Raw genomic sequence first — 115343 nt, 5'->3', positions numbered from 1 at the left:
TAAAATAGCTAAAGAAGCAGCTAAAGATAAGGATACAACTACTTTAACTAATGACCCAGGAATATTTAAGTTCTATGTGGCTAAAGATGGATCTACAAAAGAAGATCAATTAGTTGATGCATTAGCAGTAGGAGCTGTTGCTGGATACAAGCTTGCTCCAGTTGTATTAGCTACTGATTCTTTATCTTCTGATCAATCTGTCGCTATAAGTAAGGTTGTAGGAGAAGATAGTTCTAAAGATTTAACACAAGTTGGTCAAGGAATAGCTACTTCAGTTATAAATAAAATAAAAGATTTATTAGATATGTAATAAATTTTATTGATACAATAAAGGACTCCTTCTACAGGAGTTCTTTTATTGTATTAAATATTTAGCAAAATAAAAAGGAGACTAATATTAGACTCCTTTTTTTGTGAGAAATACTCAAATATAAAAGATATAATTATTTATTTAAGTAAGCCTATTATACTATACTTTAAAAAAAATGTCTACTTATCCATAATTTTAATGTATAATAGTATTTGAAAAACAAATAAGGAGGAAAACTATAAATGACAGTTTTAGATAGAATTGTAGATAAGTCAGATGAACTAGAAATTAAAGTACTTAATTATATAGTTGATGATATAGATACTTTAGAACCCAAAATGGAATCTTTAAGTGATGAAGAACTAAAAAATATGACAAATGTATTTAAAGATAGATTAAAACAAGGAGAAACTTTAGATGATATATTACAAGAAGCTTTTGCAGTAGTTCGAGAAGTTTCTAAAAGAGTACTTGGAATGCGTCAATACAGAGTTCAATTAATTGGGGGGATAGTACTACACCAAGGCAAAATAGCGGAAATGAGAACTGGTGAAGGGAAGACACTAGTTGGTGTTGCTCCTATATATCTAAATGCTCTTTTAGGAAAAGGAGTTCATGTAGTAACTGTAAACGAATACCTAGCTCAGAGAGACAAAGAAACTATGCAACCAGTTTATGAATTTTTAGGCTTAAGTGTAGGAGTTATTACAGCTGATTTATTGCCAGAAGATAGAAAAAAACAATATAATTGTGATATAACTTATGGTACAAATAATGAGTTTGGATTTGATTATTTAAGAGATAATATGATAACTAATAAATCTGAAAAAGTTCAAAGAGAGTTATATTATTCTATAGTAGATGAAGTAGATTCAATTTTGATAGATGAAGCAAGAACTCCACTTATAATTGCTGGTAGTGGAAAAGAAGACACTAAGCTGTATGAACTTGCAAATGCTTTCATTAAAACTTTAAAAAATGAAGATTATGAGATAGATAAGAAAGAAAACACTGTATGTCTTACACAAACAGGTTTAAGTAAAGCAGAGTCTTTTTTTGGTATAGAAAATATAACGCATATAGATAATATAGAGATTTACCATCATACAAATCAAGCATTAAGAGCACATAAATTAATGGAGAGAGATGTCGAGTATGTTGTTAAAGATGAAGAAATACAAATAGTGGATGAATTTACTGGCAGGATATTAGATGGAAGAAGATATACAGATGGTCTTCACCAAGCTATAGAGGCAAAAGAAGGGGTAAAGATTAAAGATGAGTCTAAAACATTAGCAACAGTTACTTTTCAAAATTTCTTTAGATTGTATGAAAAACTTTCAGGGATGACTGGTACTGCAAAAACCGAAGAAAGCGAATTTGAATCAATTTATAAGTTAAATGTTGTTCAGATACCAACAAATAAGCCTGTTATAAGAGCTGACTTACATGATAAAGTATTTAAAACAGAAAATGCAAAATATAATGCAGTTGTAGAAGAAATAATAAAGATAAATAAAACTAAACAACCAGTATTAGTGGGTACTGTTTCGATAGAAAAATCAGAAATGCTTTCAAGTATGTTAAAAAAGCGAGGAATAAAGCATGAAGTTCTAAATGCAAAACAACATGATAAAGAAGCTGAAATTATATCAAGGGCTGGAAAATTAGGTTCTGTTACTATTGCAACTAATATGGCAGGTAGAGGAACAGATATAGCCTTAGGTGCAGGAGATAAAATTGAAGAAGAAAAAGTAAAAAATATTGGTGGATTATATGTTATAGGAACTGAAAGACATGAATCAAGAAGAATAGATAATCAACTTAGAGGTCGTTCTGGACGTCAAGGAGACCCAGGAACATCTAGATTCTTTGTTAGTTTAGAAGATGAAATGATAAAATTATATGGTGGAAAAGGAATTGAAAAGATTTTAAAAAGAATGAATGCCAAAGATGAAGATGCAATTGAGAGTAAATCATTATCTAAAGCCATAGAAAGAGCTCAAAGAGGAATAGAAGGAAAGAATTTTGAGCAAAGAAAAAATGTACTTAAATATGATGATACTATTAATGAACAAAGAAAAGTTATATATGAGGAAAGAAATAGAGTTTTAAATGATTTAAATATATCTGAAGATATACAAAAAATGGTTAGAGAAATAATAGAAGATACAGCTAAGAGATATTTATCTAATCAAAGAGATTATTATAGTTACTTTAAATCTTTGTATAATGATTTTATGCCTCCAAACACATTGTTGATTCCAGGGGTAGATAAAAAAAGTGTAGATGAAGTTGTGCAACACACATATGAAATATCCAAAAGAGTTTACGATATTAAAAAAATGGAAGTTGGCATAGAAAAAATAGAAGAATTAGAGAAGAGAGTTTTATTGCAAGTAGTTGATACTTATTGGATAGACCATATAGATGCTATGGATCAACTAAGACAATATATAGGACTTAAGTCATATGCGCAAAAAGATCCATTTAAGGAATATGCTTTAGAAGGATATGATATGTTTGAAGAACTAAATAGAAAAATAAGAACAACAACAGTTCAATATTTGTATAAGTTTGATTAATTAAAAATACAATTCAAAATAGTTTTTAGAATTATTTTGAATTGTATCAAGTAATAATACATGATCCAATTATTTAACTTAGAAAAAAGAAGCTATATTTAAAATAATAATTATTTTAAAATATAGCTTCTTTTTGTGTGAGAAATACGGAAAAAAGAGATGTTTGAAATTTCTTTCTTCCTTTTAATATTATACTATAAAGAGTATTAAAAGTCTATTAGTTATAAGTGGTAAAATTAAATAAAATTACAAAATTGTTACTTTTATGTATACATAAATCTATGACAATATTTTACATGGAAAAAAATGATTAATTTTTGTATAATAAAATAAAGATTCTAATAAAGCCAGAGTTATCATATACATTGAAATAATATTATATTTATATTATAATTTATAGATAATAAGTAATTTTAAAAATATAAATAGAAATATACATAATTCATAATCTAAATAAAGTTTGTCCATACAGTATCAAAGATTTTAATGTTATGTATGATGATTCTGGAATATTGAAATTTTTTAATTACAATTTATATTAACACTTAAGTTTTTTAATAAGTAAGAGCATTAAATGAAATATATTAGAAATTGAGGGGAGTACAACTTATGAATATACCAAAAAAAATTATATCGTTATTGACAATAACAATAATGTTAAGTGGATTATCTTTAAATACAGTGAATGCTTCAACAAAGGAATCTTTAGTTGGTAGTGGGAGATGGGAGACTGCTATAGAAATAAGTAAAAATGGTTGGGAAAGTTCAAAAGAAGCAGTATTAGTCAATGATAGCTCAATAGCAGATGCATTATCAGCAACACCTTTCGCAAAAGCTAAAAATGCTCCAATTTTATTAACACAAAGTAATAGTCTGGATACAAGAACTAAAGCTGAATTAAAAAGATTAAATGTATCAAAGGTTTATTTAATAGGAGGAAATGTTACACTAAGTTCTAATTTAGAAGATGAGTTGAAAAGTATAAACATCAACTCAGAAAGAATATCTGGAGATAGTAGATATTCTACTTCGTTAGAATTGGCTAAAAAAATAGATAGTATAAATACTATTTCTAAAATTGTTGTTGTAAATGGTCAAAAAGGTCTAGCTGATGCTGTAAGTGTTGGAGCTGCGGCAGCTCAAGGGAATATGCCTATAATACTTTCAGATACTACTAATGGAACTAGCACTTCAAAAGATTTTATAAGTAAACATAATATAACAACGTCTTATGTAATTGGTGGTACTAATTCTGTATCTGAGGACATTAAAAATTCGCTTCCTAATGCTAAAAGAATTTCTGGAGAAAATAGAAACCAAACTAATGCAAAAGTTATAGAAGAATTTTATAAAGGTACAAACTTAAAGAATTTATATATAACTAAAGATGGTATGAAAAAACAAGGTGATTTAATTGATTCTTTAGCTGTTGGTGTGTTAGCGGCTAAAAATAGTTCTCCTGTTCTTTTGGCAGGGAGTAAATTGGACTCGGTTCAAAAGGATATACTAGATACCAAAATTTTTGATAAGATTACACAAGTTGGTGGAAGTGGAAATGAAGATGTATTTAAGTCAATACAAGATATTCAAGAAGAAACTAAGTACACAGTTGAAACGATTGCTGAACTTGATACAGCTATAAAGAAATCAGATGCTAATGATATTATAAGATTTAAAAATGATGATAAAATAACTGGCTCAATTGATATAAGTACAAAAAAAGCTATAACAATTGAATTCAATGGGTTATATAGTGGAAAAGTAAATATCAATATGCCAAATGGGGATATACATAATTATGGAGATATGACAGGTCAGATGGATATTAAAGATATAAAAGTTGATACTTTGGTAAATGAAGGGTCAATTAATGAGATAACTATATATGACCCAAATGGTTGTAAAATAGAAAATGAAAAAGATGCTGATATTTGGAAAATAACATTACTGGATACATCTAAGAATACTTATATAAATAATAGTGGAACTATAACTAAAATAGTTAGTGATGCATCAAATACAACTATAAAAAATTCAGGAAAGATTGATTTAATAAGTGGAACTAAGTCTCCAGCAGTAAGTGGTAATCAAGCTACTGATGAAAATATAAAAGATAATGATGACAAAGAAGCAGGTGGAATCTCTGTATATGTAGATCCATGTTCTCCCCCAAAAGAAGGTAAAATAATGTTAAGGATACCAAAAGAACCTAGAAGTTCTAGTTATAATATATACTATAGAATAGTGAAATCTAGACCATCTGCAATGGATGTAGGGGACACTATATCAAAAAGTAGTTGGACTAAAGTAATCACTAGGGATTCATTTATGATTAGTGCACCAGATGGATATTATGTGGAAGCTGTAGAAATCTATGATTCAGATAGAAAGGTAAGTAAATGGGGAAGATCAGGAAGTATAGATGATGGATATAATAATACAACTTCATCAGCAACGTTAAGAAGTTATAAATAAGATACACATTACATGGTGTAGAAAGATATTATGCTTTATGTATAGTTATTAAAATATAAAAGTTTGTATGATATAAATCAAAATAAATAATATAAAAAATAAGTTATATAAACTTGTTACAATAAATTATTTTAATTATTGTGAGGTCACTATATAGCTTATTTTTGTGAAGAAATCTAATGTTAAGTTCGAAATAAATACACTATTTTTAATATTAAATTTTTAAAATTATTGCTCAATAAAGTTTTAATAATTTGAAAAGTAGTGTATACTCATTTTATGGAGAATCTTAGTGAAATAAGAATGAATAAGGAGGAAATGGTACATTGAATATAACTAATAAATGTGTTTTGGGAATATCTGTTTTAGCAATTTTGAGTTTTGGATTTTCTGCATTTCAAGGTAATGCTCAAATTGCTGAGAGAAAAAAGGATTATAATATATATCTTGATGCGAATTCTGAAAAAGATGATGTAAAATCTTCTTTGGATGATATTTCTAAATTAGAGAAAAAATATGGAGAAAGTGATGCATTAAGTATATCTAAGATTAATTTGTATGAAAAGATGGAAGATTACAAAAACTTACAATATGAAATTGAAAAAGTTTATAATAGATATCCTCAAACAAGGAATACTGTTTCATTGGTACTTTTATATTCTGAAGCTGCTTTAAAAAATGGTAATAAAGAATTGTCAAAAAAAATGATTGATGAAGCGATTAGACTAGGAGCACAAGATAATTATAAAGAAAGAGTAGATAAAGTATTATCACAATTAAATTAAAAGGAGAAGTATATGTTAGATAAGTATTATAACAGAGGAAAAATCGAACAAGTAGATAAGATTATTTTATTTATATTATTATTTATGATGTGTATTATACCTATAATAACTCATGGATACACTTCTACAAACTATAGTCCAATTTTTACATTAACATTGTATTCTTCAGGAGAAAGAGTGGAGATTTTTAATTTTTACAAAACAACAATATTGTATTTAGGAACAGTAGTAGTTTTTGGACTTTTCATGTATAAAATATTAATTCTTAAAGAAGAGTTAATACAAAGAAAAATAAGTATAATATTATTTATATTAGCAATAGGAGTAATATTATCAGTTATTTTTTCTGACTATAAAGATATAGCATTATTTGGAAATCCTGATAGATTTGAGGGTGCTCTAGCTTGGTTTTGCTATATAGTTATATTTTTTGTTCTATATAACATTAAAATTAATATAAGGGATTTTAAATTATTCTATTTAGGATTATTTCCATTTTTAATCGTAAATTTGTTTTTAGGATTAGCTCAATTTTTTGGAGTTAATGTTTTAGAATCTAAAATTTTAACCTTTATTATTGGTGGAGGAAATTTATCTGGAACTTTTTGGACAACTTTATATCATTTTAACCTTATGAGTGGAATAGCATCTGTTATTTTTAGTGCTAGTTTGGTATATATGTTATTTGAAAAAGATATTAAGAAAAAAATAATACCATTAATTGGGTCGATTATATCATTTATAATAGTTCTTGTATCAAATTCTATAAGTGGATTTTTGGCCTCTATATTATTATTTCCAATTATATTAGTTTTAGCATGGAGATTTGTGGATAAAAAAGAGTTATGCATATGGACAATTATTATGGTTGTAATTAATTTTATTATATATACTATATTAGACAAATATAACCCTAATGTATATCAAGAGACATTCTCTATATTTGGGAAGTTAAATCAAGTATCGGTATTAATATTACCTATGTTGATAATATCATTTATATTATTAATTGTTATAATGAAGTTTGTAAATAAAAAGAAATTTTTTAACTTTGTAATGATATTTTCAGTTCTTATAGTTTCAATTGGATTATTATTTTTCTCAGATAGATTAAATAAAGAAAACAGTATTTTAGAGAATAACCCAAGTTCAAATATTGTTAAGATTGAAGATTCTAAAGTATTTCAAGCTGTAAATGGAATGAGTACAGACCGTTTAAATATTTGGACTAAGGTAATGCATTTTATAAATGAAAATCCTATATTTGGGAACGGATTTGATACTTTCCCATATAAGTTTATTAGTACTGACAAGAATGGTGCTTTAAGTACATATGGAGAAGTCATAGATAAACCACATAGTTGGTATATGAGTGTTGCATATGGAAGTGGCGTGATTGGTTTACTTGGGTTAATAGGGGTTATATTATACTTAATAAAACAATCTTTCTATAGATGTGTAGATAAGAATAATGATAAATTTTTATACATATTTTTTATTGGTTTTCTAGCGTATGTTATTCAAGGATTTTTTAATGATAGTTTGGCTGGTACTTCTATAATATGTTGGGTATTTGCAGGTTTAACTGTTAATAGAATATTTGAAAGAAAATCAGAGTAGATTTTAAGATAATATAATAGTTATATAAAATTTATATTTTTCTATTTTTGAAAATAAGTATGTTAGGATTTAATGTCTTAAAATAGAACAATATCCATAATTTAAGGTTTTGTAATAAATATGATGAAAGATATAGATTGATATAATGAAAGGAGTTAACAGCTTGAAGATAAGTGTAATAATACCAACTAAAAATGCAGAAATATATATTAATGCTCTAATAAAGAAACTGTTAAATCAAACTATAAAACCATGTGAAATAATAGTAATAGATACTGAATCTAAAGATAAGACTAAAGAAATTTGTATGAAGTATGATGTAGTAAGATTTATCCAAATAAAACAAAATGAATTTAATCATGGGAAAACTAGGAACGAAGCAGCCAAATTAGCGAATGGTAATGTTTTGGTTTTTATGACACAAGATGCTTATCCTAAAAATAATAACTTTATAGAAGAACTAATAAAGCCTTTAGGAAAAGGTGGAGTTGTATGTACATATGGAAAACAATTGGCAAGGAATGATTCAAATGTTTTAGAATCATTTTATAGAAGTTTTAATTATGGAAATTATGATATAATAAAGTCTAAAGAAGATATCTATAAGTTTGGTGTAAAGACTTTTTTCTTTAGTAATGTTTGTTCTTCTTTTATTAAAAATGATTTTTTTGAAGTCAATGGATTTCCTAACGATACAATAATGAATGAGGATATGATAATAGCTTGTAAATTTATATATGGTGGTAAAAAAACTTGTTATACATCTAATGCTAAGGTCATACATTCTCATAAATATACATATTTACAACAGTTTAAGAGAAATTTTGACATTGGAGTTGCGTTCATAGATAACTATGATTATTTGGGCGAAGTAAAATCAGAATCAGAAGGAATTAGGTTTGTTAAAGAGGCAATTAGGTTTTTAGTAAAAAACAATAAATACTACTTAATACCAACTTTGCTTATAGATAGTGGATTTAGATTTATTGGATATAATTTTGGAAGAAATTATAAGAAAATGCCAATAAAGATTGTTAAGATGATGAGTATGAATCCATTTTATTTTTCTAAGAAAAAATTTAAGGTATAAATTTATGTTTTAGAAAAATAAAAAATACTTTTATAAAGAAAATGTAATGTTATAAATAAAGAGCTATATAGATGTTTAATTGTAAAGAATGAAACATAGAATCTTTGTAAGAGATTGATTTTATCAGAATAAAAAATTAAATACATTATGTATGAAACATAAAAAATTAATGAATAGATGATTAAATAACTCTTAGAATCTAATAAAATACATATAGTTGTTTTAACTAATAGATTTAAAATAAATAATATCTTGGATAAATAAATTAAGGAGAAATAATGAATCAATATATAAACAATTTTTTAAAGTATAGAAATTTATTAAGAGAACTGGTAGTAAGAGATATAAAAGTAAAGTATAAAAAATCTATATTAGGATTATTATGGACTCTGCTCAATCCATTATTAACTATGCTTGTTTTAACTATAGTTTTCTCGAATATATTTAGATTTGATATAGATAATTTTCCAGTATATTTGATTACAGGTCAAGTAATGTTTAATTTTTTCTCAGAGTCAACAAATATGGCAATGGAATCTATTATTGGAAATGCTCAACTTATAAAAAAAGTCTATATACCTAAATATGTTTTTCCAATATCAAAGATTTTATCATCTTTTGTGAATCTTTTATTTGCATTAATTGCAGTCATAATATTGATGTTTTTTATGAATATACATATAACGAAAGCTATAATATTTGCTCCTGTATCTCTCCTTTATATGCTAATGTTGTCATTAGGCATAGGGCTTCTTTTATCTGCTATAAATGTGTTCTTTAGAGATACTCAACACCTATATAGTGTAATGTTGACTGCTTGGATGTATATTACTCCTATATTTTATCCATTAAATATAATTCCAACAAAATTTAAATGGATAATAAATTTGAATCCATTGCGATATATAATAGAGCACTTTAGACAGTGTGTATTGTATGGCAATATTCCAAGTTTAAAATTAAATCTAATTTGTTTAGGTTTTGCTCTTGTTACATTAATAATAGGTTTGTTTATGTTCTATAAAAGTCAAGATAAATTTATATTACATCTGTAGAATGAGGGTGAACTTATGAGTGATACAATTATAAAAATAGAAGATGTAGACATGAAATTTAATATGGCAACTGATAAAATATCAGGTTTAAAAGAATATGCAATAAAATTTATAAAAAGAGAATTGTTTTATAAAGAGTTTTTGGCATTACAAAATATAAATCTAGAAATACGTAGAGGAGAAATTATAGGGATTATTGGATTAAATGGTGCTGGAAAAAGTACAATGTTAAAAGTTATTTCTGGGATATTAAAACCCTCTAATGGAAATGTTACAATAAATGGTAACATAGCACCACTTATAGAGTTAGGTGCTGGCTTTGATCCTGAATTATCTGGTATGGAAAATATATATCTTAATGGGGCAGTACTTGGAATGTCAAGAAAATATATGGATAAAAAGTTAGATGAAATAATAGCTTTTTCTGAACTAGAAGAGTTTATAAATAATCCTGTGAAAAATTATTCATCAGGAATGTATGCAAGATTGGGTTTTTCAATTGCTACTTGCATAGAACCAGATATATTAATAGTAGATGAGATATTATCTGTTGGAGATTATAAGTTTCAACAAAAAAGTAGACACAGAATAGAAGAAATGATAAATGATGGTACTACTATTATATTAGTTTCTCATTCAATAGAAGAAATAAAAGAATTATGTAATAGAGTAGTTTGGTTGGAAAAAGGTAAAATAAAACAATGTGGAGGAAAAGAAGTTATAAGCCAATATGAAAAATAGGGAATATTAACAATTAAGAGAGGAGATTTAAAATGAAATATGATTATCTAATAGTAGGATCAGGATTATATGCTTCAGTATTTGCACATGAAGCATACAAAAGAGGGAAAAAGTGTTTAGTAATAGAAAAAAGAAATCACATAGGTGGTAATATATATTGTGAGAAGATAGATGATATAAATGTACATAAATACGGAGCTCATATTTTTCATACAAGTAATAAAAAAATATGGGAATATATAAATCAATTTGCTGAATTTAATAATTTTGTGAATTCTCCTATTGCAATATACAAAAATCAATTGTACAATTTGCCATTCAATATGAATACATTTAATAAATTGTGGGGGATTGTTAAGCCAGAAGAAGCAAAACAAAAGATAGAATCGCAGATAGAAAAGTTAGATATATGTGAAATTAATAATTTAGAGGAACAAGCTTTGTCTCTAGTAGGTACTGATGTATATGAAAAGTTAATTAAAGGCTACACAGAAAAACAATGGGGAAGAGATGCAACAGAATTACCATCATTTATAATAAAAAGAATACCTTTAAGATTTACATATAATAATAATTATTTCAATGATAAGTATCAAGGGATACCTATAGGCGGATATACAAATATAATCAAAAAATTATTGGAAGGAATAGAAGTAAAGTTAGAAACTGATTTTTTTAAAGAGTATAGAGATTTCGAAAAAATTGCTAAAAAATTATTGTTTACAGGAATGATAGATGAGTACTTCAACTATGAGTTTGGAGCATTAGAATATAGATCTTTGAGATTTGAACATGAGAATCTTTCTTGTAAAGATTATCAGGGTAATGCAGTTGTAAATTATACTGAAAAAGAGATTCCATATACTAGAATTATAGAGCATAAACATTTTGAATTTGGAAACCAGTTAAGTACTATTATAACCAGGGAATATCCTAAAGATTGGAAAAAGGGTGATGAACCTTATTATCCAATAAATAATGACATCAATGAAAGCATATTTCAAAAATATAATAAACTGTCAAGAAAATATAATAATGTGATTTTTGGTGGGAGACTAGGATGTTATAAATATTATGATATGGATAAAGTGATAGAAGCTGCACTAGAAGCTATAGCTGTTGAATTTGGAGAATAATTATGTCAAATAAATTAGCAATATTTATGGCAACGCATGATAAAAAGTGTGAAAATATACCAAAATGGTGTGTACCAATACAAGTTGGTGCTGAAATTTCTTGTAAAAGTTACGAAAAAATTTTGGATAATACAGGAGATAATATATCAGATAAAAATAAGGTTTTCTGTGAACTTACAGCATTATATTGGATGTGGAAAAATACTAACTATGATTATATAGGATTAGGCCATTATAGAAGAAGGTTTGAAATTGATGATGTTAAAGCTATGGATATTTTAAAAAAGTATGATATCATATTGCCAAAAGAAAGAAAGTTTAAGATATCTTTAGAAAATCAATACTTAAAGGAGCATAAAACAAATGATTGGTATATCATGATTGGATTATTAAAAGAGATGTATCCAAAATATTTTCAAACAAGTAGAAAAGTTTTCTCTGGAAATAGTCTATATTGCTATAATATGTTTATTTCATCAAGGTCTATATTTGATAGTTATTGTAAATGGTTATTTCCATTATTATTTGAAATAGAAAAAAAAGTTGAGATTTCAGATAGGAGTAATTATCAAAAAAGATACATAGGGTTTCTAGCAGAAAGGTTATTGACATTATATGTTATTCACAATAATTTTATAATATTTAATGATAAAGTTATGTTAGATTATAAGAAGAAAGAGATTGGATATTTTAAAAATTTTATTAATGATATTTTATTTAAGCTGGGGTAAAATTAGAAAGGACTGTTTTATGATACTGCAAAATTTGTTATTTCCTAAAATTGGAGTTTGTACAATTGAAAGATTGTATTATAGGGTAAATAAACCAATGAAAAAAGATAAAATATATTTTGATGATATGAATGGAAATATATTATTTAATGAAAAAAACTTAGCTTTAGTTTTTGATACATACTTTAATTCTTTTTCAATTGAGAAATGGAATAAATACACTAAATTGGACTATTTGAGTCTAAGATTAAAATTAAAAGGAAAATTTAGGGTGATATTAATAAATAAAGAAAAAATACATGAAGAAGTTTTTGAGAGTATATTAGATGAAGTGGTGTTTGACTCTAAAGATATTGAAGAAATAAATATAGAATTTAAGTCTTTTAATAAAAAAGGAGTTTATGCTTTTATATTGGAAGCCTTGGAAGATAATTCTATATTCTATGGTGGAGGATACTATACTGATATAAAAGAAGCTTCTCTAGAAAATATTACAATAGCAATAGATATATGTACTTTCGGAAGAGAAAAGTTTATTGAGCGTAATTTGAGAATTTTAAAAGAAAGTATATTAGAGAATAAAGATTCGATTTTATATGATAAATTGAAAGTTTATATAGCAGACAATGGTAAGACATTAAATATAAATAATTTGTCTGACAATAACATAAATATATATCCAAATAAAAATACAGGTGGAGCAGGTGGTTTTACAAGAGGTCTTATTGAAATATTAAAGGAAAAAGAAAAAAATAAAATAACTCATGTATTATTAATGGATGATGATATTATAATTGAACCAGCCTCATTAGAAAAAACATATAATTTTTTAAGGTTGATAAAAAAAGAATATAAAGACGTATTTATTGGTGGAAGTATGCTTAGATTAGATAAACAATATATACAAGTAGAATCTGGGGCATCATGGTATGGTGGAGCTATTGATTCATTGAAAAATAATTTAGACCTTAGGAAAGTAAAGGCAGTTATTCATAATGAGGTAGAGGAGTACAGTGAATACAATGCTTGGTGGTATTGTTGTATGCCAATAGATATTATAAAAGAAGATAATTTACCTCTTCCTATATTTATAAGAGGAGATGATGTTGAGTATGGGCTTAGAAATATGAAAAATCTAGTTACTTTAAATGGAATCTGTGTTTGGCATGAGCCATTTGAAAATAAATATACATCTTTTTTACATTATTATATTGTTAGAAATTTACTTATAGATAATTCATTGCATTTTGATAGATATAATAAGTTTAAGTTTTTAAAGTTTTTATTTAAAAGAATAACTAGAGAAATGTCTTATTATAGGTATAAAAATGTAGATCTTATATATAAAGCTGTAGAAGATTTTTTAAAAGGAGTTAATTGGATAAAATCTTATGATGGAGAATTACTTCATAGTGAAGTAATGAGTATGGGATATAAAGCAGTAAAAGTAGAAGAGTTGAATATACCATTTTCATATTTAAAATATAAAGAGAGTCTAGATCAATATGAGAGAAAGATACATAAGTTAAAAAGATTTGTTACATTAAATGGATATATATTGCCAGCTAGAGGAACCAATATAGTGTCTATGGCTCTAGCTAGACCAAGTAATTTTTATAGAGTTAAAAGAGTATTGAATTATGATGTTACTTCAAATAAAGGATTCATAACAGAAATAAATAGAATACAAGTGATAAAAAATTATTTTAAATTTATTGTTTTAGCTTTTAAAACAATTTTTAAATTTAATAAAGTAAAATCTGAGTTTAAAGATAGAGTACATGAATTAACTAATGTAGAGTTTTGGAGTAAATACTTAGATATTTAGTTCAATATAGTGAACAATGAAAGGAAAGTTATGATAAAAATAAAATCAAAAAATTTGGTTATAATTGCATATTTATATTTAATAATTCCTATTTTAATTTTCTTTATGACATGGTTAAAGCTCTATATAGGAATTACAATGTCAACCTTATTAGTAATTGCTTTTTATAAGTTAATAAAAAAAGATTATAGTAATGATGACAGATTTATAGAAATAAATAAAAAAACTTTTTTTTATATAACTATAGTATTATTAATATTTGTGTATTTAACAGGGCAAGGAGGATTTTTTTTCCAATACAGTGATAATAGCACAAGGAATGCGATGTTAAGAGATTTGATATATTTTAAGTGGCCTATAATTTATCCAGAAACAGGAAATGGTTTAGTGTATTATTTTATGCATTGGATAATACCAGCATTTATAGCTAAGCTATTCATAAATACAAGTTATGCTTTTTTAATAGGTAGAATAGCTTTATTCATATGGACTTTTATTGGAGTTTTCATAGTAATTCTATTAATAAATCAATACTTAAAAGTTTCAAGAACAAAATTAATTTGGATAGTTGTTATAGTTTTTATTGGTTGGGGTGGAATAAATATAATTGGAGGTATTGTATCAAATACTTTTAGCTTGATAGATTTTGATCTAAATACATATGGATGGTGGACAAACTTTACAATCAATAATCAGCCCTTTGGATATATGTATCGATCTAATATGGATCAGCTTTGTTCAACATATAATCAAACTATTGCTCCATGGATAGCAATAGTAATATTGTTACTGAACAAACAAAAAATAAGAAATTTTGCTTTTTTAGGTTTATGCATATTACCATATGCTCCATTACCATTTTTAGGGTTATTTATAATAATGTTCTCATTAGGTATGAGGTATGTTTATATTGAAGGAATATGTAGAAAGAATTATACTAAGGTATTAAAAGAAGTGTTTAGTTGCCAAAATATACTTGCAGTGTTTACTATATTTGTAGTGTTTTTACTATTTTTTAGTTGTAATGTTGCATATTCAGGTGGAGTTGAGGGTGCTAGTACTGGTCTATATGTTCCTCTTAAAGAATATGGAGCAATTAGATTAATTGTGTTATTCTCATTTTATGTATTAAGTTTTGGTTTATATATGTATTTTATATTAGAAGACAATAAAAATAATTTTATGTATATAATTATAGGTATTTCTCTAGTTATAATTCCTTTTTTTAGAATTGGGAAGTTAGCAGACTTTTGTTGGAATGTATCTGTTCCTGCTTACTTTTGTTTAATGATTTTAGTTACTGAATTTTTATTGGATAAAATAAGATACAATAGAGAAATAAATCTTAAATTTGTTGGCTTGATAATTTGTTTATCATTATCATTTTTAAATCCAATTTCGCAAGCTTGTTTTGGAATTAAAATAGCTATAATAGAAAAAAATGTGTTTTTGATGGTAGACAATACAGTGACTTTTAGTGATAAAAACATAGGTGATGAAGGAACAGAAGCTATGGATTTACATAACTATTTAGTTCCACAGCCTTATAATAAGCCATTTTATAAATATTTAGCAAAATAAATTTGTATAAAAGGAGATGTTTTAATGAAAGTTGTTATATTAGCAGGAGGTTTTGGTACTCGTATTAGTGAAGAAAGTCACTTAAAGCCAAAACCAATGATTGAAATAGGAGATATGCCAATCTTATGGCATATTATGAAATCATATTCAGCATATGGATACAATGATTTTGTAATATGTTGTGGATACAAAGCTTATGCAATAAAACAGTATTTTGCAGATTATTATTTACATAGTAGTGATGTGACTTTTGACTTCACTAATGAGAATAAAATGGAAATACATGACAATTTTGCCGAACCATGGAAAGTAACATTGGTAGATACAGGATTAAATACTATGACTGGTGGTCGTGTAAAGAGAATTCAGAAGTATATAGGAGATGAAACTTTTATGCTAACCTATGGTGATGGAGTAAGTGATTTAAATATTGATAAGCTTGTAACATTCCATAGACAACATGGTAAAATAGCCACAATGACTGCAGTTCAACCAGAAGGTAGGTTTGGTGTTTTAGATATAGAAAATAATAGAATACATGCATTTAGGGAAAAAAGTAAGGATGATAGTGGGTTTATAAATGCAGGTTTTATGGTGTTAGAGCCTGATATATTTGATTATATTGATGGAGATAATAGTATATTTGAGAGAGAGCCATTAGAGAAGATAGCAGAACAAGGTAAATTAATGGCTTACAAGCATTTTGGTTTTTGGCAATGTATGGATACGCAAAGGGATAAAATGTTTTTAGAAAAATTATGGCAAGATGGGAAAGCGCCTTGGAGGAAATGGTAATGTTAGATTTTTACAAAGGGAAAAGAGTATTTATAACAGGTCATACTGGATTCAAAGGGTCTTGGTTAACAAAAATATTATTAGATGCAGGTGCAGAAGTAACTGGATATTCATTGAAACCAAATATGAAACAAAACTTATTTTCTATAATTTCAATAGAAGATAAAATAAATTCCTTTATAGGGGATATAAGAGATTTGAAATATCTGAAAGAAGTTTTTTTAAAAGTACAACCTGAGATTGTGATTCATTTAGCAGCACAACCTATTGTACGTGAAAGTTATAATGATCCTGTATACACTTATGAAACTAATGTTTTAGGAACAGTCAATATTTTAGAATGTATTAGATTATCTAATACTGTAAGGTCTTTTTTGAATGTTACAACAGACAAAGTTTATGAAAATAAAGAATGGGAATGGGGATATAGAGAAAATGAGATATTAAATGGATATGATCCATATTCAAACAGTAAATCTTGCTCAGAATTAGTAACTTATAGTTATAAAAATGCTTTTTTTAAAAATAGAGATATTTCTATCTCAACAGCTAGAGCAGGAAATGTAATTGGAGGAGGAGATTTTTCAAAGGATAGAATTATTCCAGATTGTATAAAAGCTGCATATAATAACGAAAATATAGTTGTGAGAAATCCAAACTCAATAAGACCATATCAGCATGTATTAGAAGCACTATATGTTTATCTTATGATAGTTAAAGAACAATATAGTAATAGAGATATTGCTGGTTTCTATAATGTAGGGCCTGATGATAGTGATTGTATTACAACTGGAGAATTGGTGGAAATTTTTTGTGAAAAATGGGGGAAAAATCAAAATTGGATAACTAAATCTTTTGAAGGTCCACATGAAGCTAATTTTCTCAAATTAGATTGTTCGAAATTAAAATCAACTTTTGGATGGAAACCAAAATGGAATATAGATACTGCTATTGAGAAAACTATAGGATGGTTTAAAGAATATCATGAAAATAAAGATGTTTCATTAATTATGGAAAAACAAATTAATGATTTCTTTGGTTGGGAGTATAGATATGAAAAAAGTTATCATAACAGGAGCGAATGGGTTTATAGGAAGGAATCTAGTAAGATTATTTTCTAAAAAAGATTTCATTGTGTATGCTTTAGTTAGAAAAGGTTCAAACTGCAAACATATTCTTGAACTTGATAATGTAAATATAATAAATTTTGAATTTGAAAAATTAGATTTACTAGAAAATATTTTACCTAATAATATAGATTTATTATATCATCTTGCTTGGGTTGGTGTAGATACAAATCTAAAAAATTATGAAGAAATGCAACTTAAAAACATAGATTATAGCTTGAAAATGTTGAAACTAGCTGATAAACTTAAAGTGAAAAAGATAATATACCCAGGATCTGTTTCAGAATATGCTTACAATGATAAGCTTTTAAGTGGATTTGATGTACCAAGTCCAACAGATTTTTATAGTGCTTCAAAAGTAGCAGTACATTATATTTGTGATTTATATGCAAGACAACATAATTTAAATTTTGTATGGGCGCTTATATCAAGTGTATATGGTCCAGGGCGAGAAGATAATAATTTAATTACATACACAATAAAAAGTTTGTTAAATTCAGAAGTCCCTAGTTTTACTAAATTAGAGCAAAGATGGGATTATATTTACATAGAAGATTTAATTGATGCATTGTATAAAATAGGCGAAAGTTATAACTGTAGCAATATATATCCTATAGGCAGTGGAGAAGATAGAACCTTATTTGAATATGTAGAGATAATAAGAAATATCATAAATAGAAATTTAAAATTAGGAATAGGTAAATTACCATATAAATCTAATAGGATTGATAATTCTATAGTTGATATAGAAAGATTAGAAAAAGATACTGGATTTAGGGCCTTATATCCATTTGAAATAGGGATTGAAATAACAATAGAATATTTTAAACAAAAAATGGGAGATATAGATTGATGTATGATTGTGTGATAGTAGGAGCTGGATTTTGTGGAGCAGTAATTGCAAGAAAAATAGCAGAGGAGTTGGATAAAAATGTTTTAGTTATAGAAAGAAGAAATCATATTGCTGGCAATGCCTATGATGAATTGAATGATATAGGGATTTTAGTTCAAAAATATGGACCTCATATATTTCATACAGATAGTGAGGAAGTATATAATTTTATACTAAAATATAGTAAGTGGAATGATTACAAACTTAAATGTGAGGTTGTTATGGATGGTAAGAATACTCCATCACCATTTAATTTTGACACTATAGAAATGTTTTTCGATGAAGATGAGGCAAAATTAATTAAGGAAAATATAAAATTAGAATATCCAGATAAGAACAAGGCAACTATAGTAGAAATGTTAGAATCTAATAACTATGTTGTAAGGAACTATGCTGAATTTCTTTTTAAGAAAGACTACAGTCTATATACATCTAAACAATGGGGAATATTGCCAAAAGATATAGATATAAATGTTTTAAAACGTGTTCCAGTAAGATTTGATTATGTTGACATGTATTTTGATAATAAGTATGAATGTTTACCAAAAGATGGGTATACAGTTTTTTTTGATAATTTATTAAATCATAAAAATATTGAACTAGTTAAAGGTGTAAATGCGCTAGAGCATATTAGTATTAATAATAATAGGTTATTAATTAATGGTATCGATAGTTTAATTCCAGTAGTTTTTACTGGAGCTATTGATGAGCTATTAGAGTACAAGTATGGTAAATTACCATATCGTTCTCTTTATTTCAAATATGAGATAAAGGAAGTTGATAGTTTTCAAAATGCTCCTGTTGTGGCATATCCACAAGTAAAAGATTATACTAGAATTACAGAGTATACTAAGTTGCCATATCAAGATGCTAAAGGTAAAACAACCATCGCTTATGAATTTCCTATTCAATTTGACAATGAAAAAAATGGGATAGAACCATATTATCCTATTATTAATGATGAAAATCAAGAGAAATATAATAAATATCTTGAGCATGTTAAGAAAATAGAAAATCTATTTTTATGTGGTAGATTAGCAGATTATAAGTACTACAACATGGATAATGCTATTGAGAGAGCTTTTTATGTGTATAGTGAATTAAAAAGATACATGTTAAAGTAAAGGATTTAATAATTGTGTAGTAATTGTAGAAAGGATATAAGATGAAAAAAACAATAACAATAGTAATTCCAACATATAAAGAACAGGATAATATTATACCTGCATATGATGAAGTAACAAAGGTTATGAATGAAGAACTTAGTAACTATAATTATGAGATTATGTTTATTGATAATGATTCACCAGATAATACTAGAGTTTTAATAGAGCAGCTTTGTAAAAAAGATAAGCATGTAAGAGCAATTTTTAATGCTAGAAATTTTGGACAAATGCGTTCACATTTTTATGGATTAAGAGAAGCACAAGGTGATTGTGCAATTTTGCTTCATGCTGACTTACAAAATCCACCAAAGGTCATGGTACAATTTGTAAAGGAGTGGGAAAAAGGTTCAAAAGTTGTAATAGGAATAAAAGATGATAGTAAGGAGAGTAAATTTATGTTTTTCGCTAGAACTTGCTATTATAAAATGATGTCAAAGATTTCGGAAGTTGAGCAAATAAGGCATTTTTCAGATTTTGAGTTGTTAGATAGAGATTTTCTAGATGTATTAAGAAGTCTGAATGATCCGCTTCCATATTTAAGAGGAATAGTATCTGAACTTGGCTTTAAGATGTCTAGGGTACATTACTCTCAAAATAAAAGAGAAAGAGGAAAAACAACAGCAAATATTAAAGTATTATATGACTTTGGTATGCTAGGTATTACTTCTTATTCAAAATCAATTATGAGATTGGCAACTATATTCGGTTTTGCTCTTTCTGGAATAAGTGTAGTAATTGCGATTATAACATTGATAATGAAATTAATTAATTGGAATGCATTTCCTACAGGAGTTGCTGCAATAAGTGTTGGTGTGTTTTTTCTAGGTTCAGTTCAATTATTTTTTATTGGATTTTTAGGTGAATACATATTAAATATAAATACTCGTATTATGAATAGACCTTTGGTAATAGAAGAAAAAAGAATTAACTTTGATAATTGTTACACTAAAAAAGAAAATGATAACTTGATTTAGTTAAAAAATGTGTTCTTAATTTGTGTCATAAAGAACACATTTTTAGATAAATTTGTTATTATGATTTAATATATTTGGAAAGTAGAGAGAATTATGGTTGATATTGTGATTCCAAACTATAATGGAGAAAGTTACTTGAAAAATTGTATAGAATCAGTTTTAAAACAAACTTATACTGATTTTAGAATTATAGTTATAGATAATAATTCAACTGATAGTTTATATTCTTGGATTTATGATTACAAAAATATAATCTTTAAACGTCTAGATAAAAATTATGGTTTTAGTAAGGCTGTAAATGAAGGAATAAAATTATCAAAATCAAAATTTGTGGTAATGCTGAATAATGACACAGAAGTTGATAAAGAATGGCTTAAAAATTTAGTTGAATTAATAACTTCTAACAAGAAAATTTTTTCTGTTAGTTCAAAAATGATAAGATATGATAACAAAAATATTATAGATGATGCTGGAGATGAATATACATTATTAGGTTGGACATTAAAAATGGGAGATGGTAAAAGTATAAATAAATTTAACAAACAGAGGCTTATATTTAGTTCTTGTGCAGGAGCAGCTATTTATAGAATATCTATGTTAGAAAAGATAGGATATTTTGATGAAAATTTTTTTGCATATATGGAAGATGTTGATATATCTTATAGAGCTTTAATAAATGGGTATAAAAATGTATATTGTCCAGATGCTAAAGTATATCATATTGGAAGTGCTACATCAGGAAGTAAATATAATTCATTTAAGGTAAATTTATCTGCTAGAAACAATATATATGTTATATATAAAAACATGCCAATAGTACAGATGATTTTTAATAGTCCATTTTTATTGGTTGGATTTCTAATAAAGTATTTATTTTTTATTAAATGTGGATTTGGAAAGGAGTATAGAAGTGGAATTTTATCTGCATTTAGACAGTTTAGTGAAATAGAAAAGATAAAGTTCAAATACAGAAATATATTTAGATATATTTATATTGAATGGCTATTGATAATAAATACTTTTAAATTATTTAAAAAATGAAGTAAATAATTTAATGTTTATAATGAAATAAATTTATTAATATTTTAAAGAAGGTGCTATTATGATTAAAGAAAATCAAAAAATTCTAAATAAAGTACAAATAGGTATAGATATAATTGTAATATTAATTTCTTTTATATTAGCATATTTCACGAAATTTGATGTATTAAAAGGAACAAATTCGATAGGAAATCATAGTTATATAATAACAACTTTTTGTTCTGTGTTAATATATTTTATATTGTACAATGTATTAGATTTATATAGCACAAAGAGAACATGTAATATATATAAAGAAATAACAACAATCATAAATGCAAATATTATAGGAGCATTAATATTAATATTAATTCTATTCATAATAAAATTAATAAATTATTCAAGAATGGTACTTGTGTTCTTTATAATATACAATATAATATTTATGAGTTTGAGTAGAATAATACTAAGGTATATTTTACATAAATATAGAAGTAAGGGGTTTAATCAAAAACACTGCTTGATAGTTGGAGCAACTGATATAGGAAAAAAATTAACAACAAAGATTAGAAAAAATCATCAATGGGGATATAATATAGTGGGATACTTAGATGATAAAATTAATACATCAGATATATTTGAAAATTTATTAGTTCTAGGAACTTTAGATGAAATAGAAATAATATTGAAAAAAATATATATAGATATAGTATTCATTACAGTTGATTTGGATGAATTTCACAAAGTTGGAGAAGTAATAAACCAGTGTGAAAAGGCAGGAGTAAGAACAAATATAATTCCATATTATTATGAATATGTATCATCAAAACCATATATGGATTACTTAGATGATATACCAATTATAGATACAAGACGTATCCCTTTGGATAATTACATAAATAACACATTCAAAAGAATATTTGATATACTATTTTCTTTGTTTGCTATATTTATAACGTTACCTATAATGTTATTTTCAGTGATAATGATATGGTTCACATCTCCAGGCGAAGTAATATACAAACAAATCAGAGTAGGTTTAAATAGAAAAAATTTTAATATGTATAAATTTAGATCTATGAAAGTTCAAAAAGAAGAAGATGAAAAATTAGAATGGACTACAAAAGGTGATTTGAGGAAGACAAAATGGGGAGCTATAATGAGAAAGGTTAGTATAGATGAACTACCACAATTTTTTAATGTTTTAAAAGGAGATATGTCAATCGTAGGACCAAGACCAGAAAGACCATTTTTTGTAGATAAATTTAAAGATGAAGTTCCAAGATATATGGTAAAACATCAAGTAAGACCAGGCATAACAGGTTGGGCTCAGATAAATGGATACAGAGGTGATACTTCAATAGAAAAAAGAATAGAACATGATTTGTATTATATAGAAAATTGGACATTTTTATTTGATATAAAAATAATATTTTTAACATTATTTAAAGGAATTATAAATAAAAATGCATATTAGAGTAATAAGTAGTATTTTTTATAAATATGAATACAAGGAGAGATATATTGGAATATGTAAATTTAATATTTTTTTCTATGATACCAGTCATAGAACTTAGAGGGGCTATACCTATGGGTTTGGCATTAGATTTGAATCCACTATTGGTATATTTAGCATGTTTAATTGGTTCTACCATAATAGGGATACCAATATTACTAACATTCAGATATATATTAAATTATTTAAAAGTGAAGGGATATTTTAAGTATTTAATTAATTTGCTTGAAAATAAATTACGTAAGAGAGCAAAACAATTAAAGTCCATAAGTGTAATTGGAATAATTTTGTTTGTTGGAATTCCGCTACCAACTACAGGAACTTGGAGTGCAGCTGGAATTGCATCATTACTTGAAATGAGATTGAAAGATGCAATTTTAGGAATATTTTTAGGTAATGTTTTATCTGGAGGTATTGTATTTGCAATAGCATATCATGTATTTTAAGAAAAAATTATAATATTAACGGATTTTTTATTAAAAGGGAGGACATAAGATTGGTAGAAGCAACTTTATTTTTTTCACCACATCAAGATGATGAAACTTTAAGCATGGGAAATGCAATAATTGAACATGTTGAAAAAAGTGATACACATGTAATACTATGTACAGATGGTAGTAAATCAATAATAAGAAAGGTATTAGATGATGGAGGAACATGCTCATATCATATAAAAGACATACATAAATATTCTTTGCCAGAAGAAGAATTTTCAAAAGACAGAGATGAAGAATTTAAAGATAGTTGTAAGGAAATGGGAGTTAAAGAAAGTAATATACACATAGAAGAAAATAGAGCTCATGATGGAGAATTGAGTAAAGAAAAAGCAAAAGAGATAATATTGAAATATTTGGATAAATATCCAAATGCAAGAGTAAAAACAGTTACTCCATATAAAGCTAGTGGAATACATGAAGACCATAGAGCTTTAGGTGAAGCTGCATTAGAGTTATATGAAGAAGGAAAAATAAAGGATTTAAGATTTTATGTAGAGCCATATGATTATAATGATTTCACTAAAGTTAATCCAAATGTAGAAGTATGGAAAGTTTTAAATAGCCAAGAAAATAAACTACTGAATGCTATGAATGCTTATAAAAAATGGAATCCAGAGAATGGACAGTATGCAATAGGATATCATTCTGTAAAATCACACTTTGATGAATTAAAGGAAAATAAGATTCAATATGTACATACACCTTAATATCTAATATATTTATATTACTTAAATATATAGCTAAGCCTACTGAAATAGTAGGCTATTTTTTTATTTAAGATTATTAAAAATTATCATCTTACTAAATAAATAATTTAAAATTATAACAATTATATTAGTAATAATTTTAACTATAATATCATTTACAAATAGAAAATCAATCATTATATACATAATTAACATTTCAATAAAACCAGAAAATAATCTAAAACTAATAAATGATAAAAATTCTTTAAATAAGAATATCATCTCAGTTTTCATACTTTCGAACACAAAAAATTTATTTGTAACATAGGCAAATAAAACAGCAAGTATCCAAGCTAAAGTATTTGCAATAATAAAATTAAATGAAATAACTCTAGTAAAAAATAAATATGAAACTATATTTACAAAGGTAGTAAGTGCTCCAAAGAATAAATATAATATTGTCTCTTTATGTTTTTTTAAAATCAAATATAACCCTCCCAAACTAATTAAATATAACTATCTTTAAATAAAAACTAACACATTTTAGTATAACATATCCATTAATAAATCAATAGATTTTAAAATACTATAAAGAATAAAACTATAAGATTATATAATTAATATGTACTTATAATCCATATTTTATAAAAATAAAATATGACCTAGATTTAGAAATCTGATATAATAAAAATTAAATACATATAAGGGGGTAAATATGAGAAAGTACAAATCAAAAAAATTGTTAAAGCTACTGGCGTTGTTGACAGTCTGCTTTTTAATAGTGTCAACAATACCTGTATCAGCAGAAAACAATAAAACTCTAACTGGAGTAGAAACTGCAGAGTATTCTGAAAGCTATCTTCAATACCTAGAAGATGTAAAAAATGGAGACACAGCAAAATATAATGGAGTAATACCAATTCCACATGAAATGGAAGGTACAATACTTCAAAATAAGAGTAGAAGTACTCTTCCATCATCATATAAAGCAAGTGTAGCATACAATCCAATGAACTTAGGTCTAACTACACCAGCGAAAAATCAAGGAGAGCTTAATACATGTTGGGCATTTTCTAGTATGTCAACTTTAGAAGCATATTTAAAGTTAAAAGGATATGGAACCTATGACCTTTCAGAAGAGCACTTTAGATGGTGGTCAACTGGAGGAACATATGGATGGAATTTAGACGATATGTCAGGTAGCTCAAATGTAACAGCTATAGGATATTTGACTGCATGGGCAGGGCCTAAATTAGAAAAGGACATACCATATAATCTTAAATCTGAAGAACAAGGTGCAACTAGACCTTCAAATATGGATACTGCACCAACACAATTTAATGTAACAGATGTTATTCGTCTTGGTAAAGATAAAGAAACTGTAAAAAATGCTATAATGCAATATGGTTCTGTTACATCAGGATATGCACATTATACTAATTATTTTAATGATGATGAAACAGCATATAACTGTACAAATAAGAGAGCACCTTTAAATCATGCTGTAGCTATAGTAGGATGGGATGACAATTATTCAAAGGACAACTTTGCTTCTGATGTTAAGCCAGAATCAAATGGAGCCTGGTTAGTAAAAAGTAGTTGGGGAGAATTCAACTCTATGAAAGGATTTTTCTGGATTTCTTATGAAGACAAAACTATTTTAACAGATACAGATAATTATGCAATGAAATCAGTATCAAAACCAGATAGTGATAAAAAAATGTACCAACTTGAATATGCTGGTCTTAGCAAGATAATGTCAAATAAAATAACAGCAGCAAATGTATTTGATTTCAGTAGAGAATCTGAAAAACTTGACTCAGTTATGTTTGAAACAGACTCTGTAGGAGCAAAATATGAAGTATATTATGCACCAGTAGTAAATGGAGTTCCTCAAAATAACTCAATGACAAAACTTGCAAATGGAACAGTGTCATACTCTGGATACATAAATGTACCTACTAACTCTTATAACCTACCAAAAGGAAAAGGAGCAATAGTAGTAGTTATAGATAACTCAGCAAATCCTAATAGAGAAAAATCTACTTTAGCATATGAAACTAACATAGATGGATATTACTTATATGAAGCTAAAGCAAACTTAGGTGAAAGTTACATACTTCAAAACAATAAATTTGAGGATATAAATACATATAGCGAGTTCTCTCCTTGTAACTTTGTTATAAAAGCTATAACAAAAACATCTTCTGGACAAGCTACTTCAGGAGAATCTTTAACTGGAGCAGATAGATATGAAACAGCAGTTAAAGTTAGTCAGAAAGGATGGACTTCTTCACAAAATGCAGTACTAGTAAATGGAAATGCAATAGTGGATGCTTTAACCGCTACACCATTTACAACAGCAATTGATTCTCCAATCCTTTTAACAGGAAAAGATAACTTAGATTCAAAAACTAAGGCAGAGTTACAAAGATTAGGAACTAAAAAAGTTTATCTAATAGGTGGAGAAAATTCTCTAAGTAAGAATATACAAACTCAACTTAGCAATATGGGTATATCAATAGAGAGAATTAGTGGTAGTGATAGATACAAGACTAGTATATCTCTAGCTCAAAAACTAAATAGTATAAAATCTGTTTCACAAGTTGCAGTAGCAAATGGTGTCAATGGACTTGCAGATGCAATAAGTGTTGGTGCAGCAGCTGCTGACAACAATATGCCAATAATACTTACTAATGAAAAGAGTGAGTTACAAGGGGCTGACGAGTTTTTAAATTCATCAAAAATAACTAAGTCTTATATAATTGGTGGTACAGCTACTTTATCATCAAGCTTAGAAAGTAAGCTTTCAAATCCAACAAGACTTGCAGGAAGTAATAGAAATGAAACTAATGCTAAGATAATAGATAAGTTCTATACTAATTCAGATTTAAAATATGCTTTTGTTGTTAAAGATGGTTCAAAAAGTCAAGGTGACTTAATAGATGGACTAGCAGTAGGAGCATTAGGTGCTAAAACTGATTCACCAGTAGTTCTAGTTGGAAATAAATTAGATGAAAGTCAAAAAACTGTACTTAAATCTAAGAAAATAGAAACTCCAATTAGAGTTGGTGGAAATGGAAATGAAAGTGCTTTTAATGAATTAAATAATCTTTTAGGAAAATAATAATGTTAAATGTTTTATAGTTTAAAAAATATTTAATATTGCTTTAAAAATATATAAAGGAAATAAGCCCTAACCGTTAATATGGTTGGGGCTTATTTCTTGAGAAATTTTTATAGATAAAAATGTAATAATTTTAAACTGTAAAATAGTGTAAAGATATTCTATAATATAATATAGTAAGATTTTAAACGAAATAAGGGGGTAATAAAATGAAAGCACCAAAAACTATTTTAACAATATTGACAATAGCGCTTACTTTAAGTGGGATTTCTATAACTTCATCATATGCACTTACAGAGGAAAAATTAATAGGTGAAGGGAGATATGAAACTGCTGTAAAGATAAGCCAAAAAGCATATAGTTCTAGTAATAATGCTGTATTAGTCAATGATAGCTCTTTGGCTGATGCTCTTTCAGCTACACCATTTGCAAAATCTAAAGGAGCTCCAATACTTTTGACAGAAAGCAATAAACTGGATGATAGAACCAAAACAGAGCTAAAGCGTTTGGGAGCTAAGGATATTTATTTAATTGGTGGGACTGCTGTGTTAAACAAGGATATAGAGAATCAATTAAAAAGTGATGGATTAAATGTAGAAAGAATTAGTGGTAATGATAGATATGAAACTTCATTACTTTTAGCAAATAAACTAAAAGATATTAAAGATGTTAAGGAAGTAGCTGTTGTAAATGGCGAAAAAGGGCTAAGTGATGCTGTAAGTGTTGGGGCACCATCTGCTCAAAATAATATGCCTGTAGTTTTATCTAGTCCAAAGAATGGAGTAGAAGCATTTGAGAAATTTATAAAAGATGAGAAAGTTATAAAGGCATATGTAATAGGAGGTACAAATTCTGTTTCAAGAGCTATAGAAAAAAGCCTCCCTAATGCAGAAAGATTGAGTGGAAAGGATAGAAATGAAACTAATGCCAAGGTTATAGAAAAATTTTATTCTGATGTAGATTTAAACAATCTATACGTAACTAAAGATGGAAGTAAAAATGAAAATCAACTTATTGATTCATTGGCAGTTGGAGTATTGGCGGCAAAGAATGAATCACCTGTTGTTTTGGTCGGTGATAAACTAAATACAAAGCAAAGGGATATACTTAGTACTAAAAAATTAAGTACTATAACACAAGTTGGTGGAAATGGAAATGAAGAAGCTTTTAATGAAATTAAGACTTTACAAGATAAAACTATCTTTGAAGCTAAAACCGTTGAGGAATTAACTAATATGATAAATATTGCAAGTCCTAATGACATTATTAACTTTAATCCAAAAGAGGATACTGTAAATGAAGCTTTTAGAATGGTAACAAATAAGCCAATAACTGTGAATATAAAAGGTGATTGTTCAAAGACTATCACTATTGATATGCCTAATGGTGAGGTAAATAACTATGCTACTTTAGTAAATGTTATAGTGAGAAATATTGGAGAAGGTGGATTTAACAATCATGATACAATAACTATATTGTCAGTTCGTGACAAAAATGGTAGAGTTATAGAAAATACTAGAAATTCAGATATAGAAACAATGATGATATTGGCATCTGCTAATGATACAAAATTGATTAATGATGGTTATATAGGAAAGCTTATAGATAACTCATCTAATAGTGACATCACTAATCATGGAACTATAGATAAAAAAGTAAATCAGGTTGAAGATTTAGAAGCTAAGGTTGATTCAATTGAAAAAGCTATAGATTCTATAAGCCAGAAAATTAATAAGATACAAGATATATTAGATAAACTTGGATTTCTAAAGAAATTTCTTAACTAAAAAGATGTATATTTAAGAAAGCTATATTTTATACTTATATTTGAAAATATATAGTTAGATGGATTCATAGCTAAAGATAAATATACAGTTAAATCTTGGGGAGGTAATATGGAGAGTGGATTTGAAGGTAAATTAGATACAAAAATTATGAAAAATAGAGTTAAATCAATTGATATAATAAGAGGGCTATCAATAGCCCTCATGATAGTTTGCAATAATCCTGGGACTTGGATGAGAATGTATCCACAACTTAGACATGCTATATGGCATGGTGTAACACTTGCAGATTTTGCATTTCCTTTCTTTGTTATATCCTTAGGTGTTACAATTCCAATATCAATAAACAGTAAACTAAAGAATAGTAAATCTACAATACGAATAATAATAAGTATATTTAAGAGAAGTATTTTACTAATGTTGTTTGGATTTTTCTTAAATTACCTAGGAAATCATGACTTAAGTACTGTAAGAATACTTGGGGTGCTTCAACGTATGGGATTAGTATACCTTGTAACTAGTCTAGTGTATTTACTACTAAAAAAACTGAATGTAGGAAGCACTGCAACTATAATTACTTTCTTATGTATATCTGCATTTATCATAGTGGGATACTATATAGTGGCAAAACCATATGGATTTGAGCTAGAAGGTTCTCTTGCACAATTGGTGGATTTCCATTTTTTCAAAGGACATTTGTACAAGCCAGAGTTTGAACCAGATGGATTTTTAACAAGTATAGTAGCAATTTCTTCAGGTATGTTGGGTTGTACTATGGGGTGTGTACTTCTAAAAGAAAATATAGGACAGTATAAAAAATTCTTCAAAATATTAATTATGAGTATCATTTTACTTATATGTGCTTTTGTTTTTAATCAATATTTTCCATTTAATAAGAGATTATGGTCAAGTTCATTCATACTTTTAATGGCCGGCAGTTATGGTATTTTATTGGCAATATTTTACTTTATATGTGACATCGAAAATAAAAGCAAAATATTTACTCCAATAATAGCACTTGGAAGTAGCCCTATTTTTACATATATGTGTCTTGAAATATTGAGCCATGTGTTTTGGAATTTACCAAAACTTACTGATAAAGTAGATTATCCTACTACTTTGGTGGAATGGACTACATATGAATTTATAACACCTTGGGCAGGTACAACATGGGATTCTCTTGTATTTTCTCTCTTGTATGTATTGTTTTGGGTTATAATAATGTCGTTTATGTATAAAAAGAAAATATTTATTAAAATTTAATGTAGTGTTTTGTTTAAAAAAATATTTATTCAATTTGTTTAAATATGCAGAAATTCTCAGTAATAATCCAGTTTTTCCCTAGCGAAAATTAAAAAAACATGCCATAAAAGATTACAAAAAGATTACAATTTGTAATCTTTTGTGCTATAATGAAAAAAGATTTACATAATATTGAATTTATGTAATATAAAACAAGTTCAAGAAGAATTAAATAGGATTTAAATATCTAAAAATCTAGGGGGGATACGATGAGAAAGAGAACAAAATTATTAGCAACAGGAATGTTGTCTATAGCAATGGTGGCACCAAACGTGGCTTTAGCAGCGGAAAATACTACTGCAAATACAGAATCTAATTCAGATATTAATATAAATTTACAAAGAAAAAGTGTTGTGTTAGGAAGTAAATCGAATGCAAGTGTAAAGTTTAAAGAAAAATTAAATGCTGATTCAATAACATTAAACTTTATGTGTTATGATATGCCACTTGAAGCTACTTTAAATTACAATGAAAAAACAGATACATATGAAGGTGTAATAAACTATAACAAAGACCCAGAATACTTAAATGTATGGGAACTTCAAAGCATAAAAGTAAATGGTAAAGATAAACAGAAGGTTTTAAATAAAGAAGATTTAGAATCTATGGGGTTAAATCTTAAAGATTATGATGTTACACAAGAGTTTATAATAAGTGATGCTAACTCAACAAAAGCAGTGAATGAATATATGAGAAAAACTTCTGCACCAGTAAAAAAACTTGCAGGAGCTACTAGATTTGAGACAGCAGTTGAGATAAGTAAACAAGGATGGAAAGATGGAGCTAGTAAGGTTGTAATAGTTAATGGAGAACTAGCAGCAGATGGAATCACAGCTACTCCACTTGCTTCTACATATGATGCACCAATATTACTTGCAAATAAAGATGATATACCAGAAAGTACAAAGGCTGAATTAAAACGTCTAAACCCAAGTGATGTAATAATCATAGGTGATGATGGTTCAGTTTCACAAAAGGCAGTATCTCAAATAAAATCTGCTGTAGATGTAAATGTAACTCGTATTGGTGGAGTTGATAGACATGAAACATCTTTACTTATAGCAAAAGAAATTGATAAGTATCATGATGTTAATAAGATATATATAGCAAATGGATATGCTGGTGAGTACGATGCTCTTAATATTTCATCAAAAGCAGGTGAAGACCAACAACCTATAATATTAGCTAATAAAGATTCTGTACCAGAAAGTACATATAATTGGCTATCTTCACAAGGTTTGGAAGAAGCTTACTACATAGGTGGAGACCAAAGTCTATCATCAAAACTTATAGACCAAATATCTAAGATAGCAAAAAATGCAACTTCAAAAAACAGAGTATCTGGAGCTGATAGACATGAAACTAATGCGAAGGTAATTAAGACTTTCTATCCAGATAAAGAATTGAGCGCAATGTTAGTTGCAAAATCTGATATAATAGTTGACTCAATAACAGCAGGACCTTTAGCAGCTAAGTTGAAATCTCCAATACTTATAACTCCAAAAACTTACGTTTCTGCATACCATAGTACAAACTTATCAGAAAAAACAGCAGGAACAGTATATCAAATTGGTGATGGAATGAAGGATAGTGTTATAAGTTCTATAGCATCTAGTTTATCAAAACACAATGCACCAACAGAACCAGAAAATCCAGGTTCAGCAGCAGGAAAAACTGTAGTGATAGACCCAGGTCATGGGGGTTCTGACTCAGGAGCAACAAGTGGATTAAATGGTGGAGCTCAAGAAAAGAAATATACTCTTAATACAGCACTAGCAACTACTGAATATTTACGTTCAAAAGGTATAAATGTTGTTATGACTAGAGATACAGATAAAACAATGGCTTTGGGAGAAAGAACGACATTATCAAACACTATAAAGCCAGATTTATTTACAAGTATACATTACAATGCATCTAATGGAGCTGGTAATGGTGTGGAAATTTTTTACAAAGTAAAAGATAAAAATGGTGGAACAACTAAGACTGCTGCATCAAATATATTAAAAAGAATATTAGAGAAATTTAATATGCAAAATAGAGGAATCAAGACAAGAACACTTGCTAATGGAAATGATTACCTATATGTATTAAGAAACAATAAATATCCTGCAATACTTGTAGAATGCGCATTTATAGACAATAAGAGCGACATGGACAAGTTAAATACAGCAGAAAAAGTAAAGACAATGGGAACTCAAATTGGAATAGGAATAGAAGATACAGTAAAATAAAATAAAAAATATTAAAGCAAAATATATCATCTCCTGTTATAATGTAAAATATAGCAAGAGATGATATATTTTTGCAAAGAATCAAATTGTTTACAATGACGTTTATTGTATTGATAAACTTCTCATTATTGAGTATAATATAGAAATAAGTCAAAAATAAGATAGAAATACGTTGAAATTAAGAATTTAAAAAATTTTTATTCCAATATGGAGGTAACTATGTCTGGATATACTAATGATGAATGTGAAATACCTAAAGTTACAAGCTATCCAGGGGCAGATAAAGAAATTGCAAGTGAGATTGACTATAGCATAGTAAAAGGCACAGTGTTGTTTGACTTGTACCAAAGAGTTGTGGATTTAGTTTTATCTATATTAGGACTTGTAGTAGGTTTACCTTTAATAGCAATATTTGGAATTCTTATTAAAATAGAGGACAAAGGACCAATAACTTATAAGCAAGAAAGACTAGGAAAATGCGGGAGAAGATTCTATATATATAAATTGAGATCTATGAGAACAGACGCAGAAAAATTTGGCGCACAATGGGCTGAAAAAGATGATCCTAGAATAACTAAGGTTGGAAAGTTTATTAGGAAAACTAGAATTGATGAGATTCCACAGCTGTTTAATATATTAAAGGGGGACATGGGCTTAATAGGCCCTAGACCAGAGAGACCAAACTTTACTGTTCAATTTAATGAGGAAATACCTGGATTTATCAATAGGCTTGCTATAAAACCTGGACTTACAGGTTGGGCACAAGTAAATGGTGGATACGAAATCACTCCTGAAGAAAAACTTAAAGAAGATATTTACTATATAAAAAATAGGAGTATATTACTTGACTTTAAGATACTCTTTAAAACTGTTAAAGTAGTATTGACAGGAGACGGAGCTAGATAATTTTAAAATATTAGATTATTAATCAATGAAAAAGCTCTTTAAAAAAGAGCTTTTTTATTGTCAAAAAATACAAAAAGAAAAGGAATGAGAACTTATGATTAAAAAAATTTCTACTATATTATCGTTAGTTTTGCTAATCTCTATTTCTAGTACAGTGGGGGTATTTGCAGATGTAAGTCCTAAAAAAGAGTTGATAGAAGGTAGTATACCAGAGATTTCAACAGAATTAAATAAAAGAGTATTCAAGAATTCTAAAGAAGTAATTCTTGTAAATGAAGAGTCAATTGTAGATAGTATAAGTGCAACACCTTTGGCATATGTAAAAAATGCTCCGATAGTTGTAACTAAGAGTAAAAATGTTGGTAGAGTAACAAGAAATTATCTAAAAGAGTTAGGTCCAGAGAAGGTTACGATAATAGGTGGTTTAAAGGCAGTATCTAAAGATGCTGAACGTAATATAGAGAAAATGGGAATTAAAGTGGAAAGAATAAGAGGAAAAGACAGATATGATACATCTTTAAAGATAGCTAGAGAAATGTACAGAACAGTAGGATTCGATAAAGCATTTTTACTTAGCTCAACTACAGGATTAGAGAATGCCATATCTGTATATTCTTATGCAGCTAAAAATGGAATGCCAATAATATGGGCTCAAGATGAAGGTTTTGAAGAACAAATTGACTTCTTAAAAAGTAAAAACCTTGAAAAAATATATGCATTAGGTGATTCAAAAGAGTTTGTTGCAGACATTGATTCTAGCTTAAAGAATATAGAAGGTATAAAGCAAATAAATAAGTCAAGCACAAATGTTGATTTAATAAAGAAGTTTTATGATGAAAAAGATATAAAGAAAATCTATACTGCTAAATTAGATTTTGGAAGTAGATCTGATGTAAACGAATATATTTCTTTGGGAGTAGTATCGGCCAAAGAAAATATGCCAATACTGATTTGTAGTGATAATTTAAGTCATGCACAAGATAAATTCTTGAAAGATAACAACATAAGTGATGTAATTGAAGTTGGATATACAGTAGGTAATTATAGTCTGTTAAAGAGTATACTTAATTTAACATCCTTATCTTGTATAATATTAATACTATTATTACTATTGATTGTATTTAGAGCGCTTAGATATGAGTCAAGATAGTCTTTAATTTATTAAGGAAGCTTTTCATAGGTTAAATTTACTTAATCAGAATAATGTTTATAAGCAGTTTTAAAAGTTCTACTTTTAGAGTTTAAATTAGAGAAGGAGAAAGAAAATGTCAAAAACAGCTAAAGCAGCATTGTGGATTATGGCGGCCACTATGTTTTCAAAAGTATTAGGTTTCCTTAGAGAACTTGTACTTGCAAATTTCTATGGAACAGGTATGTATGCAGACGTATTTGTATTAACATTAAATATACCTGGTTTAATCATAGCAGTCATAGGTTCTGCAATTGCTACAACTTATATACCTATGTACTTTGAGACAAAGAAAAGACTCGGAGATGAAGGTGCCTTAAAATTTACTAACAATGTTTTAAATATATGCTATATAATGGCTATAATAATAGCTATTTTTGGGCTTTTATTTACAGAGCAATTTGTTACAGTATTTGCAGCAGGATTTAGAAGTGACCCTGCTAAGTTTCAAGCAGCAATACTATTTACTAAAATAATGATTTCAGGAGTTTTGTTCTTGAGTGGAAGTAAAATATTTAGTTCATTTTTACAGGTGAATGACAGCTTTGTAATTCCAGGTCTTATAGGAATTCCATATAATATCATAATAATAGCAGCAATAGCACTAAGTGCAGGTAAAAATGTATGGATACTACCAGCAGGAGCATTGATTGCCATGGCAAGTCAGTTATTGTTTCAACTCCCATTTGCATTTAAGAAGTCCTACAAGTATAAACCATATATAAATTTAAAGGATGAGTCCATAAAAGAATTAGTGAATCTAGTCTTGCCTATGTTAATAGGTGTAGCTGTTGGACAGTTAAATATATTTGTTGACAGGTTATTGGCAACTACTTTAGGGGATGGGAAGTTGTCCGCTCTTAACTATGCAAATAGACTAAATGAGTTTGTTATGGCATTATTTGTTACATCTATAATAACCGTTATATATCCTAAGCTGGCAAAAATGTCAGGTAAAGATAATAAAGAAGGATTTATAAGTACTATTGTAAAGTCATCAAATTGTATTATATTGGTAGTGCTTCCAATATCCATAGGAGCTATTATACTAGCAGAACCTCTAGTTAGAATACTATTCCAAAGGGGTAAGTTTGATGCATTATCAACAGACCTTACATCTATAGCTCTTAGATTATATTCGTTAGGTTTATTGGCTTGTGGGGTAAGAGATGTTTTATATAGAGCATTCTATTCTCTTTCAGATACAAAGACACCAATGATAAATGGAAGTATAGCTTTAATAATAAATATAGTTCTTAATTTAATATTGATAAGACCACTTGGTCATGCAGGTATTGCTATATCAACTAGTACGTCTAATATAATTACAGTTATATTATTGTTTATATCTCTTAAAAAGAAAACTGGATATTTTGGAGGAGATAAAATCATAAAGACTGGTCTTAAAAGTTTGGTAGCATCAGGTGTGATGGCAGTAGTCACTTTATTGATATATAACAATCTATATGCATTTATAGGTGCAGGAACAATTAAAGAAATTATAGCAGTTGGAACTGGAGTATTAGGTGGGGCTTCTGTATATACGATATTGATAGTTTTATTTAAGGTAGAAGAGATGGACTTAGCTTTTGAATTTTTAAAAAAAGGAAAGCAAAAACTACTTAAAAGATAGACATTTACCTTAAAAAATTAAAATAGAGTCAGAAAGGATGAAAATATGGATTATAAAAATAATTATGAGATGTGGTTAAATTCTCCTTATTTTGATGAACAAACCAAAGAAGAGCTATTAAGTATAAAGGATGATGACAAAGAAATACAAGATAGATTCTATAAAAATTTAGAATTTGGGACAGGTGGTCTAAGGGGTATAATAGGAGCGGGAACTAATAGAATCAATATTTATACTGTTAGACGTGCAACACTTGGAATTTCAAATTATATTATGAAGACGCAAGGTGAAGAAGGAAAGCAAAAAGGAATTGTTATAGCACATGATAGTAGATACATGTCAAGAGAGTTTTGTATAGAAGTAGCTAAAACTTTAAGTGCATATGGTGTAAAGGCTTATATTTTTGAAGAGTTAAAGCCTACACCAGAACTTTCTTTTGCTGTTAGACATTTAAAGTGTGCTATGGGAATAGTAATAACAGCAAGTCATAATCCTAAAGAGTACAATGGATATAAGGTATATGACTCAGATGGAGGTCAAATCTGTATAGATATGGCCAATGATATAATTACAGAAGTTAATAAGATTGATGATTACAGTATCATTAAAAGTGTAGATTTTGAAGAAGCTTTATCTAAAAATTTAATAACTATATTAGATAATGAAATAGATGATGAGTTTATAAAGGCTGTTAAGAAGCAAGTTTTAAGACAAAGCACGATAGATGAATATGGAAAAAAATTAAAAATAATATATACACCTATTCATGGAACCGGAAATAAACCAGTAAGAAGAGTCTTAAATGAATGTGGCTTTGAAAATGTAATGGTGGTTAAGGAGCAAGAATTGCCAGATTCTAATTTTTCAACAGTTAAGTATCCTAATCCTGAAGAAAAGTCAGTATTTAATATAGCTATTGAAATGGCAAAGAGTAATGGTACTGATTTGATAATAGGGACAGACCCTGATTGTGACAGAGTAGGTGTTGTTGTAAAAGATTCTAGTGGTGAGTATGTAGTCTTAAATGGAAACCAAGTTGGCTCACTTTTAGTTAGATATATAGTAGAGAGTTTAGTTGAAGAAAATAAACTTCCTAAAAACAATCCTACAATAATAAAAACTATAGTTACATCAGAACTAGGTGCAAAAATAGCAAAGGCTTATAATGTAGATTGTTTAAATACTTTAACAGGGTTCAAATTTATAGGAGAAAAAATAAAAGCGTTTGAAGAAAGTAATGATAGAAGCTTTATAATGGGATATGAGGAAAGCTATGGTTACTTAATTGGAACTCATGCTAGAGATAAAGATGGTGTTGTATCTTCGCTTATGATATGTGAAATGGCAGCATACTATTTTTCAAAAGGTATGAACTTGTATGAAGCCTTGATAGATACATATAATAAATTTGGGTACTACAAAGAGGAATTAAAGTCAGTGACTTTAAAAGGCATAGAAGGAATAAAAAAAATAAAAGAGATGATGCTTTACTTTAGAAGTGTTAAAATAGATAATGTGGCTGATGTAAAAGTAGATAAGATTTTAGACTATAAAGATGGAGTAGATGATTTACCTAAATCAGATGTACTTAAATTTTTACTTGAAGATGGTTCTTGGATAGCTATAAGACCTTCAGGTACAGAACCTAAAATTAAATTTTACTTTGGAGCAAATTCAGATAACCAAGAAGATGTAGAATCTAAGTTGAATAATTTAATATCTTATATATTAAATGTGGTGGATTCTATATAAAGAGCTAAGGGGAGATAAACAATGAAAGTATATAATGTCATAATGGCTGGAGGAGGCGGAACTCGTTTCTGGCCACTTAGTAGACAAGAAGTACCTAAGCAGCTTATAAATTTAAGTGGAGAAGATGCTTTAATAAATGAAACTATAAACAGAATAGATTCTCTAGCAAACAAAGAGGATTTATTTATAGTAACTAATGAGAAGCAAATGGACGCTTTAAAAGATACAGTAAAAGATAAATGTTTATACAGCAATATCTTACCAGAACCATGTGCCAGAAATACGGCAGCAGCTATAGGTTTTGCAGCCTTTAACATAATGAAAAAATATGGTGATGGTGTTATGTGTGTATATCCAGCTGACCATTATATAAAAGATGAAAAAGAATTTAAAGCTATTTTAGAAAAAGCTATTTATATAGCAGAAAATAATGATAAACTAGTAACTATTGGGATAAATCCTACATTCCCATCAACAGGATATGGATACATAAACTTTAGTAGAGAAAATACAATAGAAAATGTTGCATATGAAGTAGTGGAGTTTGTAGAAAAGCCAAACTATGAAATTGCTAAAGAGTATGTAAATTCTAAGAAATATGTGTGGAATAGTGGTATGTTTGTATGGAAGGTATCCAAGATATTGGAAGATTTTAAGAGATACTTACCAAAAGTATATGAAAAATTAGAGGAAATCAGTAATTACTTAGGAACAGAAGAAGAAATAGAAAAAATAAGAGAAATCTATCCAACAATACAATCAATCTCTATAGATTATGGTATTATGGAAAGAAGTAATGACGTTATAGTAGTTCCTGGTGATTTTGGTTGGAATGATGTTGGTTCTTGGGACTCCCTAGGTGCGATATATCCAACTGATGATGAAGGTAACATCAAAAGAGGTGAAAATATTACTATAGATACTAAAAACTCAATTATATATTCAGATGACAAATTAATATCGACAATAGGTATTAGTGATTTGATAGTAGTATCTACGAATGATGCAGTTATGGTTTGTAGAAAAGATAAAGCTCAAGATGTCAAAAAGATAGTAGAGCAATTAAAAGAAGAAGATAGACAAGAATATATGTAGGAGGTGTTCATTTGATTCCTAAAAAAATACATTATGTATGGTTTGGTGGTCCAAAAGGAAATATAGAAAATATATGTATAAATTCATGGAAAGAAAAACTTCCAGAATATGAGATAGTAGAGTGGAATGAAAAAAACTTTGATATAGAGAAAGAAATAAAAGGAAATAAGTTTTTGGAAGAATGTTATAAAAGAAAGCTTTGGGCATTCATATCAGATTATACAAGAGTAAGGGTACTCTATGAACAAGGTGGAGTTTATCTGGATACAGATATGCAGATATTAAAGGATATAACTCCTCTTTTAGAAAATAATAGGCTTATATGTGGATATGAAGATGATGGAGAATACATGAATGCAGCCATAGTAGGTGTAGAAAAAGGACATCCTTTCTTTAAAGATTTATTAGAGTACTACGAAAAAGAGGTGCTTACTTCTTCATTGTTTACAATACCAAAGGTTATGACTTATCTTATGGAAAAAAATTATAAAAAGATTGACCAAAATAACTATGAAGAAGGCATTCGTGTCTACGATAAAGAATATTTTTATCCTTTTGGATTTAAAGAAGACTTTACACCAGAATGTATTACAGAAAATACTTATGGAATACATTGGTGGGGAAAAAGTTGGGCTAAGAAAAGAAATTATTTCTTAGAAAGCAAGCACTTAACAGGTGTAAATAAGATATGGAAGTGTTGTAAAATATTTGCAAGTAATACTTTAAGAAGCTAAAAGGGAGAAAGTGAAATGAAGACTTTAAACGATGATAGAAATATTATGATTAAAAAATATCTTTATATATTTGTTTTGTTTATCATAGTACTTAGAAAGTATATGATATCATTTATTGACCCAGATATGAGTATAGGGATAATTAAATCAGCGTTATTTTATTCTTCAATAGGAATACTAATGCTACTTTTCTTATTTGATAAGAGAAAAAGTATAACAGAAATGGTGCTAGTTGGAGCTTGTGTATTACTTTATATATTAAATAGAGAAGGAGCTATATTATTAATTGTTTTGTTAGCTGTATCAGCTAAACAAATAGATGATAAATGTATAGTTAAAAGTTATTTAATAATATCTGTATGTTTTTTAATAGGAGCTATATTATTATTTAATTTATTTCCTTCATTAGTATTTAATCAGGAAGTCCACTATAGATATATAGGAAAATTAGATACGCTTGTTACAAGAATGGATTTTGGACTTGGTAATCCAAATGGAGTATTTTATTATATGGTTACTATATATGCAGCATATATATTCTTAAGATATAAAAACTATAATAAATGGGATAGAATAATTTTATTTGGATCTGCATTCTTTGTTTATCAAACTACATATAGTAGAACTGGCTTTTTTACTATATTAGCAGGATTAATATTTGTAGAGATAATAAGAGTGATAGACCTAAAAAAAATAAAAGTACTACCAATGCTTATAAAGACATCACCGATAATACTTACTTTATTTAGTGTAATTATTGGTATGATGTTTTCTAAAAGTAGTGTACTAAATAGATTATTAGCAAGTAGACCTAAGTTCTGGAATGTATACTTAGCTCAAGAGGGAAATTTTATGAAACCTTTTGGAAATTCATATAGTGCTGCTATAAAAGCAACTAATCCATTAGACAGTTCTTATATATATATAATTAGTGTACTAGGAGTAATTGCTTGCATCTTATTTATGTTTTTGATGTATAAAGGTATACAAAGCTTTATAGAAAAAGATAAAAAAGAGTATTTAGTAGCTTTGTTCATATTTTTACTATATTCTTTTGCAGAAAATTTATTATTAGAAGCTTCATTTAGTTTCACAATAGTATTACTAATAAAAGAAGTAATATTAAACGATAAAAGAGAGGTAGATTTGTGGAAAATGAAAAGTAGGAGGTAGTAATGTTAATATCATTAATAATGCCAACATTAAATAGATATGATGATATATACTTACTTATGGATAGCTTAGAAAATCAAACTTACAAGAACTTTGAACTTATAGTAATAGATCAAAATGATAATAACAAAGTTAAGGAGATAGTTGATAAATACGTTGATAAGTTAGATATAAAGTATATAAAAAGCGATAAGCTAGGATTAAGTTATAACAGAAATGTAGGCATAGATAATGCTAAAGGGCAAATTATAGGTTTTCCTGATGATGACTGTGTCTACGAAAATGATACATTAGAAAAAGTTACAAACTTCTTTAATAAAAATAAAGATTATAAAATATACAGTTGTAAAACTATGGATGCAAATAAAATTGATGCATTTAAGAAAATGTATGATGGAACTTGTGATATCACAAGTTCCAACGTTTTAAATACTATAACATCCATAACTTTTTTTGTTGATTTTGGAGAAAAAGAATATACACGATTTGACGAAAAATTAGGTGTTGGTGGAGATTTTGGTGCTGGTGAAGAGATAGATTATGTTTTAAACCTGTTGAGTTTAGGATTTAAAGGAAAATACTTTGGGAATGATATAATTTACCATCCTGCAAAAAAACATTCTAAATCTAAAGAAAAGTATCAAAAAGATTATAACTATGGAAGAGGTTTTGGAGCCATTTGCAAAAAAGAAATAGTCTATAGAAAGAATTATAAGTTTGTAAAGGTTATGGCATCAAAGCTTGTAAGAAATATAGGCGGTCTTATATTGAGTTCCAACAAAGATTATCATAGTGCCACTATAAAAGGAAGAATTAATGGATTTAGACAGTATAAGTTATAATGAGGATGGTGTTTATGGACAAGGTTAAATTTTTAATAAATATGCTTTTGGCTTTTTTTATGTATCCATTTAGTAAGCATAAGTTTAATGGTAGAAATATTTGGCTTATAGGTGGACATTCAGGAGATATATACAATGATAATGCCAAGTTCTTTTATGAGTATATGTTGAAAGAACATAATGATGTAGAAACTTATTGGGTAGTAAATAAAGACAGTAAAGTATTCAATAAAATTCCAGGCAAGAAATTAATAAGAGGAAGTGTAGAAAACTATCTATATTATTACAATTCAAAAGCTATAGTATTTTCACATGCGCCATCAGCAGATATAGCACCTTATAACTTTGCTGTACCTGTTCTTAATTATTTCCATAAAAAGACGATAAAAGTATTCTTAAATCATGGAACGATAAGTTTTAAAAAGAGAAAGCCAATGAATAAAAAGTTTAAAAATATTATAGATAACCTATATAAAAGTTATAATATAGTTACAGCAAGTTCTGAGTTTGAAAGAGATGTTATGGTAAATGATTGGGGAATGTTAGATGACTCAGTTTATATAATTGGAAATGCAAGATATGACAATTTACCAACAAATGAAGTTGCACAAACACGAGATATATTATATACTCCTACATGGAGAGACTGGATAAAATTTAGTTCAGGAAAATTTACAGATACAGATTATTTTAAAAATATAATGAATTTCTTGAATGATGATAAATTAAATAAAATATTAGATGAGAAAGATATAAATGTAAAAATTTATATGCATCATCTTATGCATGAGTTTATAGATGACATAAAAGAAAACATAACTGGTAAACGAATTGTATTTTTAGATAAAGGGGTAACTCTAGCAAATGAAATAAGAAAATCAGCTGCAAACATAACTGATTATTCAAGTGTTGCCATAGATTTTCTCTATATGAACAGACCTATTTTATTTTATCAATTTGATTTAGATGAATATATGGAAAAAGTTGACTCGTATATAGATTTAAAAAGCGAAATGTTTGGGTCTTTGGCTTATAATAATGATGAAGCTGTGAATAAACTTATTGATATTATTGAAAATAATTTTGAGGTTATGGGTAACCAAAAAAATGAAAGAAATAAGTTTTTCAGATATAATGACAATAAGAACTGCAAGAGGATATATGATTGTGTATTAAGTAAAATTAAATAAATATTTTATAAATGATGAGGAAGGTAATATGAAGAAGAATTTAGTATCTATAATTACTCCCATGTATAATTCTGAAAAATTTATTGAAGCAACCATAAAATCAGTATTAAACCAAACTTATCAAGAATGGGAAATGTTAATTATTGATGATTGCTCAACAGATAATAGTCCTAGTATAGTCAAATCTTATATGCAACAAGATAGTAGAATAAAATGCATAAAGACTGAGACTAATAAGGGTGTCTCTAATGCTAGAAATCTAGCATTAAGTAATGCGACAGGACAATTTATAGCTTTTTTAGATAGTGATGACCAGTGGAATAGTAGTAAGTTAGAAAAACAAGTAAACTTTATGTTAGAAAATGACTATGTAATCTCATTTACTTCATATGAACTGATGGACGAAAATGATAAAAAGTTAAATAAAGTAATAAAAGTGCCACCTAATGTAGATTATAGAAGGTTATTAAAGGGAAATATTTTGGGATGTCTTACTGTTGTAATTGATAAGTCTAAATTGGATTTTGAAATTAAAATGAGTGGTGTAAGACATGAAGATTATGTCTTGTGGTTATCTATATTGAAAAGAGGACATATCGCTCATGGAATAAATGAAGTTTTAGCATTATATAGAAAATCTAGTAACTCCCTTAGTGGTAATAAGATAAAGGCTGCTATGTGGACTTGGAATATATATAGAAATATAGAAAAAATACCTCTATACAAAGCTATATACTACTTTATTAATTATGGAATAAATGGAATTAAAAAAAGTTAGATAGAGAGGAAGATTTAATTAATGTATAAATATAAATTTACTGTATTTACTCCAACATATAATAGAGCACATTTACTTGAAAATTTGTATAATGATTTAAAAGCTCAAACATATGATTTCAACGACTTTGAATGGTTGATTGTTGATGATGGAAGTAGTGATGGTACTAAAGAATTAGTTGAAAAATTTATATCAGAAGATAAATTAAATATAAGATATATATACAAAGAAAATGGAGGAAAGCATACTGCAATAAATCTAGGTGTAAAAAATGCAGATGGAGAACTATTTTTCATTGTAGATAGTGATGATGGTTTAATTAAAGATTCTCTTGAAATTGCTAATGATGAATGGAATTCTGTAGAAAATAAAGAAGGATTTAGTGGGGTTGTTGGACTTTGTGTATACCCAAGTGGAGATTTAATAGGCACAGAAATGCCTGAGGATAAAAAAATATGTCACTTTGCAGACCTATATTTTAAATATGGTGTTAAGGGAGATAAAAGCATAGTATTTGTAACTGATGAGCTTATAAAATTTCCTTTTCCAGAAAGAAAAGAAGTGAGATTTTTACCAGAAAGTGTAGTATGGAATGAAATGTCTAAATACTATAAAGTTAAATGTGTAAACAAACCTATGATAATAAGAGATTATTTGGATGATGGTTTGACTAAGAATATATTAAATAAAAATGCATTAAAAGGTAGAGCATTAGAGTTTTTATATTTAATAAATCAAAATACATATCCTTTAGGTAGATATCCATATATGTGGATAAAGAATTACATAAATTTAGCTAGATACTCATTGTTATCTGAGAGTCATTATTTTGGCGAAATCAAAAAAATATCTGATAAATTATTGTATTTAGTGTTGTTCCCATTAGGATATTACAAATATATTGGACAAAAAAAGTTAGTATCTAAGTAAACTTGTTGGTATAGTACTGCTAGTTGCTATATAAGGAGAGTAAAAATATGAATGAGCCTTTAGTATCGATAATTACTCCTGTATATAATTCAGAAGAGTTTTTATCAGAGACAATAAAGTCAATCCAAAATCAAACTTATAAAAATTGGCAGCTTTTATTAGTGGATGATTGTTCTAAGGACAATTCAAGTGAAATTATAAAAAGTTTTCAAAAAGAAGATGCTAGAATAAAATATATAAAGCTTGAAAAAAATTCTGGAGCTGCAGTATCTAGGAATGTTGGTATTGAAAATGCGGAAGGTAGATTTATTGCATTTGTAGATAGTGATGATTTATGGGAGAGTAAAAAGTTAGAAATTCAGATAGGATATATGTTAAAAGAAAATATCGGGTTTTCTTTTACATCTTATAGATATATGAGACAAGATGGAACAAAAACGAGTAAAGTTGCAAGAGCACCTAAAAAGATTGACTATGAAGGATTACTTAGAAATACTATAATAGGGTGTTCTACTGTAGTCATCGATAAGGATGTCATAGGTGAATTTAGTATGCCTTTAGTAAGAAGAGGACAAGATACTGCAACTTGGTTACAATTACTTAAAAAGGAAAAATATGCATATGGAATTCAAGAAGCTTTAGTGAATTATAGGCTAGTTGGGAATTCTATATCAAGCAATAAGATAAAAGCATTAAAACGAACTTGGAATACTTATAGAAATGTTGAAAATTTAAGTTTACCAAAAAGTCTATATGTATTTTGTTTCTATGTTTTTAATGCCATTAAAAAAAGAGTATAAGTTTTATATACTTGGAGGTAAAAAAATGAAAATAGCTATAGCTGGGACTGGATATGTAGGGCTAGTAACAGGTGTTTGTCTAGCAGAGGTAGGCAATGAAAATGTAATTTGTGTTGATATAGATGAACACAAAGTTAAATCGATGCAACTTGGGATAGCACCTATATATGAAGAAGGCCTAGAAGAACTTATGGTTAGAAATTATAAAAAAGGAAGAATAAATTATACTACAGATTATAAAAAAGCTTATGAAGATGTAGATATAATACTAATAGCTGTGGGAACTCCTGAAAGAAGTGATGGTTCAGCTAATTTAGATTATATAAAGGCAGTTGCAAAGCAAATAGCTGAAACTGTAACAAAAGATACTTTAGTAGTAATAAAATCTACAGTACCAATTGGAACAAATGAAGAAATAGAAGATTATATAAATAGAAACTTAAAAAATGATGTGAAAGTTGAACTTGCATCTAATCCAGAGTTTTTATCACAAGGTAGCGCAGTAAGAGATACTTTACATGCTTCAAGAATCGTTATAGGAGTGGAAAGTGAGTGGGCAAGAGAAATACTGGAAGAAATCTATAAACCTTTTAATCAACCTATAATAGTAACCAATAGAAATAGTGCTGAAATGATAAAATATGCATCAAATAATTTTTTAGCACTTAAGATATCTTTTATGAATGATATTGCAAATCTTTGTGAGATAGCAGGAGCTAATGTGGAAGATGTTGCCTTAGGAATGAGTTATGATGATAGAATAGGAAGTAAATTCTTAAAAGCAGGTATAGGTTATGGAGGTTCTTGTTTCCCTAAAGATACAAAAGCTCTTCACTGGTTGTCTGAACATAATGGATATGAGTTAAAAACAGTAAAAGCTGCTATAGAAGTGAATGAAAGCCAAAAACTTAAATTAGTTAGAAAGGCATCTAAACTAGTAGAGAGTTTTCAAGATATGAAAGTTGCTGTTTTAGGACTAACATTTAAGCCAGATACTGATGATATAAGAGAAGCTCCATCTATCCCAAATATAAAATATTTGCTTGAAAGAGGAGCAAAAGTTACTGCATTTGACCCAATAGGAGTTGAAAATACTAAGAAAATATTTGGAGATTCTATACTTTATGCTAAATCTATAGATGATACAATAGAAGATGCAGAGATATGTTTTATAATGACAGAGTGGAAAGATGTCTTAAATTATGATATACATAAGTATAAGGAAAAGATGAAAAATCCTTTAGTTCTAGATGGAAGAAATTGCTACAAGCTTGAAGATATGAAAGAACTAGGTATTGAGTATTATTCGATAGGAAGGTAAATATTATGAAGACTGTTTGTTATTTGGCTGATGGGTCAAATCCTCATACTTTGAAATGGTGTAGTTTTTTTAAAAATAAAGGATATGACATTCATGTAATCTCTTTAAATGGAGGTCACATGGAAGGAATTAAAATATATGATTTTGGTTCTAACGTAGAAGAACTGAAAAATGAAAATATTTCTAAAAAAACAGGATACTTAGGTTCAATAAAACAAATAAAGAAACTAGTAAATGAAATAAAGCCAGATATACTTCATGCACAATATGCAAGTAGCTATGGATTTATAGGGAGTTTACTTGGGTATCATCCATATATTATTTCTGTTTGGGGTACTGATATTTACGATTTCCCAAACAATGGTTTTATACAAAAACAAATTATAAAACATAACTTTAGAAAAGCAGATTATATATTTTCAAATAGTAGAGACATGGCTAAAGAAGCTAATAAATATACAACTAAGCATGTAGATGTAACCTTTTTCGGAGTAGATATGGATAGATTTAAACCTATGGAAGTAGAAAAAGAAGATGCTTTTGTAATAGGAATTATAAAGAGTTTGGAAAAAAAATATGGAATTGAATATTTAGTACAAGCATTTAAGATGTTGAAAGATGAATATAAAGAAAAGAAAATAATTTTAAAAATAGGTGGTTCTGGAAGTCAAATGGATAACTTAGTGAATTTGACTAAGGAATTAGGACTAGAAGAAGATGTTCAATTTTTAGGTAGAATATCTCCAGAGGATGTAAGTAAGACTTTTAATTCTTTTGATGTAACTGTATTTCCTTCTTTGAGAGAGGGTTTTGGTGTAGCTGCAATAGAATCAGAGTCTTGTGAAGTTCCTGTCATTGTTACAAATGTAGGTGGACATCCAGAATCTGTATTGAAAAATGAAACTGGGCTAATTGTAGAGCCAAAGCAACCAGAAGAAATAAAAAATGCTATAATAAAGCTAATGGAAAATGATGAACTTAGACTTAATATGGGTAAAAAAGGGCGTCAGTTTGTTAGAGAAAATTATGAAGTTAATTTAAACTTTAATGATATAGCAAAAATATACGACTCTATATTAGATAAATATAAAAAATAAGAATTGAAAAATACAGCAAAAGATAGATGTTGTTGGCTATGCTTAGGTGCGTAGCTTTTGCTGTTTAATGGAGGGCTTCTAGTTATGCGAGAAAGTATAGATTTAGAGAAAGAAAGCTTTTTTAATAAGCTTTTTAAAAAATATAAATTTAGACAACTAACATTATTAATTCTAGATATTTGTAGCGTGCTAGTAGCATTTCGAATGTCTTTGAGTTTGACAGGAAATTTAGATGTATTCAATGTTAATAATGTAATAATTTCAGTTTGTATATATATTGTACTCCATATAGTATCATTTAGATTGTTTAAGTGTTACAACACATTGTGGAGATATGCAGGAGAAGAAGAAATTATTTCGATTTTTATTGCAACTTTAGCTTATCTAATTCCAGCTTATGTGATAAATAGAATATTGGGACTCGATTATCCTATAATGCTTTATGTATTAAATACGATATTCATTATAATGTTTACAAGTGGAGTGAGAATAGGGTACAGAGCTATAAGAATAGTCATGAATAAAACCTATTCTAGAGGGAAGGTTTCTAACATTCTTATAATTGGAGCAGGAGATGCTGGAGAGATGGTTATACAAGAATTAAAGCGAAATCCAGAACTTAAAAAAGTCGCAGTAGCTATAATCGATGATGATAAAAATAAAATCGGAAGAATAATTCATAATGTAAAGATTGTAGGAACAACTTCAAAGATAAATGATATAGTTGAAGAATATAAAGTAGATGAAATAATTTTTTCTATTGCCAACATAGAAAAACGCAGAAAAAAAGAAATTATTGATATGTGTAAAAATACTAATTGTAAAATAAAGACAATACCAGGGATTTATGAAATTATAGATGGAAAAGTTGACATAAAACAGATTAGAGAGGTAGAAATAGAAGACTTATTGGGTAGAGAGCCTATAAGAACAAATTTAAAAGAGATAAGTAACTACATTGAAGGAAAAGTAATCCTTGTAACTGGAGGAGGAGGCTCAATTGGTTCAGAGCTTTGCAGACAGATTGCAGGATTTAATCCTAAAGAGCTTATTATAGTTGATAATTATGAGAATAATGCTTATGCAATACAACAAGAATTGCTTAGAAAATATAAAAACAAGCTGGATTTAAAAGCAATAATAGCTTCAATAAGAGAAGAAAAAAGAATGGATGAAATATTTAATAAATATAAGCCAGAAGTAGTGTTCCATGCAGCAGCTCATAAACATGTTCCTCTTATGGAGTCAAGCCCTGGTGAAGCTATAAAGAATAATATATTTGGAACTTTAAATATAGCAGGTTTATCTTCAAAATATAAAGCTAAGAAGTTTGTCCTTATATCTACAGATAAAGCTGTAAATCCTACAAATATAATGGGAGCTACTAAAAGAGCTGCTGAGATGATTATACAGACAATGAATGATGAAAGTCAGACTGAGTTTGTTGCAGTTAGATTTGGAAATGTACTTGGAAGTAATGGAAGTGTAATTCCCCTTTTTAAGAAGCAAATTGAAGATGGAGGACCAGTAACTGTTACACATCCAGATATCATTAGATATTTTATGACGATACCAGAGGCTGTAGGACTTGTTATACAGGCTGGAGCTATGGCTAAAGGTGGAGAAGTATTTGTGCTTGATATGGGAGAGCCTGTAAAAATATTGGATTTAGCAAAAAATTTAATAAAATTTAGTGGGTTTGAACCAGATGTTGATATAAAAATTGAATTTTCTGGTCTTAGACCAGGAGAAAAATTGTATGAAGAACTTCTTATGTCAGAAGAAGGTCTGTTAGATACAGAGCATAAAAAGATTTTTATTGGTAGGCCAATAGATGTTGATAGAGAAGAAATAACAAAATACTTAAAACTTTTAAAAGAAATTACAAACAATGAAGAAACTGAAAAAATAGATAGTGTAATGAGAAAATTAGTACCAACTTACATTAAACCAGAAGATGCTAATATCAAGGAAATTGCAATAACTCGAGATAAGTAGAATATATTTCTAATTTGTAACCAGGGGGAGCAAAAAGAAACAAATAGAGACTAAAAAGAAACAAAAGATTACAAAAAGATTACAAAAAGATTACAAAAAAGGTTGCAATTTATTTTGATGTAAGTTAGAATGTTAATTAGGAATTGGAAACGAAGGAACAAAATGTTAAATTTTCGAAAGGATTAGGTATTTGAGATTATGATGAATATTAAAAATAAAAAACATATATTGAAAAAATTTATAGCGATGGTGTTAATAGCAGGAGTTGTTACAGTGGAGGCGGGAGCAATAACAGCTAGTGCAGCAGAGTTATCTAATTCACCTATGACTGCGACAGTAGATCAATGTGACTTCTTAAACATGAGAAGTGGAGCTAGTGCAAATGATGCAATAGTAGGAAAGATAAACACAGGTGACAAAGTTGAAGTTTTAGAATTACATTCAAATGGATGGATAAAAATAAAAACAGTTGACAATGTTACAGGATGGGTAAATGGAGATTATTTAACTATTGAAGGTGGAAATGTAGACGCAAAGGTACAAAATGTTTTAAACTTAGCATTTAAGCAACAAGGTAAACCATATAGATGGGGAGCAACTGGACCAAACTCTTTTGATTGTTCTGGGTTCACTTCTTATGTTTACAAAAATGGAGCAGGAGTTAATTTGCCAAGAGTATCAAGATCACAAGCAACAGTAGGAAAGAAAGTATCTAGAGCAGAATTAAAAGCAGGAGATTTAGTTTTCTTTGGTTCAGGTGGTTCAATAAATCATGTTGGGTTGTATATAGGAGATTCTAAATTTATACATTCACCACAAACAGGAGATGTAGTAAAAGTTACTAGTATGGCTCCAGGAACTAATTATGCTAGAAGACTTATAACTGCTACACGTGTTTTACAATAATAATAGATTTAATTTACATAGGATTGAATATTAACATTAAATACAGTTATGTTTAATGTTTTACATAGAGAGTGAAGTATTAATTAATATTAAAATAGTGATGAACGTTATAAAAACAGCAAAGAAGATAAATTTCTTTGCTGTTTTTTTTATAATAAATTATTTCATATTATAATCAAATATTAAATATAAGTATTAACTATATTATTCAATATTTGACAGATAATATGAATTTTAGATATACTTAGTAAGGAGTATATTGTAGAAAAAAATAAATTTAAGAAATTAAGGGGGATGAAATGAAAAAAATAAGTATATTACTATTATCGTTGGTAATGACACTTACAATGTGTAGTGTAAGTTCATTTGCTGATTCGTCAAATGATAAGGAAATGAGAGCAGCTTGGATATCTACAGTTTATAACTTAGATTGGCCTAAGACTAAAAATAATGAAGCCAAGCAAAAAAAGGAATACACGGACCTATTAGACAAATTAAAAAGTTCAGGGATAAACACAGCAGTGGTTCAAGTAAGACCAAAATCAGATGCTTTATATAAATCAAATATAAATCCATGGTCTGAATATCTTACAGGTACTCAAGGTAAAGACCCTGGATATGACCCATTACCATTTTTAATAGAAGAAGCACACAAAAGAGGAATGGAATTTCACGCATGGTTTAATCCATACAGAATAACTATGGCAGATGAGAGCATAGATAAGTTGCCAGCAAACCATCCAGCAAAGAAAAACCCAAGCTGGGTAGTTAAACATGGAAATAAGTATTACTATGACCCAGGTCTACCAGAAGTTAGAAAGTACATAGTTGATAGTATAGCAGAGGTAGTTCAAAATTATGATATAGATGGTGTTCATTTCGATGATTATTTCTATCCAGGAGTAAGCTTCAATGATACTGCTACATATCAAAAATATGGACAAGGACAAAACAAAGACAATTGGAGAAGAGAAAATGTAAATACTCTACTTAGAGATGTAAAGGCATCTATAAAGAGTATAAAGCCTGAAGTTGTGTTTGGTGTGAGTCCAGCTGGAATATGGAGAAATAAGAGTAGTGACCCAACAGGTTCAGATACATCAGGTAATGAAAGTTATGTAGGTACATATGCAGATACAAGAGCATGGATAAAACAAGGATTAGTTGATTACGTAGTTCCACAACTTTACTGGCCAATTGGTCTTAAAGCTGCAGATTACTCTAAATTAGTAGCATGGTGGGCAAATGAAGTAAAAGGAACAAATGTAGATTTATACATAGGACAAGGCATATATAAGCAAGGGCAATCAAGTTATAATGGGCAAAACATAGCAAAAGAAATAGTTAAGCAAGTAACATTAAATAGAAAATATAGTGAAATAAAGGGTAGTATGTATTTTTCAGCTAAAGATATAGCAAATAGTACATCTATACAAAATGATTTAAAGAGCTTGTACTCTGACAGCAATGAACAGCCAGTGACTCCACCATCTAATGTCAAGGTGGAAAAATTAAGAGGTGCTGAAAGATATGATACAGCAGTTGCAATAAGTAAAAAAGGATGGGCTACAAATTCAGATACAGTAGTATTAGTAAATGGATATTCTATAGTAGATGGTATAACATCAACTCCACTTGCTACTGCAAATGATGCACCTATATTATTAGTAAATAAGGGTGACATACCAACATCTACCAAAAATGAAATAAAAAGACTTAATCCAAGTAAAGTTATCTTAATAGGAGGAAATAATTCTATTGGAGATAAAATTGAAAGTGAGATAAAAGATACATTATCAAATGTATCAATAAACAGAGTAGGTGGCTCAGATAGATATAGCACATCTCTTTTAATAGCAAAAGAATTAGCTAAGACTAATCCAGTAGACAAACTATATATAACAAGTGGTACAGGTGAAGCAGATTCTCTTTCTATAGCTTCAAAAGCAGGAGAAGAAAAACAGCCAATCGTATTAGTATCAAAAGATAATGTAAGTGATGAAATCTATAACTGGGTATCAGACTTAAATGTAAAAGATGCATACTTTATAGGTGGTAATTTAAGTATATCTGATTCAGTAATAAGTAAATTAGATAAAGTTATTACTAATGATGTATCTAAAAATAGAATAGCTGGAGAAAATAGAGAAGAAACAAATGGAAAAGTAATACAGAAATTCTATCCAAATGTTGAATATTCATCAATATTTGTAAGTAAGAGTAATCAGTTAGTAGATGCATTAACATCAGGACCTTTAGCAGCAAAATTAAAATCACCAGTAGTTATGCTTGGAAATAGTATAACATCTGCTCAGAAAACTGCTCTAGAGCCTAAAAAGACAAGTCTAGTATATGAAGCTGGAGATGGCATAAATCAAACTGCATTAAACAGTTTATTAAACTTAGTTCAGTAGTAAGAATTTAATAAAGATGCTATATTATAAATTCTATAAAGGCAAATTAAAATAAAAGTATCAAATTGGAAAATGTTAAATTAAAAAGTATTAAATAAAAGTAGAAATTAAAAAAGGAACTATATACATTTTATAATCAAGCATGGATAACAACTTGAAAATAATTATGTAATATAGTTCTTTTTCTATATTTAATCTTATATTTTATAATAATATTTGTATTAAATGTTTTTTAGTGTTATTATTGTTTAAATTCTATATCATTAAATATAAAATCATGTAATATATCTAAAGTATCTGGGTCAAATCTAAGAACCCAACCAGCCTTTCCATATATACCACCTGTACTATGAATTTCATCATCAATAGGGAATTCAAATTGTTTAACATTTAAGTCGCCCATTTTTAAAACTTGAGCTCCTAGAGAAAGTATTGCATTAGGCTTCATATTAGTTTTAACATATGGAAGAACAGCATCTAATAAACCTGGATATTTAGTAACAGGTAAGGTTTCTGTTTTCTTGATTATAGCTTGTATAATCTCTCTTTGTCTTCCATCTCTTGCAAAAGCTGTATCATTATGTCTGATACGTGCAAAAGATAATGCTTGATATCCATTTAAAGTTTGTGCTCCAGATTTTCTAATATATTGTATGCTACCTTTATCATCACTTTTATTCCAACCATAAGTTTCAGGAATAAATTTATTTAATTCACTTATTTCTCCTTTTTCAATTGTAACTTCAACGCCACCAATAGCATCAATTATATACATAAATGATTCGAAATTAACACAAGCATAATTTTGAATATCAACATTAAAGTTCTCTTCAATTGTTTGTATTAATAAATCAGCTTGTCCATAAGCATAGGCATGAGTAAGTTTTTGTTTACCATGACCAGGGATGTCTACATAGCTATCACGAGCTAATGATGTAAGTTTGATATCATTATGTTTGTTATCAATAGTTAATATCATCATAGCATCTGACCTTGAAGAATCTTCATTTGGTCTAGCATCTGTTCCCATAAGTAGTATGTTAGTTATCCCATTTTCATTTTTATGGTCATTATTATCTAATAAATCACTATTTATGCTTGAGTCATGAATAGTAGATAATTTATAATAAAAATATCCATAGACGCTTATAGGGAATATTACTACCAAGAAAGCCAGTAGTATAACAAATTTCTTTAATTTTGACAAAAGTACCCCTTCTTTCTTCTTTTTCCTGTATATTTTTTAATAGCATACACTTAATTATATTAAAGTATTGAGATATATTCAATACTTGTTTCAGTTACAAAAAAAAGACAATGGCATAATTTATAAGAAAATTTGTCAATTTATATATAATTAAAAGTATGTGTAGTATACTCTTTAAAAAATTAATTAAATTTTTAAAGAAAAATAAGATTTATATGTTTTTTTACAATAAAAATAAGTACACACCTATCAATTACAAAATAATTTGCTTCTTGAAAGGCATGCACTTACTGTCAAATTCTGTATATAACTTTTTATTAATATAAATAAATATTTTACTCTTCAACCATAATATCTTCAAATATGAAGTCGTGCATTGCATCTAATTCATATTCTTCAAAAGGAATTACATAGCCTGCACTACCAATTTTTCTACCATTTTCAGTAGAAAGAGGGAATTCCATTGATTTTAAGTCTAAGTTTCCAATACTTAAAAGTTTTGTTCCTAGAGAAATTATTTCATTAGGACTCATATTAGTTTTAACATATGGAAGTATAGTATTAACTAGATTAGGATATTTGGTAACTGGTAAATCCTTAACACCATTTATTAAACTTTGTATAACACTTCTTTGTCTTCTATCTCTCTCATCTGTACTATCATTTTTTCTTATACGAGAAAATGCAAGTGTTTGATATCCATTTAGTTTTTGCTCACCTGAACTTCTTATATACTCAAGAGAGCCTTTGTCAGAATTTTTATGCCATTTATAAGTTTCAGGTATAAATTTGTTTAATTCTCTTATTTCACTCTTATCAACTGTAACAGTAACCCCTCCTAGAGCATCAACTATATCCATAAAAGAGAAAAAGTCAACTACAGCATAATTCTGTATATCGAGTTGGAAATTTTCTTCTATAGTTTCTATTAATAAATTAGCTTGACCATATACATAAGCATGTGTTAATTTTTGCTCTCCATGTCCTGGTATATTAACGTACGTATCTCTATTTAATGATGTTAATTTAAGACTTTTATTTTTATTATCAATAGTTAATATCATCATGGCATCAGAACGAGAAACTTCTTCTCCTGGTCTTGCATCTGTACCTAATAATAATATATTTGTAATATCTTCTTCATTTTTATAGTCATTACTGCTAAGAGCCTCTGTATTTATACTATCATCTTGGATAGTTTTTAATTTAGTAAAAACATATCCGTATACACTGACAGGAAATGCTATGACTAAAAGGGCTAGAAATATAACAAATTTTTTGAGTCCTGACAATAATATCCCCTACTTTCTAAATTTTTTAATTACACATAGTTAATTATATTAAAAAATTGTTACATAAGCAATAAAAAACACAATAAATTAGCATAAGTTTGTCATAATATAATTATTTTTATAATATTTTATAGAAGGAAGTGTGTAGTTATTATTAATTTTCTTGGAATATAATTATATGAAGATTTAAATTTTTATAAATTACTGTATATATTGGAAAAAATATTTTCCTGATTGTAGTTATATCATCTTACAAAAGGTGTAAATTGTAATTTAGAATTTTTGGTGTATAATAGGAATTGAAAATTTAAACTGATAAAAATTAATAAAAAATAATCATAAATTATATAATTTGGGGGAGGAAATGTATGATAAAATTAATAGCAACAGACTTAGATGGAACTTTGTTAGATGAAAAGAGCGAAATAAATCCAGAATTTTATAAAGTATTTAAAAAATTAAGAGAGAGGGGAATAATGTTTTCTGCTGCAAGTGGCAGGCAGTATCAAAATCTTATAAAAAAATTTGAAGATATAAAAGATGATATGATGTTTATCTCAGAGAATGGAACATTAGTAGTATATAAAGGAGAAGAAATATTATCAAATCCTTTGGATAAAGAGTTAGTAAATGAAATCATAGAGACAACAAGAAGTATAAAAGGGAAAAAAATTGTAATGAGTGGTAAAAAATACGCCTATATAGAGAGCAAAGATGAAGCTTTTATAGAAGAAGTTAATACTTACTATGCAAAGTTTAAAATTGTAGATGACTTGACTGAAGTAGAAGGTGATATATTAAAGATAGCTATACATGATTTCAAAGGTGCAGAACATAACAATAGTATCTACTTTGATAAGTTTTCTGATAGAGCTCAAGTATGTATTTCTGGGGTAGAGTGGCTTGACTTAACTGCAAAAGGTGCGAATAAAGGAAGTGCCATAAAAAAAGTACAAAGAATGTTAGATATAAAATATGAAGAAACTATGGTATTTGGTGACCAATTGAATGATGTGGAAATGATGAAGAGTGCTTATCATAGCTATGCCATGGAGAATGCAAATGAGTATTTGAAAGAAATTGCTAGATTTAGAGCAAAAAGAAATACTGAAAATGGTGTTGTAGATAAGATAAAAGAAGTCATAAAAATTGGATAGCCATCTATGATAGGGTTCTAAATGAAAAAGATTATTTTGGCTGGTATAAATGATAAATTAAAGGAAGCATATAAATTACAGCTTGAAGAAGTATTGGGAGAAATTGCAGAAATAGAAACTAACTAACTATATGATATGTCTGGTGGATATACATTAGCATGGATGACATACTTAGTATTGACTGTAATTATGGTCGATTTGATATTAATAAGTTTAGTTTTAGGAAAAAAGAAAAATATAAATATCAAAGAGAGTTAAATGATACTAATTGAATAAATAAAAAATATCAATGTAATTTTTGATAAAATAAATTTATTTATATAAAAATTACATTGATATTTAATAAACATCAATAAAGATATTTATTTTTTTATGATACTCAGTATTTTGTCCTCTATTTGAGATGCATTTTCTGCGGAAATCAAATAAACATATTTACCTGCTTTTTCAACAATAGTACTGTTTGCTATTTCAGAATTGTTTTTTTCTCCATGTCCTTCTCCAAAAGGTGCTTGAATCATGTCTCTTTTATAATTTTCTAGAGTTTTATAGATTTTATTTACATCGTCAGTTTTTATGACAATGATATCTTCTAGATATAATTTTTCAGAAGAATTGATTACAAAACCTTGTGTAATGTCTTCTTCTACATCGTTAAAATAATTAAATTCTTTTGCATCAAAAAATTTTGATTCTTTTATAAGCAAATCAGAAGACTTTAATGCTTTTTCAATTTTTGATGTAGAAACGTTTTTATAATCGCTACTTGAAGAACAACTAACCATTCCAAAGGATAAGATTATTGAAAAAAACAACATTAAAATTTTTTTCATGAGAAACCTCCAAGTTTTTTTAACTCTATCTTAATTTAGTTTACTACATAATTATATAAAAATAAATGTATTTAATGTTACAGTTTTGATTAATAATGTAAGAATTTGATAATAATACCTATTAAGAGGTGATTAAAAATGAGAGTACCAAAACATGTAGGAATTATCCCAGATGGAAACAGAAGATGGGCAAGTCAAAATGGAATGACAAAGGATAGAGGATATGAAAGTGGAATAAATCCTGGACTAGAATCTTATAGATTATGTAGAGATTTAGGTTGTGAAGAAGTAACTTTTTATGGATTTACAACTGATAATACAAGACGTCCATCAGTTCAGACAAAAGCGTTTACAAAAGCATGTATTGATGCAGCAAATATATTGATAGAAGAAGGTGCAGCTTTACTAGTTGTTGGAAACACAAAATCTCCAATGTTCCCAGAAGAATTATTACCATATACAAATCGAATTCAAGCTAAAGATGGACAGATAAGAGCAAATTTACTGGTAAATTATGGATGGTATTGGGATTTAAATAATATATCAGGAGTAGAAAATGTAAATAAGAATAACATACAGGATTACATACAGTCATTTGATGTGTCAAGACTGGATTTGATAATTAGATGGGGAGGAAGACGCAGATTAAGCGGTTTCTTGCCTGTGCAATCAATTTATGCAGACTTTTATGTTATAGATAATTATTGGCCAGATTTCAGAGGTGATGATATAAAAGATGCCTTTAGTTGGTATGATACACAAGATGTCACTTTAGGCGGATAATTAAGAAATTTCAGTTTTTAGATTGTAGAGTATTTTAAATTATTGAAAAAAAAACTTCTTGGTGGTAAAATAACACTAATAATATGAAAAAATGTAAAAATCTATACCAAGAAGGGTGAAGAAATGTCGAAAAGCAATAATAACAATAATTCAAGAAACAAATCTAAAAATACCAGCTATCTAAATAGAAAAAAAAGAAAAATAAATAAAAAAAAGTTAGTAGTACTGATTTGCTTTACAGCGTTATTTTTATTTATTGCATTTAAGGCTACTCAAGGTGTAGTAGCTTTGGTCAAAGGGATGGATAAAAATAATAAAGCAAATCAACAACAAAAAGTTGACTCAGAACAATTTGACCTTGGTGATGAAAACGAAAATAAAAACAAAAAATATACTGTATTTATAGACCCAGGTCATGGAGGAAATGATAAAGGAACTCAAAGTAAAACTAGTAACAGATATGAAAAAGACCTCACTTTACAAATTTCAAAGAAATTAGCAAATAAATTAGCTAAGCAAAAGGACATTCAAGTAGTTGTATCTAGAACTGATGATACATATGTATCATTAATGGATAGAGTAAACTTAGCAAAAAATAGCTCTGCTGATGTACTTGTTTCTATACACTTAAATGCAGAAAAAAATGGAAATACAGCAACGGGTATAGAAACATGGTATAGAAATAAAGCTACAGATGGCTCAAAAGAATTTGCACAAACAGTTCAAAGTACAATAGCATCTTATGTTAAAGTAAGGGATAGGGGAATAATTGAAAATAATTTTGAAGTACTTAGAGAATCAAATATGCCAGCTATATTAATAGAGTGTGGTTTTTTAACAACGCCTTCAGAAGAGCAAAAAATAATAAACGCGAAATATCAAGAGCAACTTACAGAGGGAATTGTTCAAGGTATACTTTCATATTTGGATTCTAAGGGAAACAAATAATTTAATTATTATCTAAATGTAAAAGTTAAATTAAAAATGCAAAGGTGTGAATTATATTAAAAGTATGATTTCATACTGAAAAGATTATTTAGATTCAAGAACTATGAAACTACAGACTGTTTTATGTATGTCTGTCTTCATAGTTTTTTTTGTCAAAATTAGTTGGTATTTGAAAAAAATAGAGAAATAAAATCGTAGAAATGGAGTTATTTATATGTGATTTTAAGTTAGATTGATTTACTAGCAATTGTGCCTTATAATTAATATATAATATAAAAAAAGTTTGATTGTAAAATAATTTAAAAAATAATATAGGGGAATTTATATGAATAAAAAAAGTATAATGAAAATTTGTTGGTTAAATAAAATAGTTTTTATTATAATTGGTGTTTTGGGAATAGTTTTACTTACGAAGCATATTGGAATAGACATTAAGAGTCAAATTTTGCTTTTATTAATCTTATTTAGCATAAGTATGTTTATTTCATACCTTAAGGTTAAGGCATATGAAGACGAAATTAATTTAGATATCACAAGTAATTTGGATAAACTTATAAACATCACTAAGGATGATGACTTTTTACAACATATTCAAAGTTATATATTTGCTAATAAGAGAGAAAATTGTGTGTTAGCATGCTTTGATTTATGCAGACTTAAACTTATAAATGAGATATATGGTTATAAGCTAGGGGATGAAGCATTAGACAATATCTCAAACAACTTAAAAAATTATTTTGGAAATGAAGCTATTTATGGAAAGTTAAAAAGCGATGTCTTTTTATTAATAATAAAACTTGAAGATAGAGATGAAAAGATTCCTAATTTGGCAAACCTTATTAAAAATAAAATTGTGACCTTGAGTCAGATAGATAGTTTTAAAATGAATATAAACATTGAAGCTTCTATTGGTATTTATAAATTTAATAATGATGAAATTGACATAAAAAAAGCCATAGATAATGCTGATATGGCAAGAATTAAATCAAAAGGATTAAAGCATATAGAATATGTTGAATTTGATGATGCTATGGAAAAAGAAATAAAATCACTTATGAAAATAGAACAAGATTTATTTTTAGCTATTAAAAACAAAGAGTTCATAATTCACTACCAACCTAAATTTGATTCAAGTACAAATAAAATTATAGGTTCAGAAGCATTAATAAGATGGATTCATCCAACCTTAGGTATGGTTGCTCCAAATAATTTTATACCTATAGCTGAGAAAAGTGGTTTGATAAATAATATTGGTAGATGGGTGATTGAAGAAGTTTTTATTACTATTGATAAATGGATTTCAGAAGGGATAAATGTTTTACCAGTTTCAATAAATTTATCTAGAGTAGAACTTTATAAGAATGATTTAGTAGATTTTTTTAAGTCGATGTTTGATACATATAATGTTCCTAGAAAACTTGTAGAAATAGAAATAACAGAAACAACAGCTTTAAATGATGTAAAATTTATTAGTGAGAGACTTTATGAAATTAAATCTTTAGGTATGAATATATCATTGGATGACTTTGGCATAGGGAACTCAAATTTTATCAATCTTAAGGGGATACCAGTAGATGTTATAAAAATTGATAGGTCACTTATATTAGATATAGTAACCAACTCAAAAACAAAGGTTATGATAAAAGCCATTGTTAATCTTTCGCACGATTTAAATCTAGCTGTTATATGTGAAGGTGTAGAGGATATGGAACAAGTTAAAGTTTTAAATAATATGGGATGTAATTTTATACAAGGTTATGTATTTTCTAAGCCAATAGATGAATGTAGTTACAAGGAACTTCTTACTGGAAGAAGTAATATAAGTTTAGAAGAGAGTCTTTTGAAAGAATATATGGCAGTTGAGGAGGTGGAATAATGATTTCAGAAGACGTAGATTATGCAATAAGAATTGTAAGAGCTATATTTAATAATGGAGAAAATAATCCAATAGATGTCAAAACAATATTAAAAAATGAAGATATACCAATATTAACACTATATAAACTACTTAGAAAACTTTGTGCAAATAATTTACTTACTTTTAATAAAGAAGATGGAAAGAAATACATGTTAAATGTATCATTGGATACAATAAGTTTGAGAACAATTGTAGAAATAATTGATGGGAAAATATATATAAATAAATGTACTAGATATGTATCTAATTGTAGTAATTGTTTAAAAGGTTGCAAGGTAAATCAGGAATTACTAGAGATAGAAAAAGAAATCTATAAACTTTTATCAAGAAAATCTATAAGACAGATATTAGAATAATAAATTTTTAGCTTAGCTAATAGTTGGAGGTTTTCAGTTATGGATGATATATCTCAAGATAATTTTCTATTATCTAAAGAGTATGAGAATAGTTTAGATGTAGATACTAAAAAAGCAGGTGGAATATACTATACACCTAAAATCATTGTCGATTATATTGTTAAAAAAACCTTGAGAAATCACGATATAATTAAAAATCCATATCCGAGAATTCTTGACATATCTTGTGGATGTGGGAACTTTCTTTTGGAAGTATATGATATTTTATATGACTTATTTGAAAAAAATATTTATGAATTAAAAAATAAATATGATGAAAATTATTGGCAGATTGATAATATACACAATCATATATTGAACTATTGTATATATGGTGCTGATATCGATGAAAATGCTATAAATATACTAAAGGATAGCTTAAAAAACAAAAAGACAACGAATGATTTAAAAGATGAAGGTATTAAAATCAACCTATTTTGTTGTGATAGTCTAAAGAAAAACTGGCGATATAAGTTTGATTACATAGTTGGTAATCCTCCGTATATTGGACATAAAAAACTTGAAAAAAAATATAAAAAATTTCTTTTAGAAAAGTACAGTGAAGTTTATAAAGATAAAGCTGACTTATATTTTTGTTTTTATAAAAAGATTATAGATATCTTAAAATGTGGAGGAACTGGAAGTGTTATAACGCCGAGATATTTCTTAGAAAGTTTGTCAGGAAAAGATTTGAGAGATTATATTAAGTCAAATGTTAATATTAAAGAAATAGTAGATTTTTTGGGTGCAAATATATTTAAAAATATAGGTGTTTCTAGTTGTATTCTTACTTTTAATAAAAAAAAATTGAATGATACGCCTATAGATATATTTAGAATAAAGAATGAAGATGTATCTATAAATAAATTTGAAACACTAGAAGAACTTTTAAATAGTAGTAAATTTGAATATTTTAATATAAATCAAAACTTGCTTTCTGATGAATGGATAATTGTAAATAAGGATAATGAATCTTTTTATAATAAAATACAAGAAAAAGGTAAATATAGCCTAGAAGACATAGCTGTAAGCTTTCAAGGCATAATTACAGGATGTGATAAGGCTTTTATTTTAAGTGAAGGGGATTTAAAATTAAATTTTGTAGATGAGAAGCTTTTAAAAGATTGGATAAAAAGCAAAAATATAAACAAGTATGTAGTAGAGAAAAGTAAATATAAGTTAATATACTCAAATGATATAGATGACGAGGTTAAAAACAAAAAAATACTTGATGAAATTATAGGTGTGTATAAGACTAAATTAGAAAACAGAAGAGAATGTAAAAGTGGAATAAGAAAGTGGTATGAGCTTCAATGGGGTAGAGAAAAGCTTTTTTTCGAAAGAAAAAAGATAATGTATCCATATAAATCCAAAGAAAATAGGTTTGCTATAGATTATGATAATAATTTTTCAAGTGCAGATGTATATTCTTTTTTCATAAAAGATGAGTATTTAGATAAATTTTCATATGAATATTTAGTTGGAATTTTAAATTCTAGTGTATATGATAAATACTTTAAAATAACAGCTAAAAAAATGAGTAAAAATATATATGATTATTATCCTAATAAGGTTATGAAGATAAGAATTTTTAGAGATAATAATTATGAAACAATAGAGGATTTATCAAAACAAATAATATCAATTTTATTAAATGAAACAATAGACAAAGACAGAGTAGAAAAATTGCAGATAAAAATAGATAAATTAGTAATAGATTCTTTGGGAATATAAATAAGTATGGATATGAAAAAATATGTTGAATGTTAATAATTTATCTAAATTGATAAAGAAAAAGTTAACCATATAAAAAATATTAAAAATATATACTTTTGAATATTTTTTTGATAAAATAAAAATAAATTTGTACAATTTTATTTTTCTCCAATAGCTAAAAGTAGTTTTTTGAATTAATATTTGCTGAGGAATATAAATTAGGAACGCTTTAAATAGTAGGTGATAATATGAAAGGATTAGTTTTAGAAGGTGGAGGAACAAAAGGAGCTTATCAAATAGGTGCGTATAAAGCTTTAAGAGAACTTGGTATAGAATTTCAAGGAGTAACAGGAACATCAATTGGGGCTTTGAATGGAGCATATATAATTCAAAACGATATTGAGGTAATGGAAGATATATGGCTAAACTATGATTATACTCATTTTATGAATATTGACAAAGAAAGCTATGAGAGATTTAAAAATGTAGATTTTACTACGAAAAATATCAATGCAGTTTTTGAACTTATAAATAAAGCCAGAAAAAATGAAGGTATAGATATAAGCCCATTAAGACACTTGATGGAAACTACATTAAATGAAGATATAATAAGAAAATCAAAAAAAGACTTTGGACTTGTTACGGTTTGGTGGGATAAAAAAATTAATCCTCATCCATTGTATATAGAAGATATGCCACAAGGTAGATTGGTTGATTATTTAATTGCTAGTTCTAGTTTGCCTATTTTCCAAACAAATGTAATGGATGATAAATTGTATTTGGATGGAATGTTTTGTGATAATATGCCAATAGGGCTTTTAGAAGATAAAGGATATGAAGATGTTGTTGTAATTAGGTTAATTGATGATTTTCTTGGAAAAATGAACCTAAATAAACATCAAAATATAAATATAAAAACCATAATACCATCAGAATATTTAGGCGGTTCTCTTAATAAAGATAGAGATAATGTAGAAAAAAATATTCGATTAGGATATTTAGATACTATGAAAGTTTATGAAAGATGCGATGGTATTAAGTATTACTTTGATGTAGAGTATAAGTATGATGAAGAGTATTGTTTTGATAGATTTAGAAGAATGAGTAATGAAACAATACAATGTATTTGTAACTTATTGAATATAAAAAGAGATGTTTCACTTAGAACTGTTATGGAAAATGTAATACCGAAGCTTGGTGAGACACTTGGTTTACCCAAAAATTTTTCATATAAAGATTTATTTTACTGTGTATATGAGAAAAAACTTGAAGAAAATAGTATAAATAGGGTAAAATTATATGATTTTAATAAGGTTATAGATGTTGTAAATACAAATATTGATTCTAATAAGAATTTAGCATCAAATTTTGAAATTAGACCTAAAATCAGTATCAAAAAGAACAAAAACACAAAATTATTGACAAATTGTATTATAAAAGACTTAAAAAGTCAAAGTTAAATAAAAAACAAAAAAAAATTTGTAATTATACTCGAAAAAAGTGTATATTAGTAGTATAATATTTTTGTAGCACTAGTGGGAACAAAAAATGACCATAGGACAAAAAAGTACCACTAAGTGCCATTAAAGTAAAAAATAGGAAAACAATTTTAAAAAATATAAAATGTTAGGTTTATAGGAGGATTTAAAAAATGGAAAAAGTAGTTAGTATCAAAAATGCAAGTGGATTACATGCTAGACCAGCAGGAATGTTTGTTAAGAAGGCTGCTGAGTTTAAATCAACAGTAGAAGTTGTGGCAAAAGACAAAACTGTAAATGCAAAATCAATCATGGGAATAATGAGTTTAGGTTTAGCTCAAGGAGAAGAATTAAAATTAGTTGTAAATGGAGAAGATGAAGAAGTAGCTTTAGCAGCAATGGTTGAATTAGTTGAAAGTGGATTTGGAGAGTAGATATAATAATTTCTAAAAATTTGGTATTTATAATCTAATCATTGCTTAGAGTAAAAGTAACAGAGAAACATTAAAAATATACAGACAAAAGTTTGTAAATATTTAGTTTCTTTGTTACTTTCATGTTTATTTAATCAGAAGATTAAGATTATTATTAATTGGGTATGAAAATATAAATATTTTAAATGATGAAATAAGTAAGATATTTTTAATTATAAATTTGGAATCAAAATAAAGAAGATATTTTTAGGAGGTAGGGTTATGGCTTACAAAGGAATAGGAGCTTCTCCTGGTATTGCTTTAGGGAAAGCGTTAGTAGTTGAGCATAGTGAGTTAGTAATTGAGAAAAAAACTATAGATAATGTTGAAGCGGAAGTTGCTAAATTAGAAAATGCAGTTGTAGTTTCTAAAGAAGAATTAATAAAAGTTAAGGAAAAAGCTTCTCAAGAATTAGGAGAAGAAGAGGCAGAAATATTTGAAGCACATTTATTAGTTTTAGAGGACCCAGAGTTAATTGGTTCTGCAATTGATAAAATCAAAACTGAAAATGTAAATGCAGAATATGCTTTAAATGAAATAAAAGAAATGTTTGTTAGTATGTTTGAGTCTATGGACAATGAATATATGAAAGAAAGAGCAGCAGACATAAAGGACGTTACAAATAGAATACTTAGACATATACTAGGAATCAAAGTTGTTGATTTATCTGCTTTAAGTGAAGAAGTAGTATTAATAGCACATGATTTAACTCCATCAGATACAGCAACTATGAACAAAAAAATGGTTTTAGGATTTTTAACTGACATAGGTGGAAGAACTTCTCATACAGCTATAATGTCTAGAACTTTAGAAATCGCTGCAATCGTTGGACTAAGTGATATAACTTCAAATGTTAAAGATGGAGATTTTGTAGTTTTCAATGGAGATACTGGTGAAGTAATCGTTAATCCAGATGAAGACACTATAAGCAAATACACTGAGTTAAAAGCTAAGTATGAAGAGGAAAGAAAAGCATTACAATTATTAAAAGGAAAGCAATCAGTAACTCTTGATGGGAAACACGTTGAATTAGCTGGTAATATAGGAACTCCTAATGATATAGAAGGTCTAATAAAGAATGATGCTGAAGGTGTTGGTCTTTATAGAACAGAATTTTTATATATGGATAGAGATTCTTTCCCAACTGAGGAAATACAATATGAAGCTTATAAAGCTGTATTAGAAGGAATGGAAGGTAAGCCTATAGTTATAAGAACATTAGATATAGGTGGAGATAAAGAGTTAAGTTACTTGACTATGGAACCTGAAATGAATCCATTTTTAGGTTACAGAGCAATAAGACTTTGTTTAGATAGAACAGATATATTTAAGACTCAATTAAGAGCTTTATATAGAGCAAGTGTTCATGGAAGATTGAGAATAATGTTCCCTATGATTTCATCTTTAGAAGAATTATTACAAGCTAAAGAAGTTGTAAAAGAAGTTTTAGCAGAACTTGATTCTGAAGGTATAGCTTATGCTAAAGATGTAGAAATCGGTATGATGATAGAAGTGCCATCTGCTGCTGTAATATCTGATATACTTGCTAAACATGTAGATTTCTTCTCAATAGGAACTAATGATTTAATACAATATACTTGTGCAGTTGATAGAATGAATCAAAAGATAAGCTATCTTTACAATCAATTTAATCCAGCTGTTTTAAGACTTATAAAGACAGTTATAGATAATGCACATAAAGAAGGTAAATGGGCAGGTATGTGTGGAGAATCTGCTGGAGACCAAAAAATGATACCAATACTTTTAGGTATGGGATTAGACGAGTTTTCTATGTCTCCAATATCAATACTTCCTGCTAGAAAATTAATAACTTCAGTTAAAGAAGCGGATATGAAAAAATTAGCTGATGAAGTACTTAATATGGGTACTGCGGAAGAAATAAAAAGATATATTGAAACAACTTTTAACATGTAATTTATAAAATATATAATATGTAATTTACAAACTTATATTATATAAAATATCCATGTAGATATGTTATAAATAATATGAATAACTCAATAAGTAAAGAAAAGCCATAGTTTATTTTATACGCTATGGCTTTTTTATTATTATAAATTAAAATTTATAATACCTTAATTATAGTTTGTGTTTTTTGTAGACTTATTTTTTAGGTAATTGCACCTGAATATGTATTAATGTTATGTGGATGTACTTTTGAAATATGGTAATATATATTAAGGGTGAATGGTTTAAAGAGTATATATTTAACCTCCTATGGCGAAATTCCTCTTCCTCGTCATAGGAGGTGGAGGATGGAAGCCTAACCGATAGGTTATTTATTTTACTTGATTTTCAAAAGATGTATTGTATTATAAAATCAGTAGTAAAAACTGAAAGGAAGTAACTACAATGAAATTAGATAGTAATAATCATTAAGTATTTTTGTTACACTATCACTTAGTTATGTGTATAAAATATAGAAGAAAAGTAATAGATAACTCTATATCAGATAGACTAAAAGATATATTTGTAGATATCTCCCCAAATTATGGAGTGGAGTTGCTAGAATGGAATCATGATATTGACCATGTGCACTTGTTATTCAAAGCAAAACCAAATACAGAGATATCTAAACTCCTAAATGCTTATAAATCAGCATCAAGTAGAAGAATAAAGAATGAATTTCCAAGTATTCGTAAGTCCTTATGGAAAGAATACTTTTGGAGCAAAAGTTATTGTCTAGTAACAACTGGTGGAGCTCCATTGGATGTTGTAAAACAATACATAGAAAATCAAGGAAAGTAGGGATAATATGTTAAGAGCATATAAATATAGATTATATCCAAATAGCGAACAAAAAGAATATTTTGCTAAAACTTTTGGATGTAGCAGACTTATATATAATCTTATGTTATCCGATAGGATTAAAGCATATGAGGAAAACAAGGACTTAGATATTAAAAAAATAAAATATCCTACACCTGCACATTACAAAAAGAAATATGAGTTCCTAAAAGAAGTTGATAGTTTAGCACTAGCAAATGAACAAATGAATTTAGATAAAGCCTATAAAAACTTTTTTAGAGATAAATCAGTAGGTTTTCCTAAATTCAAATCTAAGAAAATAAACTATCATAGTTATACTACTAACAACCAAAAAGGTACTGTAAGGATTGAAAATGGATATATAAAATTACCTAAACTAAAATCGATGGTTAGGATAAAACAACATAGAATGTTTGATGGAGAAATAAAGAGTTGTACTATATCGAGAACACCAGGTAATAGATATTATATTTCTATATTAGCAGAAACTGAAATAGAGAAACTAAAAACTATTGATAAGAAAATAGGTGTAGATGTTGGATTGAAAGAATTTGCAATATGTAGCGATGGATTTAGAGTAGATAATCCTAAACACTTTAGAAAATCAGAGAAAAGATTAACTAAACTACAAAAGGACTTATCAAGAAAACAAAAAGGAAGCAATAATAGATATAAAGCAAGATTGAAGGTAGCAAGGTTGCATCAAAAGATATCAGACCAAAGAGCAGATTTCCTAAATAAGTTATCAACTAAACTAATACACGAAAACCAAGTTATAGTTATTGAGGACTTGAAGGTAAAGAATATGGTGAAAAATCATAAGTTAGCGAAATCTATAAGCGAAGCAAGTTGGTCGGAGTTCAGAAGAATGTTAGAATATAAAGCTAATTGGTATGGTAGAGAAATAATAGTAGCAGATAAGAATTTCGCATCTAGTCAATTATGTTCTAAATGTGGATATAAAAATCCATTAGTGAAGAACTTAGGACTAAGAGAATGGGAATGTCCAGAGTGTGGAGCATTCCACGATAGAGATATCAATGCAAGTATCAATCTACTAAACTTAGCCATATAAATGGTAATCATAAGGGTTAGGAACTAGCCCAATAGCTTGGAGATACTGATAACAATAGTTATCTTGACAAAGAAGCCACCACTTCAAACATTACCGTAGGTAGTTAAGTGGATGGTAGTTCACTGATACTAGATTTGAAATGAATTTACCAGATTATATTAATAGCGATACAATTGTATATATAGAAAAAATGGATTTAGGAGAAGAAGAAAAAGATAAAAGAAGTTATAATGTAATATTTGCCAATGATGGGGTAGAAAAGGCTGGTGGAAAATTAGGTTTTTCTGACATTAATATTGATGTTATAAATGATGGTGGAGTGTGGAAAGTATCTGGATTTACGAAATAAATTTAAACTTAAAATTATTAATGTTAAAATTTGATATTGTATTGAAAAATAATTAAAAGTATTTAATAATAGAATTAAGGGTAAAATAAATTAAGAACTTAAGATATTGAATATGAATGTATAATTCTAATGTGATATCCAGATAAATCCTGAATTTAATTTGAGTTTTAATATATATGGTCTAAGGTTTGATTATTAAAGATTTAATTGTAAGTGTTACAGTTGATGATATTGATGTAGAGATTAAAGTTTAGAGTAGAAAGTGCACCTTAAATTTTAAAATGTAAATTTAAAAATGTAAGCTAGTACAATCTAAAAATTATAATCACTCAATAGATTCAGGGATTTATTTGTTTATTATAAATAAGTGGGAGTAGATTTTTCTACTCCCACTTTGTATATTATTATTTAATCAAAAATTATCACATTAAAATCCTAAGATTAGTTGATATTTCCTGCTTTATTAGCAAATAACTCCTTAATAACATTGTTTCTAGTAGCTAAATCTCCATTAGAATTATTTGTTTTTTTCATAATTACAGAATAACGCTTTTTATTTATAAAAAATATTAAAATCTTATCATCATCAAAGTTATATTCTTTGTATCTATCAATAGATTCATAACCTAAATTTAAGATGTTTTTATCTTTTATGCTATCTACATCCAAAACATATGATGGGTCAGCCTTTAGTAATATATTAATTAAACATTTTTCTTCACCAGCACAAAATAAATCAACCTTATTTGATATAGACTTAGATTGTTCTGAAGTTATTTTTACAGGAATAAGATTACTATTGCTATCTCTTAAAAGAGAACCATATGTGTCTTGTTGATATACTAAATTAACTTTTTTCTTAGGAACACTTACCATCTTATCCAAATGTACATAATGATGATTTTCAACAAAGCCTTCATTTAATATTTCAACAAAGTTGTCAATTTTACCTAAACAAAAAGATTCTATAGATTCTTTACAGAATTTATTTGTAAATGGTATAATGTTTACGTTTTCCTCGTCTATATTCCATGCTATAGCATAATCCAATGAATATACTTCTTCCTCTATATCTGCAAAATTATATTGTACTATGTTTCCTTTCAAAATTACTCAACCTCCATCTTATAATATATTTAATATACTTTATAAAACTTATATTATACTTAAATAATATCATAAATTAAATGAATATGATATAGTAAATGATGAAAAAATTGAAAAAAATAACTATAAATGAGTATTAAATATAAATAGTATATACTAATGGGATGAAAAATGTCCACTATTAACTTTATTACCCCGCATGTTTATAATTAAATTATTAATATAAAATAGAATCTATCGACAATGAATGGACTTTTAAAAGAACTTAATATAAAATTAATTAAATAAATACTTAAAAATGATTTACTTTAATGATAAAATCGTATTAAAGGAGGTTAATTTTATGGATATAAAAAATAAAATTAAATCTATGTTTTTGCCAGATAAAGATGACTATTTAGATGATGAAGAATTTGAGGATGATATAAAAATTAATGAGGATAATTCAGAAGAAGATAATAATGTACATTTAAATGACTTAAGCAGAGTGAAATATGACTATAGAGAATTAAAAGACATAGAAAATCAAACTGAAGAAATGTGTTTACTAGCAGTAAGGCAAGATGGTACAATAATAGAATTTGTAAAAGATAAGACTGATAGGGTGTGCATGGAGGCAGTAAAGCAGACTTATAAAGCTCTCAAATACATAACAAATCAAACCGAAGCTATATGTATAGAAGCTGTAAAACAGAATTATAGAGCCTTATATTACGTAAACGACAAGACAGAAAATATATTAATTGAAGCTATAAGAAGTGCATCAACTCATGATGTTATGGAAGTTTTTAGATTTGTTGAAGAGCAGACAGAAGAGGTATGTTTAGAATTAATAGAAAGGGCATCAAAAAATGATGTGGCAGAAATATTAAAGGATATAAAAGAACAGACTCCAACAATATGCTTAGAAGCAGTAAAAAAAGATGGAAAGTCTTTAGCTTATGTTAAGGAACAAAATAATAGTATATGTTTAGAAGCAGTAAAGGAAAACTACAGTGCATTGCCTTGTGTAGAAGAACAGACAGAAGAAATATGTATAGAAGCAGTAAAGCAAAATGATTTTGCCTTGTATTATGTAAATGAACAGACAGAAAAAATATGTATAGAAGCAGTAAGACGAAGTTATATGGCTCTTCAATATGTAAATAAGCAGACGGAAGAAATCTGTTTAGAGGCAGTAAGAAATGATGGAAGAGCACTACAATATGTAAAAGAGCAGACAGAGAATATTTGTTTAGAGGCAGTAAGACAAAATGGGAAAGTATTACAATATGTAAAGAAACAGACAGAAGAAATATGTATAGAAGCTATAAGGGGATCATTTAAAGATTTTGAAATAAAAGAAATATTGACCTATATAAAGATACTAACAGAAAAAGTATGTTTAGAGGCAGTAAAGCAAAATGGAAATATTCTTAAATATATAGAAGAGCAAACAGAATCAATGTGTATAGAGGCGGTAAAAGAAAATTACAGTGCTATACAATATGTAAAAGAGCAAACAGAAAAGGTTTGTTTGGAAGCAGTAAATCAAAGTTTTGAGGCACTTAAATATGTAAAAGAACAAACAGAGGATATTTGTTTAAGGGCAGTAAGACAAGATTATAGAATGATAAAATATGTTAAAAATCAAACAGAAAAGATATGTTTAGAAGCAGTAAAACAGAATTATAGAGCTTTGGAATATGTAGAAAATCAAACAGAAAAAGTTTGTTTAGAGGCAGTAAAACAGAATAGAAAAGCACTTCAATATGTAAAGCAAAAACAAAGTTAAACATATATATTACGAAAATAAAAGCAAAACTAAGGTATATCATAAAAATAAATATAAAATTAAGGATTTATAATAAAAATAAAAGCACATAACTTATATACTATAAGTTATGTGCTTTTATGCATATAAAGCTTAATAAAACTCTTTTATTATAACTTTTTTATTATATAAAAAATAACAAAATGATTATATAGGTCTTTTTTTGACCAGTTTTACAATTTCAATAACTAGTTTTGAAAAATATATTGAATTTTCTCAAAAAAGACGCTATTCTATATATGTAAAATTTTTTTCTGGAGGTAATAATGTTTAAGAGATATGCTGATAAAATGACATCTGTTTTAATTTATAACAACATGATAGATAACCATGAATCTAGGGTGTATTCTTATGGATTTGAAATATTAATTGCTTTTATAGTTAATATAACGACCATACTACTCTTAGGTTTTTTATTTGGGAAATTTACATATATATTATTTTTTTTAATATGTTACTGTCCAATAAGACAATTTTCTGGAGGGTATCATGCAAATAACTATTTTAGATGTCTATTAACCTTTATTTTTATAATCTTATCTACAATATTTATTATAGAAAATCTAAATGTATATTTATTTAAAAATATTATTATGATTATTGCTAGTATTAGTTGGATTGGAATTTGCATCATGTGTCCAGTAGAGCATAAAAGTAATCCTATAAGTGAGATAGAAAAGTTAACTTATAAAAAAATTGCTATATCTATGTCTACAGTAGTCTTGTTAATGACAGTTTCAAGTTTTTCATCAAATGTATTTATGGATTACTTTATATATAGTGCTTTTGCAATGTTTTGGATTTGTATAATGCTAGTATTAGGTAAGTTAAAATCTAAAAAGAATATAAGTAAAATGTGTACGAGGGAGAATTAAATTATGAAAAAGTTTATTGTGAAAATTATAAAGTGTGCTAGTTCATTAGCACTGAGTACTGCAATTTTGTCAGCAAATAGCACTTGTCCATGGATTATACATCAACCCAAGGTACCAAAAGAAATTAAGAATTTAAAAAAGATAAATTAAAAACAAGCAATTATTTATATGAAATAATTATAAGAAATATTATGGTTTAATAAATACAAAATAAGCAAATTATTTATATAGAATTATTATAAAAAGAACTTATTATACTTTTAATAAATATAAAATAAGTAATTAGATACAAAAATTTTATTTTATGAGTACATAATATACTTTATTTTGTAATGTATAAGTGTGCTAATTTAGGGGGATATAGTGTATCCATTGAAATGACTTACGAGTAGTAAGTCATTTTTGTATTGTATGTATTTTAAGCAAACTGTATGATATAATGAAGGGTAAAGTTTAATTAAAACAGTAAAAAACTTTAGTATAGATAGTAGTTTAGGAGGTAGGTTATGAGTATAATACATAAATTTTCTATGAATGGATATAATATCGTTTTAGATGTGAATGGAGGAGCTGTTCATGTATTAGATGATGTTGCATACGATTTATTAGATTTTTATAAAGAAAAAAGTAAAGAAGAAGTACTAGATATATTAAAATCTAAATATCAAGAAGAAAAAATAAATGAAGCATATGAAGAAATATTAAATTTAGAAAAAGAAGGTCTTTTATATACAGAAGATACATATCAATATCATCCAAGCTTTGTACATAGAGAGCCTGTAGTAAAAGCATTATGTTTAAATGTAGCACATGATTGTAATTTGAAATGTAAGTATTGCTTTGCAGCTCAAGGGGATTTTGGTGGAGAAAAAGAACTTATGAGTTTTGAAGTCGGTAAAGCAGCAATAGATTATTTGATTGCCAATTCTGGAAGTAGAAAAAACTTAGAGATAGATTTCTTTGGTGGAGAGCCTCTAATGAACTTTGAAGTTGTAAAGCAATTAGTTGAATATGGAAAAAGTATTGAAAAGGATTATAATAAAAATATAAGATTTACAATAACTACAAATGGTGTGCTGTTAAATGATGAAATTATAGATTATATAAATGAAAATATGCATAATGTAGTTTTAAGTTTAGATGGAAGAAAAGAAGTCAATGATAATATGAGACCAACTTTAAATGACAAAGGTAGTTATGATATTACATTGCCAAGATTTAAAAAACTTGTAGAAGGAAGAGCAAAAGATAAGTATTACTATATAAGAGGTACATTCACAAGAGATAACTTAGATTTTTCTAAAGATGTTATGCATTTTGCAGATTTAGGGTTTAAATTAACATCTGTAGAGCCAGTTGTTGGAGATGAAAGTAATCCATATGCACTTAGAGAGGAAGATTTACCAAAAATATTTGATGAATATGAAAAATTTGCGGTGGAGTATGCAGATAGACAGTTACAAGGAGATGGATTTAAATTTTTCCATTTTATGATAGATTTAAATCAAGGACCATGCGTAATAAAGAGAATAACTGGATGTGGTGCTGGAAATGAGTATCTTTCTGTAACACCAAGTGGAGACATATACCCATGTCATCAATTTGTTGGAAATGAAGAATTTAAAATGGCAAATATATTGGATAAAGAAATTGTACTTCCAGAAAAGTTAAAAAATACATTTAGAGAAGCTCATGTATATACTAAGGAAGAGTGTAAAAAATGTTGGAATAAGTTCTATTGTTCAGGTGGATGTCATGCAAATGCAATAAACTTCAACAATGATATATCAAAACCATATGAGTTGGGCTGTGAAATGCAAAGAAAGCGTACAGAATGTTCTATTATGATACAAGCAAAATTAATGTTAGAAGGAGCAAATAATTAAATTTATATCTTAAAGGAGTTGTTTATATATGATTAGAGATTATTTAGAAGATAAACCTTTAATTGATGAAAGTGTCTTTGTAGCAAAATCAGCAGATATAATTGGAAATGTTAAAATCGGTAAAGATTCAAGTGTATGGTACAATGCAGTAGTTAGAGGAGATGAAGGACCAATAACTATTGGAGAAAATACTAATATACAAGACTGTTCAATAGTACATGGAGATGAAAATACTGTAATTGGGAATAATGTAACAGTAGGGCATAGGTCAATAGTTCATGGTTGCAAAATTAGTGACAATGTTTTAATTGGAATGGGTTCAATAATACTAGATAATGCTGAAATAGGAGAATACACTTTAATAGGAGCAGGTACATTAATTACATCTAATAAAAAGTTTCCACCAGGAGTTTTAATAATGGGCTCTCCCGGAAAAGTAGTTAGAGAACTTACTGAAGAAGATAAAAAATATATTGATGAGTCATATCAATGGTATTTAGAAGCAGCACAAAATCAAAAATAACAATTAAAGAGTGGTTGTTTCAAAACATGCTTAAATTTGTTTTGAGGCAACCACTAATTTATTTTATTAGGTTAGTTGGTATTTTAATTTTGAGAAAGCAGTTGTTTAGAATAGGTATGAAATGTCAAAAATAAAAATTAACTGAGTTAAAGAAATTTAATAAAATTACTAGTATATGTGATAAAATTAAATATTAAAGAGGATATAAGATATTAGAGTATCAATTAGTAAAATAATGTCGTAGACAGAGATAAATTAAGGTGTAAGTTTTTGGGTATACCTATTCTAGGAGTGAAAAAATTTGAGAATAAGTTATAGGAATTTAAAGAGATATAGAGAAATTGGATATATTTTGATAAAGTATGGTTTTAGTTTTATTGTAGAAAGATTAAATATAGAGGGCATAGCATATAAAATACCACTATTTGACCCACCAGAAGAAATAAAAAACATGACAACTGGTGAGAGAATGAAAAGAGTCTTAGAAGAACTAGGACCTACATATGTAAAAATAGGTCAAATATTGAGTACAAGAAAAGACTTGTTAGACCAAGATATAATTGATGAAATATCAAAGCTTAGAGATGATGTAGAAAAATTTGATTCAAATATAGCCATTGAAATATTTAAAGAAGAAGTAGGCTTAAGCATAGAAGAAGTATTCTCAGAATTTAAAGAAGAACCAATAGCAGCAGCTTCAATTGGTCAAGTTTATGAAGGAATACTTAAAACAGGAGAAGAAGTGATTGTAAAAATTCAAAGGCCAAATATAGAGAAGATAATAAAATCTGACTTGGAGATTCTTAGAACTATTGCACATACATTAAAAGACTTAAAAAAAGATTTTAATTTAGATTTAGAGCAAATGATAGAAGAATTTCAAACTCAATTAATGAGAGAACTTGACTACAATTTTGAATCTATAAATGCAACTAAATTTTCTAGGATATTTAAAAATAGTGATGAAGTATATATACCAAAAGTATATTCAGAATATAACAGTAAGAGAATTTTAGTAATGGAGAAAGTTAATGGCACAAAGTTAAGTGATGTAGAAAAAATAAGAAAATTAGGTTACAATACAAAAACTATTGTCGAAATAGGTGTTAGGTCTTTTTTTATACAGGTATTGTCACATGGTTTTTTTCATGCAGACCCACATCCAGGTAATATATTTATAGTTGGCAGAAACAAGATAGCATATATAGACTTTGGAATGATTGGAATTATTGATAATAGAACTTTGAACCAATTAAATGAAATTGCATTAGCAGGTGTAGAAAAAAATGTTGATAAAATAATTTACTTATTAATAGAAATGGATGCATTAAATGGAGAAGCTGATGTTAAAGGTCTTAGACAGGATTTACTGTATCTAATACATTACTACTATGATATCTCTATAGAAAAGATAAATGTGACAGATATATTAAATGAATTGTTTAGATTTTTTAGACAGTATAAGATAATTATGCCTGCACAGTTTGTAACACTTGCAAAGACTATTATAACATTAGAGGGTACAAGTAGAACCTTGAATACAGATTTTTCTCTTGGCTCTATGGGAAAAGAGTTTATGAAGCATCATTATAAAAGTAAATTCAATCCTAAGAATGTAGTTTTAAATTCAAGACAAAATGTGGAAGAGATATTGCTTGATGTAAAAACTATTCCAAAACAGTTAAAAGCAATCTTAAGAAATGTAGAAAGAAATAATATAAAAATGCAAATTGAAGATGTTAAAATGACAAAATTAGAAATTTGTATAACAGAATTAACTTCTCAAATGTCATTAAGTTTAGTATTAGCATCCATCATAGTAGGTTCTTCACTTATAATTGCATCACCAAATATAGAAAATAATATATGGATAAAATTTACTGCTATAGCAGGGTTCTTTATTTCTTTTATAATAGGGCTATGCTTAGTTATAAGAAGTATTAGGTCAAAATACAAAAAAGATTAGGGGGAATTAAATTTGAAAAAATGGACACTGAAATATAAAGGGAAGATAGAGGAAAGTGAATTTAGCAAAAAACTTAATATTTCCCCGGAAATCTGCCAAATTTTAAAAAATAGAGGTATATATACTGAAAAAGATTCAGAAATATTCATGAATCCATCTTTAGACTATTTAAGAGACCCTTTATTAATGAAAGATATGCAAAAGGCTGTAGATAGAATAAAGTCAGCTATTGATAAAAAAGAAAAAATTTGGATTTATGGAGATTATGATGTTGATGGTGTATCTTCTACTTCTATTTTATGCTTATATTTTAATAGTATAGGATATCATGTGGATTACTATATTCCAAATAGACTAGAAGAAGGCTATGGTATAAATGAAGAGGCTATAAAGCTTATAAGCTCTAGGGGATGTGACTTGATTATAAGTGTTGATTGTGGAATTACATCAGTATCTGAGGTTAACCTAGCAAATAATTTGGGTATAGATGTTATAATAACAGACCATCATGAATGCCAAAATGAAATTCCCTCAGCTTTTGCAGTAATAAATCCAAAGCAAGAAGATTGTAACTATCCATTTGATGCATTATGTGGATGTGGTGTAGCATTTAAAATGATACAAGCACTTACTCCAAAAGAAGATTTTAAGACTAGCATGTATGATTATTTAGAAATAGTAACATTGGCAACTATTTGTGATATTGTTCCACTTGTGGATGAAAATAGAATAATTGTAAAAAATGGTTTAAAATTAATGAAAGAAGGCAAAAATATTGGATTAAGAGAGCTTATAAAAGTTTGTGGTGTAGAAAGTGAAAAAATAGGTTCTTCTCATATAGGCTTTGCAATTGGGCCTAGAATAAATGCATCAGGACGTTTAGGATATTCTTATTTGGGTGTTGAGTTATTTACTACTCAATCTAAAGATGAAGCTGTTGAAATAGCTAATATATTGGAAGAAAAAAATAATGAAAGACAGATGATTGAGGCTCAGATGTATCATGAAGCTGAGGAAATATTAAAGTCCAATAGTAGATATAATGAAGATAAAGTATTAGTTTTAGCTAAAGAAGGTTGGCAACATGGGATAATAGGAATTGTAGCATCTAAGTTGACTGAAAAATACTATAAGCCAACGATTCTTTTAGGTGTAGAAGATGGAGAAGCTACTGGTTCAGCAAGGTCAATAAAAGGATTTAATATATTTGAGGCTCTTGTAAAGTGCAAAGACTTAATGACTAGGTTTGGTGGACATGAGCAAGCAGCTGGATTGTCTTTAAATTCAGAAAATGTGGAAGCTTTGGCTAATGAAATAAATAAGTTTGCAGATTATAATTTGACTGAAGATGATATGATAGAAAATGTAAATGTTGAATTTGAACTACAAGAAAATGTAATAAGTTTAAATCTTGTGGAGGAATTACATAAGTTAGAACCATTTGGATTAAATAATCCTAATCCTAGATTTATAGTTAGGAACTATATTCTAAAAGACTTAAAAATCATAGGTAAAAATCAACAACATTTGAAATTAAGTATAGAAAATGAAAAGTGCTATGAATGTATAGGATTTAACATGAGTCATTTAAAATCATTATTCAAGGTAGGAGATAAAGTAGATGTATTGTTCCAACTAGATGAGAACAACTATATGGGAAATAGAAAAGTGCAGTTTCTACTTAAAGATATTAGATTAGCTCGACCTAAAAGTGCAAGTAATGACAAACTTTCGCTAAAATTAATGTCAAAAATAATACCAAAAGATTCACAAAGCTTGTATAATATATCTGAGTCTGGTTTTGAATTATTTGATGGAAATACAGATATAAATATATTTGATTATTTTGAAAAAGAGACATTGATAATATCTAATTCTATAAATGGATTCTATAGAGCAATATCAGATGTATCACTTATAGATTTGGATTTTAACATAAATTACAATATTATTGAAGATATTAACAAAAATACTGATAAATTAGAGCTTATATTTTCTCCTAATATTGATAAAATAGACTTAAAAAGATATAATAATATTATTCTTTATGATTATTTATACAATAAAGGCGAATATTCGTATATATATGAGAATAAAAGAGAAGAAAGTGAAATTATAAAATATTATAATGAAACAGACCTATTATATTTAAAGAATGTAGTTAGTAATATAGTTCCATCAAGAGATGAATTTATAACAATTTATAAACAAGCACTTATAAAAAAAGAAATTGATTTGGATATGGTAAATATAAAGGGAACTTTTAATGTAATTCCATTAAAGTTTTTTACGATATTGAATGTGTTTAGAGAATTAAATTTACTTGACTTTAATTTAAATTATGAAAAAAATTCTGTACTCATAAGAATATTGCCAAAACCACAGAAAAAATTAGACTTAAATGAGAGTTTAATACTCAATAATTTAAAAAAATTAGAAAAACAATACAATAGCAGTTATTAGGAGGCGTTTCCCATGGATTTAAAAAACTTTATAAGGAATATTGATGATTTCCCAAAGCCAGGTATAGATTTTAAAGATGTTACAACTCTATTTAAAGACGGCGAGGCATTTAAATATGCAGTAGATTCTATGGCTGAAGAATTGAAAAGCAAGGGTGTGGATTTAGTAGTAGGTCCAGAAGCAAGAGGATTTTTGATGGGTACACCTGTAGCATATGCACTAGGAGTAGGATTTGTTCCAATTAGAAAACCTGGAAAGTTACCAGGAGAAGTTGAGAGTTATGAGTATGGATTAGAGTATGGTACGGATACTTTAGAAATACATAAAGATGCAATTAAAAAAGGTCAAAAAGTGGCAATAGTAGACGATTTATTGGCTACTGGTGGAACTATGGAAGCTGCTGCTAAGCTTGTAGAAAAATTAGGTGGAGAAGTAGTTTCTATGCAATTTTTAATTGAGCTAGAATTCTTAAATGGGAGAGAAAAGTTATCTAACTATGATGTTAATTCTCTTATAAAATACTAGTACTTTTACAATAGTTGGTATAGCACCAACTATTTTCATATATATTAAAATTTTATACAAAATAGGTGGTTATATGCATGATAAAGAATTACAAGAAATAATTGAAAAGATAAAAGTTTATGCACCTAATGCAAATTTTGAAAAGGTTGAAAAAGCCTACAATCTTGCAAAAAAAGCGCATGATGGACAATATAGAAAATCTGGGGAACCATACTTTATTCATCCATTGGCAGTGGCAAATATTTTAATAGAGATGGAATTAGATATTGAAACTATAACAGCAGGTTTGCTTCACGATGTTGTAGAAGATACAGAATATACCTATGAAGACATAACAAAAGAATTTGGAAAAGAAGTAGCGGATTTAGTTGATGGAGTAACAAAACTTGGTCAGATAAAATATCGTTCAAAAGAAGAAACTCAATCTGAAAATTTAAGAAAAATGTTTCTAGCAATGGCAAAAGATATAAGGGTTATACTTATAAAGCTTGCTGATAGATTGCATAATATGAGAACGTTAAAATACATGCCTCCAGAAAAAGCAAAGTATAAAGCAAAAGAAACTTTAGAGATTTATGGAGGTATAGCCCACAGATTAGGTATATCTAAGATAAAGTGGGAATTAGAAGACAGAGCATTAAGGTTTATGGACCCAGAAGGGTACTATGAATTAGTTGATAGAGTGTCAATGAAGAGAAGTCAAAGAGAAGACTATATACAAGGGATTGTTGAGCTTCTTAAAGATAAGTTTAAAGATTTAAGTATACCATGTGATGTATATGGTAGACCGAAGCATTTTTACAGTATTTATAGAAAGATGCAGAAAAAACACAAGACTTTTGAAGAAATTTTTGATTTAACGGCTGTAAGAATACTGGTAGATAATGTAAAAGACTGTTATGCTGTACTTGGTATAGTTCATACATTATGGAGACCTATCCCAGGCAGATTTAAAGACTATATAGCAATGCCAAAGCCAAATATGTACCAATCATTACACACTACTGTTGTAGGGCCTGATGGAGAGCCTTTAGAGATACAAATAAGGACTCATGAAATGCATAATATAGCAGAAAATGGTATTGCAGCACACTGGAAATATAAAGAAGGTATTTCTGGCAAAGAAGTAAAAGTTGAAGAAAAACTTCAGTGGTTAAGACAAATGATGGAGTGGGAAAAAGATTTAAAAGACCCACAAGAATTTATGGATGCACTTAAAGAAGATGTATTTAATAGTCAGGTTTATGTATTTACTCCACGAGGAGATGTAATTGAATTACCAGCAGAATCAACTCCTATAGATTTTGCCTATAGAGTCCATACAAATGTAGGAAATAAATGTGTTGGAGCAAAAATTGATGGAAGAATAGTACCTATTGATTATAAGCTTCAAAATGGTAACATTGTTGAAGTACTTACATCATCTAATTCTAATGGTCCAAGTAGAGACTGGCTTAACATAGTAAAAACACCAAATGCAAAAAGTAGAATTAGACAATTTTTCAAAAAAGAAAGAAGAGAAGAAAATGTTGACCGTGGGAATACCATATTAGAAAGAGAGTTTAAGAAACATGATATACCACAGAAAGACCCTCTTGTTGAAAAATACATGGCATTAGTTGCCAAGAAGTTTAATCAGCCAAGTGTTGAAGACTTAGTTGCCACTGTGGGTTATGGTGGTATAATGTCATCTCAAGTTGTATCTAAAGTAAAAGACTTGTATTTAAAAGAAATTAAAAAAGTAAAAAAAGAACAACAGATGCAAGAAGAAGATTTAAATAAACACAATATGAGCGAAACAGAATACAGCAAAAAGAGAAAGAAAAATTCATCACAAGGTATTGTAGTAAAAGGACTTGATAATATCTTAGTAAGGTTTGCTAAATGTTGTAATCCACTTCCAGGAGATGAGATTGTAGGATATATCACTAAAGGTAGAGGTGTAGCTATACACAGAGCGGATTGCCCAAATGCAAATAACAATGGAGACTTCTTCCAAAATAGATTAGTGGAAGTGTCATGGAGTTCAGCAGGTAAAGGCAAGTTTGAAGCAGAGATTCAAATAAAGGCTGTCGACAGAAGAGGAATTGTTAATGAAATAACTCATATTGTTGCAATGGATAAACTTAGCTTAAATGGAATAAATGCAAGAAAAGGAAAAGATAGTATTGTAAGTATAAATCTACTTGTAGAAGTTAATGACACTGAGGAATTGAAAATTCTAATGAAAAAATTAAAAGCAATTCCTGGTGTAGAAAGTATTTATAGAATGACAAATTAGAGTTAAAATAATAGGGAGGAAAATATGAGAGCAGTAGTACAAAGAGTATCTTCATCTAAAGTTACAGTAGATGAAAACATTATAGGTCAAGTAAATAAGGGGTTACTAGTACTGTTGGGAGTGACTCATGATGATAAATCAAGTGATGTAGACTACATGATTGATAAAATATTAAACCTAAGAATTTTTGAAGATGAAAATGATAAGATGAATTTATCTCTAATGGACATAGGTGGAGAACTTTTAGTAGTATCTCAATTTACTTTATATGGAGACTGTAGAAAAGGAAGAAGACCTGGATTTAGTAACGCAGCTAGACCAGAACTTGCAAATGATTTGTATGAAGAATTTGTAAAAAAAGCCAAAGATAAAGGTGTAACAGTAGGTACAGGTCAATTTGCAGCTCATATGATGGTAGAATTAACTAATGATGGACCAGTAACAATACTATTAGACTCAAGTAAATCTTTTTAAGGGGGAAAACTTTAATGGTTATAAAAAAATTTGTAGACAGTTATTTTGGAGTAAACACTTATGTGTTAGGTGATGAAAAAACTAAAAAATGTGCAGTTATAGACCCAGGAGGAAGTTTAGTAGATACATTAAGCTTTGTCAAAGAAAATGGATTGAATGTTGAATATATAATTCTTACTCATGGACATGGTGACCATATAGGGTATGTTAAAGATATTAAAGATAAGACTGGTGCTAAGGTAGTTGCACATACTGATGAAAAAGAATTATTAAATGATAAAAATAAAAACTTAAGTTACACAATGAGATGTGGCGCACAAGAATTTGATGCAGATATATATGTAAATGATAAAGATAAAATGGAACTTGGTGAATTAAAAATGACTTTCTTGCATACACCAGGTCATACACAAGGATGTATGTGTATAAGAGTTGAAGATGACATGTTCACAGGAGATACTTTGTTTGCTGGAAGTATTGGTAGAACTGATTTATATAGTGGAGATTTCCACCAAATGGAGAAATCACTTAAAAAATTATGTAAATATGAAGATGCTGTTAGAGTATATCCTGGTCATGGGCCAACTAGTACTCTAGGTGTTGAAAAGAAGACAAATCCTTACATGTAATTTTATATTAATATTTAAAAATAGTATCAAATATTTAATAAATGTATCAGTGATGGGGTTCTTCTAGTGTTTAAATAGAAGGAGTTAAGTTGATGTTGGATGTTTTTTTAAAAGGACATGATTATAAGTATGAAGTAGCAGAACTTATAAAATTGTTTACTAGTGAATTTAAATTTAATGACTTTGCTGATTGTAGCAATAGTATAGAGTCAAGATATTTAATAAATAGATTGATTTGTGAAAATGATACTTTACTTTCAATTACTGAATATTATGAAGGTGGTAACTTAAAGTATGAATCAATACAAAATATCAAAGATATAAATACGGAGTTTTTAAATGGATTTTGTAATAATAATACGATTGAAGAGTTTTTAGATAGACTAGACAGTGAAAGTAAGAGAAAGATTAGAAAATTATGCAAAGAAAGTATTAAAAAAAGTATGTTTATAGTACTTAAACAAATATTTAATTCTTATGTTCCATGGGGCATTTTGACTGGTATCAGACCAGTCAAAATTGTCCACAATCTGATGGATGAAAAACTAGATGATGATAGTATAAGAACTATTCTAAAAGAGAACTATTTTATAATGGATGAGAAAATAGATTTAGCTCTTGAAATAGCTAAAAGAGAACGCTTATTTATGTATCCGATAGACAAAAATAAAATTTCTCTTTATGTAAGTATTCCATTCTGCCCAACTAGATGTGTATACTGTTCATTTCCTTCAAACTCGTTAAAGCAATTTGGCCATTTAAAAAGAGAATATATCTATAAATTGATTGAAGAAATTAAAGGGTTTTCCAAAGTTATTGAGGATACTAATAAAGAAATTGAAACTCTATATATCGGTGGTGGAACTCCTACTACATTGGATGAGGAAGAATTGGATTTACTTATAAGTGCTCTCTTTAGAGAATTGGACTTAAGCAAAATTAAAGAATTTACGGTAGAAGCAGGTAGACCAGATACTATTACCAAAGAAAAATTAAGTGTATTAAAAAAACACAATGTAAGTAGAATTAGTATAAATCCTCAAACTATGAATGATGATACTTTAGTTAAAATTGGAAGAGAACATAAAGTTTCTGATTTAGTAGAATGTTTTAATATGGCTCGAAATATGGGATTTGACAATATAAATATGGATATAATTTTAGGTCTTATAGATGAAGACTTAGACATGGTAAGAAATACATTAGAGGAAATAAAAAAGCTTTCTCCTGAAAGTCTTACAGTTCATACATTAGCTATAAAAAGAGCTTCTAACCTAAATATAAATATGGATAAGTACAAAGAACATTTAACTCAGTATGAAGAAATGATAAAAATGATAGATTTATCAATGAAATATGCCAAGGATATGGGACTTAATCCATATTATATGTACAGACAAAAACATATGCTAGGTAACTTAGAAAATATAGGTTATGCTAAAGAAGGATATGAGTGTATTTACAATATACAAATTATGGAGGAAAAACAAAGCAACTATGCCTTGGGTGCAGGTGCTATATCAAAATTTGTCTATGTAGATGAAGATAGAATTGAAAGAGTAGAAAATGTAAAGAATGTTGAACAATACATTGATAGAGTAGATGAAATGATAAAAAGGAAGAAAGAAGAGGTATATAAAAATGTTGACTAAAGCTCCTAGAGGAACTAAAGACATAACTCCAAAAGAGGCTTATAAATGGCGTTATGTAGAAAATAAATTTAGAGAAATATGTGCTTTATATGGGTATGAGGAAATGGTAACTCCTATATTTGAACATACAGAACTTTTTAAGAGAAGTGTTGGAGATACTACAGATATAGTTCAAAAAGAAATGTATTCTTTTAAAGATAAAGGGGATAGAGAAATTACTCTAAAGCCAGAAGGTACAGCTGGTGTAGTAAGAGCATTTATAGAGAATAAATTATATGCAGATACTCAACCAACAAAATTATTTTATGTTACACCTTGTTTTAGATACGAAAGACCACAAGCTGGTAGACAGAGACAATTTCATCAATTTGGTATAGAAGCACTTGGAAGTGATACTCCTTCAATGGATGCTGAAATAATAGCACTAGCTGTTCAATTTTTTAATGAAGTTGGATTAAATGATTTGGTAGTGAGTATAAATTCAGTGGGTTGTCCAGTTTGTAGAAAAGAGTACAATGCTTTATTAAAAGAATATCTTGATTCAAAAGCAGATATATTATGTGAAACTTGTAATGAGAGAAGAGAAAAAAATCCAATGAGGGTTATAGACTGTAAAAACCCTACATGTAAAGAAAATATCAAAGATATACCATTTATTGCAGACCATTTGTGTGATGATTGTAAAGTTCACTTTGATAAACTTCAAGAATACTTAAAGGAAATGAATATAAACTTTGTAATTGATAAAACAATAGTTAGAGGGTTAGATTACTATAGAAAAACTGCTTTTGAAATTATATCTAATGATATAGGTGCTCAAAGTACTGTATGTGGTGGAGGCAGATATGATGGTCTTGTTGAACAACTAGGTGGTCCAAAAGGTATAAGTGGAATTGGATTTGGACTAGGGATTGAAAGACTTTTACTTACACTTGAAGGTAATGGAATTGAAATAGAAAACCCTCAATCTACAGACATATTTATAGTAACTATAGGTGAAGAAGCAAATACAAGAAGCTTTAAATTGTTGAAAGATTTAAGACAAAATCATATAAGTGCGGATAAAGACCATATAGAAAGAAGTGTAAAAGCACAATTTAAGTATTCAGATAAAATAAATTCAAAATTTACAATAGTAATTGGTGATGACGAGCTAAAAAATGACACTGCAACATTAAAAAATATGAAAACATCAGAGCAAACTACTGTAAAATTAAGTACATTAGTTGAAGAATTAAAGCAAAAGCTGTAAAATAAGAAAGTATGATGTTTTGTGTATTAGATAAATATATAGCATTAAAATTAAATAAAATGGAGGTAGTATCTTGGAAACTTTAAAGGGTTTAAAGAGAACTCACTACTGTGGAGAGTTGAGAGAAAAAAACATAAATGAAGAAGTTGTACTTATGGGATGGGTACAGAAAAAAAGAAACTTAGGAGGACTTGTATTTGTTGATTTAAGAGATACAAGTGGATTATGCCAAATAGTTTTTGATACAGATGTAGATAAAGAAGCTTTTGAAAAAGCTGAAAAATTAGGTGCTGAGTTTGTAATAGCAGTAAAAGGAAAAGTATGCGAAAGACAGTCTAAAAACCCTAACATGCCAACTGGGGACATAGAGATATTTGCAACTGAACTTAGACTTTTAAATAAATCAGAAACTCCACCTATTTATATAAAAGATGATGATGATGTTTCAGAAGCACTAAGACTAAAATATAGATACTTAGACTTGAGAAAATCATCTATGCAAAGAAATTTAAAGTTAAGACATAAAGTAATGAATATTACAAGAAATTACTTATCAAATAATAGATTTTGTGAAATAGAAACACCATTTTTAATTGCTCCAACACCAGAAGGAGCAAGGGATTATCTTGTACCAAGTAGAGTTAATCCAGGTAAATTTTATGCATTACCACAATCACCACAATTATACAAACAATTATTAATGGTAAGTGGTATGGATAGATATTTCCAAATAGTTAAGTGTTTTAGAGATGAAGACCTAAGAGCTGATAGACAACCAGAATTTACACAAATAGACTGTGAAATGTCTTTTGTTGAACAAGAAGATGTTATGAGTATGATTGAAGGATTACTTGAAGTTATATTTAAAGAAGTTTTAAATGTAGAATTGACACTTCCACTTCCTAAAATGACTTATGCAGAAGCTATGGCTAGATATGGTTCAGACAAACCAGACACTAGATTTGGTTATGAACTAACAGATATATCTGATGTCGTTTGTAATTGTGGATTTAAGGTGTTTGCTGATGCTACACAACCAGGAAAAAGCGTTAGAGGTATAAATGTAAAAGGAAAAGCTGACGATTTTACTAGAAAACAAATATCATCATTAGAAGAACATGCTAAAACATATAGAGCAAAAGGGCTTGCTTGGATGAAAGTAGGTCAAGATGGAGTAACTTCTCCAATAGCAAAATTCTTTAGCGAAGATGAAATGAATGCTATACTTACAAGAATGAATGCAGAAGCAGGAGATTTACTTTTATTTGTAGCTGATAAAAACTCAGTAGTATTTGATGCTTTAGGACAAGTTAGACTTGAAGTGGCAAATAGACTTAATATATTAGATAAGAATGTATATAATTTATTATGGGTAACTGAATTCCCTGTTTTTGAAGAAGATGAAGAAACAGGTAAGTTTGCAGCAATGCATCACCCATTTACATCACCTATGGATGAAGATTTAGATAAACTAGAAGATGGAGATAAAGCATCTTTAAGAGCTAAAGCTTATGACATTGTATTAAATGGATATGAAATAGGTGGAGGAAGTGTTAGAATATCAAATTCAGATGTTCAATCAAGAATGTTTAAGGCACTTGGGTTTACAGAAGAAAGAGCTAATGAGAAGTTTGGTTACTTATTAGAAGCATTCAAATATGGAACTCCTCCTCATGCTGGTCTAGCTTTTGGGCTTGATAGACTTGTTATGTTGCTTGCAGGAGCTGAAAATATAAGAGAAGTTATTGCATTCCCTAAAAATCAAAATGCTGTTTGTCCTATGACAAATGCTCCTACAGTAGCAGATGATGAGCAATTGGATGAATTAAGTATAAAAGTTGATATAAAAGATAAAGAATAATATATGAATAAGAAATAATATATAAAAGACTGTCGCACTAAAAATAGGGTGACGTCTTTTTTTTGTACTATTTAAAGTAATAATTGTCAATTAAAAGTAACATTAATTATTATTTACACAATTCTAAAAAAGAATTCTGTTAGATTAATAATCCAAACTATCCCTACCTGATACTACAAACAATAAAATACTATATTAGACAAAAAAATTAAAAAATTACCAAATTAAAAATTATTTAAAAATAAATTGACACCGATTTCAAGTTGTTATAATATGTAATAAAGAACTTGTTATATAATGTTATAAAAATGCTACATGAGGGGGTGAGTAAAATGGATGAAAAAAAGCAAAAAAAAGAAATGGACTTAGAGGTAAATTCATTTATTCCTTTGTATCAACAACTATATGACAACATAAAAAAACAAATAGCAGCTGGTATATATAAGCCAGGAGATAAACTTCCATCTGAAGTAGACCTATGTAAGGAGTTTAATATAAGTCGTATAACTGTGAGAAATGCGCTTAATGAACTTGTAAAAGAAGATATATTATGTAAAAAGCGTGGAAAAGGAACTTATGTAACTATTCCAGAGAGAATAGAAGCAACATGTGCAGGAAATAGTTTTACTAATTCTTGTCATCGTATTAATGCAAAACCAAGTACTAAGATAATCTCTATTTTGATAAAAAAAGCTGATAAGCAGGTGGCTGAAGCTTTAAATATTGAACTAGAAGAGAAGATAATATGTATTAAAAGACTTCGATTAATAGATGAAGTACCTGTTATTTTTGAAGTTGATTACTTTAGAATAGATTACATGTTTTTATTAAAAGAAGAGCTGGAAGATAAGTCTTTAATGGAAGTTATATCTAATAATATAAGTACACTACCTAATCGTGTGGAAAATATATTTGAAGTAAAACACTCAAACAAAGAATATTCTGACCACCTTAAATGTGCAAGCAATATGGCATTATTAAAAGTAAGACAATTAGTATATACAGAGAATAATGATGTTTTATATTACAATGAACAATTTATAAGAAGTGATAAGTATAAATATGCAGTATCAGCAGAAATATAATTTACACTTAGGAGAGGAATAAATATGAGAAAAATAATATTAGCGTCTCATGGAGACTTTTCAAAAGGGCTTTTAGATTCAGTAAAAATGATAGTAGGAGATTTAGCAAATTGCGTTAATTCATACAGTTTATATCCTGGACAAAGCGCTTCAGATTTTGCTTTAGAGTTAGAAAAAACAATAGTAGAAGATAAAGAATGTGAATATATAATTTTATCTGATTTATACGGAGCAAGTGTATGTACTGCTATGTTAAGGTTAACTAAGTTACATAATGTTAAGTTATTTTCAGGAATGAATTTAAATATGGTATTAGAGCTTCTTACAAGATTTTCTGATAAATTAACAACTGAAGATGCAGAACAGTTAGCAAAAGAATCTAGAATGGGAATACAAAATGTAACATTACAAATAAATGAAGAAGAAGAGGTATTTTAGTTTATGGACAATAAGGGAATATTATCAGTTTTTAAAAACAAAAAGCCAATTATAGCAATGATACACCTAAAGGGAGATACTTCAGATGATATTTTTGAAAGAGCTAAAAAAGAAATTAGTATCTTAGAAGCAAATGGTGTAGATGGAATAATGTTAGAAAATTACTATGGCAATTACTATGATTTAGAAAGAATACTTGAATATGTATCTAAATCTAATTTGTCAATACCATATGGAGTAAATTGCTTAAATGTTGATACTATGGGATTTGAACTAGCAACAAGATATAATGCAAGCTATGTACAAGTTGACTCTGTAGTAGGTCATGTCAAACCTAGAGATGAGGCTACTTTAGAAGAATTTTTCAAATTACACCGCTCAAAATGTCAAGCTTATTTAATTGGAGGGGTACGTTTTAAGTATCAACCAGTTTTATCAGAAAATACTGTTGAAGAAGATTTAAAGATAGGAATGACAAGATGTGATGCTATAGCAGTTACAGAAAATGCTACAGGGCAAGAAACATCAATGGAAAAAATAGAATTATTCCGCAAAAATGTAGGAGATTTCCCTTTAGTTATTGCAGCTGGAGTTACATTAGAAAATGCAAAAAAGCAGCTTGAGATAGGGGATATGGCAATAATAGGAAGTTACTTCAAAGATAATTACCAAGACTTTGGAGATGTTAGTGCAGAACATGTAAAAACATTTATGGATGAAATAAAAAAAATTAGGGAGGAATTATAATGATTAAATTAGTAAGGGTAGACCACAGACTTATACATGGACAAGTAGCATTTACATGGACAAAGTTTTTAAATACAGATTGTATATTAATAGCAAGTGATGAACTATTAAAGGATGATTTAAGAATGGCAGGGCTTAAAATGGCTAAGCCATCTAATGTCAAACTTGTAATGAAAAGTATAGCAGATTCTATAAAAGCACTTAATTCAGGTGTAACTGATAAATACAATCTTTTGATACTTTGTGAATCTGTAGAAGATGTTTATAGACTATCTAAAGAAGTTAAATCTATTAAATCAATAAACCTTGGTGGAACAAAATCAGATGATAATCGTGAAAATATATCTAAAGCAGTTCATGTATCAAAGGATGATATAAACATGATTAAAGAATTAGATTCAGAAGGTGTAAATGTATTCGTACAATTAGTTCCTGATGATGATGCTACAAATGTAATGAAACTAATATAATTTTAGGGGGGATAAAAATGGAATTTACACAAGTTATTCTAATAACTCTAATTGCATTCTTTGCATATATGCATTGTTTTGTAGGTTCTACAATGCATAATAGACCTATAGTTGTTGCACCACTTGTTGGTTTAGCACTAGGAGATTTACGTACAGGTATAATAATAGGGTCAACATTAGAACTAGTATTTATGGGTGCATTCCCAGTTGGAGCAAGTAATCCTCCTGACTTTGTATCTGGTTCTATTATTGCTACAGCATTTGTAATATTAACTGGTCAAGATGTATCAGCAGCAGTTGTACTTGCAGTTCCTATAGCAACTTTAGTATTACTTATAGACAACTTCTTAATGACAGTAGTACTTACATGGGGAGCTCATCTTGCTGACCGTTATGCAGAAGATGGTAACATTGAAGGCGTAGAACGTATACAATTATTATTTGGTATAGGCAATAAATTAATACTAGCAATAATAGTAGGTACAGGATTCTCATTAGGTGTTCCAGTAATAGAAAAAATACTTTCATTTATACCATCATATGTAATTCATGGTATGGATGTTGCAGCAGGCGTGATACCAGCAATAGGTTTTGCCATGTTAGCTAGAATGATGCTTAATAAGAAAACGATAGCATTCCTATTATTAGGTTTTATAATGGTTGCTTATTTAAAAATAACAGTAACAGGAGTTGCATTATTTGGATTAGCAGTAGCTTTAATATATGTTAACTTTTTAGGAGAAAAGGAGGTAGTAGTAGATGACAACGAATTCTAAGAAATTAGAAACAATTTCGTCAGATAGCAAAATAACAAGAAAAGACTTTTGGAAATGTTTTAGAAGGTCTTTAACATTAGATTCATCTTGGAACTATGAACGTATGCAAAATATAGCATATGCATATACGATGGCACCAATAATCCGTAGATTATATAAAAATGATAAAGAAAAAAAATCTCAAGCTTTAAAAAGACATCTTGAATTTATGTCAGTTACACCTCATATAAGTACTCTTTTAGTTGGTATATCTGGAGCTATGGAAGAAGAAAATGCAAAGAATGAAGAGTTTGATGCAAAGAGTATAAATGCTGTTAAATCAAGTTTAATGGGTCCAGTTTCTGGAATAGGAGATTCATTTTTCTGGGGAACATTAAAGCTTATAGCAGCTGGAGTTGGTATAGCTTTAGCTTCTCAGGGGAATATAATGGGTCCAATTTTATTCCTTCTAATAATAAATATTCCTCACTTTATTATTCGTTATATATGTTTAGATAAAGGATTTAAGTATGGAACTCAATTTTTTAAAGATGTAAGTGGTTCAAATATAGTCTCAAAAGTTATGGAAGCAGCATCAATGCTAGGACTTATGGTAATTGGAGGGATGACCGCCTCTAATGTAATACTAAAACTTAGTGTTAATGTAGGAAGTGGAGAATGGGCAGAGCCTATTCAAACTTACTTAGACCAAATAATGCCATGTATGCTTCCAGCTATGATATTTGGAATTATGTATTGGTTATTAGGAAAAAAAGTCAAGACAACTACGATATTAATTTCAGTTATGATTATTTGTATAATATTAGCTGCAATTGGGGTAGTATAAGTAAAATTATGAATATGATTTTTGATAATCTTTTCTACAATTGAAATATATAAAGGGGGGGCGTACTAAAAAATAGGCGACTCCCCTTTTGAATAAAAAGTAAATACTAAGTTCAAATAAATCACCAATTTTATGCCCATAGTGGCAAGCACCTTTTTCTTTTTTATCCATTAAAGTTATCTTTATCTTTGGTCTTCTAGCCATAATCTTACACATCCTCCTTTGTATTCATATTCAATATAATAAAAATACTGTATTTTAAAATTTTATCATGAATTCGTTTTTAAGTAAATTTTGTTTTAAAAACTATTTTTATAATAATAATCAGAAAATTTAGACTAAATTTGATTAGTAAAGTTGTAATAAATTCACTAAAAATAAGTTAGAATAGGTGAAAATTGAAGTATTTATAAGCCTCATAAAAAATATTTGGGAATAAATTATACACTATAAAATTTTAATAAAATAAGTATAATTCTAATAAAACTGAAATAAATTTAAAATATGTGTGAATAGTCTAAATTTAAATAATAATTTTAGACTATTTATCTATCTATAACTTAAATTATATCAAATTGATAATAAACTATATATTATACTTTTTTGTAGAGTAGAATTATAATTATAGAAAGAAAAAAAACTATCAAGGGTGAAAAAAATGTAGAAAAAAGTAGAAAAGATTCTTTTACAAAGAAAGGGAGGGATAATCTTGCAAGAGAGAGAAGAATTAGTTTTAAATCCAGTTCCAAAAGAGGAAAGAGTTGGATGGTTAGCTCCATTATTTAATATGCTTGGCTCTAATATAGCCATATCAGAATTAATGGTTGGAGGAACCTTAATTTTAGGAATGACTCTTTCCAATATGATTATTACATCAATTATAGGGAACTTAATATTAGTCGCAATTATTATGATACAAGGTTATATTGGTTGTAAAGAAGGGTTAAATACATATGTATTAGCTAAGGGGGCATTTGGAGAGATAGGTGGAAAATATCTAATATCTCTATTGCTTGGAATAACTAGCTTTGGTTGGTTTGGTGTACAAGCAGGAGTTGCGGGATTATCAGTACAAAAAATATTTCCAAGTGTAAACTTAACTCTAGTCACAGTTATACTTGGATTATTAATGGTAGTTTTCGCTTTGTATGGTTTTAAGGCAATGGCTAAGTTTAATTACTTAGTTATACCACCACTTATAATATTAATGGCTTGGGGAGTTTTTAAAGCTTTTTCTACTTATGGAGTTGAAGCTATCTACAATTACACTCCTCAAACAACAATGAGCATGGTTGAAGGATTAAATATGGTTGTTGGTCTTATCATAGTCGGTGCGATTATATCACCTGACCAATTAAGATATACAAGGGGAGTAAAAGATATTTGGATAATTGGTTTTTTAGGATTAGGTATTATTTCATTGTTCCAACAAGTTGCAGCAGGTGTAATGTCTATGGGTGCTCCTACTTGGGATATAACAGAAGTATTGGCTAATTTAGGATTTGGATGGATAGCATTTGTTATTTTAATACTTGCATCTTGGTCAACCAATGTATCAAATGCCTATTCTGGTGGATTGGCACTAAAAACTATTTTTCCAAATGTAAAGAGAAATGTATTAACTTTAGTTGCAGGTCTAATAGGTACAACAATAGCAGCTACTGGTATAATATTCAAATTCCAATCGTTCTTATCTTTCTTAGGAATAGCAGTTCCAGCTATAGCAGGAATTATGTGGTGTGAATATTATTTTATACAAGGAAGAACTTATAAACACAGAGAAGGAATAAATTGGATTGCAGTAATAAGTTGGTTAATTGGTTTTGCAGCATCATATTATACTTCAAAAATAAGTTTCTTAATACCACCAATAAATGGAATTGTAGTAAGTATGATTCTTTATTATATACTAATGAAATGTTTTGGAAGTAAGGATAAATAAAGGGGGAATTTGTATGAGTCGTAAAGTGAAAATAGGTATAATTCAACAGCATAGTGTACTTGGAGATGTTAAAAAAAATATAGAAAAAGCAGTAGAGATGATAGATGATTTGGGAAATCAAGGTGCAGATATTATTTGTTTGCCAGAATTATTTGCTACAGGATATAACTTAGAATATTTAGGTGGAATTAAAACATTAGACCTAATAAGAGAACATAACAAATACATAGAAGAATCAATGTCAGAAGCAGCTAAAAGAAATAATGTATACCTAATATCTCCATATGGAACTTTAGAAAAGGACTCTACACATGTTTTCAACTCAGCTGTTATATTCGATAGACAAGGTAATATGATGGGAGAATACTGTAAAAATCACCTATGGTCATTAGAAGCAGTATACTTTAAAGCAGGGGAAAAAGTAGATGTATATGATGCTGATTTTGGTAAATTTGGTGTAATGATATGCTATGATGCAGGATTCCCAGAAGTGGCTAGAGAATTGACATTAAAAGGCTCTGAAATAATATTTATACCTTCTGCATGGAGAATACAAGATGAAGATATGTGGGATTTAAACGTATCTCAAAGAGCTTTAGAAAATACTGTGTATACAGTAGGAGTAAATTTAGTAAGTAATGACCCTAATTTGATACTGTTTGGAAAGAGTAAAATATGCAATCCTAGAGGAACTATAATAAGTCAATTAGATACATATAGAGAAAAATATATATTAGCAGAGATTGACCTAGATGAAATAGAAAAATATAGGAACGATATTCCATACTTAAAAGACAGAAAAAATAGTTACAATATATAATTTTACATTATATGTTAAGGTACAATTTTGATAAAAAATAAAAATAGGAGGATATGTCAAACGCTAAAGATAAAGTTATTAACTCTGTTTGATATATCCTCTTTAATAATACCAGCTTTGGTTTAAAGGTTTTTGAAATAGTTTATAAGAAAGTCTTTGAATAATAAGACTGCTTTAGATGCATAATTCTCACTAAACCATGAAAGATTTAAATATCTTTTAAATTCAATATCTTTTATATGTAATAGTTTAATTTCAGGGTCTCGAGATAAGCCCCATGATTTTCCACATATAAATCCAACTCCTTGAAGTGATTTTATAAGAGCATAGATTGTATATGGAGAATCGGATTCAAAGGCTATTTTGGGCTTGAAATTAGCTGATTCACATAATATATCTATTATTTCTCTGTAATTCTCACCTTTAGTTATAACTATAAAATTTTCATCTGAAACTTCATTTAGATAAACCTCATCTTTTAAAGATAGAGAGTGGTTTATTGAAACTCCTAATAATATTTCCTCACAGGTTAATGTTATATTATTTTCTGAGTTTAATTTTGTAAATGAAGAAGATATATACAAATCAAAATCACTTTTCTTATAAGACGATGGTAGAGTATGTGAAACATTAAAGGTAATATTAGGATATAGTTTTCTAAAGTTGCTCAAAAGTGGTGGTAATACATTAGCAGCTGCTGTAGCTAATATTTTTACTTCACCAGAGTTTTCTAAGGAAATATCTTGTAATTCTTTTTTTGACATTTCTACTAAATCTAAAATACTATCCACCCTTTTTAGAAATAATCTACCATACTCATTTAGTACAATATATCTTCCTTTTCTATCAAACAACTGAACTCCAAGTTCTTTTTCTAAAGAAGATATGGTTTTACTTAAAGCTGGTTGTGCTATATTTAGTTTTTGTGATGCTTTTGTTATGTGTTCCATTCTAGCGACAGTTTGAAAATACTTAAGATGCAATAAATCCATAATATAAAATACACCTCTTTTAATATAACTTGAATTATATAAATTTGATAATTAATTATATATTATACATTATAATACAAAGCTTGTATAATAAACTATAATATGGCATAAAGTTATGTAAATATTTACTAATACATTTACATAATCTAACTAATAAAGGAGATATTTAATATGAAATTAACTAAGGAAATATTAGAATATGCTTTAATAGGAGGTACAATTTTAGGTGGAGGAGGTGGTGGTGCAAAGGAAAGTGGAAGAGAGATGGGGGAATATGCCTTACAACATGGATTTCCAAATCTAATAAGTATAGATGAATTACATGATGATGCAATTGTCTTAAATGTATCAGCAGTAGGAGCTCCAGCAGCACCACTCAAGTATGCTGATAATGATGATTATATAAATACAGTCAAGATATTTATTGATAAACTAGGATTAGATATACAAGGTATTATTACAAATGAAAATGGAGGATGTGCAACAATAAATGGATGGCTTCAGTCTTCTGTACTTACAATACCACTAATAGATGCACCTTGCAATGGTAGAGCCCATCCAACAGGCCTGATGGGGAGCCTTGGATTACATAGAGATAAAACATATAAGTCTTATCAAGCTGTGTCTGGTGGAAATCCAGAACTTGATAATCATATAGAGGGATTTGTAGAGGGTTCTTTAAATAAGACAGCAGGACTTGTTAGACAGTGTGCTGTAGCAGCAGAAGGTTTAGTTGCTGTAGCTAGAAATCCTGTAAAAGCATCTGTTGTAAAAGAAAATGCTGCTATAGGAGGTATAAGCCATGCAATAGATTTGGGTAGAGAGTTTTACTTAGGTTTAGAAATATCAAAAGATAAAGCAATAAACAACGTTGTCGAATTTTTGAATGGAGATGTAGTTTCAGAAGGAACAATAGAAATTTTAGAGTTAGAAACTACAGGTGGATTTGATGTAGGTAAATTGATTGTAAATGGTTATGAGGTAACTTTTTGGAATGAATATATGACAATAGAAAAAGAGAATAATAGAATAGCAACATTTCCAGACTTAATTATGACTTTTGATAAAAACACAGGCATGCCTGTTACATCAGCAGAAATCAGAGAAGGGCAAGAGATAGTTTTAATAAAAACTTCTAAAGAAAATTTAAAACTTTCAATAACAATGACACAAGAAGAATTATTAAAAGATATAGAAGATATATTAAATAAAAAAATAATTGGAGTTAATTAGGATATGTAGTAATTTGATTGATTGAAGAATTAAAATTGATTAAATTTAATGAGCAATATAATACCTATAAAACTATAAATAAAACAAATACTTAGGAAAAAGTTTATAAAAATAAAAAAATAAATAAGATATGAAAGATAATAAGAAAAAGTTTATAAAAATATAGATAAAATAAAAAAATGCTGTAATATTTATAAAAATAAAAGTAAAAATATTTACACAAAAACTATAAATAAAAGAAATAAAATTGGATGGTGAGCAAATATGATGTTAAAACAAGTTTTGGAAGTTTATGATATTATTGATAGTGCAGAAGTAGATGGAGAATGTGTAAAAAAATATTTGGAAAGCTATGGTGGGAAGAATATATTAGTAAAAACTTTAGGTACGGAAAAAGGGTCTACTGACTTAGTAAAGCTTACAATACCAGGAAAAAATGGAAAATCATCAGGAGGAACAGCTAAGACATTAGGTGTTTTAGGAAGACTAGGAGGAATTGGAGCAAGACCAGAAATGATAGGTATGGTTTCTGACGCTGATGGAGCTTTAGTAGCAATAGCAGTAGGAGCAAAATTATTGGACATGCAAAATAAGGGAGATTTTATTGATGGAGATGTAATAGTTTCAACTCACATATGTCCAGATGCACCTACTAAAGAACATAAACCAGTTCCATTTATGGATTCTCCAATTGATATGAGAACTATGAATGAAAATGAAGTTGATTTAAGCTGTGATGCTATATTATCAATAGATACAACTAAAGGGAATAGAGTTATAAATACAAGAGGTTTTGCTATATCTCCCACAATAAAAGAAGGGTATATTCTAAAAACAAGTAATGATTTATTAGACATAATGCAGACTACTACAGGAAGACTTCCTTACGTATTTCCAGTGTCAATACAAGATATAACTCCATATGGAAATGGTTTATACCATATAAATAGTATTCTTCAGCCTGCTGTAGCTACAAAAGCACCTGTAGTAGGAGTTGCTATAACAACTGAGACAACAGTTGCTGGATGTGCAACTGGAGCAAGTAATTATTCTGATTTAGAGAGTGCAGGAAGATTTGTTGTTGAAGTAGCAAAACACTATTGTGGTGGAAATTGTGAGTTTTATGATGAACATGAATGGAATATTTTAATGAATAGATATGGAAGCTTAGATAAGTTTCAAACTTTTGGAGAAGAATAAAGTTGTCTTTTATTGATGTTTTAGAATGGATGATATAGGCTAAATTATTGTGATATAATATTTAGAGTAAATAAAAATTGTAGATATAATAATTTTAGGGGGAGTTAATATGAAATCAACAAAATCAATATCATCAGTATTGTGTTTATCTCTAGTTTTAAGCTTATCATCAATATCATATGCAAATGAAGTGGGTAGAACGGCAACAGAAAATACTTTAATAGGTAAAGATAGATATCAAACAGCTATTGAAGTAAGTAAAGAGGGTTGGAGTAGCGCAAATGAAGCTGTAATAGTGAATAGTGAATCTATTGTAGATGCATTATCTGTTACACCATTTGCTAAATTAAAGAACGCTCCAATACTACTTACAGAAAAAAATAATTTAAATTTACAAACAAAGAAAGAGTTAGAAAGATTAGGTGTTAAAAAAGTCTATATAATTGGACTATCTGGTTCTGTATCAGATAGTGTAGAAAAACAACTAGAATCTAATAACTTAACAGTTGATAGAATTGGTGGTAGTGACAGACATCAGACAGCTTTAAACATAGCTAAAAAGATAGAAGGTTTAAAAGACATATCAGAAATAGCTGTGATAAATGGATATACAGGTCTTGCAGATGCAGTTAGTATAGCTTCTGTAGCTGCTACTAATGGTATGGTTATACTTCCGGTTTCTGATGCATCTGGAGTGTCTAGTTTTAAGGATTTTATAGCTTCTAAAAATATAAGTAAGTCATACATAATAGGCTCTACTAATGCTGTATCAGATAAAATAAAACAAAGTCTACCAAATTCAGAAAGAATAGGTGGAGCAGATAGAAATGAAACAAATGGAAAGGTAATAGAAAAATTTTATACATCAAATGACTTAGATAATGTATTTGTAGCTAAAGATGGAATGAAAAAACAAAATCAACTTATAGATGCTCTAGCAGTAGGTGTATTGGCATCAAAAGAAAATTCTCCAGTACTTATAGTAGGAGATAAATTGAGTGCAACTCAAAAGAGTATATTTACAAATAAAAAGGCGACTGCTATAACTCAAGTTGGTAGTGGTGGAAATGAAAATGCATTTGCAGAACTAAAAGATTTACAAGGGAGTAGTACTGGTAAGAAAGTAATGTATGTAGCTAATACAGATAAAGTAAATGTAAGAAGTGATGCTACAATAGAAGCTTCTGTAGTGGGTTATCTAAACAATGGTGATGAAGTAGAAGTTTTAGAAGTACTAAAAACGGGATGGGTTAAGATAAAATACAATGACGATATTGGATATGTCAGTGGGTCTTATCTAACAAGTAATAAACCTAATAACAGCAGTGAGAATGTTAAGATAAAATATGTAAAAGAAAAAGATGGTCTAAATGTTAGAAAAGGACCAAGTACGGAAGATGAAAAAATAGGACAACTTCCATATGGAAGTAAGGTAGAAACTGTAGAAATGTTTGCTACTGGATGGGTAAAAATAAAATACAATAGTGGATATGGTTATGTAAGTAATGATTACCTATCTGATACACCAGTTATCTAAACTTATAGATAATAAACAATAAAGAGACTGTCTTAATATTAATGACAGTCTCTTTATTGTTATGAAATGTAGATTTTAATAATGATTTATATTTTGATAACCTAACTTTAGAAGTTATTATTGTAGATATTATTAATATATAAATACTTAAAATCCGATGCTTAATACCAAAATTGCATATTAATATGATGAGATAATTTAAATATAAATAATTTTATCTAATTATTATTATAAATTAAGTAGTAATATAAAAGAAATAGCTAAAATGAGTCCTTTTATTTTTGTTTTTTGTATCTATTTGGTATAATAGTATTGAAACATATAATAATTTAGATAAAATTTCTTAAGAGGAATACTATGAGGAGAACATAAAATGAAAAAATGTCTTTACTGTAATAGGGATATAAAGTCACCAAATAATAAATTGGCTATAAAATACGATGACAATACCAATATATATCCATGCCGTACAGAATGTAAGGAAAAAATTGAAGAATATATAATAAAAAAACCTACTTATAAGTTTATAAATATATTGGAGGTTCTTTTAGGTGTAGGTGGAATATTTTGCTTTTTGAGCAAATGGACTATTGCAGCCCAAATTGTACTTGGAATTGACGCATTAGTTATATTTTTATTTCCATTAGCAGGGTTTAAGATGAATGGTAAATTAAGTATGGAGCAAACTAAGCATCAGAGCAGGTCTATAGCAATATCAATTTTAGCATTTATAATAGTAATAACTGTATTATATTTTAAGCAAATTGGTAAGTAAATCATAATTGTATAGAACATCATAAGAGTATGAGGTGAGTTTATGGAAGAAAGAAAATTAGCACCAAACAATGAGCGAGAAGCTCTTATAAAAAGATTAAAAAGAATAGAGGGTCAAGTTAAAGGGATACAAAAGATGGTAGAAGAGGAGCGTTATTGTGTTGATATATTAGTTCAAATATCTGCTATAAGGTCTGCTATAAATAGAGTGGGTACAATTATTTTGGAAAATCATATAAAAGGATGTGTAGCAGAAAGTATCAAACATGATGATAGTGAAAAAACTGAAGAGATGATAAAAGAACTTATGGATACCATAAATAAATTTACAAAATAAGGGGGCGGTTAGGTATGAATCAACAAGGATTTATTATGGAGATTGTTGATGATAGAACTGCAAAATTAAAAATGCAAAGACACTCAGCTTGTGCTGCTTGTGGAAAATGTGCTACTGCTGACTCATCAGAGTCAAAAGAGATATTAGTAGAGGTAGACAATACAATTGGTGCGAAGGTTGGTGACCATGTAGAAGTAAGTATGGATAACATGAATGTATTAAAAGCAGCTGTGATGGCTTATATAATACCTCTTGTAGCACTTCTTGTTGGAACAATAGGAACATACTATATATTGGGAGCAATTGGCATGACATCTGGCGTTGAAGCGATAAGTGGATTAGTTGGGATTTGTCTTACAATAATTTGTTATTTGTATTTAAAGAAAAATGATAAAAAATTTAGAGATAGTAGAGAATTTATACCAGTAATCACAAGAATCTTAATTGACCTTTAAAATGATTATAATTTAAAAATAGCAATGTACTCTTATAAACACTTAATGTATATTTATAGGATTTGGGTACATTGCTATTTTTATATTTTTATTTTGATTTTCTTTGAGGAATAAAGTTCTTTCGTATTTTTAAAAGGTTTAATGTTCTTACAAAAGAAGTTACAACCAATACACCAAGCGATATTGCAGCACTTAAAAATAGTGCATCAGTACCTTTTGACATAGCTAAATCATAATTTTTTTGAATTAAAGATAACATTGTATTGTATAATCCAATTCCTGGTATCAGAGGAAGAATACCTGGAATTACAAATACAATAGCTGGTTGCTTTAGTTTTCTAGCCAATATCTCACTACATGCTGAAACCAAAGCGGCAGCTATAAAACCCGCAAAAATTGAGTTTGTAGTGAAATTAAATAAATATACATACACAATCCAACCAACTCCACCAGTTATTCCAGCTGGAAGAAGTAGATAAAGTGGTGCATTAAAAAAAACAGCAAATCCAGCAGTTGCAATGCCTGAAAATAAAAAATGTAAAATCATTGACATATCAGTCATTAGAAAGGACCTCCAATTCTATACCATGTATCAAGGACAAAACCGACTCCAGAAGCAATTGCAATAATAATCATAGCAGCATCGAAAGCACGAGAAATTCCTGATATTAAATTACCTGATATTAAATCTCTGATGGCTTTTATAAAAGCAACTCCTGGGAGTAGTGGCATTATTGCTCCAACTATAAGCATTTTAGGGTCATTCAAAATACCTATTTCAACTAGTAAAACTCCTGAAAGTGCTATTAAAAAAGAAGATACTAAACATGAAAATGCAGATATTGCACTTATCTTCATGGTTTTATCATAAGTAATTGCAGCAAATATTGCTATTATAAATGTAAGAATAAAATTTAATATATAATTCCCTCCAAGCAAGCAAGCAAAGCAAGCAGATGCAATTCCTGTACAAGAGTAAAACAACCATAAAGGATAAGGTTTTACCTCTTGAATTTCATAAAGACGTGCAATAGCAGTATCAATATCATATTCTTTATCATTTACAAATTCTCGAGAAAAACTGTTTAATAAGGAAATCTTATTTAAGTTTATACCTCTTGATTGAATCGTTTTCATAAACGAAAAACCGTCAAATTTTTCATCTGAAATAATTATTACTGTAGGAGTTGTAAAAATATTTACATGATAAAATCCTCTTGACCTGCATATTCTAAGGACACTGTCTTCAACCCTAGATGTTTCAGCTCCATTTTTTATCATAAGTTCCCCTACAAATAGAGCTAATTTTAGAATATTTTTTTTATATTCAAGTTCCTCATTTTGATTCATAAATACACCTCCAAATTAAAAAACATAATATTGAAATTATATCAAATTTTTAAGTAATATTCCTTATATATATATAAATTATATTATCTTTTTTTTATTTAAAAATAGTCACATCTAAATTATATCCAATTAAAAGAATTAGACAATATTATTTATTATATTTTAACTTAAAATACAGAAAGAAAACATGTAAAAGTAGTAAAACACTTGACTATTAATTTATAAAAGACTATAATAATAAATTATCATATTGATAAAAACGAAAATTATGAAATGTCTGTAAAAGTAAAATTTAAATAATAACTAGGAGGAGTAATATGTTTGAGAACTTGAAAAAAGCGGACCCTGAGATTTATGAAAGTATGAAAAGAGAGTTAAAAAGACAACAAAGGAATATTGAGTTGATAGCATCTGAAAATATAGTATCAGTTCCAGTAATGGAAACTATGGGAAGTCATCTTACTAATAAATATGCAGAAGGTTACTCAGGCAAAAGATATTATGGTGGATGTGAGTACATAGATGAAGTTGAAACTCTTGCAATAGATAGAATTAAAAAGATATTTGGGGCAGAACATGCTAATGTTCAACCTCATTCTGGAGCAAATGCAAATATCGGTGTATATTTTGCTATGCTAAAACCAGGTGATGTTGTTATGGGAATGAATTTATCTCAAGGTGGGCATTTAACTCATGGTGCTCCAGTTAATATTTCTGGTCAATATTATAAATTTTATGAATATGGAATAGATAGAGATAGTGGACTTATAGATTTTGATGATGTTAGAAAAATAGCACATGAAGTAAAACCTAAAATGATAGTTGCAGGAGCAAGTGCATATCCTAGAGAGATAGATTTTAAAAAATTTAGAGAAATAGCTGATGAGGTTGGAGCATTACTTATGGTAGATATGGCTCATATAGCAGGTCTTGTAGCTGCTGGTCTTCATCAAAATCCATGTGAAGTAGCTGATTTTGTTACAACAACAACTCATAAAACTTTAAGAGGACCTCGTGGAGGAGTTATCCTTTGTAAAGAAAAATATGCTAAAGCTATAGACAAAGCAATATTCCCTGGAATTCAAGGCGGACCTCTTGAGCATATAATTGCATCTAAAGCAGTATGTTTTAAAGAAGCTTTAAGTGATGAATTTAAAACATACCAACAACAGGTTGCTAAAAATGCAAAAGCTTTAGCTGAAGAACTTATTAAGAGAGATTTTAAATTGATTTCTGGAGGAACAGATAATCACTTAATATTATTAGATTTAACTAATAAAAATATAACTGGTAAAGCAGCAGAAAAAAGATTAGATGATGCTTACATAACTGCTAATAAAAATACAATACCATTTGATCCAAATGGCGCACTTGTTACAAGTGGAGTAAGACTTGGTACTCCAGCTGTAACTACTAGAGGCATGAAAGAGGAAGATATGGCAGTAATTGCTGAGGCTATAGACCTATGTTTAACTTATGATGAAGAATCTAAGGCAAGAACATTGGTTGTTGGTTTAACTGAAAAATATCCTCTATATGAAGAATATAATATTATGGATTAATTAAAAGTATAATTAAATAAGACATATTTAAAGAATTAAAATGATAGTATTTATGTTTAAGTATGTTTATAAAGACAAAACCCAATTAATTAGGAGATAGCTTCCAATATTAATTGGGTTTTGTCTTTTTTAATTAAAACTTTAAGATTTCTTAAGAATTATACTAGGTTTTTCTAAAGATTTAAAGTTTATACTTATAAATATAGTAATTAAAGGTATTTAAAGGCTTTAATGAGGAGGGAATCTTATGAAAGTATTAATTCTTACAGGAAAATTTGGTATGGGTCATTACTCAGCATCAAACTCTTTAAGTGAAGATATAAAAACAAAATTTAATAATTCTGAAATAATAATTAAGGATATATTTGAATATATTATGCCTAACTACTCAGATAAAATGTATAAAACTTTTTCTATTCTTGTAAATCGGGGAAGTAGTCTTTATAATTTATTTTACAAATGCACTGAAAATGGAAAAAAAGATATAAAATTTACATTTTCAGATTATTTCTTAACTAAATTAGACAAGTTACTTAATGAAATACAACCAACAGTAGTTATTTCAACTTTTCCATTTTGTTCTCAAGTAGTATCAAGATATAAAGAAAAGTATAATTCAAATCTTCCTTTGATAACATGTATAACAGATATAAGTAGTCATTCAGAATGGATTAGTAAAAATACAGATTGTTACTTAGTGGCTAGTGAATCTACTAAAGAAGAACTTATTTTAAAAGGAATAGATGAAGATAAAGTAAAAGTTAATGGGATACCTGTAAAAAAAGAATTTAAAAAAATAGAACATATAAATCATTTAGATAAAAAAAACATCCTCATAATGGGTGGGGGCTTAGGTTTATTGCCTAAGTCAGAACAATTTTATAGAGAACTAAATAGTTTAGAAGGAGTAAAAACTACTGTAATAACTGGTAATAATAAAAAAATGTACTATAAATTGTACAATAGATATGAAAATATTGAGGTTGTAGGCTATACTAATGAAGTATACAACTATATGGAGAGTGCTGACCTTATTATTTCTAAACCAGGTGGAATAACATTATTTGAAACAATTTACTCAGAGCTTCCAATATTAGCATTCAATCCATTTTTGCAACAAGAGATAAATAATGCTGATTTTATACTAAATAATGGAATTGGAAGAATACTTGATAAAAATAAAAAATACTATGTAGATGAGATAAAAGACTTAATCTATGATGATGTTACACTTAAAGAAATGAGTTTGAATATGAAAAAACTTAAAAAACAATTTGATAATAATTCATTAGAAAATATTTTATTTTCATTTGATGGACAAGGAGTGTGTAGAGAATGTATGTAGTAGATTTAATTATAGTTGTTGCTTTGATTTTTTTAATCCATTCAATTATACCTACATATTATAATAAATTATTAAATAAAGATGTATTGAAAAATATGACTGAGAAGAATGAAATTGCTCTTACATTTGATGATGGACCAGACAAAAGATATACAGAAAAATTGTTGGATGTACTAAAAGAAAATAATATAAAGGCCATGTTTTTCGTAGTGGCAAAGAATGCTGAAAAAGAGCCTGAAATTATAAAAAGAATGTTAAGAGAAAATCACATAGTTGGTTTACATTCACTAGAACATAAGAATGCATGGCTTTATAGTTATAATTATGTTAAAAAAGATTTTATTGAAAGTACAAATACAATGAAAAATTTAGGTGTAGATGTAAACTACTATCGTCCACCATGGGGTCATACTAATATATTTTCATATCAATTTGTTAAAAAATATAACTTAAAGATGACCTTATGGGATGTAATGGCAGAAGATTGGAGTAAAGATAGTACAGTAGAGATTATAGTAAATAAGTTAATAGATAGAACAAAAGAAAATTCTATAATTTGTTTGCATGATGCAGGAGAAAACTCAGGAGGAGCAGTTGGCGCACCTGAACGTACTATCGAAGCATTAAAGATAGCTATTCCAAAACTCAAAGCTAGTGGTTTTAAATTTGTAACACCAGAAAGGATGTAGTTATGATAAGTAAAACTGAAAAGAAAAATAAGTGTCTAGGTAGTGTAACCTTCTTAGTTTTACTAATGGGTATAACTGGATACTTTGTTTTTAGAGGTCAATCAATTGAATCGTTAATAAAATCATTAAAAGGTGCAAGTCCTGTGTTTATATTAATTGGATTTGCAATGATGTTTATATATGTTGCTTGTGAAGGTATAAATATATATTTAGGTATAAAGGCTTTAAATCAAAAAACTACATTTTTAAAATGTATGGGATATGCGTTTGTTGGATTTTATTTTAGTTCAATTACACCTTCAGCGTCTGGAGGTCAACCAGCGCAAGTTTATTACATGAAGAAAGATGATATAAACATATCTTATTCTTCACTTATACTATTAGTTATTGTTGTCATTCACCAAGTTGTTGTATTGGCATATAGCGGAATAATGTTCATTATGGAACGTGAATTTATACTAAACAATGTAAGAGGAATGAGTATTTTATTGATATATGGTGTAATAACGAATGTTGCTCTTGTTGTTGGAGTAATTGCAGTTATATTTTCAAAAAAATTAGTAAATAACTTCATAATATTCATAACGAATTTATTAGGAAAATTAAGAATAATAAAAGATGTTGAAGGTTCACGAAAAGTGATAACTTCTCAAATTGAAGAATATGTTAAAGGTGCTCAATATATAAAACAAAATCCAAAGTTAGTAATTAAGATTTTACTTATAACTATTGTGCAAATAACAGCTATGTTTTTAGTACCATTCTTTGTATACAAAGCTTTCCATCTATCAACATATACTGTGTTTGAAATATTAGCAATACAATCATTACTCAATATTGCTGTTTCATCTTTACCATTACCAGGAGCTGTTGGGGCATCTGAAAATAGTTTTATGACATTATTTAAGATATTTTTCCCAGGGCATTTATTAGTGCCAGCGATGTTACTTAGCAGAGGAATAAGTTTTTATGCATTCGTTGCTATAAGTGGTTTAGTATGTATTGTAGCACATGTTAAATCTTCTGAAAAAGTTAAGTCAGTAAAAGAAGTTGTTTATGTAAGATAGTATTGTATAGTTTATTTTTTACATCAAGGATATGTGTGTACGTTTTGATTAAACTTTGAGCATACTTACAATAGTAGAAAGTATTAAAACGTATGACATTGCTAAGCTTTTACTAATAAAGTATAATATTTTATATAGTTTGAAATATTTAAGAAATATAGTAAAAAAGGAGCTTAGCGATGAATAAAGAGATTCAAAAAAAAATTTTAGTAGCTGATGATAATCCAGAAATTAGGGAAATTGTAGAAATACTTTTAACTGGTGAAGGTTATGAAGTTGTTATGGCGACGAACGGAGAAGAGGCTGTAAATTTAGTAGACAGTACAATTGATTTGATTATTTTGGATGTTGTTATGCCAGTAAAGACAGGGTTTGTTGCATGTAATGAGATTAGAGAAAAAACAACAGCTCCAATATTATTTCTAACTGCGAAAACTCAAGATTCCGACAAGGTTATTGGGTTTTCAGCAGGAGGAGATGACTATTTATCAAAGCCTTTTTCATATTCTGAGTTAATTTCAAGAGTTAAGTCATTACTTAGACGTTATTATATATATCAGGGAAAGGAAAAGAATAAGGAGCAAAATATATTGAAAACAAGAGGTTTAAGTGTAAATTTGGATACCCAAGATGTCATATTGGATGGAGAAACTATATTTTTGACAACTATAGAATATAGCATACTAGTTCTTATGCTAAAAAATAGAAAAAAAGTTTTCTCGTCTGAAAATATATATGAAAGTATTTGGGATGAGCAATATTTTTATACAGCAAATAATACTATAATGGTACATATTAGAAATTTAAGAAAAAAATTAGAGAAAGATCAGAAAAATCCACAATATGTAAAAACTGCATGGGGAAAGGGGTACTATATTGATTAGCAAAATTAAGCCATCAAAGTTGGGTGTCATACTATTGATATATGTAGTAATCTCAGCTGGGGTGGCTTTTATTTTAAATATACCATTTTATTCTGCCGTTGAGTCAATAGTAAAGGATGTATCAGAAGGTAGAACCTATTTTAAAAGAGAAGCAGACCAGTTAATGGCTGATTTTCAAATCTATGTGAATGATAAAAATTTAAGTTCAAATGATGGAGAAGATATATCAAATTGGAATAATGACAATTGGTTTGTATCTATGAAAGTATATAAAGGAAATGAGCTTTTTTATGATACACTGTACTATCCAGATGAAGTACCTGATAAGAGTGAAGAAAATGAATTTTATAGTAGCTCTATGGCTAGACATTATGAGATACAATTTTCTGATATTAAAGCTAGTGTAGTTATAGTAGCACTATTTAGATTTCGATTTCAAAATTTTATAGAAGCTGTTTCTATCACATTTATGGCAATTACATTTATTGTAACATTTTTATTGCTGTTGAGTAGAAAGATTAAATATCTAAGAAAAATAGAGATGGGCATAAAGATAGTAGAAAGTGGTAGTTTAAAGTATAGAATTCCTGTTAAGGGTAACGATGAATTATCATCACTTGCATCTAGTATTAATGAGATGAGTCAGGCACTTGATAATCAGATTATAAAAGAAAGAGAAATGAAGAATAAAAATAAGGATATAGTAACTTCAATATCACATGATGTCAGAACTCCATTGACATCAGTAATTTGTTATTTGGATTTAATTAAAGATCATAAGTATAATAGCCCTGAGCAATTGGAGCAATATATAAAAAATGTGAGATTAAAAGCATATCAGATAAAAGATTTGACAGATGACCTTTTTACACATTTTGTTAATTCGGAAGAAGAAGTTTCTAAAAAATATGAAAAGATTAATGCAAATGAATTTATATTTCAACTGCTTTTAGATAGTTCATATACATTGGAAGAAAAGGGATTTCATATAAAAATAGAAAATGAACTTTATAATCAATATCATATTTATGTAGATGTAACACAATTTAGAAGAATATTTGATAATCTATGTTCCAACATAATAAAGTATGCAAGAAGGGATAGACCAATAGTATTTTTAATTAAAGTTGAAGATGGTAAGCTGTTAATTATACAAAAAAACAAAGTTAGTAACATTCATAAAAATGTAGAAAGTTTTGGAATTGGCATAAAAAACTGTGAAAAGATAATTGCATATCACAATGGAAGTATAAATGTAAAATCAGGTGACAAAGAGTTTTCTATTGAAATATCTATTCCAGTAAATGAATCATAAATGTCTAAATTAAGTACTGCACATGCCAATTGTTATGTGCCTATGACCAAGTAACAAGTTTACTTGTAAGACCATATAATATTATTATCTTAAAAAAAGGGGACATAATAATATGGTTTTAACAGGAGCGCATTATATTTACATTGTATTTATGGTAATTATCTTAATTACTATGCTTATGAAAAAAGATACTATAGTACCATGTATATTAGGTGTTTTTTTCATGGGGCTATTCTTTGAAAAAAATATCTTTGGAGCTATAACAGCAGTGTTTAACTCGTTTATTATATCTTTAAATGAGTTGGGACCTATTATTTTAATCATAGCTATTATGGTAGCTTTATCTAAAGCTCTAGAAGCAAATAATGCCATACAGTATATGGTAAGACCATTTTCCAAAGTTATAAAAAATTCTAACACAGCATTTTTTGTAACTGGATTTGTAATGTTGATTCTTTCTTGGTTTTTTTGGCCAACTCCAGCTGTTGCCTTAGTCGGAGCTGTATTTTTACCTGTTGCTATTAGAGCTGGATTACCAGCGATTGGTGTTGCAGTAGCATTAAACTTATTTGGTCATGGTCTTGCCTTATCTACAGACTTTGTTATTCAGGGAGCCCCAAGTATAACAGCTGGTGCCGCAGGAGTAGCAGTATCATATGTCATAAATGATGGTATGATTTTATTTTGGGTAATGGGAATTGTAACGATATCGATGGCGTTTTATACATTAAAAAGAGATATCAATAAAGGAATGTTTAGAGAAGAGCTTAAAGATTTTGAAAGTGAAGAAGTAAAAGAATTTAATGGAAAGTCTAAGATAGCAACTATTTTAGTAGCTTTAGGATTTCTTGCTGATATAATTGCTATGTATATGTTTGACCTAAAAGGAGGAGATGCATCAGCTCTTTTAGGAGGAACAGCAGTGTTTCTGATAATTATTATAAACACTATAAATTTCGGTAAAAATAGTCTTGAAAATGTGTGTGAAAATATAATAGATGGTTTTGTGTTTGGTATAAAGATATTTGGAGCTATTATACCAATAGCAGCGTTTTTCTACATGGGAGAAGTTGCACCTTTAACTGGTGTATTTGGAAAGGTATTAGCCCCTGGTTCTCAAGGATTATTATCAGATATAGGGATAGCTCTTTCTCAAACTATACCACTTAATAAATTTGCAGTATCAGGTATAGAAACTGTAGTAGGAGCAATAACTGGGCTTGATGGTTCTGGGTTCTCTGGAATCTCATTAGTTGGTTCACTTGCATCTGTATTTGGAACTGCTATTAATGCAAGTGTTGGTGCATTAGCTGCATTAGGTCAAATTAGTGGTATTTGGGTTGGTGGAGGATGTCTAGTTCCTTGGGGGCTTATTTCAGCAGCAGCAATTTGTGGAGTTAGCCCTATTGAATTGGCAAAAAGGAACTTTATTCCTGTGATAACAGGTCTCATTGTAACAACAATAGTAGCAGTATTCATTATTTAGAAAATAAAAGCTAATATTATTTTACTTGTAGATTAACAAAGCTTATATAAATTAAAAATAAAAAATCATATAAATTAAAAATAGATGTACAGTTATTATCTACTAAAAGACTTTTGTATCATGTAAAAACTATACATCTATTTTTTTTTGAAGTATTTAATTTGAAATAGTTTATGTAAATTAATATCTGAATATTACATTTAAAATATAGCTTTTAAATATATTTCTAAATGTTAATAATTTAGAAGCTCAAAATTGTATCCTAGTTTTCTAGCATCTGATATAAAATCACTTAGAATTTCTGTACTAGTTTTAGAAACAGCATGTAGTAATAAGATAGAACCATCATGTAAATTATCCATTATTTTCTTCTTAGCTTCCTCATGTGATGGTTGTTTTTCAGTATCCCAATCTCTATATGCGAAACTCCAAAATATAGTTTTATAACCTAGGTTTTTAGTCATTGCTAAGCTTTTTTCTGAATATTTACCCATAGGAGGTCTGAAAAACTTAACTATGTTTTTTCCAGTTAATTCTTTATAAAGTTTTTCAACATCTTCAAATTCATCATTAAAGCTTTCTAGATTGCTTGTTTTTGTTGGCATAGAAGGATGAGTTTTACTATGACTTCCAACTATGTGACCTTCTGCAACCATTCTTCTTATCAAATCTTTATTTTCCTTTATATATGGAGAGGTAACGAAAAAAATGGCCTTTACTTTATTTTTTTTTAAAACATCTAGTATCTTTGATGTATATCCATTTTCATAACCTTCATCAAATGTAAGATATAATGTTTTTTGACCATCTTTGATGGGTCCATTATATATAGCATTATAGTCAGAAAAATTAAATTTGATGTCAGTATTTACTTCTGGAGTTTGATGTTTAGTATTTGGTATATAAAACCAATCAAGAGCAGTATTATCCAAAGATGACACATCTAACTTTTCATTATCATTGTTCACAGTATTTTTATTTGATGGACTGTCTGTTCCATCTGAAACAGTTACATTGGAAGTATTTTTACTATCATCAGCATTTTGAGAATCTCCTTGTGTTGATATTTCTTTATTCTGTTCTGTGTTTTGTTTTTTTTGTGAGTTTGAACATCCCACAACGAAAAAAATAGATATAGAAAGTATTGTCAAAACGTATAGTATCTTTCTAAGCATTTTTTAGCTCCCTTCTAAATTAATTGTAATTATATATAGTATTATTATAGTTTGAAAGTGTTATTATTAATAGTTACATATTTGAAAATAAAGTCGCAATAGTATTATAAAATATGAATAATTAATAAATTTAAGAAAAAATGTAAAAAAGTAGTTGACCATATTATAATAAGATGTTATTATAATAAATGTGCTCAACAAGGAACCAAAAAATAATGAGTACAAAATGATTTATTTAATAAAATGAACTTTGAAAATTAAACAGTAGGTTAATTTATAAAACAAGAAACAAACCATAAAGCCAGATATTTAGATAACAATAGTATCTGAGCCTGATAAACTTTTATTTGAGAGTTTGATCCTGGCTCAGGATGAACGCTGGCGGCGTGCCTAACACATGCAAGTTGAGCGATTTACTTCGGTAAAGAGCGGCGGACGGGTGAGTAACGCGTGGGTAACCTACCCTGTACACACGGATAACATACCGAAAGGTATGCTAATACGGGATAACATATTTGAGAGGCATCTCTTGAATATCAAAGGTGAGCCAGTACAGGATGGACCCGCGTCTGATTAGCTAGTTGGTAAGGTAACGGCTTACCAAGGCGACGATCAGTAGCCGACCTGAGAGGGTGATCGGCCACATTGGAACTGAGACACGGTCCAAACTCCTACGGGAGGCAGCAGTGGGGAATATTGCACAATGGGCGAAAGCCTGATGCAGCAACGCCGCGTGAGTGATGAAGGCCTTCGGGTCGTAAAACTCTGTCCTCAAGGAAGATAATGACGGTACTTGAGGAGGAAGCCCCGGCTAACTACGTGCCAGCAGCCGCGGTAATACGTAGGGGGCTAGCGTTATCCGGATTTACTGGGCGTAAAGGGTGCGTAGGCGGTCTTTCAAGTCAGGAGTGAAAGGCTACGGCTCAACCGTAGTAAGCTCTTGAAACTGGGAGACTTGAGTGCAGGAGAGGAGAGTGGAATTCCTAGTGTAGCGGTGAAATGCGTAGATATTAGGAGGAACACCAGTTGCGAAGGCGGCTCTCTGGACTGTAACTGACGCTGAGGCACGAAAGCGTGGGGAGCAAACAGGATTAGATACCCTGGTAGTCCACGCTGTAAACGATGAGTACTAGGTGTCGGGGGTTACCCCCCTCGGTGCCGCAGCTAACGCATTAAGTACTCCGCCTGGGAAGTACGCTCGCAAGAGTGAAACTCAAAGGAATTGACGGGGACCCGCACAAGTAGCGGAGCATGTGGTTTAATTCGAAGCAACGCGAAGAACCTTACCTAAGCTTGACATCC

At 28.2% G+C, this 115343-nt stretch carries 99 protein-coding genes and 1 rRNA gene (1 of these 100 running past the window's edge); 90 read left to right on the top strand and 10 right to left on the bottom strand.

The annotated features are described in order from the left end of the window. The 21 genes from slpA to IC175_RS04035 all read left to right on the top strand — a co-directional run. Positions 1-310, top strand: the final stretch of a protein-coding gene (slpA, locus tag IC175_RS04135; protein WP_227851156.1) for an S-layer protein SlpA. 1523 nt of this gene lie to the left of the window's left edge; only the last 310 of its 1833 coding nucleotides appear in the window; its start codon lies off the left edge, out of view; its stop codon occupies positions 308-310. Between the two features lie 242 nt (positions 311-552). After that, positions 553-2895, top strand: coding sequence for a preprotein translocase subunit SecA (secA, locus tag IC175_RS04130; RefSeq protein WP_227851155.1), 2343 nt, complete (start codon positions 553-555; stop codon positions 2893-2895). A gap of 609 nt (positions 2896-3504) precedes the next feature. Further along, positions 3505-5370 (top strand): cell wall-binding repeat-containing protein, encoded by a 1866-nt coding sequence (locus tag IC175_RS04125; RefSeq protein WP_227851154.1) that lies wholly within the window; start codon positions 3505-3507, stop codon positions 5368-5370. 326 nt (positions 5371-5696) lie between these two features. After that, positions 5697-6155, top strand: a complete 459-nt coding sequence (locus IC175_RS04120) for a hypothetical protein (RefSeq protein WP_227851153.1) — start codon at positions 5697-5699, stop codon at positions 6153-6155. 12 nt (positions 6156-6167) lie between these two features. Beyond that, a complete protein-coding gene (locus IC175_RS04115) occupies positions 6168-7775 on the top strand; it encodes an O-antigen ligase family protein (protein WP_227851152.1) in 1608 nt (535 codons plus the stop codon). 163 nt (positions 7776-7938) lie between these two features. Next, complete coding sequence (locus tag IC175_RS04110) at positions 7939-8865, top strand: glycosyltransferase family 2 protein (RefSeq protein WP_227851151.1); 927 nt, start codon at positions 7939-7941, stop codon at positions 8863-8865. Between the two features lie 278 nt (positions 8866-9143). Continuing rightward, the gene (locus IC175_RS04105) at positions 9144-9920 is read left to right on the top strand and encodes an ABC transporter permease (protein ID WP_227851150.1); all 777 of its coding nucleotides are present in this window, start codon (positions 9144-9146) and stop codon (positions 9918-9920) included. Positions 9921-9935: 15 nt separating this feature from the next. Continuing rightward, entirely contained in the window at positions 9936-10661 is a 726-nt protein-coding gene (locus IC175_RS04100; protein ID WP_227851149.1) for an ABC transporter ATP-binding protein, read from the top strand. 32 nt (positions 10662-10693) lie between these two features. After that, positions 10694-11797: a UDP-galactopyranose mutase gene (gene glf / locus IC175_RS04095; RefSeq protein ID WP_227851148.1), complete on the top strand. Its 1104-nt coding sequence runs from the start codon at positions 10694-10696 to the stop codon at positions 11795-11797. A 2-nt stretch (positions 11798-11799) separates the two neighbouring features. Further along, the gene (locus tag IC175_RS04090) at positions 11800-12528 is read left to right on the top strand and encodes a DUF4422 domain-containing protein (protein WP_227851147.1); all 729 of its coding nucleotides are present in this window, start codon (positions 11800-11802) and stop codon (positions 12526-12528) included. Positions 12529-12547: 19 nt separating this feature from the next. Further along, on the top strand, positions 12548-14356 hold the full coding sequence (locus IC175_RS04085) for a glycosyltransferase (RefSeq protein ID WP_227851146.1): 1809 nt from the start codon (positions 12548-12550) through the stop codon (positions 14354-14356). A 30-nt stretch (positions 14357-14386) separates the two neighbouring features. Next, positions 14387-15937 carry a hypothetical protein gene (locus IC175_RS04080; protein ID WP_227851145.1) on the top strand — a complete coding sequence of 517 codons (1551 nt, stop codon included), beginning with the start codon at positions 14387-14389 and terminating at the stop codon, positions 15935-15937. Between the two features lie 24 nt (positions 15938-15961). Further along, positions 15962-16732, top strand: a complete 771-nt coding sequence (gene rfbF, locus IC175_RS04075; RefSeq protein WP_227851144.1) for a glucose-1-phosphate cytidylyltransferase — start codon at positions 15962-15964, stop codon at positions 16730-16732. Continuing rightward, the gene (gene rfbG, locus IC175_RS04070; RefSeq protein ID WP_413927231.1) at positions 16732-17853 is read left to right on the top strand and encodes a CDP-glucose 4,6-dehydratase; all 1122 of its coding nucleotides are present in this window, start codon (positions 16732-16734) and stop codon (positions 17851-17853) included. The genes rfbF and rfbG overlap by 1 nt, the downstream gene beginning before the upstream one ends. Next, positions 17786-18712 carry an NAD-dependent epimerase/dehydratase family protein gene (locus IC175_RS04065; protein ID WP_227851142.1) on the top strand — a complete coding sequence of 309 codons (927 nt, stop codon included), beginning with the start codon at positions 17786-17788 and terminating at the stop codon, positions 18710-18712. The genes rfbG and IC175_RS04065 overlap by 68 nt, the downstream gene beginning before the upstream one ends. Then, positions 18712-19875 (top strand): UDP-galactopyranose mutase, encoded by a 1164-nt coding sequence (glf, locus tag IC175_RS04060; protein ID WP_227851141.1) that lies wholly within the window; start codon positions 18712-18714, stop codon positions 19873-19875. Before IC175_RS04065 ends, glf (IC175_RS04060) begins: the two co-directional genes overlap by 1 nt. Before the next feature lie 41 nt (positions 19876-19916). Continuing rightward, a complete protein-coding gene (locus IC175_RS04055) occupies positions 19917-20891 on the top strand; it encodes a glycosyltransferase family 2 protein (protein WP_227851140.1) in 975 nt (324 codons plus the stop codon). Between the two features lie 93 nt (positions 20892-20984). Further along, positions 20985-21932 carry a glycosyltransferase family 2 protein gene (locus tag IC175_RS04050; RefSeq protein ID WP_227851139.1) on the top strand — a complete coding sequence of 316 codons (948 nt, stop codon included), beginning with the start codon at positions 20985-20987 and terminating at the stop codon, positions 21930-21932. A 61-nt stretch (positions 21933-21993) separates the two neighbouring features. Beyond that, positions 21994-23388: an undecaprenyl-phosphate glucose phosphotransferase gene (locus IC175_RS04045; RefSeq protein WP_227851138.1), complete on the top strand. Its 1395-nt coding sequence runs from the start codon at positions 21994-21996 to the stop codon at positions 23386-23388. 47 nt (positions 23389-23435) lie between these two features. After that, positions 23436-23873: a small multi-drug export protein gene (locus IC175_RS04040; RefSeq protein WP_227851137.1), complete on the top strand. Its 438-nt coding sequence runs from the start codon at positions 23436-23438 to the stop codon at positions 23871-23873. Between the two features lie 50 nt (positions 23874-23923). After that, on the top strand, positions 23924-24631 hold the full coding sequence (locus IC175_RS04035) for a PIG-L family deacetylase (RefSeq protein ID WP_227851136.1): 708 nt from the start codon (positions 23924-23926) through the stop codon (positions 24629-24631). 63 nt (positions 24632-24694) lie between these two features. On the opposite strand, the gene IC175_RS04030 is transcribed toward IC175_RS04035, so the two are convergent. After that, positions 24695-25096 (bottom strand): GtrA family protein, encoded by a 402-nt coding sequence (locus IC175_RS04030; protein ID WP_227851135.1) that lies wholly within the window; start codon positions 25094-25096, stop codon positions 24695-24697. 229 nt (positions 25097-25325) lie between these two features. Between IC175_RS04030 and IC175_RS04025 the strand changes: the two genes are divergently transcribed. The 21 genes from IC175_RS04025 (at position 25326) to IC175_RS03925 (ending at position 53815) form a co-directional block, all read left to right on the top strand. After that, positions 25326-27737: a cell wall-binding cysteine protease Cwp84 gene (locus tag IC175_RS04025; protein ID WP_227851134.1), complete on the top strand. Its 2412-nt coding sequence runs from the start codon at positions 25326-25328 to the stop codon at positions 27735-27737. A gap of 209 nt (positions 27738-27946) precedes the next feature. Continuing rightward, a complete protein-coding gene (locus IC175_RS04020; protein WP_227851133.1) occupies positions 27947-29524 on the top strand; it encodes a cell wall-binding repeat-containing protein in 1578 nt (525 codons plus the stop codon). Positions 29525-29632: 108 nt separating this feature from the next. After that, on the top strand, positions 29633-30784 hold the full coding sequence (locus tag IC175_RS04015) for a DUF5009 domain-containing protein (protein WP_227851132.1): 1152 nt from the start codon (positions 29633-29635) through the stop codon (positions 30782-30784). Between the two features lie 248 nt (positions 30785-31032). Then, positions 31033-33057, top strand: a complete 2025-nt coding sequence (locus IC175_RS04010) for an N-acetylmuramoyl-L-alanine amidase (protein ID WP_227851131.1) — start codon at positions 31033-31035, stop codon at positions 33055-33057. 219 nt (positions 33058-33276) lie between these two features. Continuing rightward, entirely contained in the window at positions 33277-33963 is a 687-nt protein-coding gene (locus tag IC175_RS04005) for a sugar transferase (RefSeq protein ID WP_227434450.1), read from the top strand. Positions 33964-34057: 94 nt separating this feature from the next. Further along, positions 34058-35113, top strand: coding sequence for a cell wall-binding repeat-containing protein (locus IC175_RS04000; RefSeq protein WP_227846068.1), 1056 nt, complete (start codon positions 34058-34060; stop codon positions 35111-35113). A gap of 115 nt (positions 35114-35228) precedes the next feature. Beyond that, entirely contained in the window at positions 35229-36785 is a 1557-nt protein-coding gene (murJ, locus tag IC175_RS03995) for a murein biosynthesis integral membrane protein MurJ (protein WP_227482116.1), read from the top strand. Between the two features lie 45 nt (positions 36786-36830). After that, complete coding sequence (locus IC175_RS03990) at positions 36831-38537, top strand: phospho-sugar mutase (protein WP_227851130.1); 1707 nt, start codon at positions 36831-36833, stop codon at positions 38535-38537. A gap of 21 nt (positions 38538-38558) precedes the next feature. Continuing rightward, complete coding sequence (locus IC175_RS03985; RefSeq protein WP_227830833.1) at positions 38559-39632, top strand: mannose-1-phosphate guanylyltransferase; 1074 nt, start codon at positions 38559-38561, stop codon at positions 39630-39632. 11 nt (positions 39633-39643) lie between these two features. After that, positions 39644-40366 (top strand): glycosyltransferase, encoded by a 723-nt coding sequence (locus tag IC175_RS03980; protein ID WP_227434455.1) that lies wholly within the window; start codon positions 39644-39646, stop codon positions 40364-40366. 15 nt (positions 40367-40381) lie between these two features. Beyond that, positions 40382-41539, top strand: coding sequence for a polysaccharide polymerase (locus IC175_RS03975; protein WP_227434456.1), 1158 nt, complete (start codon positions 40382-40384; stop codon positions 41537-41539). A gap of 2 nt (positions 41540-41541) precedes the next feature. Continuing rightward, a complete protein-coding gene (locus IC175_RS03970) occupies positions 41542-42381 on the top strand; it encodes a glycosyltransferase family 2 protein (RefSeq protein WP_227434457.1) in 840 nt (279 codons plus the stop codon). Positions 42382-42395: 14 nt separating this feature from the next. Further along, positions 42396-43571, top strand: a complete 1176-nt coding sequence (locus IC175_RS03965; protein ID WP_227434458.1) for a CDP-glycerol glycerophosphotransferase family protein — start codon at positions 42396-42398, stop codon at positions 43569-43571. 28 nt (positions 43572-43599) lie between these two features. Then, the gene (locus IC175_RS03960; protein ID WP_227434459.1) at positions 43600-44349 is read left to right on the top strand and encodes a glycosyltransferase family 2 protein; all 750 of its coding nucleotides are present in this window, start codon (positions 43600-43602) and stop codon (positions 44347-44349) included. A gap of 21 nt (positions 44350-44370) precedes the next feature. Next, complete coding sequence (locus IC175_RS03955) at positions 44371-45279, top strand: glycosyltransferase family A protein (protein WP_227434460.1); 909 nt, start codon at positions 44371-44373, stop codon at positions 45277-45279. Positions 45280-45326: 47 nt separating this feature from the next. Continuing rightward, complete coding sequence (locus IC175_RS03950) at positions 45327-46079, top strand: glycosyltransferase family 2 protein (RefSeq protein WP_227434461.1); 753 nt, start codon at positions 45327-45329, stop codon at positions 46077-46079. Beyond that, positions 46033-47400: a UDP-glucose dehydrogenase family protein gene (locus IC175_RS03945; protein WP_413926633.1), complete on the top strand. Its 1368-nt coding sequence runs from the start codon at positions 46033-46035 to the stop codon at positions 47398-47400. Before IC175_RS03950 ends, IC175_RS03945 begins: the two co-directional genes overlap by 47 nt. Positions 47401-47405: 5 nt before the next feature. Beyond that, entirely contained in the window at positions 47406-48497 is a 1092-nt protein-coding gene (locus tag IC175_RS03940; RefSeq protein WP_227434463.1) for a glycosyltransferase family 4 protein, read from the top strand. An 84-nt stretch (positions 48498-48581) separates the two neighbouring features. Continuing rightward, entirely contained in the window at positions 48582-50495 is a 1914-nt protein-coding gene (locus IC175_RS03935; protein WP_227434464.1) for a polysaccharide biosynthesis protein, read from the top strand. 198 nt (positions 50496-50693) lie between these two features. Then, complete coding sequence (locus IC175_RS03930; RefSeq protein ID WP_227482123.1) at positions 50694-51401, top strand: SH3 domain-containing C40 family peptidase; 708 nt, start codon at positions 50694-50696, stop codon at positions 51399-51401. A 299-nt stretch (positions 51402-51700) separates the two neighbouring features. After that, entirely contained in the window at positions 51701-53815 is a 2115-nt protein-coding gene (locus IC175_RS03925) for a cell wall-binding glycosyl-hydrolase Cwp19 (RefSeq protein WP_227851129.1), read from the top strand. A gap of 241 nt (positions 53816-54056) precedes the next feature. Here IC175_RS03925 and IC175_RS03920 read toward each other — a convergent pair whose 3' ends face one another. After that, the gene (locus tag IC175_RS03920) at positions 54057-55022 is read right to left on the bottom strand and encodes an LCP family protein (protein WP_227830829.1); all 966 of its coding nucleotides are present in this window, start codon (positions 55020-55022) and stop codon (positions 54057-54059) included. A gap of 335 nt (positions 55023-55357) precedes the next feature. Continuing rightward, entirely contained in the window at positions 55358-56314 is a 957-nt protein-coding gene (locus IC175_RS03915) for an LCP family protein (RefSeq protein ID WP_227434468.1), read from the bottom strand. Positions 56315-56682: 368 nt separating this feature from the next. On the opposite strand from IC175_RS03915, the gene IC175_RS03910 reads away from it, so the two are divergent. Beyond that, on the top strand, positions 56683-57471 hold the full coding sequence (locus tag IC175_RS03910; RefSeq protein ID WP_227434469.1) for an HAD family hydrolase: 789 nt from the start codon (positions 56683-56685) through the stop codon (positions 57469-57471). Between the two features lie 362 nt (positions 57472-57833). Here IC175_RS03910 and IC175_RS03905 read toward each other — a convergent pair whose 3' ends face one another. After that, positions 57834-58304: a DUF4358 domain-containing protein gene (locus IC175_RS03905; protein ID WP_227482126.1), complete on the bottom strand. Its 471-nt coding sequence runs from the start codon at positions 58302-58304 to the stop codon at positions 57834-57836. 138 nt (positions 58305-58442) lie between these two features. Between IC175_RS03905 and IC175_RS03900 the strand changes: the two genes are divergently transcribed. The 11 genes from IC175_RS03900 to IC175_RS03850 all read left to right on the top strand — a co-directional run bounded on the left by IC175_RS03900 (position 58443) and on the right by IC175_RS03850 (position 70229). Further along, entirely contained in the window at positions 58443-59087 is a 645-nt protein-coding gene (locus tag IC175_RS03900) for an undecaprenyl diphosphate synthase family protein (protein ID WP_227434471.1), read from the top strand. A 123-nt stretch (positions 59088-59210) separates the two neighbouring features. Next, entirely contained in the window at positions 59211-60035 is an 825-nt protein-coding gene (locus tag IC175_RS03895) for an N-acetylmuramoyl-L-alanine amidase (protein ID WP_227434472.1), read from the top strand. Between the two features lie 325 nt (positions 60036-60360). Continuing rightward, complete coding sequence (locus IC175_RS03890; protein WP_227434473.1) at positions 60361-61911, top strand: GGDEF domain-containing phosphodiesterase; 1551 nt, start codon at positions 60361-60363, stop codon at positions 61909-61911. Then, on the top strand, positions 61911-62309 hold the full coding sequence (locus tag IC175_RS03885) for an RrF2 family transcriptional regulator (RefSeq protein ID WP_227434474.1): 399 nt from the start codon (positions 61911-61913) through the stop codon (positions 62307-62309). Before IC175_RS03890 ends, IC175_RS03885 begins: the two co-directional genes overlap by 1 nt. 39 nt (positions 62310-62348) lie before the next feature. Next, positions 62349-64082 (top strand): Eco57I restriction-modification methylase domain-containing protein, encoded by a 1734-nt coding sequence (locus tag IC175_RS03880; RefSeq protein WP_227851128.1) that lies wholly within the window; start codon positions 62349-62351, stop codon positions 64080-64082. Positions 64083-64312: 230 nt separating this feature from the next. Then, the gene (locus tag IC175_RS03875; protein ID WP_227851127.1) at positions 64313-65524 is read left to right on the top strand and encodes a patatin-like phospholipase family protein; all 1212 of its coding nucleotides are present in this window, start codon (positions 64313-64315) and stop codon (positions 65522-65524) included. A 191-nt stretch (positions 65525-65715) separates the two neighbouring features. Continuing rightward, complete coding sequence (locus tag IC175_RS03870; protein ID WP_003422895.1) at positions 65716-65976, top strand: HPr family phosphocarrier protein; 261 nt, start codon at positions 65716-65718, stop codon at positions 65974-65976. Positions 65977-66237: 261 nt separating this feature from the next. Further along, positions 66238-67950 (top strand): phosphoenolpyruvate--protein phosphotransferase, encoded by a 1713-nt coding sequence (ptsP, locus tag IC175_RS03865; RefSeq protein WP_227846071.1) that lies wholly within the window; start codon positions 66238-66240, stop codon positions 67948-67950. Between the two features lie 471 nt (positions 67951-68421). Then, complete coding sequence (tnpA, locus tag IC175_RS03860; RefSeq protein WP_227835271.1) at positions 68422-68784, top strand: IS200/IS605 family transposase; 363 nt, start codon at positions 68422-68424, stop codon at positions 68782-68784. 7 nt (positions 68785-68791) lie between these two features. Next, positions 68792-69880, top strand: coding sequence for an IS200/IS605 family element RNA-guided endonuclease TnpB (tnpB, locus tag IC175_RS03855; protein ID WP_227851126.1), 1089 nt, complete (start codon positions 68792-68794; stop codon positions 69878-69880). Positions 69881-70019: 139 nt separating this feature from the next. Further along, positions 70020-70229 (top strand): hypothetical protein, encoded by a 210-nt coding sequence (locus IC175_RS03850; RefSeq protein WP_227851125.1) that lies wholly within the window; start codon positions 70020-70022, stop codon positions 70227-70229. 441 nt (positions 70230-70670) lie between these two features. Here the strand turns inward: IC175_RS03850 and IC175_RS03845 are convergent, their stop codons facing one another. Beyond that, entirely contained in the window at positions 70671-71336 is a 666-nt protein-coding gene (locus IC175_RS03845; RefSeq protein WP_227434480.1) for a hypothetical protein, read from the bottom strand. 343 nt (positions 71337-71679) lie between these two features. Here IC175_RS03845 and IC175_RS03840 point away from each other — a divergent pair, with 343 nt between their 5' ends. From IC175_RS03840 to IC175_RS03745, 20 genes are all read left to right on the top strand, one after another. Then, positions 71680-73110: a DUF4116 domain-containing protein gene (locus tag IC175_RS03840; RefSeq protein WP_227482131.1), complete on the top strand. Its 1431-nt coding sequence runs from the start codon at positions 71680-71682 to the stop codon at positions 73108-73110. A gap of 305 nt (positions 73111-73415) precedes the next feature. Continuing rightward, a complete protein-coding gene (locus IC175_RS03835) occupies positions 73416-74024 on the top strand; it encodes an accessory gene regulator ArgB-like protein (RefSeq protein WP_227434482.1) in 609 nt (202 codons plus the stop codon). 3 nt (positions 74025-74027) lie between these two features. Beyond that, positions 74028-74174, top strand: coding sequence for a cyclic lactone autoinducer peptide (locus IC175_RS03830; protein ID WP_227851124.1), 147 nt, complete (start codon positions 74028-74030; stop codon positions 74172-74174). Between the two features lie 356 nt (positions 74175-74530). Then, complete coding sequence (scfB, locus tag IC175_RS03825; protein WP_227434484.1) at positions 74531-75910, top strand: thioether cross-link-forming SCIFF peptide maturase; 1380 nt, start codon at positions 74531-74533, stop codon at positions 75908-75910. Between the two features lie 28 nt (positions 75911-75938). Next, positions 75939-76433, top strand: a complete 495-nt coding sequence (locus IC175_RS03820; RefSeq protein ID WP_227824277.1) for a gamma carbonic anhydrase family protein — start codon at positions 75939-75941, stop codon at positions 76431-76433. A 301-nt stretch (positions 76434-76734) separates the two neighbouring features. Continuing rightward, on the top strand, positions 76735-78399 hold the full coding sequence (locus IC175_RS03815; RefSeq protein ID WP_227824276.1) for an ABC1 kinase family protein: 1665 nt from the start codon (positions 76735-76737) through the stop codon (positions 78397-78399). 12 nt (positions 78400-78411) lie between these two features. Next, the gene (gene recJ, locus IC175_RS03810) at positions 78412-80862 is read left to right on the top strand and encodes a single-stranded-DNA-specific exonuclease RecJ (protein WP_227851123.1); all 2451 of its coding nucleotides are present in this window, start codon (positions 78412-78414) and stop codon (positions 80860-80862) included. Positions 80863-80874: 12 nt separating this feature from the next. Next, a complete protein-coding gene (locus IC175_RS03805; protein WP_227434488.1) occupies positions 80875-81387 on the top strand; it encodes an adenine phosphoribosyltransferase in 513 nt (170 codons plus the stop codon). A 73-nt stretch (positions 81388-81460) separates the two neighbouring features. Then, positions 81461-83668, top strand: a complete 2208-nt coding sequence (locus IC175_RS03800) for a RelA/SpoT family protein (RefSeq protein WP_227434489.1) — start codon at positions 81461-81463, stop codon at positions 83666-83668. A 24-nt stretch (positions 83669-83692) separates the two neighbouring features. Further along, positions 83693-84142: a D-aminoacyl-tRNA deacylase gene (gene dtd, locus IC175_RS03795; RefSeq protein ID WP_227434490.1), complete on the top strand. Its 450-nt coding sequence runs from the start codon at positions 83693-83695 to the stop codon at positions 84140-84142. A 14-nt stretch (positions 84143-84156) separates the two neighbouring features. Beyond that, positions 84157-84771 (top strand): MBL fold metallo-hydrolase, encoded by a 615-nt coding sequence (locus IC175_RS03790; RefSeq protein WP_227434491.1) that lies wholly within the window; start codon positions 84157-84159, stop codon positions 84769-84771. Positions 84772-84863: 92 nt separating this feature from the next. Continuing rightward, positions 84864-86423, top strand: a complete 1560-nt coding sequence (locus IC175_RS03785) for a coproporphyrinogen III oxidase (protein WP_227851122.1) — start codon at positions 84864-84866, stop codon at positions 86421-86423. Then, positions 86413-87675 carry a histidine--tRNA ligase gene (gene hisS / locus IC175_RS03780; RefSeq protein ID WP_227434493.1) on the top strand — a complete coding sequence of 421 codons (1263 nt, stop codon included), beginning with the start codon at positions 86413-86415 and terminating at the stop codon, positions 87673-87675. Before IC175_RS03785 ends, hisS begins: the two co-directional genes overlap by 11 nt. A gap of 73 nt (positions 87676-87748) precedes the next feature. Then, positions 87749-89536: an aspartate--tRNA ligase gene (gene aspS / locus IC175_RS03775; RefSeq protein WP_227434494.1), complete on the top strand. Its 1788-nt coding sequence runs from the start codon at positions 87749-87751 to the stop codon at positions 89534-89536. A gap of 332 nt (positions 89537-89868) precedes the next feature. Next, complete coding sequence (locus IC175_RS03770) at positions 89869-90621, top strand: GntR family transcriptional regulator (RefSeq protein WP_227434495.1); 753 nt, start codon at positions 89869-89871, stop codon at positions 90619-90621. Between the two features lie 24 nt (positions 90622-90645). Next, positions 90646-91059: a PTS sugar transporter subunit IIA gene (locus IC175_RS03765; protein ID WP_227434496.1), complete on the top strand. Its 414-nt coding sequence runs from the start codon at positions 90646-90648 to the stop codon at positions 91057-91059. A 3-nt stretch (positions 91060-91062) separates the two neighbouring features. After that, a complete protein-coding gene (locus IC175_RS03760; protein ID WP_227434497.1) occupies positions 91063-91806 on the top strand; it encodes a BtpA/SgcQ family protein in 744 nt (247 codons plus the stop codon). After that, a complete protein-coding gene (locus IC175_RS03755) occupies positions 91806-92276 on the top strand; it encodes a PTS sugar transporter subunit IIB (RefSeq protein WP_227434498.1) in 471 nt (156 codons plus the stop codon). The genes IC175_RS03760 and IC175_RS03755 overlap by 1 nt, the downstream gene beginning before the upstream one ends. A 17-nt stretch (positions 92277-92293) precedes the next feature. After that, positions 92294-93052: a PTS mannose/fructose/sorbose/N-acetylgalactosamine transporter subunit IIC gene (locus IC175_RS03750; RefSeq protein ID WP_227482135.1), complete on the top strand. Its 759-nt coding sequence runs from the start codon at positions 92294-92296 to the stop codon at positions 93050-93052. Further along, a complete protein-coding gene (locus tag IC175_RS03745; RefSeq protein WP_227851121.1) occupies positions 93036-93878 on the top strand; it encodes a PTS system mannose/fructose/sorbose family transporter subunit IID in 843 nt (280 codons plus the stop codon). The genes IC175_RS03750 and IC175_RS03745 overlap by 17 nt, the downstream gene beginning before the upstream one ends. 6 nt (positions 93879-93884) lie before the next feature. On the opposite strand, the gene IC175_RS03740 is transcribed toward IC175_RS03745, so the two are convergent. After that, positions 93885-94082 carry a hypothetical protein gene (locus IC175_RS03740; RefSeq protein WP_227835721.1) on the bottom strand — a complete coding sequence of 66 codons (198 nt, stop codon included), beginning with the start codon at positions 94080-94082 and terminating at the stop codon, positions 93885-93887. Positions 94083-94587: 505 nt separating this feature from the next. On the opposite strand from IC175_RS03740, the gene IC175_RS03735 reads away from it, so the two are divergent. Continuing rightward, a complete protein-coding gene (locus tag IC175_RS03735) occupies positions 94588-95820 on the top strand; it encodes a cytosine permease (RefSeq protein WP_227434502.1) in 1233 nt (410 codons plus the stop codon). Positions 95821-95833: 13 nt separating this feature from the next. Next, positions 95834-96640 carry a nitrilase-related carbon-nitrogen hydrolase gene (locus IC175_RS03730; protein ID WP_227824271.1) on the top strand — a complete coding sequence of 269 codons (807 nt, stop codon included), beginning with the start codon at positions 95834-95836 and terminating at the stop codon, positions 96638-96640. 122 nt (positions 96641-96762) lie between these two features. Here the strand turns inward: IC175_RS03730 and IC175_RS03725 are convergent, their stop codons facing one another. Beyond that, complete coding sequence (locus IC175_RS03725) at positions 96763-97632, bottom strand: LysR family transcriptional regulator (protein ID WP_227482138.1); 870 nt, start codon at positions 97630-97632, stop codon at positions 96763-96765. Between the two features lie 171 nt (positions 97633-97803). On the opposite strand from IC175_RS03725, the gene IC175_RS03720 reads away from it, so the two are divergent. The 6 genes from IC175_RS03720 to IC175_RS03695 all read left to right on the top strand — a co-directional run bounded on the left by IC175_RS03720 (position 97804) and on the right by IC175_RS03695 (position 103168). Continuing rightward, on the top strand, positions 97804-98865 hold the full coding sequence (locus IC175_RS03720; RefSeq protein ID WP_227851120.1) for a DUF917 family protein: 1062 nt from the start codon (positions 97804-97806) through the stop codon (positions 98863-98865). Between the two features lie 264 nt (positions 98866-99129). Further along, positions 99130-100065 carry a DUF1177 domain-containing protein gene (locus tag IC175_RS03715; RefSeq protein WP_227434506.1) on the top strand — a complete coding sequence of 312 codons (936 nt, stop codon included), beginning with the start codon at positions 99130-99132 and terminating at the stop codon, positions 100063-100065. 109 nt (positions 100066-100174) lie between these two features. Further along, on the top strand, positions 100175-101602 hold the full coding sequence (locus IC175_RS03710) for a cell wall-binding repeat-containing protein (protein ID WP_227835724.1): 1428 nt from the start codon (positions 100175-100177) through the stop codon (positions 101600-101602). A gap of 373 nt (positions 101603-101975) precedes the next feature. Further along, on the top strand, positions 101976-102377 hold the full coding sequence (locus IC175_RS03705) for a hypothetical protein (protein ID WP_227434508.1): 402 nt from the start codon (positions 101976-101978) through the stop codon (positions 102375-102377). Positions 102378-102419: 42 nt separating this feature from the next. Continuing rightward, positions 102420-102713: a metal-sensitive transcriptional regulator gene (locus IC175_RS03700; protein WP_227434509.1), complete on the top strand. Its 294-nt coding sequence runs from the start codon at positions 102420-102422 to the stop codon at positions 102711-102713. A 14-nt stretch (positions 102714-102727) separates the two neighbouring features. Next, complete coding sequence (locus IC175_RS03695; RefSeq protein ID WP_227434510.1) at positions 102728-103168, top strand: SoxR reducing system RseC family protein; 441 nt, start codon at positions 102728-102730, stop codon at positions 103166-103168. A gap of 88 nt (positions 103169-103256) precedes the next feature. Here the strand turns inward: IC175_RS03695 and IC175_RS03690 are convergent, their stop codons facing one another. After that, positions 103257-103730 carry a threonine/serine exporter family protein gene (locus IC175_RS03690; RefSeq protein WP_227434511.1) on the bottom strand — a complete coding sequence of 158 codons (474 nt, stop codon included), beginning with the start codon at positions 103728-103730 and terminating at the stop codon, positions 103257-103259. Then, positions 103730-104518 carry a threonine/serine exporter family protein gene (locus IC175_RS03685; protein ID WP_227434512.1) on the bottom strand — a complete coding sequence of 263 codons (789 nt, stop codon included), beginning with the start codon at positions 104516-104518 and terminating at the stop codon, positions 103730-103732. The genes IC175_RS03690 and IC175_RS03685 overlap by 1 nt, the downstream gene beginning before the upstream one ends. 317 nt (positions 104519-104835) lie before the next feature. On the opposite strand from IC175_RS03685, the gene glyA reads away from it, so the two are divergent. The 7 genes from glyA (at position 104836) to IC175_RS03650 (ending at position 112866) form a co-directional block, all read left to right on the top strand. Beyond that, positions 104836-106080 carry a serine hydroxymethyltransferase gene (gene glyA / locus IC175_RS03680; protein WP_227434513.1) on the top strand — a complete coding sequence of 415 codons (1245 nt, stop codon included), beginning with the start codon at positions 104836-104838 and terminating at the stop codon, positions 106078-106080. Between the two features lie 247 nt (positions 106081-106327). Continuing rightward, positions 106328-107425, top strand: coding sequence for an MGDG synthase family glycosyltransferase (locus tag IC175_RS03675; RefSeq protein ID WP_227434514.1), 1098 nt, complete (start codon positions 106328-106330; stop codon positions 107423-107425). After that, complete coding sequence (locus tag IC175_RS03670; protein ID WP_227851119.1) at positions 107416-108114, top strand: polysaccharide deacetylase family protein; 699 nt, start codon at positions 107416-107418, stop codon at positions 108112-108114. The genes IC175_RS03675 and IC175_RS03670 overlap by 10 nt, the downstream gene beginning before the upstream one ends. Before the next feature lie 2 nt (positions 108115-108116). Further along, positions 108117-109181: a lysylphosphatidylglycerol synthase transmembrane domain-containing protein gene (locus IC175_RS03665; protein WP_227434516.1), complete on the top strand. Its 1065-nt coding sequence runs from the start codon at positions 108117-108119 to the stop codon at positions 109179-109181. 179 nt (positions 109182-109360) lie between these two features. Next, positions 109361-110065: a response regulator transcription factor gene (locus tag IC175_RS03660; protein WP_227434517.1), complete on the top strand. Its 705-nt coding sequence runs from the start codon at positions 109361-109363 to the stop codon at positions 110063-110065. After that, the gene (locus tag IC175_RS03655) at positions 110058-111380 is read left to right on the top strand and encodes a sensor histidine kinase (RefSeq protein ID WP_227482141.1); all 1323 of its coding nucleotides are present in this window, start codon (positions 110058-110060) and stop codon (positions 111378-111380) included. Before IC175_RS03660 ends, IC175_RS03655 begins: the two co-directional genes overlap by 8 nt. A 112-nt stretch (positions 111381-111492) precedes the next feature. Next, complete coding sequence (locus IC175_RS03650; protein ID WP_227434519.1) at positions 111493-112866, top strand: hypothetical protein; 1374 nt, start codon at positions 111493-111495, stop codon at positions 112864-112866. Positions 112867-113099: 233 nt separating this feature from the next. Here IC175_RS03650 and pdaA read toward each other — a convergent pair whose 3' ends face one another. Further along, positions 113100-114041 (bottom strand): delta-lactam-biosynthetic de-N-acetylase, encoded by a 942-nt coding sequence (pdaA, locus tag IC175_RS03645; RefSeq protein WP_227851118.1) that lies wholly within the window; start codon positions 114039-114041, stop codon positions 113100-113102. Between the two features lie 343 nt (positions 114042-114384). On the opposite strand from pdaA, the gene IC175_RS03640 reads away from it, so the two are divergent. Next, positions 114385-115343 (top strand): 16S ribosomal RNA (locus IC175_RS03640); the annotation flags it as partial.

It is taken from the genome of Clostridioides sp. ES-S-0123-01, from assembly GCF_020658415.1.
Classification (GTDB): domain Bacteria; phylum Bacillota; class Clostridia; order Peptostreptococcales; family Peptostreptococcaceae; genus Clostridioides.
The sequence above is the reverse complement of the archived record's forward strand: the minus strand, read 5'-3'. Positions and strand labels throughout refer to the sequence as shown.

Bases quoted from the DNA above. Each gene is read 5' to 3' on its own strand.
- IC175_RS03820 (WP_227824277.1), top strand. From the start codon at position 75,939: ATGATTAGAGATTATTTAGAAGATAAACCTTTAATTGATGAAAGTGTC.
- IC175_RS04025 (WP_227851134.1), top strand. From the start codon at position 25,326: ATGAGAAAGTACAAATCAAAAAAATTGTTAAAGCTACTGGCGTTGTTG.
- IC175_RS03975 (WP_227434456.1), top strand. From the start codon at position 40,382: ATGAAGACTTTAAACGATGATAGAAATATTATGATTAAAAAATATCTT.
- IC175_RS03770 (WP_227434495.1), top strand. From the start codon at position 89,869: ATGGATGAAAAAAAGCAAAAAAAAGAAATGGACTTAGAGGTAAATTCA.
- IC175_RS04010 (WP_227851131.1), top strand. From the start codon at position 31,033: ATGAGAAAGAGAACAAAATTATTAGCAACAGGAATGTTGTCTATAGCA.
- IC175_RS03750 (WP_227482135.1), top strand. From the start codon at position 92,294: ATGGAATTTACACAAGTTATTCTAATAACTCTAATTGCATTCTTTGCA.
- IC175_RS03755 (WP_227434498.1), top strand. From the start codon at position 91,806: ATGATTAAATTAGTAAGGGTAGACCACAGACTTATACATGGACAAGTA.
- IC175_RS04115 (WP_227851152.1), top strand. From the start codon at position 6,168: ATGTTAGATAAGTATTATAACAGAGGAAAAATCGAACAAGTAGATAAG.
- IC175_RS03685 (WP_227434512.1), bottom strand. From the start codon at position 104,518: ATGAATCAAAATGAGGAACTTGAATATAAAAAAAATATTCTAAAATTA.
- IC175_RS04045 (WP_227851138.1), top strand. From the start codon at position 21,994: ATGATTAAAGAAAATCAAAAAATTCTAAATAAAGTACAAATAGGTATA.
- pdaA (WP_227851118.1), bottom strand. From the start codon at position 114,041: ATGCTTAGAAAGATACTATACGTTTTGACAATACTTTCTATATCTATT.
- IC175_RS03745 (WP_227851121.1), top strand. From the start codon at position 93,036: ATGACAACGAATTCTAAGAAATTAGAAACAATTTCGTCAGATAGCAAA.
- IC175_RS03840 (WP_227482131.1), top strand. From the start codon at position 71,680: ATGGATATAAAAAATAAAATTAAATCTATGTTTTTGCCAGATAAAGAT.
- IC175_RS03805 (WP_227434488.1), top strand. From the start codon at position 80,875: ATGGATTTAAAAAACTTTATAAGGAATATTGATGATTTCCCAAAGCCA.
- ptsP (WP_227846071.1), top strand. From the start codon at position 66,238: ATGGCTTACAAAGGAATAGGAGCTTCTCCTGGTATTGCTTTAGGGAAA.
- IC175_RS03675 (WP_227434514.1), top strand. From the start codon at position 106,328: ATGAAAGTATTAATTCTTACAGGAAAATTTGGTATGGGTCATTACTCA.
- glf (WP_227851148.1), top strand. From the start codon at position 10,694: ATGAAATATGATTATCTAATAGTAGGATCAGGATTATATGCTTCAGTA.
- secA (WP_227851155.1), top strand. From the start codon at position 553: ATGACAGTTTTAGATAGAATTGTAGATAAGTCAGATGAACTAGAAATT.
- IC175_RS03725 (WP_227482138.1), bottom strand. From the start codon at position 97,632: ATGGATTTATTGCATCTTAAGTATTTTCAAACTGTCGCTAGAATGGAA.
- IC175_RS03885 (WP_227434474.1), top strand. From the start codon at position 61,911: ATGATTTCAGAAGACGTAGATTATGCAATAAGAATTGTAAGAGCTATA.
- IC175_RS03835 (WP_227434482.1), top strand. From the start codon at position 73,416: ATGTTTAAGAGATATGCTGATAAAATGACATCTGTTTTAATTTATAAC.
- IC175_RS03705 (WP_227434508.1), top strand. From the start codon at position 101,976: ATGAAAAAATGTCTTTACTGTAATAGGGATATAAAGTCACCAAATAAT.
- hisS (WP_227434493.1), top strand. From the start codon at position 86,413: ATGTTGACTAAAGCTCCTAGAGGAACTAAAGACATAACTCCAAAAGAG.
- IC175_RS03665 (WP_227434516.1), top strand. From the start codon at position 108,117: ATGATAAGTAAAACTGAAAAGAAAAATAAGTGTCTAGGTAGTGTAACC.
- tnpB (WP_227851126.1), top strand. From the start codon at position 68,792: ATGTTAAGAGCATATAAATATAGATTATATCCAAATAGCGAACAAAAA.
- IC175_RS03695 (WP_227434510.1), top strand. From the start codon at position 102,728: ATGAATCAACAAGGATTTATTATGGAGATTGTTGATGATAGAACTGCA.
- IC175_RS04055 (WP_227851140.1), top strand. From the start codon at position 19,917: ATGAAAAAAACAATAACAATAGTAATTCCAACATATAAAGAACAGGAT.
- IC175_RS03925 (WP_227851129.1), top strand. From the start codon at position 51,701: ATGAAAAAAATAAGTATATTACTATTATCGTTGGTAATGACACTTACA.
- IC175_RS03930 (WP_227482123.1), top strand. From the start codon at position 50,694: ATGATGAATATTAAAAATAAAAAACATATATTGAAAAAATTTATAGCG.
- IC175_RS04020 (WP_227851133.1), top strand. From the start codon at position 27,947: ATGAAAGCACCAAAAACTATTTTAACAATATTGACAATAGCGCTTACT.
- IC175_RS03790 (WP_227434491.1), top strand. From the start codon at position 84,157: ATGGTTATAAAAAAATTTGTAGACAGTTATTTTGGAGTAAACACTTAT.
- IC175_RS03720 (WP_227851120.1), top strand. From the start codon at position 97,804: ATGAAATTAACTAAGGAAATATTAGAATATGCTTTAATAGGAGGTACA.
- IC175_RS03910 (WP_227434469.1), top strand. From the start codon at position 56,683: ATGATAAAATTAATAGCAACAGACTTAGATGGAACTTTGTTAGATGAA.
- IC175_RS04085 (WP_227851146.1), top strand. From the start codon at position 12,548: ATGATACTGCAAAATTTGTTATTTCCTAAAATTGGAGTTTGTACAATT.
- IC175_RS03905 (WP_227482126.1), bottom strand. From the start codon at position 58,304: ATGAAAAAAATTTTAATGTTGTTTTTTTCAATAATCTTATCCTTTGGA.
- IC175_RS03955 (WP_227434460.1), top strand. From the start codon at position 44,371: ATGTATAAATATAAATTTACTGTATTTACTCCAACATATAATAGAGCA.
- IC175_RS03890 (WP_227434473.1), top strand. From the start codon at position 60,361: ATGAATAAAAAAAGTATAATGAAAATTTGTTGGTTAAATAAAATAGTT.
- IC175_RS03985 (WP_227830833.1), top strand. From the start codon at position 38,559: ATGAAAGTATATAATGTCATAATGGCTGGAGGAGGCGGAACTCGTTTC.
- IC175_RS03990 (WP_227851130.1), top strand. From the start codon at position 36,831: ATGGATTATAAAAATAATTATGAGATGTGGTTAAATTCTCCTTATTTT.
- IC175_RS04125 (WP_227851154.1), top strand. From the start codon at position 3,505: ATGAATATACCAAAAAAAATTATATCGTTATTGACAATAACAATAATG.
- IC175_RS03895 (WP_227434472.1), top strand. From the start codon at position 59,211: ATGTCGAAAAGCAATAATAACAATAATTCAAGAAACAAATCTAAAAAT.
- IC175_RS03850 (WP_227851125.1), top strand. From the start codon at position 70,020: ATGAATTTACCAGATTATATTAATAGCGATACAATTGTATATATAGAA.
- IC175_RS04015 (WP_227851132.1), top strand. From the start codon at position 29,633: ATGGAGAGTGGATTTGAAGGTAAATTAGATACAAAAATTATGAAAAAT.
- IC175_RS04090 (WP_227851147.1), top strand. From the start codon at position 11,800: ATGTCAAATAAATTAGCAATATTTATGGCAACGCATGATAAAAAGTGT.
- IC175_RS04100 (WP_227851149.1), top strand. From the start codon at position 9,936: ATGAGTGATACAATTATAAAAATAGAAGATGTAGACATGAAATTTAAT.
- IC175_RS03740 (WP_227835721.1), bottom strand. From the start codon at position 94,082: ATGGCTAGAAGACCAAAGATAAAGATAACTTTAATGGATAAAAAAGAA.
- glyA (WP_227434513.1), top strand. From the start codon at position 104,836: ATGTTTGAGAACTTGAAAAAAGCGGACCCTGAGATTTATGAAAGTATG.
- IC175_RS04005 (WP_227434450.1), top strand. From the start codon at position 33,277: ATGTCTGGATATACTAATGATGAATGTGAAATACCTAAAGTTACAAGC.
- IC175_RS04065 (WP_227851142.1), top strand. From the start codon at position 17,786: ATGAAAAAAGTTATCATAACAGGAGCGAATGGGTTTATAGGAAGGAAT.
- IC175_RS03730 (WP_227824271.1), top strand. From the start codon at position 95,834: ATGAGTCGTAAAGTGAAAATAGGTATAATTCAACAGCATAGTGTACTT.
- IC175_RS03875 (WP_227851127.1), top strand. From the start codon at position 64,313: ATGAAAGGATTAGTTTTAGAAGGTGGAGGAACAAAAGGAGCTTATCAA.
- IC175_RS03710 (WP_227835724.1), top strand. From the start codon at position 100,175: ATGAAATCAACAAAATCAATATCATCAGTATTGTGTTTATCTCTAGTT.
- IC175_RS04080 (WP_227851145.1), top strand. From the start codon at position 14,387: ATGATAAAAATAAAATCAAAAAATTTGGTTATAATTGCATATTTATAT.
- IC175_RS03760 (WP_227434497.1), top strand. From the start codon at position 91,063: ATGGACAATAAGGGAATATTATCAGTTTTTAAAAACAAAAAGCCAATT.
- IC175_RS03650 (WP_227434519.1), top strand. From the start codon at position 111,493: ATGGTTTTAACAGGAGCGCATTATATTTACATTGTATTTATGGTAATT.
- dtd (WP_227434490.1), top strand. From the start codon at position 83,693: ATGAGAGCAGTAGTACAAAGAGTATCTTCATCTAAAGTTACAGTAGAT.
- IC175_RS03660 (WP_227434517.1), top strand. From the start codon at position 109,361: ATGAATAAAGAGATTCAAAAAAAAATTTTAGTAGCTGATGATAATCCA.
- IC175_RS04105 (WP_227851150.1), top strand. From the start codon at position 9,144: ATGAATCAATATATAAACAATTTTTTAAAGTATAGAAATTTATTAAGA.
- glf (WP_227851141.1), top strand. From the start codon at position 18,712: ATGTATGATTGTGTGATAGTAGGAGCTGGATTTTGTGGAGCAGTAATT.
- IC175_RS03870 (WP_003422895.1), top strand. From the start codon at position 65,716: ATGGAAAAAGTAGTTAGTATCAAAAATGCAAGTGGATTACATGCTAGA.
- IC175_RS03965 (WP_227434458.1), top strand. From the start codon at position 42,396: ATGGACAAGGTTAAATTTTTAATAAATATGCTTTTGGCTTTTTTTATG.
- IC175_RS03715 (WP_227434506.1), top strand. From the start codon at position 99,130: ATGATGTTAAAACAAGTTTTGGAAGTTTATGATATTATTGATAGTGCA.
- IC175_RS03670 (WP_227851119.1), top strand. From the start codon at position 107,416: ATGTATGTAGTAGATTTAATTATAGTTGTTGCTTTGATTTTTTTAATC.
- IC175_RS03785 (WP_227851122.1), top strand. From the start codon at position 84,864: ATGTTGGATGTTTTTTTAAAAGGACATGATTATAAGTATGAAGTAGCA.
- IC175_RS03880 (WP_227851128.1), top strand. From the start codon at position 62,349: ATGGATGATATATCTCAAGATAATTTTCTATTATCTAAAGAGTATGAG.
- IC175_RS03940 (WP_227434463.1), top strand. From the start codon at position 47,406: ATGAAGACTGTTTGTTATTTGGCTGATGGGTCAAATCCTCATACTTTG.
- IC175_RS03800 (WP_227434489.1), top strand. From the start codon at position 81,461: ATGCATGATAAAGAATTACAAGAAATAATTGAAAAGATAAAAGTTTAT.
- IC175_RS03945 (WP_413926633.1), top strand. From the start codon at position 46,033: ATGTATTTTGTTTCTATGTTTTTAATGCCATTAAAAAAAGAGTATAAG.
- murJ (WP_227482116.1), top strand. From the start codon at position 35,229: ATGTCAAAAACAGCTAAAGCAGCATTGTGGATTATGGCGGCCACTATG.
- IC175_RS03950 (WP_227434461.1), top strand. From the start codon at position 45,327: ATGAATGAGCCTTTAGTATCGATAATTACTCCTGTATATAATTCAGAA.
- IC175_RS03960 (WP_227434459.1), top strand. From the start codon at position 43,600: ATGAAGAAGAATTTAGTATCTATAATTACTCCCATGTATAATTCTGAA.
- IC175_RS04050 (WP_227851139.1), top strand. From the start codon at position 20,985: ATGGTTGATATTGTGATTCCAAACTATAATGGAGAAAGTTACTTGAAA.
- IC175_RS03935 (WP_227434464.1), top strand. From the start codon at position 48,582: ATGCGAGAAAGTATAGATTTAGAGAAAGAAAGCTTTTTTAATAAGCTT.
- scfB (WP_227434484.1), top strand. From the start codon at position 74,531: ATGAGTATAATACATAAATTTTCTATGAATGGATATAATATCGTTTTA.
- IC175_RS03690 (WP_227434511.1), bottom strand. From the start codon at position 103,730: ATGACTGATATGTCAATGATTTTACATTTTTTATTTTCAGGCATTGCA.
- rfbG (WP_413927231.1), top strand. From the start codon at position 16,732: ATGTTAGATTTTTACAAAGGGAAAAGAGTATTTATAACAGGTCATACT.
- IC175_RS03900 (WP_227434471.1), top strand. From the start codon at position 58,443: ATGAGAGTACCAAAACATGTAGGAATTATCCCAGATGGAAACAGAAGA.
- rfbF (WP_227851144.1), top strand. From the start codon at position 15,962: ATGAAAGTTGTTATATTAGCAGGAGGTTTTGGTACTCGTATTAGTGAA.
- IC175_RS03830 (WP_227851124.1), top strand. From the start codon at position 74,028: ATGAAAAAGTTTATTGTGAAAATTATAAAGTGTGCTAGTTCATTAGCA.
- IC175_RS03970 (WP_227434457.1), top strand. From the start codon at position 41,542: ATGTTAATATCATTAATAATGCCAACATTAAATAGATATGATGATATA.
- IC175_RS03700 (WP_227434509.1), top strand. From the start codon at position 102,420: ATGGAAGAAAGAAAATTAGCACCAAACAATGAGCGAGAAGCTCTTATA.
- IC175_RS03765 (WP_227434496.1), top strand. From the start codon at position 90,646: ATGAGAAAAATAATATTAGCGTCTCATGGAGACTTTTCAAAAGGGCTT.
- IC175_RS04000 (WP_227846068.1), top strand. From the start codon at position 34,058: ATGATTAAAAAAATTTCTACTATATTATCGTTAGTTTTGCTAATCTCT.